Origin of the sequence: Nostoc sp. (genome assembly GCF_036917465.1) — a bacterium.
Taxonomy (GTDB): Bacteria; Cyanobacteriota; Cyanobacteriia; order Cyanobacteriales; family Nostocaceae; genus Nostoc.
Map to the genome: position 1 here is coordinate 56599 of NZ_JBALDL010000006.1, position 92742 is coordinate 149340.

Annotated in this window: 78 protein-coding genes and 2 pseudogenes (1 of these 80 only partly in view); 21 read left to right on the forward strand and 59 right to left on the reverse strand. The window is 40.8% G+C overall.

The genetic code is table 11. The annotated features are described in order from the left end of the window. The 9 genes from V7K38_RS01590 to V7K38_RS01630 form a co-directional block, all read left to right on the forward strand. On the forward strand, positions 1 to 749 hold the 3' portion of the coding sequence (locus V7K38_RS01590) for a NifU family protein (RefSeq protein WP_334855050.1). It extends 97 nt beyond the left edge of the window; only the last 749 of its 846 coding nucleotides appear in the window; its start codon lies beyond the left edge, outside the window; the stop codon is at positions 747 to 749. Positions 750 to 1523: 774 nt separating this feature from the next. Beyond that, the gene (locus tag V7K38_RS01595) at positions 1524 to 2738 is read left to right on the forward strand and encodes a hypothetical protein (RefSeq protein ID WP_334854966.1); all 1215 of its coding nucleotides are present in this window, start codon (positions 1524 to 1526) and stop codon (positions 2736 to 2738) included. A 27-nt stretch (positions 2739 to 2765) separates the two neighbouring features. Continuing rightward, positions 2766 to 5114: a carbamoyltransferase HypF gene (gene hypF, locus V7K38_RS01600; protein ID WP_334854967.1), complete on the forward strand. Its 2349-nt coding sequence runs from the start codon at positions 2766 to 2768 to the stop codon at positions 5112 to 5114. A gap of 73 nt (positions 5115 to 5187) precedes the next feature. Then, on the forward strand, positions 5188 to 5463 hold the full coding sequence (locus V7K38_RS01605; protein ID WP_334854968.1) for a HypC/HybG/HupF family hydrogenase formation chaperone: 276 nt from the start codon (positions 5188 to 5190) through the stop codon (positions 5461 to 5463). A gap of 303 nt (positions 5464 to 5766) precedes the next feature. Then, complete coding sequence (hypD, locus tag V7K38_RS01610; protein ID WP_334854969.1) at positions 5767 to 6942, forward strand: hydrogenase formation protein HypD; 1176 nt, start codon at positions 5767 to 5769, stop codon at positions 6940 to 6942. 49 nt (positions 6943 to 6991) lie between these two features. After that, positions 6992 to 8095, forward strand: coding sequence for a hydrogenase expression/formation protein HypE (gene hypE / locus V7K38_RS01615; protein WP_334854970.1), 1104 nt, complete (start codon positions 6992 to 6994; stop codon positions 8093 to 8095). A gap of 343 nt (positions 8096 to 8438) precedes the next feature. Continuing rightward, positions 8439 to 8780 (forward strand): hydrogenase maturation nickel metallochaperone HypA, encoded by a 342-nt coding sequence (gene hypA, locus V7K38_RS01620; protein WP_334854971.1) that lies wholly within the window; start codon positions 8439 to 8441, stop codon positions 8778 to 8780. After that, positions 8771 to 9601: a hydrogenase nickel incorporation protein HypB gene (gene hypB / locus V7K38_RS01625; RefSeq protein ID WP_334854972.1), complete on the forward strand. Its 831-nt coding sequence runs from the start codon at positions 8771 to 8773 to the stop codon at positions 9599 to 9601. Before hypA ends, hypB begins: the two co-directional genes overlap by 10 nt. 294 nt (positions 9602 to 9895) lie before the next feature. Beyond that, positions 9896 to 11464, forward strand: a complete 1569-nt coding sequence (locus V7K38_RS01630; RefSeq protein WP_334854973.1) for an alpha-amylase family glycosyl hydrolase — start codon at positions 9896 to 9898, stop codon at positions 11462 to 11464. Positions 11465 to 11874: 410 nt separating this feature from the next. On the opposite strand, the gene V7K38_RS01635 is transcribed toward V7K38_RS01630, so the two are convergent. From V7K38_RS01635 to V7K38_RS01660, 6 genes are all read right to left on the reverse strand, one after another. Then, positions 11875 to 12249, reverse strand: coding sequence for a hypothetical protein (locus V7K38_RS01635; RefSeq protein WP_334854974.1), 375 nt, complete (start codon positions 12247 to 12249; stop codon positions 11875 to 11877). Next, positions 12239 to 13246 (reverse strand): LLM class flavin-dependent oxidoreductase, encoded by a 1008-nt coding sequence (locus tag V7K38_RS01640; RefSeq protein WP_334854975.1) that lies wholly within the window; start codon positions 13244 to 13246, stop codon positions 12239 to 12241. Before V7K38_RS01640 ends, V7K38_RS01635 begins: the two co-directional genes overlap by 11 nt. A 101-nt stretch (positions 13247 to 13347) precedes the next feature. Further along, entirely contained in the window at positions 13348 to 13710 is a 363-nt protein-coding gene (locus tag V7K38_RS01645; RefSeq protein ID WP_334854976.1) for a hypothetical protein, read from the reverse strand. A gap of 260 nt (positions 13711 to 13970) precedes the next feature. Then, positions 13971 to 14282 (reverse strand): hypothetical protein, encoded by a 312-nt coding sequence (locus V7K38_RS01650; protein ID WP_334854978.1) that lies wholly within the window; start codon positions 14280 to 14282, stop codon positions 13971 to 13973. Positions 14283 to 14284: 2 nt separating this feature from the next. Further along, positions 14285 to 14566, reverse strand: coding sequence for a hypothetical protein (locus V7K38_RS01655; protein WP_334854979.1), 282 nt, complete (start codon positions 14564 to 14566; stop codon positions 14285 to 14287). Positions 14567 to 14605: 39 nt separating this feature from the next. Further along, positions 14606 to 15028: a hypothetical protein gene (locus tag V7K38_RS01660; RefSeq protein ID WP_334854980.1), complete on the reverse strand. Its 423-nt coding sequence runs from the start codon at positions 15026 to 15028 to the stop codon at positions 14606 to 14608. 992 nt (positions 15029 to 16020) lie between these two features. On the opposite strand from V7K38_RS01660, the gene cysK reads away from it, so the two are divergent. Beyond that, positions 16021 to 16980 carry a cysteine synthase A gene (gene cysK, locus V7K38_RS01665; RefSeq protein WP_334854981.1) on the forward strand — a complete coding sequence of 320 codons (960 nt, stop codon included), beginning with the start codon at positions 16021 to 16023 and terminating at the stop codon, positions 16978 to 16980. Between the two features lie 386 nt (positions 16981 to 17366). Here the strand turns inward: cysK and V7K38_RS01670 are convergent, their stop codons facing one another. The 8 genes from V7K38_RS01670 to fdxB form a co-directional block, all read right to left on the reverse strand. Beyond that, entirely contained in the window at positions 17367 to 17819 is a 453-nt protein-coding gene (locus V7K38_RS01670) for an ArsC/Spx/MgsR family protein (RefSeq protein ID WP_334854982.1), read from the reverse strand. 56 nt (positions 17820 to 17875) lie between these two features. After that, positions 17876 to 18487, reverse strand: coding sequence for a cupin (locus V7K38_RS01675; RefSeq protein ID WP_334854983.1), 612 nt, complete (start codon positions 18485 to 18487; stop codon positions 17876 to 17878). A 305-nt stretch (positions 18488 to 18792) separates the two neighbouring features. Beyond that, on the reverse strand, positions 18793 to 19281 hold the full coding sequence (locus tag V7K38_RS01680; protein WP_334854984.1) for a hypothetical protein: 489 nt from the start codon (positions 19279 to 19281) through the stop codon (positions 18793 to 18795). Between the two features lie 140 nt (positions 19282 to 19421). After that, positions 19422 to 20021 carry a cytochrome c oxidase subunit 3 gene (locus V7K38_RS01685; RefSeq protein ID WP_334854985.1) on the reverse strand — a complete coding sequence of 200 codons (600 nt, stop codon included), beginning with the start codon at positions 20019 to 20021 and terminating at the stop codon, positions 19422 to 19424. 131 nt (positions 20022 to 20152) lie between these two features. Then, positions 20153 to 20389, reverse strand: coding sequence for a hypothetical protein (locus V7K38_RS01690; protein ID WP_334854986.1), 237 nt, complete (start codon positions 20387 to 20389; stop codon positions 20153 to 20155). Between the two features lie 80 nt (positions 20390 to 20469). Beyond that, positions 20470 to 22158 (reverse strand): cytochrome c oxidase subunit I, encoded by a 1689-nt coding sequence (gene ctaD, locus V7K38_RS01695; RefSeq protein ID WP_334855051.1) that lies wholly within the window; start codon positions 22156 to 22158, stop codon positions 20470 to 20472. 116 nt (positions 22159 to 22274) lie between these two features. Continuing rightward, a complete protein-coding gene (locus V7K38_RS01700; protein ID WP_334854987.1) occupies positions 22275 to 23261 on the reverse strand; it encodes a cytochrome c oxidase subunit II in 987 nt (328 codons plus the stop codon). Positions 23262 to 23778: 517 nt separating this feature from the next. Further along, entirely contained in the window at positions 23779 to 24072 is a 294-nt protein-coding gene (fdxB, locus tag V7K38_RS01705) for a ferredoxin III, nif-specific (RefSeq protein ID WP_334854988.1), read from the reverse strand. Between the two features lie 1041 nt (positions 24073 to 25113). Here fdxB and V7K38_RS01710 point away from each other — a divergent pair. Next, positions 25114 to 26709: a helix-turn-helix domain-containing protein gene (locus V7K38_RS01710; RefSeq protein ID WP_334854989.1), complete on the forward strand. Its 1596-nt coding sequence runs from the start codon at positions 25114 to 25116 to the stop codon at positions 26707 to 26709. A gap of 262 nt (positions 26710 to 26971) precedes the next feature. On the opposite strand, the gene V7K38_RS01715 is transcribed toward V7K38_RS01710, so the two are convergent. Both V7K38_RS01715 and V7K38_RS01720 read right to left on the reverse strand, forming a co-directional pair. Further along, entirely contained in the window at positions 26972 to 27646 is a 675-nt protein-coding gene (locus tag V7K38_RS01715; protein ID WP_334854990.1) for a cadmium resistance transporter, read from the reverse strand. A 61-nt stretch (positions 27647 to 27707) separates the two neighbouring features. Beyond that, a complete protein-coding gene (locus V7K38_RS01720) occupies positions 27708 to 27851 on the reverse strand; it encodes a hypothetical protein (RefSeq protein WP_334854991.1) in 144 nt (47 codons plus the stop codon). 196 nt (positions 27852 to 28047) lie between these two features. On the opposite strand from V7K38_RS01720, the gene V7K38_RS01725 reads away from it, so the two are divergent. After that, positions 28048 to 29322, forward strand: coding sequence for an aliphatic sulfonate ABC transporter substrate-binding protein (locus V7K38_RS01725; protein WP_334854992.1), 1275 nt, complete (start codon positions 28048 to 28050; stop codon positions 29320 to 29322). Positions 29323 to 29565: 243 nt separating this feature from the next. Here the strand turns inward: V7K38_RS01725 and V7K38_RS01730 are convergent, their stop codons facing one another. After that, entirely contained in the window at positions 29566 to 30543 is a 978-nt protein-coding gene (locus V7K38_RS01730) for a sucrase ferredoxin (protein ID WP_334854994.1), read from the reverse strand. 1217 nt (positions 30544 to 31760) lie between these two features. On the opposite strand from V7K38_RS01730, the gene V7K38_RS01735 reads away from it, so the two are divergent. Beyond that, positions 31761 to 32531 (forward strand): Mut7-C RNAse domain-containing protein, encoded by a 771-nt coding sequence (locus V7K38_RS01735; protein WP_334855052.1) that lies wholly within the window; start codon positions 31761 to 31763, stop codon positions 32529 to 32531. Next, positions 32532 to 33542 carry an ROK family protein gene (locus V7K38_RS01740; RefSeq protein WP_334854995.1) on the forward strand — a complete coding sequence of 337 codons (1011 nt, stop codon included), beginning with the start codon at positions 32532 to 32534 and terminating at the stop codon, positions 33540 to 33542. A gap of 254 nt (positions 33543 to 33796) precedes the next feature. On the opposite strand, the gene V7K38_RS01745 is transcribed toward V7K38_RS01740, so the two are convergent. From V7K38_RS01745 to V7K38_RS01760, 4 genes are all read right to left on the reverse strand, one after another. Next, positions 33797 to 34063, reverse strand: a complete 267-nt coding sequence (locus tag V7K38_RS01745) for a helix-turn-helix domain-containing protein (protein WP_334854996.1) — start codon at positions 34061 to 34063, stop codon at positions 33797 to 33799. Positions 34064 to 34160: 97 nt separating this feature from the next. Further along, a complete protein-coding gene (locus V7K38_RS01750) occupies positions 34161 to 36191 on the reverse strand; it encodes an ABC transporter ATP-binding protein/permease (protein ID WP_334854997.1) in 2031 nt (676 codons plus the stop codon). A gap of 194 nt (positions 36192 to 36385) precedes the next feature. After that, positions 36386 to 37777 carry an MFS transporter gene (locus V7K38_RS01755; RefSeq protein ID WP_334854998.1) on the reverse strand — a complete coding sequence of 464 codons (1392 nt, stop codon included), beginning with the start codon at positions 37775 to 37777 and terminating at the stop codon, positions 36386 to 36388. Positions 37778 to 37811: 34 nt separating this feature from the next. Continuing rightward, positions 37812 to 39053: a glycosyltransferase family 4 protein gene (locus V7K38_RS01760; RefSeq protein WP_334854999.1), complete on the reverse strand. Its 1242-nt coding sequence runs from the start codon at positions 39051 to 39053 to the stop codon at positions 37812 to 37814. Between the two features lie 437 nt (positions 39054 to 39490). Here V7K38_RS01760 and V7K38_RS01765 point away from each other — a divergent pair, with 437 nt between their 5' ends. Continuing rightward, entirely contained in the window at positions 39491 to 40324 is an 834-nt protein-coding gene (locus tag V7K38_RS01765; protein ID WP_334855000.1) for an aldo/keto reductase, read from the forward strand. A 64-nt stretch (positions 40325 to 40388) separates the two neighbouring features. On the opposite strand, the gene V7K38_RS01770 is transcribed toward V7K38_RS01765, so the two are convergent. From V7K38_RS01770 to V7K38_RS01910, 29 genes are all read right to left on the reverse strand, one after another. After that, on the reverse strand, positions 40389 to 41342 hold the full coding sequence (locus V7K38_RS01770) for an isopenicillin N synthase family dioxygenase (protein WP_334855001.1): 954 nt from the start codon (positions 41340 to 41342) through the stop codon (positions 40389 to 40391). A 70-nt stretch (positions 41343 to 41412) separates the two neighbouring features. Continuing rightward, positions 41413 to 42420, reverse strand: a complete 1008-nt coding sequence (locus V7K38_RS01775; protein WP_334855002.1) for an isopenicillin N synthase family dioxygenase — start codon at positions 42418 to 42420, stop codon at positions 41413 to 41415. Between the two features lie 75 nt (positions 42421 to 42495). Further along, positions 42496 to 43179 carry a radical SAM protein gene (locus V7K38_RS01780; RefSeq protein WP_334855004.1) on the reverse strand — a complete coding sequence of 228 codons (684 nt, stop codon included), beginning with the start codon at positions 43177 to 43179 and terminating at the stop codon, positions 42496 to 42498. A gap of 96 nt (positions 43180 to 43275) precedes the next feature. Then, the gene (locus V7K38_RS01785) at positions 43276 to 44175 is read right to left on the reverse strand and encodes a hypothetical protein (protein ID WP_334855005.1); all 900 of its coding nucleotides are present in this window, start codon (positions 44173 to 44175) and stop codon (positions 43276 to 43278) included. Positions 44176 to 44272: 97 nt separating this feature from the next. Continuing rightward, positions 44273 to 45241, reverse strand: a complete 969-nt coding sequence (locus V7K38_RS01790) for a hypothetical protein (RefSeq protein ID WP_334855006.1) — start codon at positions 45239 to 45241, stop codon at positions 44273 to 44275. Next, the gene (locus tag V7K38_RS01795) at positions 45238 to 46341 is read right to left on the reverse strand and encodes an SGNH/GDSL hydrolase family protein (RefSeq protein ID WP_334855008.1); all 1104 of its coding nucleotides are present in this window, start codon (positions 46339 to 46341) and stop codon (positions 45238 to 45240) included. Before V7K38_RS01795 ends, V7K38_RS01790 begins: the two co-directional genes overlap by 4 nt. 10 nt (positions 46342 to 46351) lie before the next feature. After that, the gene (locus tag V7K38_RS01800) at positions 46352 to 47638 is read right to left on the reverse strand and encodes an SGNH/GDSL hydrolase family protein (protein WP_334855009.1); all 1287 of its coding nucleotides are present in this window, start codon (positions 47636 to 47638) and stop codon (positions 46352 to 46354) included. Positions 47639 to 47648: 10 nt separating this feature from the next. After that, positions 47649 to 47813 (reverse strand): DUF5989 family protein, encoded by a 165-nt coding sequence (locus tag V7K38_RS01805; RefSeq protein WP_096564133.1) that lies wholly within the window; start codon positions 47811 to 47813, stop codon positions 47649 to 47651. Beyond that, positions 47813 to 48220, reverse strand: a complete 408-nt coding sequence (locus V7K38_RS01810; RefSeq protein WP_334855010.1) for an SxtJ family membrane protein — start codon at positions 48218 to 48220, stop codon at positions 47813 to 47815. Before V7K38_RS01810 ends, V7K38_RS01805 begins: the two co-directional genes overlap by 1 nt. Before the next feature lie 5 nt (positions 48221 to 48225). After that, positions 48226 to 50064, reverse strand: coding sequence for a carbamoyltransferase family protein (locus tag V7K38_RS01815; protein WP_334855011.1), 1839 nt, complete (start codon positions 50062 to 50064; stop codon positions 48226 to 48228). Between the two features lie 3 nt (positions 50065 to 50067). Continuing rightward, positions 50068 to 50814 carry a class I SAM-dependent methyltransferase gene (locus V7K38_RS01820; protein ID WP_334855012.1) on the reverse strand — a complete coding sequence of 249 codons (747 nt, stop codon included), beginning with the start codon at positions 50812 to 50814 and terminating at the stop codon, positions 50068 to 50070. Positions 50815 to 50844: 30 nt separating this feature from the next. Beyond that, entirely contained in the window at positions 50845 to 52425 is a 1581-nt protein-coding gene (locus V7K38_RS01825; RefSeq protein WP_334855013.1) for an MBOAT family O-acyltransferase, read from the reverse strand. Between the two features lie 90 nt (positions 52426 to 52515). After that, the gene (locus tag V7K38_RS01830) at positions 52516 to 53631 is read right to left on the reverse strand and encodes a hypothetical protein (RefSeq protein ID WP_334855014.1); all 1116 of its coding nucleotides are present in this window, start codon (positions 53629 to 53631) and stop codon (positions 52516 to 52518) included. A 65-nt stretch (positions 53632 to 53696) separates the two neighbouring features. Beyond that, positions 53697 to 54686, reverse strand: a complete 990-nt coding sequence (locus V7K38_RS01835) for an isopenicillin N synthase family dioxygenase (protein WP_334855015.1) — start codon at positions 54684 to 54686, stop codon at positions 53697 to 53699. A 40-nt stretch (positions 54687 to 54726) separates the two neighbouring features. Then, on the reverse strand, positions 54727 to 55692 hold the full coding sequence (locus tag V7K38_RS01840) for an isopenicillin N synthase family dioxygenase (protein WP_334855016.1): 966 nt from the start codon (positions 55690 to 55692) through the stop codon (positions 54727 to 54729). Between the two features lie 13 nt (positions 55693 to 55705). Then, positions 55706 to 57493, reverse strand: coding sequence for an ABC transporter substrate-binding protein (locus V7K38_RS01845; protein ID WP_334855017.1), 1788 nt, complete (start codon positions 57491 to 57493; stop codon positions 55706 to 55708). A 32-nt stretch (positions 57494 to 57525) separates the two neighbouring features. Then, positions 57526 to 58302 (reverse strand): SDR family NAD(P)-dependent oxidoreductase, encoded by a 777-nt coding sequence (locus V7K38_RS01850; protein ID WP_334855018.1) that lies wholly within the window; start codon positions 58300 to 58302, stop codon positions 57526 to 57528. A gap of 103 nt (positions 58303 to 58405) precedes the next feature. Then, on the reverse strand, positions 58406 to 63370 hold the full coding sequence (locus tag V7K38_RS01855) for an amino acid adenylation domain-containing protein (RefSeq protein ID WP_334855019.1): 4965 nt from the start codon (positions 63368 to 63370) through the stop codon (positions 58406 to 58408). A gap of 169 nt (positions 63371 to 63539) precedes the next feature. After that, positions 63540 to 64334 (reverse strand): SDR family oxidoreductase, encoded by a 795-nt coding sequence (locus V7K38_RS01860; RefSeq protein WP_334855021.1) that lies wholly within the window; start codon positions 64332 to 64334, stop codon positions 63540 to 63542. A 13-nt stretch (positions 64335 to 64347) separates the two neighbouring features. Beyond that, on the reverse strand, positions 64348 to 65055 hold the full coding sequence (locus V7K38_RS01865) for a cupin domain-containing protein (protein WP_334855022.1): 708 nt from the start codon (positions 65053 to 65055) through the stop codon (positions 64348 to 64350). Then, entirely contained in the window at positions 65048 to 65656 is a 609-nt protein-coding gene (locus V7K38_RS01870) for a LysR family transcriptional regulator (protein WP_334855023.1), read from the reverse strand. Before V7K38_RS01870 ends, V7K38_RS01865 begins: the two co-directional genes overlap by 8 nt. A gap of 51 nt (positions 65657 to 65707) precedes the next feature. Further along, the gene (locus V7K38_RS01875) at positions 65708 to 66613 is read right to left on the reverse strand and encodes a DMT family transporter (RefSeq protein WP_334855025.1); all 906 of its coding nucleotides are present in this window, start codon (positions 66611 to 66613) and stop codon (positions 65708 to 65710) included. An 18-nt stretch (positions 66614 to 66631) separates the two neighbouring features. Beyond that, positions 66632 to 67687 carry a type 2 isopentenyl-diphosphate Delta-isomerase gene (fni, locus tag V7K38_RS01880; RefSeq protein WP_334855026.1) on the reverse strand — a complete coding sequence of 352 codons (1056 nt, stop codon included), beginning with the start codon at positions 67685 to 67687 and terminating at the stop codon, positions 66632 to 66634. Next, the gene (locus V7K38_RS01885; protein ID WP_334855027.1) at positions 67684 to 69846 is read right to left on the reverse strand and encodes a Rieske 2Fe-2S domain-containing protein; all 2163 of its coding nucleotides are present in this window, start codon (positions 69844 to 69846) and stop codon (positions 67684 to 67686) included. The genes fni and V7K38_RS01885 overlap by 4 nt, the downstream gene beginning before the upstream one ends. Positions 69847 to 69864: 18 nt before the next feature. After that, positions 69865 to 70446: an adenylyl-sulfate kinase gene (gene cysC, locus V7K38_RS01890; protein WP_334855028.1), complete on the reverse strand. Its 582-nt coding sequence runs from the start codon at positions 70444 to 70446 to the stop codon at positions 69865 to 69867. An 18-nt stretch (positions 70447 to 70464) separates the two neighbouring features. Next, positions 70465 to 70845 (reverse strand): nuclear transport factor 2 family protein, encoded by a 381-nt coding sequence (locus V7K38_RS01895; protein ID WP_334855029.1) that lies wholly within the window; start codon positions 70843 to 70845, stop codon positions 70465 to 70467. Positions 70846 to 70959: 114 nt separating this feature from the next. Then, positions 70960 to 71622: a hypothetical protein gene (locus V7K38_RS01900; RefSeq protein ID WP_334855031.1), complete on the reverse strand. Its 663-nt coding sequence runs from the start codon at positions 71620 to 71622 to the stop codon at positions 70960 to 70962. Positions 71623 to 71874: 252 nt separating this feature from the next. Beyond that, positions 71875 to 80574 (reverse strand): amino acid adenylation domain-containing protein, encoded by an 8700-nt coding sequence (locus tag V7K38_RS01905; protein WP_334855032.1) that lies wholly within the window; start codon positions 80572 to 80574, stop codon positions 71875 to 71877. Between the two features lie 450 nt (positions 80575 to 81024). Continuing rightward, a complete protein-coding gene (locus V7K38_RS01910) occupies positions 81025 to 81294 on the reverse strand; it encodes a hypothetical protein (RefSeq protein ID WP_334855034.1) in 270 nt (89 codons plus the stop codon). A gap of 409 nt (positions 81295 to 81703) precedes the next feature. Between V7K38_RS01910 and V7K38_RS01915 the strand changes: the two are divergent. After that, positions 81704 to 81793: pseudogene (locus tag V7K38_RS01915) on the forward strand (NblA/ycf18 family protein); the annotation flags it as partial. Here V7K38_RS01915 and V7K38_RS01920 read toward each other — a convergent pair. Beyond that, positions 81790 to 82410, reverse strand: a complete 621-nt coding sequence (locus V7K38_RS01920; protein WP_334855035.1) for an MFS transporter — start codon at positions 82408 to 82410, stop codon at positions 81790 to 81792. The pseudogene V7K38_RS01915 and the gene V7K38_RS01920 overlap by 4 nt on opposite strands. A 335-nt stretch (positions 82411 to 82745) precedes the next feature. On the opposite strand from V7K38_RS01920, the gene V7K38_RS01925 reads away from it, so the two are divergent. Continuing rightward, positions 82746 to 84128 (forward strand): glycosyltransferase family A protein, encoded by a 1383-nt coding sequence (locus tag V7K38_RS01925; protein WP_334855036.1) that lies wholly within the window; start codon positions 82746 to 82748, stop codon positions 84126 to 84128. Between the two features lie 58 nt (positions 84129 to 84186). On the opposite strand, the gene V7K38_RS01930 is transcribed toward V7K38_RS01925, so the two are convergent. From V7K38_RS01930 to V7K38_RS01945, 4 genes are all read right to left on the reverse strand, one after another. Then, the gene (locus V7K38_RS01930) at positions 84187 to 84777 is read right to left on the reverse strand and encodes a class I SAM-dependent DNA methyltransferase (protein ID WP_334855037.1); all 591 of its coding nucleotides are present in this window, start codon (positions 84775 to 84777) and stop codon (positions 84187 to 84189) included. Continuing rightward, positions 84774 to 85523, reverse strand: coding sequence for a PIG-L deacetylase family protein (locus tag V7K38_RS01935; RefSeq protein WP_334855038.1), 750 nt, complete (start codon positions 85521 to 85523; stop codon positions 84774 to 84776). The genes V7K38_RS01930 and V7K38_RS01935 overlap by 4 nt, the downstream gene beginning before the upstream one ends. Further along, positions 85513 to 86682 carry an acyl-CoA dehydrogenase family protein gene (locus tag V7K38_RS01940; RefSeq protein ID WP_334855039.1) on the reverse strand — a complete coding sequence of 390 codons (1170 nt, stop codon included), beginning with the start codon at positions 86680 to 86682 and terminating at the stop codon, positions 85513 to 85515. The genes V7K38_RS01935 and V7K38_RS01940 overlap by 11 nt, the downstream gene beginning before the upstream one ends. Before the next feature lie 326 nt (positions 86683 to 87008). Beyond that, positions 87009 to 87236 (reverse strand): hypothetical protein, encoded by a 228-nt coding sequence (locus tag V7K38_RS01945; RefSeq protein WP_334855040.1) that lies wholly within the window; start codon positions 87234 to 87236, stop codon positions 87009 to 87011. Positions 87237 to 87310: 74 nt separating this feature from the next. Here V7K38_RS01945 and V7K38_RS01950 point away from each other — a divergent pair. The 3 genes and pseudogenes from V7K38_RS01950 to V7K38_RS01960 all read left to right on the forward strand — a co-directional run bounded on the left by V7K38_RS01950 (position 87311) and on the right by V7K38_RS01960 (position 88275). Then, positions 87311 to 87503 (forward strand): annotated as a pseudogene (locus V7K38_RS01950) (NblA/ycf18 family protein). Positions 87504 to 87685: 182 nt separating this feature from the next. Next, positions 87686 to 87946: a ribbon-helix-helix domain-containing protein gene (locus tag V7K38_RS01955; RefSeq protein WP_334855041.1), complete on the forward strand. Its 261-nt coding sequence runs from the start codon at positions 87686 to 87688 to the stop codon at positions 87944 to 87946. Continuing rightward, positions 87943 to 88275: a type II toxin-antitoxin system RelE/ParE family toxin gene (locus V7K38_RS01960; RefSeq protein WP_334855042.1), complete on the forward strand. Its 333-nt coding sequence runs from the start codon at positions 87943 to 87945 to the stop codon at positions 88273 to 88275. The genes V7K38_RS01955 and V7K38_RS01960 overlap by 4 nt, the downstream gene beginning before the upstream one ends. 165 nt (positions 88276 to 88440) lie before the next feature. Here the strand turns inward: V7K38_RS01960 and V7K38_RS01965 are convergent, their stop codons facing one another. The 3 genes from V7K38_RS01965 to V7K38_RS29520 all read right to left on the reverse strand — a co-directional run bounded on the left by V7K38_RS01965 (position 88441) and on the right by V7K38_RS29520 (position 91213). Next, positions 88441 to 88983 (reverse strand): DUF4334 domain-containing protein, encoded by a 543-nt coding sequence (locus V7K38_RS01965; protein ID WP_334855043.1) that lies wholly within the window; start codon positions 88981 to 88983, stop codon positions 88441 to 88443. 188 nt (positions 88984 to 89171) lie between these two features. Then, entirely contained in the window at positions 89172 to 90413 is a 1242-nt protein-coding gene (locus V7K38_RS01970; protein WP_334855044.1) for a cytochrome P450, read from the reverse strand. A 473-nt stretch (positions 90414 to 90886) separates the two neighbouring features. Beyond that, the gene (locus V7K38_RS29520) at positions 90887 to 91213 is read right to left on the reverse strand and encodes an ISAs1 family transposase (protein ID WP_442940737.1); all 327 of its coding nucleotides are present in this window, start codon (positions 91211 to 91213) and stop codon (positions 90887 to 90889) included. Here V7K38_RS29520 and V7K38_RS01980 point away from each other — a divergent pair. Continuing rightward, a complete protein-coding gene (locus V7K38_RS01980; protein ID WP_334855045.1) occupies positions 91181 to 92188 on the forward strand; it encodes a class I SAM-dependent methyltransferase in 1008 nt (335 codons plus the stop codon). The two genes, V7K38_RS29520 and V7K38_RS01980, sit on opposite strands and share 33 nt — an antisense overlap. On the opposite strand, the gene V7K38_RS01985 is transcribed toward V7K38_RS01980, so the two are convergent. After that, positions 92175 to 92348, reverse strand: coding sequence for a hypothetical protein (locus V7K38_RS01985; RefSeq protein ID WP_334855046.1), 174 nt, complete (start codon positions 92346 to 92348; stop codon positions 92175 to 92177). The genes V7K38_RS01980 and V7K38_RS01985 overlap by 14 nt on opposite strands. Positions 92349 to 92742 lie beyond the last annotated feature (394 nt).

The window sequence follows — 92742 nt, forward strand, 5'->3', positions numbered from 1 at the left end:
AAAGAGCAATTGAAGCTTTGCATAAAGCTGCATTGACTAATTTGATCAAAAGCCTGAAAGAAGAATCAATGCCAGCTTTGCGTCATGCGGTTGCAGATGAAGTAGTGTATGCAGTGCTACTGTATCACGAACTAGTCAAACCACCAAAACCTCCCCTCTCACAACGCATACAGACAGCCCTTGAAGAAGTTCGTCCAGGTTTAAAAAGCCATAAGGGTGATGTAGAATTAGTGGCAATTAAACCACCAGATACAGTAGAAGTTAGATTAATCGGAACTTGCAGCAGTTGTCCGACTTCTACTTTAACTTTATCTCAGGGAGTAGAACAGGCAATCAAAAACCATTGTCCTGAAATTACCAAAGTAGTTGCAGTCAATAATAGTTCTAGTGTTAACAACGCTAATTCTAGTTTAATTAGTCCATTCTCTGCAAAAATAACTTGTACTTGGATGAAAGTAGCGACCCTTGATGAAGTTCCTGAATTTAGTGTAGTGGCAGTACAACTTGCTGGTACTTCACTAATTTTACATCGTCAAGGTACTACAGTAAAATGCTACCGGAATGCTTGCAGTCACCTAGGATCTCCATTAGAAAAGGGTAAAGTTGAAAATGGTATTATTACCTGTCCTTCCCACGGATTTCAGTACAAATTAGAGACAGGTGAATGCTTAACTGCACCTGATATTTCCCTTCAGTCATATCCAGTCAAGATTAAAGACGATAAGGTTTTTGTAAAACTGCAAAAATGATGATGCAAAAGAAACATTTCAGCAAATATACTTTGCGATTAGTCAATCACAGCTACTTTGCTTTTTCATTTCAGTAGTTCGCACATTCATTTTAGTATTTGGTGCAAGCAAAATGTCTGAATGCTTTCTCATTTGTGTAATTCAGGTATTGATTTTAGTGTTTTGAGAAAGTAAAAAGGCATATTACTTTCTCAAAAGGTCATTTTACTTATTCAAATCCCAGTTTGCTTACTCATTTTAGTGTTTTCCGCAAGCAAAAGTAGGTTTTACTTATTCAAACTCTAGTTTGCTTACTCATTTTGGTGTTTTCCGCAAGCAAAAGCAGGTTTTACTTATTCATTTTAGTGTTTTCCGCAAGCAAAAGAAGCTCTTATTTTCTCAAAGCCCAGTTTGCTTTTTCATTTCAGTATATCGCGCACTCATGCCAAAGATTCGCTATGTAGTAAAAATTACTAAAGGCTAACTTAATTGTTTTAAGAGGATGTTTTAAAAGTGATTTGCTGTAATTTTAGGCACTTTTAGATCCCCCCTAACCCCCCTTTTTAAGGGGGGAACCGGAATTAAAGTCCCCCTTCAAAAGGGGGATTTAGGGAGATATAAAAGCTTTTACTACCAACCAGAGGACTTTTAAAACATCCTCTAAGCTTAATTAATATCGAGGTTGATTAAAGATTTTAACTGATTTTACAAAAGTATAATGCAAAACTGTTACTGTTGTTACACGCTAATCAACATTAATGTTTTTAAATAATTATCAGCGTCTATCTGCGGTTCATGGATATGCCAATCATAAATAATCCCATATCACAATTACCGCTAGAAACAACAGAAATTTCTCAATATTTGCCTCTATCACCCCAAGGTGCAGAGGTAATTTTAGGTAACATTATTGAACCAGAACAATTAGTCATACCAGTAGCACCCAATGCCACAGCAATGTTTGGGCCTCGTGCTGCTTGCTTGTTATCAGAAACTGGCCCATTCTGGATATCAGATACAGGACATCATCGATTATTAGGATGGCAAAATTTACCCACAACAGATAGTCAACCGGCTGATTGGGTAATTGGACAACCTGATTTTTATCATGAAGGACAAAATGCTAAAAATACACCGGGAAGCGCAACCTTAAGTGTACCAACAGGGATTTGTGCTTGCGGCGAAGGTTTAGCTGTAGCAGATGCTTGGAATCATCGGGTTTTGATTTGGAAAAGCTTACCAGAAGATAGCAATGTTCCAGCAGATTTGGTATTAGGGCAAGTTAATTTTACTGACAATGAACCAAATCGAGGAAATCAGCAAGCATCTGCTAGTACAATGCACTGGCCTTATGGTGTTTACTATCATCAAGGACGGCTATTTATTGCTGACACTGGTAATCGAAGGCTATTAATTTGGCATCAATTACCAACAGAAAATGGTCAATCGGCTGATTTAGTTTTGGGACAACCGGATATGATATCTCGCAATGAAAACGGCGGTGGTTCTGCAACCGCAGCGAGTATGCGATGGTGTCATGACATAACTTTTTGGGGAGAGAATTTGGTTGTCAGCGATGCAGGTAATCACCGAGTAATGATTTGGCAGGGAATACCCACAGAAAATAATACCCCTTGTGCAGTGGTTTTAGGACAAAAAAACTTTGATTTTGTAGAAATGAATCAAGGAGTTTATTATCCTAGTGCTAGTAGTTTGAGTATGCCTTATGGTGTGGCTGTGGCTGGAGATTGGTTAGTAGTTGCAGATACTGCTAATTCGCGTTTGTTAGGATGGAGAAAGCCAGAATCAATTTTATCACTGCAAGGTGTAATGGCAGATGGGTTAGCAGGACAAATAAATTTTCAAAGTAAAGGTGAAAATCGTAATTTCGGACTACCTAAACGAGATAGTTTAAATTGGTGTTACGGGATAAAAATTTGTGGCAATACGGCGGTAATAGCTGATTCTGGAAATAACCGAATATTGTTATGGCAATTTAATAATTCGTAATTCGTAATTTTTGAAAGTCAGATTTATATGGCGACTGAAGAAATTAGAGTTTGCGGTACTGTTCAGGGGGTAGGATTTCGCCCTACTGTATATCGTCTGGCTAAAGCCTGTGGTTTGCATGGAGATGTTTGTAATGATGGTGAAGGTGTATTAATTCGGGTATCTGGTAGTGAAGAAGCAATAACAGAATTTGTTGCAAGATTGCAAACAGAATGTCCACCACTAGCGAAAATTAACAAACTAACTATAACTCCTTATAAAGGTAAACTTAACTTTAATGATTTTGTGATTTCTACTAGCGTCAGTAATGCAATCAAAACAGAAATTACTCCTGATGCAGCGACTTGTCCACAGTGTCAACAAGAAATATTTGACCCTTTTAGCCGCTTTTATCGCTACCCATTTACTAACTGTACTCATTGCGGCCCCCGCCTGAGTATTATTCGTGCCATTCCTTATGACAGATGCAATACCAGTATGTCTGCATTTGTTATATGTCCCGAATGTGCAAAAGAATACCACGATGTTGAAAACCGCCGTTTTCATGCCCAACCTGTAGCTTGTCATATTTGCGGCCCCACAGCCTGGTTAGAACGCGCTGATGGGAAATCGGTTACTGCTTCTATGTTTTCGATGCTAGATGATGTGGATGCCGTTTGTACCTTGTTGCAAAAAGGGGAGATTATCGCAATTAAAGGGTTAAGTGGTATTCATTTAGCTTGCGATGCAACTCAGGAAACCGTTGTACAAAAACTGCGTCAGCGTAAAAAGCGCGATCACAAACCATTTGCTTTAATGGCGCGAGATATTGAGATAATTGAACAATATTGTAGTGTCAACGCCAAAGAAAAAGAATTATTGACAAGTTCTGCTGCACCAATTGTTTTATTACAAGCGATAGGTAAAAAAATAGTAGCACCATCGGTAGCATCGGGGCAAAATACCCTCGGTTTTATGTTACCTTATACACCCTTACATCATTTAATTATGCGGCGGATGAATCGCCCAATTGTTTTGACAAGTGGTAATCTTGCTGATGAACCACAATGTATTGATAATGACGAAACAAGAGAAAAATTAGGGCTAATAGCTGATTATTTTATCTTTCACAATCGAGAGATTATTAATCGAGTAGATGATTCAGTAGTAAGAGTTACCAGCAATAAAGTCCAAACAATTCGCCGTGCTAGAGGATATGCACCAGCACCAATTAGTTTACCACCGGGATTTGACAATGTACCGCAAATTTTAGCAATGGGTAGTGAGTTAAAAAATACCTTTTGCTTATTGCGTAATGGAGGAGCAATTCTCTCTCAACATCTAGGAGATTTAGAAAATGCTGCGGCTTTCAATGCTTATCAAGAGACTTTAAATTTATACTTAAATTTCTTTGAACATCAACCAGAAATAATCGCCATTGATAAACATCCTGAATATCTTTCCAGCAAACTTGGCAAAGAACTAGCGGATACAAATCAAATTCCGATTCATCCAATTCAACATCATCACGCGCATATTGCTGCTTGTATGGCAGAAAATGGGATTCCTTTAAATTCACCTCCAGTATTAGGTATTGCTTTAGATGGTTTAGGCTATGGTGATGATGGTACACTCTGGGGCGGAGAATTTATTTTAGCAGATTATCAGAAATTTCAGCGACTAGCAACATTTAAACCAGTCACAATGATTGGTGGTGAACAAGCAATTTATCAGCCTTGGCGTAATACCTACGCCCAATTAATAGCTGCTAACCTTTGGAATGATTGCCAACAACAGTATGCTGATTTAGAAATAGTAAAATTGCTGAATAAAAAACCGCTAAAACTACTCAATCAACTTATAGAGAAAAAAATTAACTCTCCTCCAGCTTCTTCAGTGGGGCGGTTGTTCGATGCAGTGGCGGCGGCTATCGGTATTTATAGAGAAGAATGTAGCTATGAAGGACAAGCTGCGATCGCAATGGAAGCTATAGTAGATGTTAGTAGCTTAAATAATGATAAAGAAACGCTAATATATCCTTTTAGTTTTAGCTTTTCAGATAGTATTTATTGTATAGACCCGCGGCCAATGTGGCAAGCCTTGCTTGATGACTTACAGCAGCAGATTCCCCAACCAGTTATCGCTGCAAAATTTCACAAAGGTTTAGCTAATGCAATTGGGGAAATGGTTAAGCATCTTTGTCAAGAAAATCTGATTAATCAGGTAGCTTTAACAGGAGGAGTATTTCAAAATTGTATATTGTTAGAGCAAGTTACCAAACAATTACAAACATTGGGAATAAAAGTACTCACTCACAGCTTAGTTCCAACTAATGACGGCGGTTTATCTTTAGGACAAGCAGTGATTGCAGCCGCACAATTAATACATGAGTGCTGATGACAAAATCTGTCTCCTAAATAATTCTCTCTGCGCCCTCCGCGCCTCTGCGGTTCGTTTATCTTAAAAAAAAATGTGCTTAGGAATCCCCGGACAAATTATAGAAATTACCAACGTTAAGCATAAATTAGCCCTAGTTAACATTGGTGGTGTTAAGCGCGAAGTAAATATTGCTTGCATCGTTGATGAACAACATCCCCCTGAAGCTTGTATTGGCGATTGGGTATTAGTCCATGTTGGCTTTGCGATGAATCGAATTAATGAACAAGAAGCAGCAGAAACATTACAACTCTTTCAAGAATTAGCAGTAGCACAAGCAGGGATTAGTACTTATACCAATTCTGTATGAAGATACGCCTATAGTGCAAGAAATAAAGAACGAACCGTCCTTCGGATTCACCAGTCGCCTACAGCGCTGGTTCACCAAGAGCGCCAAGTACGCCTTTGCGAAGCGTCTCGAAGAGAAGAAATAAGAAATTAAGAGATTTAGCGCAGCTTCACAAACAAATGGTATTAAATAATAGATTTTTCTTGTCCCACGTAAAGAAAGGGTTTAAAACTCACCTCCTTCTTCCTTGGCGTTCTTGGCGTCTTGGCGGTTCGTAAAAAAAATCCCTACCACAAAAGCGAAATTAACTATTCCCCAATCCCTATGAAATATGTTGACGAATTCCGCGAACCGGAAAAAGCAGAAGCCATCCGCCGCGAAATCACCAAATTAAGCCACCAGCTAGAGAAACCCATCAAAATCATGGAAGTATGCGGCGGACATACCCATTCCATATTTAAATATGGTATCGAAGAAATTCTACCCCAAACCATCGAACTCATTCATGGGCCTGGTTGTCCAGTATGCGTAATGCCAAAAGGGAGATTAGATGATGCGATCGCAATCTCTCAAAATCATAACGTCATTTTTGCCACCTTTGGCGACGCAATGCGAGTTCCTGGTTCCAAAACGACTTTACTACAAGCCAGGGCAGAAGGTGCAGACATCCGTATGGTGTACTCTCCCTTAGACAGCCTGCAAATTGCTAGAGATAACCCCGACAAAGAAGTAGTTTTCTTCGCATTAGGCTTTGAAACCACAGCCCCCAGCACAGCCTTCACCATTTTGCAAGCAGCAGCCGAAGAAATTCATAACTTTAGTATGTTTTCCAATCACGTCCTCGTGATTCCCGCCCTCAAAGCACTATTAGATAATCCCGATTTAGAACTAGATGGATTTGTTGGGCCAGGCCATGTCAGCATGGTAATTGGCACTGACCCTTATGAATTTATTTCCCAACAATATAATAAGCCAATAGTCGTTTCAGGATTTGAACCCTTAGATATTCTCCAATCCATTTGGATGCTATTGCAACAGCTAGTAGAAAATCGTTGTGAAGTCGAAAATCAATATAACCGAATTGTCCAAAAAAGCGGAAATACAGTAGCACTGCAAGCCATAAATAAAGTTTTCGCCGTCCGAGATAGTTTTGATTGGCGTGGCTTAGGTGACATCCCTTATTCAGGATTAAAAATTCAACCTGAATATGCCAAATTTGATGCCGAACTTAAATTTACCATTCCTAACCTCAAAGTAGCCGACCATAAAGCTTGTAAATGTGGAGAAATTCTCAAAGGAGTCTTAAAACCTTGGGAGTGCAAAGTATTCGGTACAGCTTGCACACCAGAAACACCAATAGGTACTTGCATGGTATCTTCCGAAGGTGCTTGTGCAGCCTATTACAAATATGGCAGACTCTCCACTATTGCCAAAAGAACAATACCAAAAGTAACTATAACTCAAGAACCTCTCCCCGCCTGCGGCTTCTCCTCAGACTAATACATCTCACAAATACTCTGCGTACCTTTGCGTTAAAAAAAATTTTAATATGAATATTCCCTCCCAAAACTCAACAAAAAATCCCCTATTCCAAAAAATAGAACAAACCCGCCGCCGCCAAAGGAAAGTGCAAGATAGTCATATAACTCTCGCACATGGCAGTGGTGGTAAAGCCATGCGCGATTTAATAGATGATATTTTTGTTAGTAGTTTTGATAACCCAATTCTCTCGCAACTAGAAGACCAAGCCAGCTTTAATTTAGCTCCTCTCCTCCAACAAGGAGACAGACTCGCATTTACAACAGATTCTTATGTTGTAGACCCGTTATTTTTTCCTGGAAGCGATATAGGAGAATTAGCCATAAACGGTACAGTTAATGATTTAGCTGTCAGTGGTGCTAAACCTTTATATCTAACTTGTAGCGTAATTTTAGAAGAAGGATTACCTGTAGAAACCTTACGCCGTGTTGCAAACAGTATGAAAGCAGCCGCAGAAAAAGCTGGTGTTCAAATTGTCACTGGTGACACAAAAGTTGTACATCGTGGTGCTGCCGATAAACTCTTTATTAATACTGCTGGCATTGGTATCATCCCACGAGGAGTTAACATTTCTGCCCACAACATTCAACCTGGAGATGTAATAATAATTAATGGTGAAATAGGCAATCATGGTACAGCAATTTTAATTGCCCGTGGGGAATTAGCTTTAGAAACTAATATTGAAAGTGACTGTCAGCCGTTACATAGTTTAGTAGAAACTATTCTCCATGTATGTCCACAAGTTCATGCTATGCGAGATGCTACACGCGGTGGTTTAGCTACAGTATTAAATGAATTTGCCCTCACTTCCGATGTAGGAATTCGTCTCTTTGAAGAATCTATCCCAGTGCGTGAAGAAGTCAACGGAGTTTGTGAAATTCTCGGTTTAGACCCGTTGTATTTAGCTAATGAAGGTAAGTTAGTTGTGGTGGTTCCAAAAGAGAATGCTGGCAAAGTTTTATCCGCTATGAAATTACACCCAGCAGGTAAAGATGCTTGTATTATTGGCGAAGTTATTTCTTCACCCACAGGTATTGTATTGTTGAAAACAGTTTTTGGTGCTGAAAGAATTGTTGATATGTTAGTAGGCGACCAATTGCCACGAATTTGCTAATTTTTGGGATTTCCAAGAAATAATTTATCTAATAAACGAACCACAGAGGCGCAGAGGACACAGAGAGATAAAAAATAGAGAAGTTGTTGCATTACTGTTTGGTTTGGAAGTACATTTAAAAGGATGTTTTAAAAGTCCTCTTGTTGGTAGTAAAAGGTTTTAGATCCCCCTAAATCCACGCCACTTGCTTCACTTGGGGAGACCCCAAGACCGCAGTGGCTCCCCTTAAAAAGGGGGACTTTAATTCCGGTTCCCCCCTTTTTAAGGGGGGTTAGGGGGGATCAACAAGTCCCTAAAATCACAGCTAATTACTTTTAAAACAACCTCTAATAGATTTTATAGTATGCACGAACTTGGAATTACTCAAAATATTGTGGCAATTGTAACTGAAAATGCCAAAGGTGCAAAAGTGCAGCGAGTTTTATTAGAAATTGGCAAACTTTCAGCCATTATGCCCGATGCTATCCGATTTTGTTTTGATATTTGCACTCAAGGCACAGTTTTAGAAGGGGCGACATTAGAAATTTTAGAAATCTCAGGTTTAGCAAAATGTCGCCAATGCGGTGCAGAAATTTATTTAGATAAACCATTTGGTATTTGTAGTTGTGGTAGCGTGCAATTAGATTTAATTACTGGTGAAGAACTGAAAATTAAAGAAATAGAAATAGAGGAATTATGTGTGTAACCTGCGGTTGTTCTGATGATGGCGAAGTAAAAATTACGAATTTAGAAACGGATGAAGCTGAACATCATCATACTCACACTTTATCAGATGGTACTGTTATCACTCATTCCCACAGTCATGATACTCATATAGAAGCGCCTCAAATTCATGCAAAAATACATAACACAACGATATCTTTAGAACAGGATATTTTAGCAAAAAATAATCTGCTAGCTGCACAAAATCGCGGATGGTTTAAAGGACGAAATATTCTCGCTTTAAATTTAATGAGTTCTCCCGGTGCTGGGAAAACAACTCTGTTGACGCGAACCATCAATGATTTAAAACATCAATTATCTATTAGTGTCATTGAAGGCGACCAAGAAACTGCTAATGATGCCAAAAAAATTAAAGAAACTGGTTCTAAAGTCATCCAAATAAATACTGGAACAGGCTGTCATTTAGATGCATCAATGATAGAGAAGGGTTTACAAGAACTGAATCCACCTCTGAATTCTGTTGTGATGATTGAAAATGTGGGAAATTTGGTTTGTCCAGCCTTATTTGATTTGGGAGAACAGGCAAAAGTGGTGATTCTTTCCGTCACCGAGGGAGAAGATAAGCCGATAAAATATCCCCACATGTTCCGTGCTAGTAACATCATGATTATCACGAAAATTGATTTGCTGCCTTATGTAGATTTTGATGTTCAAAAGTGCATAGATTATGCTATGCAAATCAATCCCCAAATTCAGATTTTTCAGGTTTCTGCAACTACTGGTACTGGGTTGGAGAAGTGGTATGCGTGGCTAATTGAAAATTTAAAAATTTGTCAACGCTAATTTCTTTACGCTTGAGAAATATTTAATTTTTTTTACGAACCGCCAAGGACGCAAAGGAAGAGATAGGTAATTTTAAAGCCTATCATCACAAAATTACAGCTATTTTCAGGTAAATAGACCATGCGGTAGGGGCACAGCAATGCTGTGTCCTTACGACAGATGTGGTTCAAATACATGAAAACTGCTGTAAGTCATTGATTTACTAAATCCCTCTGTGGGTTCATGAAAAATGGAAGTATTTTTTATAACATATAAAATGCATACTTCTATTTTTCTATCAGTGTGTAAATCCTCATGGCTAAAGTTGAAGAATTGACACCCCAGCAACTCTCTGAAACAAACCTGAAACCACGAGGGAGAGTTTATCCGAGTCCTATCAATTGGCGCGACCAATTTTTATACCAATTGATATTAGATAGATTCAGTGATGATAATGAAAGTCAAAGGGAGCTTTTTGACCACATCAATCCTGCAAAATTCCAGGTTAAAGATAAAGCCGACTGGATGGCAGCAAGGACAAAGTTTGTAGGTGGTACTCTTAGAGGAATTAAGAGTAAATTAGACTACTTGCAGCGATTGGGAGTAACAACGCTGTGGATTAATCCACCTTGGCAACAACGTTCTGACTTAGAAGCTTACCATAGCGATCGCACTCAAGAATTTTTAGATGTTGACCCCCACTTTGGTACTCGTCAAGATTTAAGAGATTTAATTGACGCTGCCCACGATCGCAGGATGTATGTAATCCTAGATGTAACATACGACCAGAATTCTGATAACTGGTTCAACAGAAATGATGTAATTGCAGCTTTAGCCAGAGTTTATCAATATTGGATTGCTCTTTCTGACTGCGATGGCTTGCGAATAGACAGCCTCAAGCACGTTTCTCCAGAAGATTCCCGCAAATTCTGCACAGCTATTCGTGAATACGCCGAATCTATCGGTAAAGAAAACTTTTTACTGACTGGAGAAATAACCTCCGGTAGTATGGCTGGTGCTTACATAGACATTATTGCTCGCAACCTTAGTGCTGTATTAGATAACGTACAAACCCCGAATGAATTGGCTGCATTCGCAAAAGGGTTAGTACATCCTAAGCAATTTTTCGATTTGTATAACGAAAACCATCTCGCTGGAGAATATCGCCAAATTGGGACATATCATGTCTCCATCTTAGATGACGATACTAATAAGCAAAGATTTGCCGCATACAGTAATGTACCTCATCTTTATGAGCAAGTTGCTCATGCTGTTGGTGTACAATTAACCATCCCAGGAATCCCTGCTATTTATTATGGAACAGAGCAGGCTTTTGATGGGAATGAAGGTTATCACGATTACAGCATAGAAGGCGGAAGGTTTGCAGAAGATGGATATATCAAAGAAGCGATGTTTGGCGGTGCTTTTGGCGCATTTCAAACAGCAGACTGTCATTTCTTCGATATCGACCATCCTACCTATTTGCGAATAGCTGCGATCGCCCGAATTCGCAACAGTCACGATAAAATTGGTAAAGCATTGCGCCGTGGACATCATTACCTACGCGAAACATGCTTTTATAACTCTCCCTTCTCGATTCCCGAACAAGGCGAATTAGTTGCTTGGTCACAAGTGCTATTTGACACAGAAGTGTTGATGGTGCTGAATACCAACGGCTTAGAAAATCGGGGTGCAGAAGTGACTGTAGATACTTATATGCATCCTCCAGACTCGGAAATGACTTTTTTATACAAAAGTGATTGGAGCGATGCCGATTTACGCAATCCCCGACAGCACCAAAATGTAGCTGTACAACATCATAACGACCGTCGCGCAACTGTGCGAATTGATTTGCCTCCTTCAGTAATGGCGATTTTGGCGTAAGCAAACACAGTATTTGGGCAAAGCTTTGGGTAAAAATCTAGTTTAAATTTATAAACTTTTACCATAAGCTTTGCCCCTGCAATTACTAAATATCTTCGTCCTAATATTAACTGCTTTTAATCCAATACAGTTCAGTTAAACTTTTCTTTCTTCTCTCTGTGTCCTCTGCGCCTCTGTGGTTAGATAATTTCTTTTGAACCGCAGAGGCACAGAGAGCGCAGAGAGGAAAAAAGATATTTTACGAATCGCTTTGAAAGGGCTATTCCTAACAGAGTTTTAGCCTTAACTGAACCATATTGCTTTATATGTAACTCTTCTAAAATTGCTACACCCTGCACTTTAGAAGTACAGGGTGTAATAAGGATGAATCAGCTATATTTTTTGTGATTCCCAGAGTGTATCTATTTACCTCACAGCCAATCTCGATAAGCAGATATTTCATTTACGCTGATTTCAAACGGCATCCCTTTACCAAATGGCGGATAAACGCGGATTTTGCCATTGCTAGCAAACCGCTCTAACCTATTACCTAATTGGGCAATATTGCTGACTATATGCCAGTAAGATACTATGTCAGGACAGTCAACAATTAATGTTAGGATGGTGGCATTTGTTGTGAGATACCACTGACAATTAGACAACAAGACTCGCGTAATGCGATCGCAAGCTAGAAAAAAGCATCTGCCAGTAGACTGTTCTAGCTCCATTTGCAGCATTGCATCCTGTTTCGTTACCTCAGTTGGAGGTAAATCATCGGGAGGAAGCAAGTAAAGTTTAGAAGACATAATTTCGCACCTCTTGGTTGTAGCGCGTCAAACTCTCCAAGTTTTTTTGCATATCCGCAGACGAGGGTTTGAGGGCTAGGGTACTTAAATTTAATTCGTCCTGAAATTTCTTGATTTTGTCTCGACAAGTCTCCACATCACCGATAATTGAGTTCTCAATCAAATAATCTTCGTCGAAACAAATGTTTGTGCGATCGAATGCTTTTTGGTTGGGATTCGCACTATTTTGCAATATTTGAGCCGAATTAGCTTTCATTTTTTGGCTAAATTGGCGGATGAAAGGCAATGCCTCACTCACAGCTTCATCAAATGTTTTGCCAACATAAAAAAAGCGTGCCAGCACGAAGTTTTCTGCACCACTAGAATTTAAGGCTCGATATTTGGCAACAGTATCCTTCAATCTGGGTAGGGAGAATGGCGGCCCACCCATCAAGCTGAAGGAGTGTTTAGCAGCAAACTCGATTCCATCATCGCCACCAGTGGCAACATACACTGGTACTTGACTCTGCAATGGTTTTGGGTAAATGGTTAAGCGATCGCATTGATAATACTTGCCATTAAATGATACATCAGTTTCATATAAAAGCTTTTGAACCAGTGCGATCGCCTCAAGCATCTTGGGACGGGATTCACTTGGGAGTGTCGCAAAATGCTTGTTTTGTTGCGGGAAGGGGCCGCCTTTGGCAACTCCAAATAATAATCTTCCATTGCACAGGTTATCCAGAGTGGCGATATCTTCCGCTACCCGAATTGGGTTATGGAACGGCAGTAACACCGCCGCAGTAGCCAATTGGATAGTTGAAGTCAGTCCCGCCAAATGTGCCATTAACAGCAACATAGAAGGGCTGAGATTGGATTCACTAAAATGATGTTCACTCACCCAGGCTGACTCAAAACCTAAGCTTTCTGCCTGTTTTATCAGTGTCACTTGCTCAAAGATGGCACGATGAGCATCTTGGTGGTGATTATCGTAATTGCAGAAAATTCCAGTTTTCATTACTTGCGTTGATACTTTGTGCTAGCTATTCGAGTGGTCGATAAGTTCGTACTAAGCACTTTAGTGCTTAAATTCCCCCTCTCGATTAATGTGCTGAATGACTAAGTTGCAACCCACTGCAACTCCAACCATAAGCGTGAATTGTTTTCTTTGAGCTTCGACATCGGATCGCGCAACAATCGTTTGGCATTCATGCAGACTACCTGCACTAAACCCATATTGTTTGCGACTTCTCTGAGTATTTCTTTGTGGGCTTGCACACAGGAAATCATTTCGGCAGAGCAATAAATTCCTATATATTGCAAGCGTCTAGCAGGTCGCCCCCAAAAACAGGTGATGACTTTCACATGACACCCATCTAGTAATTCCCCAACTTTTGGGTAGTAGTGGTTGAGGACTCTTGTGAATTCTTTGGCTAAGATATCTTCAGCAATCATTGGAACTGATGTTTCTGTAGCGTCCATCACGCTATTTAATATAACATAATTTTATCAAGTAAATATGACAAAATGCCTTATTAAGCTTAAATAAAATATTAAATATTACAGAAAAAAGAGGCGTACCTATTTGGTATCACCTCTGATTTGCGTAAAGCATCTTTATATTTAATCAGATACCAAAGTAGCCTTGCTGACAAAAGTTTGATATCAAAAATCATGCATTCAAATAAAATGTATTTTATTAGTACATTTTATTTGAATTATAAATATTAAATTTTTAATTATTATCGAGCATTGCGCTCACAAACTAATACCTCCCCGATGATATCCGGCACATTTCCAAAGTCTGCAAATCCTTCATCACCACGGATTGGTGATATAAATGTATAGTTAGGATCGCACACTCCATTGTCATAAACTTGAAGAAACCACCTATCGGGAAATCCTTCTACACCTAATTCTACAGTGTACCAACTCTCGCCAATCAAATGAGAGCTAAAGATTGTGAACCACTCCCGATTCTCTTCTGAAATATTCCAATCTGCCATTAGCAGTTCTAAAGCAATTTGTCCCGCATCTGTTGAAGTCAACAACATTTTTACTCCTTATTTGCGACTTCAGTATTTTCAACATCGGTATTCGGAACTTCCGGGTATAAACCCAGTTCTTTAGCTAGCTCACGCGCCACAAAAAATAAAAACTTGGCACCGTCTTGATTGCCTTCATGGGCAAACATAGTTGCTACTTGTAACATTGCTTGTACGAAATCGGAATCAATCAACTCTGGCTTAGATTCTAAAACTTGTGGTTCTTGACCATTAGGACATTTTAGCAATTCATCAATCAGGTTAAAATACAATTGTTGGCGTTGTTCTGACATGGTTTTTCTGTTGATTTTAGTAAGTAAATAGTGAATTAGTTACTGTTCGATACTTTGCCGCCACAGTCTTTCCAACATTTCAACTTGTTCTTTTAAAACAGCCGCACGATGTACAAGATATCTGTCATAAAAGAGAATGCCTAACCCAACACAAATAGGGGTTAACAAGAAGAACCATTGCAAAATAGCGGCAAATTTATATTTTTCAGCAACAGTCAGCATTTGATGAATCACATTACGATCAGAGGATTGGATGCTAGTCTGAGGGGAATGTGTAACCTCTGTCTGGGGAGCCAAAGCGGGAGCATTTTTAGTAGTCTTGTTAACTTCGTAAGCTAAATTCTGGGATTTTACTAAGTCCAGATGTCGCTCCCAAATTATGCCAAAGACTACTAGCCCTGGAGAAAGCATTACTAAGGTAACTACACAAACTGTAAGGACATTTAAAACTTTTGCTTTCATCTTGGCTCTCCCTTGCTAGGTAGTCTGCACCCAGTAAGAAAATATCCTTTGCTGTTTATCTCAAACAGTTTTGATATTAAAATATGTGTAAACGGTAATTTTTACAATCATAAGTTGTCAGTTTTTTTTCTAATTACCACTGACTACTGACCACCGAAAATTTACCAACATTTTCACAAAACGTAGGATTATTCAATCATAAAGAACGCACTTAAATTCTCGAATTTTGTTTCATCTTACTCTCAAAAGGGAGATTAAGAAGTCCCCCCTAGTTCACTCAGCTTTCGCTCAGGAATGTTGGGGGGTAGAGGGGAATCTCTGCGTAAATCCTATACGATTTATATCAGCCGCTCTCCACAAAACAGTTTACCCCAGCCACGTTAAGATTATTAAATTCATTATAATAGTACTCAAAGCCTGTAATTATTACCTGATATGCCTTACAAAAATTTATTGGGGTATGGGTGCTAGTGTTTATGAGACGGGGTGCTAGTGTTTTTGAGGTGGAGTTCTGGTGTTTTTGTACTCAACCCAAAAGCAGTATTGTCAAAGCTTTAGAACTGTTTTGGATGTAATTTTTGGTAGGTAAAATTTGCACTCAAAAGAAAATATTCATGTCTCTTGATAAAGATAAACGAATAAATTGAGAAAATCAATTAAATGTTTTGAAAGTAAATGGTATTTCCATAACAAATAGAAAACAATGGTAAAAAACATTCATATATACAGAATTAAAAATTTATCTTAGCCTAAGAGACAATAGTCAGCAATTTCAAATGGTAAAATACAAATATGGCAAGCTAGATATCTTCTGAAGTGAGAATCAATGAGAGTGTCTGATAAAAGTTCTTCCTAAACTTTCATATTTTGTGGTTAAGTTAGAATACATAGTATATGCACTCATTGACACTAAACTACAAATTAAATACACAAAAGCCTATTGTTAGAAGTAAATACTCTGTACTAAGATTTAGGATTTTAGGAGTTAAATAATGCGGATTGCTCAAGACATAACAGAACTAATCGGACGAACTCCTTTAGTTCAACTGAACAAGATTCCTCAAGCTGAGGGAGTAGTAGCAAGGATAGTTGTCAAATTAGAAGGGATGAACCCAGCAGCTTCGGTAAAAGACCGCATTGGTTTAAGTATGGTACTTTCAGCAGAAGCGGCTGGCTCAATTACGCCTGGAAAGACCATTTTAGTTGAGCCTACCTCCGGTAATACAGGAATTGCTCTAGCGATGGTAGCTGCGGCGCGTGGCTACCGTTTGATTTTGACCATGCCTGAGACAATGAGCCAAGAACGACGCGCTATGCTGAGAGCTTATGGTGCAGCTTTGGAGTTGACACCAGGCGCGGAAGGAATGCGGGGAGCAATTCGTAAAGCTGAAGAGATTGTGGTTAATACTCCCGATGCTTTTATGCTGCAACAGTTCCGCAACCCTGCTAATCCCAAAGTTCACCAGGAAACCACCGCCGAAGAAATTTGGACGGATACAGACGGTGAAGTAGATATTGTCATTGCTGGGGTAGGTACTGGTGGAACGATTACTGGGATTGCAGAGGTACTCAAACAGCGCAAGAAGACTTTTAAGGCGATCGCAGTTGAACCCAGCAACAGCCCTGTTCTATCGGGTGGTGAAGCCGGGCCACATAAGATTCAGGGTATTGGCGCAGGATTTATCCCCGACGTTCTCCGGTTGGAATTGGTTGATGAAGTAATTAGAGTCAGCGATGAACAAGCGATCGCTTATGGGCGACGTTTGGCAAAAGAAGAAGGCTTATTATCTGGGATATCCTCTGGTGCAGCTTTGTGTGCTGCAATTCAAGTAGGTAAACGTCCAGAAAATGCCGGACGTTTAATTGTGATGATTCAGCCTTCTTTTGGCGAACGTTACCTTAGCACACCAATGTTTCAAGATTTGTCTTTAGAAACTGCTGGCGTGCGTTAAGGATAGAACCGACTTTTGACGGCATCTGGAAAACCTCTCTCCTAAAAGGCTACGGTGTACACACAAGTCTTTGAGAGCGGCCTCATAGGCTTTTGATCCCCCCAACCCCCCTTTTTAAGGGGGGCAAAAGTCTCTTAAAGTCCCCCAATTTATCGGGGGATTTAGGGGGATCTCCAACGATTTTGGGTTTGTACAGAGATGTGTGTACACCGTAGCTCCTAAAAGGAGAGAGACTTTGAATTTCCCCTTTGCCCGCATCGGGAAGGCGGTTAAGGGGTTAGATTTTTCGTTGGCTTTTCCAGATGACGTAAAAAGTAAGAGTGACAGAAACCTTGTAGAGACGTAGCAATGCTACGTCTCTTTTATCTCTAATGTTTACAGCCGCCTTACTTATGCTGTTGATGGCTGTGATCTTTACCGTGGGAACAGTTTTGCAAATCTTGGTTCATAAGCTTGTCGCTGATTTCTTGCAAGGATTCATCCACAGCTTGTAAGCCAATCCAAGCATCAATCTTTTGAACATCAAATCCTACCTCGCGGCGATCGCCTATTTCTAACAGAGGACGGCGAATTAACAGTGGTTCTTTCAGCATCAGCGCCAAAGCAGTTTGTTCATCCACTTTTTCAGGAAGCACCTCACCAGATTTTACCTTGGGGGCGGAAAGATTAAACCATTCGGCTACGGGGCGATCGCCAAAAAATGAACGCAACCTTTCAGCTGTCCAAGGTTCTTTTAGCAGATTCTGTGGTATCACCTCATGTCCAGCAGCTGTTAGCAAAACTTTTTGCTTAGTACCACCTTTACAGCCTGGTTTGCTATAGAAAATTACTTTTGCCATTCAACTATCTCCTAATTACTCTTTTGCGCTAAAGCGCCAACTACGAACCGATGAAATTAAAAATTCTTAGCTTTATGGCTAACTAAGTCAAACTCAAACCTCTCATTCGGATCGGTTTCGCCATAAATATTAAAAGTCACAGTTGGTTCATCACCCACTGCTTCTACACAGTGAATTGCATCGGGAGTAAAGCTAATAATGTCTCCTGGGAAAAGAGTTATCTCTCCCGTTGCTTCAATTTTGTTCTGAGATTCTGGGCTATTGCTGCGTCGCCAAAAAGTATTTTTCTCCTGGCCTTTTAGCACCGCCACTATTCCCCACGTTCCATGATTATGAATGTTTGAACGGGTTCCCGGTGCAAATATTACTGTTTGCACTGTCAACGGAAAACCTAATTCATCATATAGGAGTAAAACAGAGCTTCCCGTTTTGGGTGAAGGTTCTAAATTTTGACTTTGCACCCAGTAGGAATTTACAATCAAGCGCCTTACGAGCATCCGAATTTCTGGCAGACAATTAGTTTCATTGTCACTGCTATTGAGAACATCTTCCACTTCAGTTAAAAACCGATAAAAGCGGTAATTTTCTCTCAATAAGTCCCATGCTCTTACAGATTTACAGGCTTGATGCTGACCGTCCCCTGTTAGCAGCAAATCCCTACCTTTCATAACTTTTAAATTGATAGTTGACAAGATTTGAGGATCAGGATCGGAGAGACATTAGGAATATTACCTACACTAAATTTAGTAGGTATGGTCATAGCAGGAAAGATAGGGTTACTATCAGTACCCGCTCCTAATAGTGGGTAGGAAGAATATGATGTAGTAGATAACCAATTGTTCATGATTGTTCACCAAAAGTGAATTGGGCATTGGGCATTTGGGATTGAAAAGAGGCAGAGGGGAAAATTATTCTCCCTTGCTCCCTGCTTCCTTGCTTCTCACTCTTTCTTGTCGAGAAGTGCATTGACTAATTAATCGTCTTCTTCTGCTGGACGTGTCAAAATATCTAGCAGAATACCAGAACCAAAATCATTTTTTTCATCTATCTGTTTGACTCTGGTGCTGATTTCTTTTGCTTGCTCGATTTCTCCTAACTTTGCTAGCACTAATCCAGAAGCAGCATAAGCATTTAAGTACAATCGAATTTGTGAGTCTTCTTTGCGATTGACTAATATAGGCTGAAGTTGCTCCCAGTCATCAGGGAATTGTTCTAGTTCTTTAATTTTATCTAATAATTTGACTGTTGTTTGTAATGCAAGAGAATAATTATTTTTATAATAGAAAAATCTATAGGCTGCTACCAAGACATCTGTATTATCACCAGTCTGTGCTAAGGCTTGTTGAATATATTTTTCGGATTCTGATGTATTTTCCCAGTTTTTTGCAGCTAAAATTAATAGATTTTTGATATCATCTGGAACCTCGAACCATGAAAATTGCTGGTTTGTATTAGCTTGCATAATTAACTCCTGAAGGGATGGTGGGGGAAATGAGGGAGATGAGGGAGATGAGGGGACGAGGGGACAAGGGGAAAAACCATACCAATACTCAATGTCCAATGCCCCATGCCCCATGCCCAATACAATACCCAATGCCCAATTTAAAACAATGTGAGAACGTACACCAAGGTAAATAAAACAATCCAAATAATGTCTACGAAGTGCCAGTAAATCTCTGTCATTTCGATGAAAGTATGATTGGTTGCAGAATATTCACCAGGGAGACGCGATCGCCACAATGCACGTAATATCAATAACAGTCCAATAAAAACGTGCAAACCGTGGAACCCCGTCATGATATAAAAGCAGTTGGCGAAGACGTTGGTAGTCAAACCATACCCTAAAGTTGAGTACTCATAAACCTGACCACCCAAGAAAATTGCCCCCATGATTGCAGTAATGGCATACCACAGTTGCATTCCCTTGACGTTATTCTTTTTAATCGCCGTATCACCGAAGTGAATCACGAAACTACTAGACACCAGAATAATGGTGTTAATCGTCGGCACAAGTAGTTCTACTTCGCTCCCTTCTGGAGGCCAAACGGGTGTAATACTTCTAAAAAACAAGTAAGTAGCAAAAAATCCCCCAAACATCAGGGATTCAGAGGCGAGGAATGTCAACAATCCCCAAACTCTTAAATCTGGATGTTCTTCGTGTCCTGCACTGTGATCTTCGCTTGTGGTTGTAGCTATAGTCATAGATTTTTTGACAATACGATCTACTCTGTCTGTTATGGAAGCTTGAATAAAGAATGAAGTCTGAATCAGCAAAATTTCCATTCTTTATCCAAAATCCTTGTTTAGCCAAACTCTTGACTTGTTCAGGAATTTTAAAAATTCCGAGTTTTGTGTGCTGAACTCGGCCGTTCATGTTCTGAACTCGGCTGTTCATATTCTGAACTCGGTCGTTTATGTTCTGAACTCGGTCGTTCATGTTCTGAACTCGGTTGTTCATGTTCTGAACTCGGTTGTTCATGTTCTGAACTCGGCTGTTCATGTTCTGAACTCGGCCCTTCGTGTTCTGAACTCGGCTGTTCGTGTTCCAAGCTTGAAAGTTTAAGTTCCAAGCTTGGAGTTTCGAGTTTTCAAATCTAATGACTAGAAGTTTCAGTGGCTTTGAGTGCGATCGCAATACTGAATATACCAACTAAACACTAGCTTCCGGTGTTGCAGATGGCTGTATTTCATTACTATGATCCTGACCGTAGTCATAAGGGCCATGAGTCACAACCGGCAACACTTCCCAGTTTTCAATTGCAGGTGGTGAGCTAGTTGTCCATTCTAAAGTCAAAGCTTGCCAAGGATTATCACCAGCCAAAGGCCCTTTCAACCAACTGTAAATCATGTTGATGGCGAAAGGAATTACCGATATCCCCAAAACAATTGAACCGAAGGTACAAATTTGATTGAGGTCGATAAATTGGGGGTCATACATTGCCACTCGTCGGGGCATTCCTTTCAAACCCAACTCGTGCATGGGTAAAAAGGTAAGATTTGTACCGATGAAGGTAAGGGCAAAGTGAATCCGTGCCAAGCTTTCATTCAACATTCGTCCGGTCATTTTGGGGAACCAGTGATAAATGCCGGCATAAATGCCAAACACGGAACCGCCAAACAGAACGTAATGGAAATGTCCGACAACATAATATGTGTCGTGGACGTGAACATCAAAAGGGGCTGTTCCCATCGTCACACCGCTTAAGCCGCCCATGACAAACATGGATAACAAGCCAATGGCAAAAAGCATCGCACCTGTGAAGCGGATTTTACCACCCCAAAGGGTAGCAACCCAAGCAAAAATCTTCACACCAGTGGGAACTGCAACTATAAGAGTGGAGATAGTGAAGAACATCCGCATCCAGCCGGGTGTACCACTGGTAAACATGTGGTGTACCCAAACGAACAAACCCACAACGCAGATGGCTACACTCGAATAAGCGATCGCTTTATAACCAAAAATCGGCTTGCGGGAGTGAACTGGAATTACCTCCGACATGATGCCGAAGATGGGCAGAATCATTAAATATACTGCCGGGTGAGAATAAAACCAGAATAAGTGTTGATAAATTACAACGTTACCGCCCGCATCTGGTTTAAAGAAGGAAGTACCAAAGTTGAGGTCAAACAACAGCAGAACTAAACCGGCTGCTAAAACAGGTGTGGAGAAAAGTGCCAGCAGTGAGGTTGCCAAGATTGCCCAGCAAAACAAGGGTACTTGATCCCATTTCATGCTCGGAACCTTCATCATCAAAATGGTGATTACGAAGTTCAGCGAACCCAAAATTGAAGAAGTTCCTACCAAAACGATCGCAAGTATCCACATAGTTTGAGCAATTGGCGCTGTCACCAAACTCAAAGGTGGGTAAGCTGTCCAGCCAGATTGGGAACCGCCAAAAATGAAACTACCTAATATAAGCGCACCGGCTGGTGGATTTAACCAAAAAGCGATCGCGTTCAGCTTCGGGAAAGCCATATCCCTAGCACCAACCATCAACGGCACTAAATAGTTACCAAATCCGCCAATAGCGCTAGGGACAATCCACAGGAAGATCATAATCGTCCCGTGATTGGTCATGAAAGCGTTATACAGATTGGGGTCGAGTACGTCTGATTCTGGTGTTGCTAATTCCACCCGCAGAGCGATCGCCATCAGTCCGCCGATAAGATAGAAGACAAACGCCGTCACCAGGTATTGAATACCAATAACCTTGTGGTCAACATTAAATGTAAAATAATCTTGCCATTTCCACGCCTTCGGATGGGAAGCGTGGCCAGCCACCATTTCCGGTTTATTTCCTTCTGGTGGATTATTCCGTGGAAATTCTACCTGCGTCATATTTTTTTGTCCTTTGTCGTTTGTCATTTGTCATTTGTCTTTTTGTCTTTTTGTCCGTTGTCATTTGTCAGTTACCAATAACTAATAACTAATAACTAATGACCAATGACTAATGACTAATGACCAATGACTACTGACTCTAAAGTTGCTGCACTGATTCCCATATCATGGGTGTGGGGTGCGAGAAACTCTGATGTTGATAAGTCGGCTGGATTAATTGCAACAACTTGATTGAGGTTTTGCTGTTGAGCAATCTGGTTTTCTGTCCGCCAGCTATTATATTCTTCTGGTGTGTGGACAATTACCTGTGTCCGCATTGAACCGTGATAACCACCGCACAACTCAGCACAAACTACGGGATATGTACCTGGTTTGGTGGCGACAAATCGTAGTTCGGTAGGGATACCGGGAAGTGCATCTTGTTTTAGGCGGAAGTTTGGCACCCAAAATGAGTGAATTACATCTTGTGCCGAAAGGTTGAGTTGCACATCAGCACCTACGGGTATGTGCAATTCCCCAGAGGTAATGCCACTATCAGGGTAATTAAATATCCAGGCGTACTGTATGCCTTTGACATCAACAACTAAATCAGCTGGTTTGTTTAGAGTTTGAGGAGACGCACCGATACCGATTGTTGGGGCGATTGATGGAGCAGCTGTTGCTTCAGAGGTATCGCTAAGTGTAGCTGCAACAGTTCCCGACTTATGAGCAACATGAGCTGCTGAATGAGGATGACCCGCAGGCTCAAAACCGCCCATTTGGTTAAAAACATCTACACTGTAGATACCCAAGAGGAGGACAATCACTGTGGGAATTGCTGTCCAGAAGATTTCTAAGGGAACATTACCTTCCACTCGCACACCATCGGTATCGTCACCCTTGCGGCGACGAAACTGAATCAAAAAAAGTACAATGGTTCCTTGTACCACTAAGAAGAATGCGATCGCAATGGTAAACATGACGTTGAAAAAACCGTCTACCAAAGGCGCTTGTAACGATGCTTGCACCGGCATCAGAGTGTGATTCTGACCAATCCAAATACTGACTGCTGTAACTACTATCCCAGCAACCAGAGTCCATAGTGAAACAGGAATTTGTTGCATACATGCTACCTGCTTTGTAAACAGTCTTTTATAGGTACTGGGTATTGGGTACTGGAGATTGGGAATTAGGTATTAGGTATTAGGTATTAGAAAAACTATTCTTTATCTTCCTATTCCCTAGTCCCCAGTCCCCAGTTCCTTTTCACTTTTCACTTATTAACTTTCTAACGTGCAGCCATAAAAAAAGGGGGAAACTTCCAGATTTTTTCCATATCTTTCCCCCAAAAAATATAAATTATATTTCAACTCATACCACAAAGTTAGCCCCCTGCTTTCAAAAAAGCTCGTTGTTTCAAGAGGCACTGTTAGACCTAATATTGATTAGGCTATGTTAGCAGCAAGTTTAAATTTGTTAATAGCTGACAATTTGCAATTTACGGATTTGTTTACTGTGAACTATTTATTAGTTCCGGTAAATATTTAGTATTCCCCTCTAGTTACCTTGCCTAGCGCATTTGCGCTTTTTACAAACAGTGCCTCCTTGAATTAACAACAATTTGGACTAACTCTAAAAACTCTAATTATTTCCTGCGGCATGGGTGTAGCAATTCTTAGGACAAATCCGTGAACACGCTTCACAACCAATACAGTTTTCTGGAGAAGTAACTGCCATTACTTTCCGTTCAACTTCTTCTTCATCTTCATCTTCTACAAATTCGCCTTCTTCATTGAGTGCCTTCAAACCTAGCACATTGTACCCGCAGACTTTAACACATCTGCCACAACCGATACATTTATCTTTGTCAATTTCTTGAGCGAATTTTGGTGTCCAAGTCTTACCGCCAAATGTCAAACCTGTTAGTTGTGCCATTAATGATTCCTTGGCAATTTTGCCTATCAATCTGTTTGTGCATTAATCATCATATTATCCTAATCTTTTATTATTTTGTATTCAAAATTCACTTTCGCCTCATAAAAAATCGATGACTTTGAACACAATGAGAAATCATTTTTTGAATCAATAATAAATGCAAAATATTGCCAATAATAACTATCAATGCTTCAAATTTGCTCCTTCATCCGACCCGTATGAGAACGCATTCCTTGATAATCGGACTGGATACAGCAGCCGCTAGTCAGCTATTCCCATGCAAAGCATAGAAAGAAGAGACGCATAAATTACAGGTTTTAAACCTACCTTCGTCGGTAAAGCCTCATGTAAACGCAAGTATATCGATAAAAGTGATGATATAATTTTTCAAATACTTTTAGGTTTAGACAAATAAATCTAGATAAACAGTATACATGTATACAAAAATAAGTGTTCATTAATTACATTTTGATATATGCAATATGTATGTTCCGAAGCAACAATTTGCAATTTGATTTGATTCAACTATTTATATAAATGATGACAAAATAAATACTGTTTTTCTATTTAAATAAATACAATGAGTTTATGAAGGAAATATAATCAATTTATAAAGCAACTGTGATTTTTATGGCAGAATCCGATTGTGCCTTAAATCTTAAAATTATTAATAAATCAGATGGAATCCAATCGTATCAGGCTTAAATATGTTCTCAAAATACTTTATGGTTAAAGCTCAAATGTTCATTCAATACCTAATTAAATGAATATTAAGATATCTTTCTAAGCTCGGTACGAACAAATTAATCATTTTTTTCATGAAATGTATAGTTAATAAAGAAGTTTTATCAGGCTCAATTTAAAAGCCTTAAATAGCTTCCAATTGGATGCGAAGTCAAAATATGGATGTGGGGAGTGAATGGGTGAGAAAAGATTATTCTCGCCAGAAAGATTGTGTGGTAGCGAGTCATGAATAGACAGGACTCATCCAGGGGAGAACTGAGACAGACATCTCAACGATTAGAGTGGGAAAAGAGCCTTATGCCTTATACAATTCCTAACAACAGTTGCGTTGGATGTGACAACTGCCGCCCCCAATGTCCTACGGGTGCAATCAGAATAGAGGACAATGAATATTGGGTTGATCCTGGTCTTTGTAATAATTGTGAGGGCTATTATTCAGAACCGCAATGTGTAATAGCTTGTCCAACTAAGTCTCCCATCCCTTGGCAGGCGAAAAAGGGGAGATGCAAAGTTGAACCGAGAGATTCTACTAGTTTAGACTTGTTTTCTAACGGCAAGAATAATCCATTTGCTTCTGCGATCGCAATTTGGGAAGCTTGTAATGTACTAGCACAACGCACATCCCTACATTGGGAAACCGACGAAGACGGCTACATCAGTTACAGCCGACAAGTTAATCAAGGTAAGGGTGCGATCGCATTTCACATCCAAGATCCATTTAAAGTTAACGACAAAGCTACAGATATAGCAGCAATTGAGGGGCTTGATATCAGAGCCGCTTGCATACATCTAATTTTTGCAGCTTATGCTACAGCTTTAGATCAACCTTGGGAGCAAGAATTTGCGATCGATGAACGACAAATCGAGAAATATTTGGGGATGGAGAAACGCAAAGATTTGAGTAAAGCTGCCAAGCTAGCTTTAATGAAAAATATTGTCCAGCAAGCTTGTTCCCTAATTATCTCCATTGATTGGCCTCAACAAGGTCGAATTAACGGATTCTCTGTTACAAACAGCCGCTTATGGCACTTAGTAGATATTCAGCACCACTTTCAAGAAGATAATCTTGGATGCAAATATCTGGTTGGGCTAACTTTTAAAGTCAAACCAGGCGCATGGGCGCAATATTTCTTAAACAAACAAGCGTGTAAAGAGCGAACCGCATTCTATCAATACGGTAGTCTCCCCAAAACGCTGCTAACCACAGTTATGAGCATTTGGCAGCAACATGAAGGCGCAGTTAGGTTAATGCTGTGGTTGCTGTTTAAAACCAAAATGGGCAAAGAACAACGCATTACGATTCCTACCTTGCTGCGTATTGCCTACGGTGAGGAAAAAGTCGCTCTTGCATCCAGACAACGAGAAGAACGCAAACGTCTGCTGCGAACCTTTGAAAGCGATTTGGAAATTCTTAATCACTATGGAATGAAGGCACTTTTCGATCCAGTTACTTACCCACCAGAAATTCAACCTTTGTGGGCGAAGTTAATCGATCTTCCCGAAGATCCAGATGAAGCATTAGAATTTTGGACTAACGACGGTGGTGCTGAAACTCGCCTCACAGACACAGGCCCCCGTGGTAAGTGGAATCTGCTCATGAATGCGCGGATTTTGGCTTTTGAACTTCCACCAGAATGGGAACAGCAAATTTCCGAATCAGAAAAAAAGAAAACAAGAACTGCTAAAGCCAAAAAAAAGCCCAAAGCTACAAACGATTTACTTGGCGAACAGATTTTGCAAGCACGAAAAAATTTGAATCTCTCCCAAAGAGAATTGGCAAAACTCACAGGTAAAAGCCAAAGCTGGATTCGAGATATTGAAAATGGTCGTTTAAAAGCCAAATTAGAAGACCAAGTTCTGCTAAGGAAAGTCTTAAATATGGCTTCATCTTGATTTTGGATTTAGAATTTTGGTTCTAAAAGGATGTTTGAAAAGTCCTATTGTAGGTATCAAAACGTTCTAGATCCCCCTAAATCCCCCTTAAAAAGGGGGACTTTGATTCCGGTTCCCCCCTTAAAAAGGGGGGTTAGGGGGGATCGCTAAGTGTCTAAAATCACGGCGAAATACTTTTCAAACATCCTCTAAGTGAGGAGTTAGCAATTATTTCTCCCCAATCCCCAGTCCCCAGTCCCCAATCCCCAATCCCCAGTCCCCTTTACTGTCCACTCTTCGGTATAAAAAGCCGATAGGATTCGCTATCCATCAAAATTCTATAGCCCAGCCACATTAGTACAAAGGGAAATATCTTACTAGCATAGCGGCTGAGGACTAAAGCAATACCAGGTAGGCGAGTTAGGTTATAGGACATCAATAGCCAGCATAAAACAATGACATAGCAAACTGGTATGATTACGGACAGATTTTGGATTGAGCTAGTGGCAAATAGGGGAATATAGATCCCCAAATTGTTACCACCGTTGGCAAGCGTGACGGCAGAGACACGATAGGTTTGTGGATCGCGAATTACGTCCCAGAGCGATCGCTTTCTGGAATCAAATCCTCGATATTTAGAGTTTATTTTCAGATTGGCTGACTTATCTTCATTTGAGTCATCCTGATTAAGGTTGCGTAAATTGTTCAAACCAATGAGTATCGGTAGAATCCCTAGTAGACCAATCCAAGTTGACGGAATTGCTAGGCCCAATAAGAAACCAATCAAACTTACTGTCAATAATGCTGTGAACCCTAAAAGCTCACCAACTACAACGTGCTGAGGCCGAAAAGTCCGATTAACTGAGCTAAAAAAAGCAGTTAGATAAATATTGTCGTCAAAGGTTGTTGCTACAGCAGCAGCTAGCCCAATCTTAATTGTTGCAATTAACCAATCCATCACCATCACTCGCTCAACACCTCTTTGATGACCGAAATTACCAATCGCTCAACCTGAGCAATCAGCCCCGCAATATCCAGAAATAGGGTTTGTTTGTTTTAGATTTCCATAAGTCACACTCTACCGGAGGCGATCGCCAACAGAGGGAATTAATCTTGGATGTTGGTTCCACTGCCATCATCCAAAAACCTAAGTTATTTACCAATTTCTCTAACTTCAAAAAAAATGGGGTAAGCCTCAGTAATAATATATAAACAGCCCAAAAAAGTATAACACTGTGGGTGCATTCTCGTATGTAACGCGCCATCCATTCCCACAATCAATTAGTGGAAGGTTTTCGGCCCAAATCGTTCACAAGCAGCCGCCTAACCAATAGATGGTTATTTCAACCAAGGACTTATATGATTAACCATTTGATTAACCTTCCGCCTAAAGTCACAGGTCAAAAAATCTTACAGTCGCTCAGAGCAGCCATTCGGAGATCGGTTGCCTACAGGTTTGCAGCCTTATTTTGCATCGGTCTTGCTGCGAGTTTGGTCTTGATGGCTTTTGACGATCATGCTGCTGTCGCTTCTGAATCTGCCAATACACTCTCCTATCTACTAAATCAGTTCCAAATACCCAAAAATTCGACAACTCGGTTACTAGAAACCGTGGGACTATTTGTGGGGGGCATAATTTTTTGTATAGTTTTGGATCGCTGGTTTTCTAGCCGTTCTGCTCGGTCTAGCAACACGCCCTTAGCTGAACAAGCGCGGCGGCTCAAGCAAATCAAAATTGGGTATCCAGAGGGGATGACAAATCTAGAAGTTCTTCGGACTCAAGGCTTGCTCGAAACGCGTTTGCAACCTTATGGGCTAAGTGTCACCTGGACAAGCTTTTTATCAGCCTCTTCTTTGATAGAAGCACTAAGTAACGGGACAATTGACTTCTGCGGCGGTGGCGGTACGGCCAGCATCTTCTCTCAAGCCGCAGATCATGTATTTGTGCGGGTGGCAAAAGAAAAATATACTGCTCCCAAAGGTCAAGCGATTTTGGTGCCGGAAGATTCGCCGATTCAGACACTAGCAGACTTGAAGGGGAAAAAGATAGCTTTTGACAAAGGTTCAAGCGCCCATTATATACTTGTGCGATCGCTGGCGAAAGTAGGTCTAGATTTTAGTGATATTGAGCCAGTTTATCTCACACAGCCGGAGGCGCTACCCCGATTCCGCCGTGGTGAAGTCGATGCTTGGGTGATTTGGGTTCCTTACACAGCAACTCAGACCCGAAGCGCTTACCCAGGGCGATCGATTGCCGATTTGGAGAGCATATTTGGTGACAAAGCTTCCATAGAAGTTCCGACTTATTACTACGCGATTCCAGAGATAGTACGCGACTATCCCGACCTGCTCAAGGTAATTTTAGAAGAGGTAAACGAAGCTGGAGCTTGGGCTAAGAGACAGGAATTGGAAGCGGTTCAACGAATGGCACAAAACCATGAAATCGATCCATCCATTGTAGAAACTTTACAGCAACGTAGTGCCGAACGTGCAATTATTCCCATTGACGATCAATCGCTCACGGCTCTACAGCATCAGGCAAATGTGTTTAGGGATCTAAATCTGATTCCTGAGCGAGTGAATGTGCAAGATGGAACTTATAGCTTGCAGACTAAGCAAAATTGGACTTATTAATTGGACACTGAGGGAAAAACAAGCCTGGGTAAGAAGAAAGTTGATAGTTGTCGTGGATGTAGGGGTTGAGTAATTTAATTTCAGTAAATAGAAAAGTTTTTTTCAAAAGAGCGATGCCTGCGGCGGGCTACGCCTACGCTAAAAAAATGTCATATACTCCTTCGAGAATCTTGCTACGCGCTGCATCTCGTACAGAGCATCATTACGCAAATTACGAATTAGATAGATGCATCTCCGACCCTTTTAGACACTATAACTTATCACCTTATTAGAGGTAAGCCAAAGACTACCTACAGCATATTTAGTAACTACCAACTCTTTTGTAGCATTGCATGAACTCTTCAATTGTTGAGTTCTTGTTTCATCTTTCACAAGTTTAGCCTGGTAAGTGTAGAGAGAACCAGAAGGTTGTTCAAAACTTAGCTCACCCAGAATAGTATTATTGTCTAAACTTTGCTCTAAAATTTTACCTGCAACTTTGTAGTTAAACCAATCCCATCCGTTACAAAGGATTAGTTCTCTTTCCAAAATCTGAAGTGCAGCAGGTAGAATTCCCCAGCCTCGATAGATTTTCTGTAAGCATTGAATATCACCAGTCCGAGTCAAAATCGATCTAAATGAATCTCGATCGAGACGACCATAATATCTTCCTTCTGGCAAATCTATGATTGTTGGTGCAAACCGATGTCCCCCAAAGTGTGATGATTTCCAAATTCGCACATTATCTAAGCACAAATCAGCATTACTAGCTGTAACATTAAAGTAAAAAGGAGCGCCATATCTAGCACAACACTTATCATGGCTACCGTGAGTACAAATTAAAATATCTCTAGTTGTACTAGTTTCTACCTCAGAATTAGAACTGATACCCCATAGCCATTTTTGGACAACTGCTGCTACTTGCTCAATATTTGCTAGCTTAAACTCTTGCTTATGGTATCCATTACTTAGCCCGTCTTCTTTTTGATAAATTAAAAGCGTAGTGTGATTTACTTTATGTGATACATCATTAGCAATTAAAAGAAATCTAATCGGTAGTTTAGCACGCTTTACTTCCTCTACCAAAATCTTCAAATTCTGGGGCACCCATTTGGAATTAAAAGGTTCTGATGTCCAAGGTAAAGGACACTCAACTAAAATATAAGTTTGATAATTGGTGGCGCTACCAATTACATCTTCTCCTACTTGCCGTGACTCATCAGAACAAAAAAAAGTATTCATCTCGCTGTACTCATTAGCGTATTTTATGGACAAAAGGTATTACAAAATACAATTGTGTTCTTAATTACAATATCCTGGGCTAAAGGAGATAAAAAAGAACAATATTCATTTCCCTGTTAAAACTAGGTAGCCACTTTATAACATCATTATTTATCGAGGTCTTTCCGGTTAATAAATTCTCCACAATAGAGATAAACAGTGTCAAGAGATATTTTTCCGTAGGAGTGGCGTTAATTTTGTATCTAGTTTTATTGTTATTTGGTATTTTATAAATTTTTACTTGCTGAAACTCGACTTTTATGAGCTTGCTTTCTTTAGCAAAATCAAATAAATGAAACCTTGTACATACATACAAAGCTACTTGGAGAGTTACCAAGGATTAACTTGGTGATAATATTAATGTAGCTGATACTACAATCAAAAACATTGTTCGTAGTAAGATACTTGTTTAAAGTTTTGCTGAAGTTATTTATATAGCTAGTTACAAATCCTGTTTTTACATCTAAAAATATAATTTTTTGTTTTTCTTCTGAATAATGTATTCCTAAAGGGCGATGCGAAATCAGCCAATATGAGTTTAAAAATATTTCTCCACTATCTACTTTTAATATAATATCTATCAATTTATACATATTGCGAATTTTTCTCAATTAAAATAGAAAAATAAAAAAACAAATTTAGGGGTAAATGTTTTAATGCCCCGTAGTTAATGCACAATAGGGTAATGTTGAAAGCTAGTAACTAATTATTAACAACGTCACTGATATCAACATTAACAAACTTATTTACCCTTTTACCTAATCTAACTTCCTGAAGCTCATGTCAGGGTTTGATGATAGGTATCTGCTTTGACTGTAACTGAACTCAAAAATAAATGCAAGTATTTGAGAATCTTTATAATTTTTTATCTCTATCAGGTTGCTTAAATCAAGTTAAATAGCCATTGTATAGTGAAGATAGGTCACTTGAAGAAGCATTGATTCTTTCAATACAATAGAGAAAGTTTTACAATTGTGACAAATTGTTGCCAGTAGGGTAATTAAATAATTCGTAATTCGTAATTCGTAATTATGTTTTGTGATAGCGAAGCGTAAAGCCTGCGGCATGGCTGCGCTTAGAGCGATGTAGGAGCGTCTGGAGATTTCAAGCTAACACAAAACAATCAACTCTTATGGGATGGGGACTTGACCTCAATATTCGTTAAAATATCTGTGGCTATGGCGATCGCATATTTCTACTTCCATGCAGAATTGAATCATTTTTTACCACGTCATCACAAGCAGGTGAAAATCTGCCATTTTTTTGAGGAGAAAGCCTCAATCAAGGACATGATTGAGTCGTTGGGTGTGCCTCATCCAGAAGTTGATTTTATAAATGTTAATGGTGAATATGTAAATTTTTCTTACATTGTTTCCGATGGAGATACTATTAATGTTTATCCAATTTCAGCTAGGAAAGTTATTCTACCAAGCATTTCTGTTTTACCAGAACCGCTCAGTACTATTCGTTTTGTTGTAGATATCCATTTGGGGAAGCTGGCGACATCTCTACGACTTTTAGGTTTTGATACTTTATACCGCAATGACTATGAGGATAAGGAATTAGCCCAAATATCGCACAGCCAAGGGCGGATTCTCTTGACTCGTGATAAAGGTCTATTGATGCGTAGTTTGGTAACGCATGGGTATTATGTTAGAAACACTAACCCTCAAGAACAAATCATTGAAGTACTGCAACGCTTCGACTTATTTAAATTAATCTCACCATTTAAACGGTGTTTGCCTTGCAATGGATTATTAGAATCTGTAGATAAGCAATCTATCATTGATCGAGTACCAGAAAATGTACGATGCCTACGGCGGCAAGCTGCGCAGATCGATCAATTTCAGCGTTGCCAAGACTGCAATCGCATTTATTGGAAAGGTTCACATTATGAACGATTACAACAGTTTATTGATGGAGTATTGGACTCAAGAAAAGGTGAGTGAATGACATTAATTTTAGCTCTCGATTTTGGCGGCACTAAGCTGGCGGCAGGATTGGTAAATATCGGTTCGAGAAAGTGGTTGCGTTATGAACGTCGTCTCTCGCCAGCGAATGCAGATGCTAGCACTGATTTGGAAATTATGCGATCGCTCATTTACTCGCTGCTAGAAGATGCAAAACCTGCTGCGATCGGTATCAGCTTTGGCGGCCCTGTTGATGCTTCCACGGGGATGGTGCGACTATCTCACCATGTGGCTGGATGGGAAAATATTCCTCTCAAAGGGTTGTTGGAGGATGAGTTTGGCATTCCTGTTAGTGTAGACAATGATGCCAATATCGCTGCTTTGGGTGAACACCGTTTTGGTGCGGGACAGGGATACGATAGTCTGTTTTACATTACTGTCAGCACTGGCGTGGGTGGTGGTTGGATACTCAATGGGCAACCTTGGCGGGGTGCTGGTGGGATGGCTGGGGAAATTGGACATATTGTTGTAGATCCGGCTGGGCCAGTTTGTTTGTGTGGGAAGCGGGGATGTGTGGAACGTTTGGCTTCGGGGCCTTATATGGCGCAAAATGTTAGGGAAATTTTGGAGAACCTAGACGCGCTAGCGGCTTCCCGAAGGGTACCGCAGAGGCGCGGAGGACTCAGAAGGGGAGAGGTTTTGAGGGGTTTTGTGGGGGATGATTTAAGGTTACTGACGGGACAGTTGGTAAGTGAAGCGGCTGCTGCTGGGGATGATTTGGCGAAGGAAGTTTTGGATAAGGCTGCTTGGGCGCTGGGTGTGGGTATTGGCAATGTGGCGAACTTGATGAATCCGCAGCGCTTTGTGTTGGGAGGTGGGGTGACGAAGGCGGGTGAGGATTTTTGGCGGGTGGTGCGTCAGGTGGCGCGGGAGACAGCTTTACCGGAGGTTGATTTTGAAATTGTGCCGGCGGTGCTGGGTGATGATGCACCTTTGTGGGGTGGTGTGGCGATCGCTTTGATCGCAAATCCTCAATTTGTAAATGAGTGATGTGTATAAATGCAAACAGAACTAGTTATTTTTGACTTTTCTGGTTGCTCAATCCAATGTCTCAGAAACAGCGAACGCCTAGAAGGAAAAAGTTGGCAATCGTAAGCCAGCAACTTCTCAAAAGGTACTGTTCTTAGTTCAACGATACCCTAAAGCACAACACCACCACCAACTCCTTCATAACGCTTATGGTTATAAGCGATTTGGAAACCAGACTTTTTGTAATTATCTTGTGGAGTTAAGCTGTCGAACATTTAACTTGCAATAACAGCATTACCCTTGTTCTTGATTTTTCTGCCCCACTTAATAACTAGTTCACCATCGTTGTCTCGATGAACACACCAATATGCTACGCTTCGGTATGCACAACCTAAAAAAGTGCTAATCTCTTGGTACGTCTTGCCATCATTCATCAACAACAGCATTAATGCTCGTTCTTGTAGATGCTTGTCCGCACTTTCTCTGACGGCTTGTTGTAAATTTTCTTGTTGACCCGGTGTGAGAAAACCTCTAGCTGGCATGATAGTAAATGCAATACTTATCCAATTTCCATTTTATGCAAATTAAAGGTACAGCAGCTTAAAAGATTAGAACACGAAATTAGTTAAAAATATGTTACTAAATTCTCACCCATTTCAATATCTTTGAGTTTTTGTCATAGCGGTAAGTAAGACCGTCCCTATTAGTGATAGACTCCCCTTTACTTGCTTTACTTCTAATCGTCTTAATGGAATAGAAGGTTAATTCAGTCATTTCTTTATGAGAAAGTCCCACACTTTTAGATTTTTGAGTCAATATTTCTGATTGATTTTGAAATTCATTATTAGGCAACCTGTCTATAGTAATACGAGTATTTTCAGGAGAGTCCTGGGTAATTATTTTTCGATTTTGATAATCTTGCACCGTCAAAAGTTGCCAATTTGAATCTTGTGAAAGTTCCAGAACCCATTGATGATAATTAAATAAACTTTCCCTATGCCCAACGCTTATAAACGTTGTTTTCGTTGCTTGTAACTGTTGATATAACCTTCCTTCATTTTCCAAATCTAAAGCACTCGTTGCTTCATCTAATATAGTAAAGCTAGGATGAGTAACTAACAGTCGCGCAAAAGCTAGGCGTTGTTGTTCTCCTATCGATAATATATTCTCCCAGGGAACTTCTGTATCAAAGCCATCGACTCGACTAAGTAAGTTTTGCAGGTTGACTTGTTGCAAAACTTCTTTGAGTTCTGCGTCGGTCATTTGACGATTTGTATTAGGGTAGAGTAACTGTTCGCGCAAAGTTCCCAAAATTATATATGGGCGTTGAGGCAAAAATAAGACTTCTTCTAAAGGAGGTCGCACCAAACGACCAATTCCCGCATTCCACAAACCAGCGATCGCTCTCAGTAGAGAACTTTTACCTCGACCACTCGGGCCTACAATCAATAAACCTTCTCCCGGTTGAACAGACAACGATAAATCTTCAACAATTACCTGTTCATAGTTGGGCGTTTGTAAAGTCACATTCTCAAAAGCAAGACGATTCTCTTCTATAGTTTTAATCGTACTAACATTCTCTGGCTCTTTGGTAACAGCTTCTAACGCATCTGAAAACTCAGCTAAACGCTCAACGTAACTCGAAAATCGCCCAGAAGTTCCAAATTCATTGATTAATTCTGCCATAGCGTTAGCAAACAAACCAGTAGCTAAACTGGCTTGGCCAACTTGTCCGAAATCAATTTCACCATTAATATATAATGGGCCAAGTACTAGAAACGGAAATATTTGGATAATAGCCTGATATCCTCTGTTAAAAATTTCCTTACCTCTCTCCCAATTAATCTTGCGTTCAATATTTTTAAGGAGATTACTAAATCGGCGCTGAATTATATTTGATTCTTGGTTTTCTCCTTGAAAAAAAGCTATCGATTCAGCGTGATTACGAACATGAGTTAGGGAATAATTATATTCGGCTTTAAGTTCAAGTTCCTCTTGATTAATCTTATTCAATTCTTGAGTTAAGTAAATAGCAATCAAATTTCCTATAACCGTATAAACAAGCATAACTATAGCGATCTGTCGGGAAATTGACCAAACAATTACTAAAAAAGCCGTCATTTCCAGCACTTTTTCTAAGAAAGTAGCTGAAAAAGTTAGAGCATTACTGGTAATGGGTTCAATTTCTTGAGATATACGTTGATCTGGGTTATCAATATCAGATTTAAAGTTAATTCTATAATAAGCACGATTACTCAAATATTTTGATAGTGTGCGATTATTTAGCCATTTGTACCAATCAAGAGCAACTTTTTTTCTGACAAATTTAGAAAATCCTACCAAGAAGGTTACGCAGATCAGGCTAACGCCGTAAATTGACAATATTTCAGTAAACTTAGTAATATCTTTCTCTTCAATGATCACATTGACTAAATAGTTACTAATGAAGGTATTGAAGGCAGCTACGGCCACGAGTGCGATTATTAATAAGATCAAGAGAATGAGCATTCCCCATGCGCGAATCACGTCTGAAAATGCTCTGTCTCCTGGCTCTGTTGGATACCAATAAGGCCCTGCGATCGCTCTAACATTCTCCCAAAATTTATTAAAAGCCGACAATGGAGAAGTAGTATCTTTTAAGGTTTGATTGCGAAGAACTTGGGCTTGCATATTTTATAATAAGTACGTCGAAAGTTTTCTATTACTGTATCACTGAAGTCAAGGCAAATATAGCCTGAAAATATTATTGGATAAGCTTTTTAGCTATTGCTTTTTTAGAAATCATCCTTGCCTAGTTTGCTTTGAGTTAGACAAAGGTGGCAACAACTGGAACTAAAGAATAAGGGTTTGAGTAAGACATCCTCTCAGACCTTCGGCAAAGCTGAGGTCGATATAGCTGCGATACCTGCGGTGGGACTAGCCAACGCAACTTCATCAATCACATCAGGTAGTTCATCTTCCACAAGTCGTAGGCGAGGGTAGAAGTAGGCAATACAAGTTGCTGAGATAGTCAAAACTCCCATGATGATGCACAGAAGCCCCATACCACGACCTGTACCGACACCAATAATTTGTCCGATACTACCTGCCAACAAGCCATCAGTACCCATTAAGGGTTCAAACACCTTTTCTGCCAAAGGCCCTATCGTAATATAGCCTAGAGGTAAACCTACAGCTTCGATCGCTCCTTTAATAGAAAAGACTCTACCCTGCACTAATGGTTCTACTTTCGACTGAAAAATAGCTTGTGTTGAACTAGCAATTATTGGTCGGATCAAAAAGAATAAGAAGATGCCGACAATGAAAACAAAAATAGAAGCTTGCAAACCGGCAACAAGAAGAAACACACCCGTGAGCAGCATACAGCCATATATCGTATTTATGTTACGCTCTAGACCTCCCCAGATACCAATCAGTAAACCCCCTGCTAAAATAGCAACGCCAAAGAGCGAAAGAATAGTCCCTAAAACTGTTACGGGAGCAAAAGATAACACCAGAGGTATAGTGATAACCTGAACACATCCTACAAGAAAAAGGCTATAAGCTGAAATGATTAACACTCCTAGTAGTCCTGGTCTAGCCAATAAATAGGTTAATCCATAAGTTGTTTCTTTAAGAAAAGAACTTTCATCAATTGCAACAGCAGGAGTGCTGGATTTAGGAAACTGAACCATCAACAAAAGACTAATACTCAAAAATACGGTAGTTAAATGCAGTACGATAATCCCTTGCAGAGAAATCATCCCTAATAAGATACCTCCTAAAGGTGGTGCGACAAGCCGCGCCGTACCGTTCATCAAACTCAGCATTCCATTAGCACGACCAAGGTGGTGTTTTGGTACTAATAGGGTTATGGAAGCGATGAAAGCGGGTATCTGAAAAGCCATGAAGATAGCACCGAAGGTATTGGCTAAGTAAATATGCCACACTTCCAATCTACCGATGATAAATAAAGCACCGATCGCCACTGTTGCTAAAGTTGCAAATAAATCGCTGAGAATCATTGTCCATCTCCGATCCCACCGATCCACTAATAACCCAGCGATAGGTGCAAGTAAGATCAGAGGTAAAGTATTGGAAAGGGTAATAAGAGCAAATTGGGTGACAGAACCTGTCTGTTCGTAAACCCAAACATCCAAAGCAAATGCAGTGATGCTGCTACCAATAGATGCAATCAGCTGTCCCACCCAAACAATGATAAACAGTTTCATCTCACGGAAAATAGTCAGTGGGGTTTTTTCTATACTTGCTAACACGATCAACTCCTAAGTGTATGCATATTCAAACTTTTCATATTACTTGATATTGGTGCAATAGCTTTTGCGCCTGATGATCCCAATCAAACTTTTCAACTGCTTGGCGGTTTCCAAGTTCTCCCATTGCAATTCTGAGATTGTCATCTAAAAGCAGGCGCAGCATTGCGTCGGCTAAAGCATCCGCATTCCCGCGTTCGACCAATAATCCTGTTTTCCCATCCTCTATCAGTTCGGGAAAAGCACCCCCACGGGTAGCAATAACAGGCAATCCCATTGACATTGCTTCGATAATCGGCATTCCAAATGCCTCATTCCAAACAGATGGAAAAATAAATATATCTGCTTGCTGATAATACTCAAATAGCTCGAAATGGGGAACTTTGCCCAGAAAAAAAACCGAACTGACTGCGTTAGAAGCAATTCGCTTTTGCAATTGCTCCCGATAGCTACCTTGGTAATAAGGAAGAATATTCTGAATTTGCGGATCTTCTCTATCAAGTGTGTACCACGGGACTAATGCGGTTTCTGAACCGACAAGTTTTAGCTGTACTTGGGGATAACGAGACACTACTTTATTAAAGGCATCAATTAAAACGTGTATACCCTTTTCTGGTGAAATTCTGCCCACAAAAAGGATTTGTTTAATATCTTTTTTCTTGTTTTCTTGATTGTGATGATTAGGGACGGCGAAGTGACGAGTATCTGCACCATTATATAAAGTTTGGCTGTTAAGATGAGGCAAGTATTTACGAACCTGATTTTTTAGATAATCGCTGCATCCAATTACTAAATCGACTGACTTAAGGTGCTGTTCAACTATTAATGGATCGAATAATGGGAGAAAATCACTATGTATATGTAAGACAATTTTCGCTTGTGGGTTATAGGCACGCATGAGGGGAACAAATTGAAAAACAATGTTTATATGAATTACATCACATTGCTGTGCTTGAATATCCTTGGCAACTTGTCGGTAAAATTCACAATAAAATAATTTAGAGGCATAGAAAGGTCGTTGAGGGTGGGATATGTTCCAGCTATCAAGAAAATTTAATGGTTCTAAGATTTTATCGATCCATGATTCGGGAATGCGGCGATAGGTAATGCCATCTTCGTGATATTCAAATTCTTGATAGTGACCTTTTGAGCCATAGAATAAAACTTCATGGCCAGCACGAGCTAAACGTCGCGCCAACGCATAAGATACTAAGCGGATTCCTCCATTTTTAGGGGGTTCGGCTAGGGTGACAGGATAATCGAAGAAGGCAATTTTCATAATTCATTAGATGTTGATTTTAGGTAAAAGCTAAATATAATACAATTTAGTTAAGTTAAGCATTTCTTTCTTTTTCTTTGTGTCCTTTGCGGTTCGTTTAAAAAATTCACTTTGACAAAGAGTTAAACCTTAAAAGACTCACAAGAAGTAAATTATCCAAATAAACGAACCACAGAGACGCAGAGAACACAGAAAGAAGAATAGAGAGAATTTTTGGGATATTTTTGTATTTGGAAGTCACTGACTGAACTGGATTGAAATAGAATGAGTTGTTAATCGGGTGTTTGAAATTAAGATTTTTATCAGCAAAGGCGTAAAAAAGAGATCAAGAGTTTTTTGTCTAGTTAATATACAAGTTAAATAATTGTGTTTTATTGTGCAAAAATATTTGAAAATAAGTGGAGCTAGTTTGGAAGTTTTAAGTTAAGAAATTGCTGATGAAAACTATTTGTTTACCATCTGGTCGATTGATGCCAGTATTGGGAATGGGGACTGCGGGATTGGGTGAAGCGATCGCCCAGCGTGACAATGAGATTGCTGCTTTGCGTCACGGAATCGATTTAGGGATGACGTTGATTGATACGGCAGAGATTTACGGTGAGGGTAGGGCGGAAACGTTAATTGGCGAAGCGATCGCTAATTGTCGTTCATCAGTCTTTCTCGTGAGTAAGGTTGCGCCTCGCAATGCAATTGGGCAAGGGGCGATCGCAGCTTGCGAAAACAGTTTACAGCGCTTGCAGACAGATTATCTCGACCTTTATTTGTTGCATTGGCGGGGGCCTGTACAGTTATCAGAAACTTTGGCAGCATTTGAGACATTGAAACAATCTGGCAAGATTCGAGATTATGGCGTTGGTAATTTTGATGTTGAGAATATGCAAGAAGCCAGTGCTTTACCTGGAGGTGAAGCCATTGCGACAAATCAAATCCCCTATAATTTGCAGCATCGTAATGGTGAGTGGAAGTTGTTATCCTGGTGTCAGCAAAGAGGAATCCCGATAATGGCGCATTCACCTTTGCTACAAGGCGAACTACTCAAACATCCCAAATTGCAATCAATTGCCCAACAGCGCGGGGTAACAGTTGCACAAGTGGCGATCGCTTGGTTGTTGCATCAAGAGGTGATAGTCTTTCCCAAAGCCAGCAGTATCGCCCACGTTGAACAGAATCGCGCTGCCCTTGATTTGCAGTTAACAAAAGAAGAACTGAGTGCTTTGGACGTTGCTTTTCCCCCACCATCTGTACCTATTGCCCTGCTTGAGAATTGGTAACAGACTAATTCGTAATTAAGAAGTTTCTGGGGAGAACAGGTGATTTACTTTTGCCTGTTCCTTTTCATTTAGAACCATTAAATCTTTTTGCCAAATCTTCAGTTTTCTCCTTGTAATATTCTTTTGTCAGGATTGGCGGGTATTTAGGAGATTCGTCTGTATCTAAGCAATTTTCAATACAGGCAATTTCTGTATCATCACCAGGAGAGAGAAAGAAAGCTAAGGAGTATCTTTCTGGAAGACTACGGGCATCGGCTGGCATTAGTACCCGATGTTTGGTAGCAGGGAGTTTATCGTTTGTCCATCGCTGCATGACATCTGCGATAAAAACTATCGGTGTGTTAGGGAGTGGGGGCGCAGCAATCCATTCTCCGGCATTAGTGCATACCTCTAGCCCACCATTTTCATCCTGAAAAAGTAAGGATAGACTGCCCCAATCTGTATGTTCCTCGAAGCGTGCTTCTCCGGGTGATGGTGGTTCTGATACTTCATAGTAGCGATGTAACAGCCCATAGTCGGCTTGTTGAGGATGGCGATCGCTAAAGTATGATTCTGGTAAATTTAGTGCAATGGCGATCGCTTTGAGGATGCTATTACCGGCATCATGACAAGCTGTGAATAATTGCTGCACAGCATCAGAAAAAGCGGGATGCTGTCCCAGGTGTTGATGAACCTGTTGCGCCACTGGGGAATCTGTTTCGATCTGTTCTGTTAAAACAGCTTCGCCGAAGACGAATGCTTCCCGAAAGTCACCCTTATATTTAGTGTAAAAGTATCCGAGAGCTGCGCCGTCTTTCCAAGCTAGTTGTCTTTTTTCTGCCTCTGGTAGCGCAAAGAAGCCATTAGCATTGGTAAAGGCTTGGTCAATTGCATTTTGAGGTACACAATTTTTTAGGTAGAAGCAGCCAACTTTTTGAATAGCTTGTAAGAGTTGGTCAGCAGTAAACTGATGGAAATTAAGGATGGGAATCTGCGTGGAAGTGGTAGTTTGTTGTTCGAGTTCTTGAATTGAGTTCATAAGTCAAAAGTCGGTGGATTATAAACGCAAAGGGGCGCAGAGGGAAGCGCAAAGGTATGCAGAGTTAGATTCAACTACGTCCGTATTTTTTGGCTCGATCTTTGGTTCTATTCAAGAGATGATCGCCTACAAAAGTTGGGGGATATTTAGGAGATTCATCAGCTTTTAAGCAACTTTCTAGACAAGTGACTTCTACTTCGTAATTAGGAATCACAAAAAAGCTAAATGAGTACCTTTCTTTTACTTTCTGAAAATTAGTCGGTACGGAAACTCGGTGAGGTGTGGCGCAAAATTTATCATTTGTCCATCGTGACATCATATCCGCCGCCATTACCAAAACAGTATTAGGAACTGAAGAGGTGATAATCCACTCTCCTTGAGGTGTGTATACTTCTAGTCCTCCGCCTTGATCTTGAAATAGCAAGGTGATGCTGCCTAAATCAGTGTGTTCAAAAAAGCGAGTTTGTCCTGTTTTGGGAGCCTGGGAGATATTGGGATAGTAATTGAAAACTCCAGCGTGGTTTTGCTGAGAATGTAAATCGGTAAAGTAGGAATTTGGTAGTTGCAAAGCGATCGCCAATGCTTCTAGGATATTCAAAGCACATTCCTGGCTAGCTTGAAGGAATTGCTGCAAAAATTGACGAAATTCCGGCGGATTTTCTGGCCATTGATTAGGGACATCCAGGGACTCTGTATAATCGTCAGCCCCGGATTTGTTTGGGTCAAATTCATTAGCAAAACTAAATGACTCGTGTAATTGTCCGGGTTGATCGCCAATGAACATTTTCTCAAAGGGTATGTAACCTCGACTTCGCCCAGTTACTGCTGAGGCTACTTTATCTTTTTCTGCTAATGGGAGTGTAAAAAATCCCTCGGCTTGGGTAAAGGCTTGATCGATTAAAGTTTGGGAAACTCCATTTTTTAAATAGAAGCAGCCCATTTCTTCAATAGCGCGAGAAATTTGGTTTGCAACTGCTGCTTTAGCCTTGGTGTCACCTGTAACAAATGGATAGAAATCAATAATGGGAATCTGTGATGTAGCAGTTGTTTGCTTTGTAAGTTCATTGATTGAGGTCATAATTATAAAATTCCTAGAAATTTGATGATTTTTTCTTGGGTTATTGATAACGTTTCTGTTTTCTAAAAAAATCAATTATTCTTCACGCATTAAATCACAAGTGCTGCATAGTGGAATTGCATTAAATTCATATTCATCTGTTCTGCCAAGATAATCTTTAACAGAACCAACAATACCTGTTCCGTTTACATCTATACAACAGGTATTGATGCTTCCATCCCACAAAACTACAACTCGCTTTTTAGTTTCAAAAATGCAAGGTTTATACTTTTCTATCGTACTAGTTAAACTTCGATTTGATGTGGTTTTAGAATTAACTTGTCCAGCCCAATCATGCTTTTCCTGCTGATGAGGATTATAGGTATAGACGATAGACAAAGGAATAGAATTTTCCTTAAACATTTCTTGAATACGCTCTTTCTGCCCAGCAAGATGTTCTGACAGATAAATGTCACGCACACCTAATTCAGACAAGCGCCATGCCTTTTCCTCATCAAGGAGTATACCGTTGGTTATAAAATTACATTCAATTCCCTTAGTTTTCGCATAAGAGATGAAATCGAATAATTCTGGATGAAGTAAGGGTTCCCCAAAATTATTAAGAAATAAATCTTTTTGTCCACATTGTATTGCTAATTCAACAACATCTACAAATGTAGAAAATGACATATTTCCTTTTGCTCTACTTTGAGATGGATGAGGACAGTAAGAGCAAGTTAGATTACAAAAATTGGCAATTTCAACTTGATAAATATACATCGTTTTGAACTCCTAAAATGTCAACAGTTATTCACGATCGCTGATTTCTAACCGGAGTGCATGAGTTTCTGAGTATGAGCCATGCTGTTGAGAAAGCTAGTAACATTTGTGGTATACAGCGCGATCGCCACCCACAAGAAAGGTGTCAATACAGTTTGGACTCCGAGAAACCGCAGCCGGTGCGGAAGTAGAGTAACCACCGAGATGCTGCCAATCGCTCCAGACTGAACCATCCCATGTCTTACGGTACATCGCACCATCACAGCCAACAGTAAAAATATCTAGCCGATTTTCAGCGACAGAAGTGGCGGCGACACCATACTGGCAATACCCTCCCAGGTTTTTCCAACCACTCCAGGTTGAGCCATCCCACCCCTTATGATAAATCGCACCATCCCCGCCTAAAACAAAAGTATCAATGCAGTCTGTGCCGCGAGAAACCGCAGCAGGTGCAGCAAGACAGTAACCTCCGAGATTGTTCCACTCATCCCAGGCTGAACCATTCCAACGCTTATGGTACATCGCACCATCAATACCGACGGCAAAAATATCCAGCCGATTTTCACCAAGGGAAGCGGCGGCAACACCATAGTGGGAGTACCCGCCAAGGTTTTCCCAAGTACTCCACTTTGAACCATCCCACCATGTGCGATATGTAGCGCGATCGCTACCCAAAACAAAGGTATCAATGCGATTCAGTCCCCAAGAAACCGCAGCCGGCGAGGAAATACAATAACCACCGAGTCTTTCCCAATCGCTCCAAGTTGAGCCATCCCACCACTTATGCCATAAAGGGCCAATACTCGCTGTGAGTAAAACATCCAGGCGATTTTCTGACCACGAAGTGGCTGTAACACCATACTGGCAGTATCCGTCTAAATATTCTCCATCAGTAGAAAATATTGGCATATCTTCTTTAGAGGCGGGACTCATCGCCGGAAATGGCATACCTCGATTCTGAGAAATTGCTGCTGTAGTTGGATAGCTGGTTGTCATTTGCCTCTTTTCTTCCTTTGCGTTCTTCGCGTTCTTTGCGGTTCGTTAAAAAAACTGACTTTGAGAAAGAGTTAAGCCTTAACTGAACCTTATTGGATTAGACTTTTCCACCTACGCTATACCACTTGTAGTAAACCGCGCGATCGCTACCCAACACAAAAGTGTCAACGCGGTTTGGAGCCGAAGCAACCGCAGCCGGCGCAGCAATAGAGTAGCCACCCAGATTATTCCAACCGACCCAGTTTGAGCCATCCCAGTACTTCTGGTACACTGCACCGTTACGAGCAATGATGTAAATATCTAGGCGATTTTCAATTCCAGAAGCAGCCGCAACACCATACTGGGAATAGCCACCGAGTTTTTCCCAACCACTCCAGCTTGAACCATCCCAATACTTTTGATAGATGGCGCGATCGCTACCCAGAGCAAAGATGTCAATACGGTTTAATCCCCAAGAAACCGCAGCTGTTGTTGAAATACAGTAGCCCCCTAGCCTTTCCCAATCACCCCAGATTGAGCCATCCCAAGACTTTTGGTATATGGCTCCATCCCAGTTGACGATGAACAGATCCAGCCGATCTCCCCAAGAAGCAGCCGCGACACCATACTGAGAGTAGCCGCCAAGATTTAGCCAATCGCTCCAGGTTGAGCCATCCCAGGCTTTATGATAGACAGAGCGATCGCCCCCAATCACAAAGGTATCAATCCGGTTCTCTCCTCTAGTAACCGCAACTGGTGCAGAAACACAGTAGCCCCCCAGCCTTTCCCAATCACTCCAGACTGAGCTATTCCCCTTTTTATGGTACATAGCGCTATCTTTGCCAATGCTAAAGACATCCAGGCGATTTTCTCCTCCAGAAATAGCAGCTATACCGTACTGAGAATACCCGCCAAGATTTTCGCCATCCATCGCAAAAGATGGCATATCTCCTAACGAAGCAGCCCCCATCATCGGGTATGGGGTTGGTGGAGGATAGGGCATACGTACAGAAGCGTCTTGAAGTTCCATTTCAAGCGGTGGCATCTGGTTAGATATTTCCTCGGTGGTTGTTTGGCTCATTGTCATTTAATTACCAATTGCGAATTATTTAAAGTATCTAAAATTACCTTGGCAGCTAATTGATGTCCCGCAGAATTCCAATGACCATCGATATCAAAGTAAAGCTTTTCTGGCGTGCTATTTTTTCTAAAATCATCAGTTAGATTGACACAAGTTACATCTTGTGATTTTGTAACGTCACATAAACGCTGATAGCCAATCTCTTCATTTTTGAGCAAATCTACATTTTCAGGAAATAACTGGACGTAATCTTTGATATAAGTTGATTCTTTTGAAGGTACAAGAAAAACAAACAGCTTAACCTGATTATCTTTAGTCAAACGAATGATTCGTGATAATGCCGCTTCTACTTTGACAACCCCATCAGATGTCAAATAATCGCTATCTACACCTACTCCTGATTCAGGTGCTGCCAGCGATAAATTAAATAAAGTTAAACCATTTTTGGCTTCTTTAGAGATAGAAGTTCCAGCTCTTATCGGCAAGTTTTTTTTATTATTTTTCCAGACAAGCTGGTACAGAAAGGTTTTTTCATACCAAGGCGAAAAACTTCTTTCTTTCAGTGTATTATATATCTTTTGACCAATATCTGAAGAATAATTAGTTAAATCATTAGCAACTATAGATAATATGACTGTCTGAGGTTTATATTTGGCGATCCATTCATTAAATAATGTTTCATATTGGGCAAAAGAATAGCCCGGAACACCTAAATTAATGACTGGCTGCTGCAATTCTGATTCTACAAGTCTGGGAAATGTTTTTTCCTCACTGACCCATTGACCCCATGTAAATGAATCTCCAATAAAATACAAGTTAGATTTTGTGTAATCTCTTCCTATATTACGAAATCCATAACTATCTGTATTAGCAACTTCTGTAACTTTCGCTTCTTGCCAAACAGTTTTAAAGTCCTTCAGGTTTGATTTTGGCTTGTAGCCTAATTGGGCATCCGGTTGAATAAACTGATAAAAAATTTGCGCCTTGGACTTTTGTGGGGCAGCAACTCCGGTAGTAATGGCAAAAGTTTCGACGATTAACAGCCCAACTATAACTCCAGCCAGCATGAGCAATAAATTTTGTAGCCAAGGCTTTATTTTTTGCATAAAGTCTTAATTAATTACGAATTACGAATTGTTGACAGAGTGTTTTAGCAACAATTTCCCCTGCTAACTGATGTCCCAAAGCATTCCAATGTCCGTCGCAGCGAAAAGTATTATCAAACCCATGTAAGCAAACATTATTCTGCTCGGCATAAGCCTGAAAAGATTGTCCTAAATTGATGGTGATAAAACCTTCCCGTTCTCCTAATGCTGCGAGCCGCTTTTCTGGATAAAACCAATCTGTCAGCCCTGATACTTCCTGAGCATGGCGCACGTTAGGATCAGGATTAACTTGCAAAGCAGTTGTCACTGTCACGACAGCAAAATTCGCTTTCTTGGCAATTGCCTCATTATGTATCGAGCGAATTAGTCCTTCTGTTAGTTGCCATGCTTCTTCCCATTCAGGATCAGTTGCGGTGTTATGGACAAGCAATTCTGTTTGCTTCAATAAATTCTGCCATTCAGGGTCAGTGAACGGAGACAGTCTTGCAGGTTTAGTTCCCAACTGGAGGTCTTGTTTTTTATTATCTTGATGAGGAAGTGGTAAAGCATATTTGGCTTGTTTTAAAAGCTGTAAAATCCGTAAACGGTCTTGAACTTGCAGATAAACCTGATGCCACGATGATTTTTGTGAGCGATAAATATCCATATTCACAAACGAATCATCAACTACCCAATCACCATCTCGCTCAACAAAATAGGGTTTCATCAGGGCGCTATTATCCATAGCAGTCTGACTCACCATTTTCTCGGTAAGAGTGCGAGAGTTGTTGATGACATCGTTACCAGGATAAAAATTCAGAAGTACGAAATCAGGTGAATATTTCCAGACTTTTTCTTGCAAAGCGATCAGTTCTTGATCGGTTCCATAACCATTCACTCCGAAGTTCATCACTTCTACGTCACGACTTGCTAGGGTGGGACAATTTTTCAGTTCGCGTTCAATAACGGCGGCGATTCCTTGTGGTTGTGGTACTTGGCGTGCTTCTGTAAAAGAATCTCCGAGCAAGGCTATACGGATGGTATTGTCTGGCTTAACTGGGGAATGTTCTCGATCGTGAAAGCCCTCACTGTTGTATTGGATATATGCTTCTCCTTCGTCATGCACCCACCCAGCCGCATAAGGTCGTCCTGCCCAACCTCTCTGTCGATCAAAAGTATAAAATGTCTTGTATTCAACACCAGCAATGCGTAAGCCAATTTCCACGACAGCCAGACCCAAGACAATTCCACCTAGCAATAAGGCTAAGGTCAGTGTCACCGCTACCCACCGCTTTAATGATAATGACAATGTTACCACCTGGCATTCCTCAAAATAGTGTGTAAATAAAGGGTGCAAGCACAGATGACTGTGCAAACACAATTAAGATACCTAAGAGCAATAGTGTGACGATAAGTGGTAGTAGAAAGAATTTGCGGCGTTCTTTCAGTAATCCCCATAAATCTTTCAGCAAGTCTTGTGTTGTTTCAAACATTAGAACGGTTTCTCCATTTTGTTTATAGGTTTTACTTGATTGATAATGCGATAAGTTTTTACGTCACCATCTAGCTTTCTGGCCATAGCATCATGATGGAACACGCCTCGCATTATTAGACCAATTGGCGTGATTAAGGTATAGAAAATAATACTGAGAATTATCCGCGTATTAATCCAACCTAAAACTAGGCCAATCCTCATCCAAATTTGGTAGACACCATTGAGTGTGGCGGGGGCAATCAGCGCCCACACCCAAAGAATGCTAGCAATTACCCAAGGTAAAATGGGTAAAGACTCATGGTGTATCAAGGGCAGTAGACTACCGAATAAGCCAGCAGCGATCGCACCGCCAAGCAGTCCAAAATCCCGTAGTCCTTTCCGATCGAGTTGTTGTATTTCGTCCATCAGCATTAATCTAATTCAAATTCTGTTTTCCAAGATTCATCTTTCTGTACCTGGGGTTGGTTCGATTTAGCGAGGAGAAAATTCTCCAATACCAAGTAATCCATCTCTGTTCTCATAAAACAGCGATAAGCATCTTCTGGGGTACACACAATTGGTTCACCTCGCACATTAAATGATGTGTTTACCAAAACTGCACAGCCCGTTTTTGCCTGAAAATGTCGCAGCAGTTCATAGTATCGAGGATTGGTTTGTTGATGAACAGTTTGAATCCGCGCGGAATAATCTACATGAGTGATGGCGGGAATTTGCGATCGCTTCACGTTTAACTTATCTATGCCAAACAACTCCTCCTGTTCTGTTGTCATGGGAATCCGCAACTCGGCTTTGATTGGTGCAACCAAAAGCATATAAGGGCTGGGACGGTCAAGCTCAAAGTAATTGGAAGCCTGTTCTGCTAAGACAGAAGGGGCAAAGGGACGGAAGGATTCGCGGTATTTAATTTTCAGGTTCATCACCGATTGCATCTTCGGATTACGAGGATCGCCGATGATCGAACGACCTCCCAAAGCTCGCGGGCCAAACTCCATCCTGCCAGAGAACCAACCCACAACATTCCCTTGCTCTAAAATTTCGGCAAGTTCAGGCATGAGTTTGTCATCTTCTAGGTATTGGTAGGGCGCATTCACAGACTGGAGATAGTCTTGAATCTCTGTTTTCCCAAAGCAAGGGCCTAGATAGCCGCCCCGCATGGCATCCCCATCGTGAGGAATGCGCGGCTTTTCATGATACTGATGCCAAATAGCTAATGCTGCCCCAACTGCTCCCCCTGCGTCTCCGGCGGCGGGTTGAATCCAAATATCTCGAAAATCTGTTTCTCGCAAAATGCGTCCATTGGCGACGCAATTCAGGGCGACTCCACCGGCTAAACAGAGATAGTCTGTGTCCAGTTCCTTTTTAACTGTTCTTGCCAAACGCAAAACGACTTCCTCGGTAACGTATTGGATAGAACAAGCTATATCCATTTCTCGCTGGGTGAGTTTTCCCTCGCTTTGGCGTGGTGAACCACCAAACAATTGATGAAATTTTGGGGTAGTCATGGTCAACCCCGTGGTGTAGTTGAAGTAGTCCATATTCAACCGAAATGTGCCATCTTCTTTGAGATCCAAAAGATGGTTGAGGATATGGTCTACATATTTGGGTTCACCGTAGGGCGCTAAACCCATGAGTTTGTATTCGCCAGAGTTGACCTTGAAACCCGTGTAGTAGGTGAAGGCAGAATAAAGCAACCCTAAAGAATGGGGAAAATCAATTTCCCATTGGGGAGTGAGTTGATGATCTTCTCCTAACCAAACTGAGGTAGTTGCCCATTCTCCGACTCCATCGAGGCACAGCACCGCCGCCCGTTCAAAGGGGCTGGGGAAAAAAGCAGAAGCGGCGTGCGCTTGGTGATGTTCAGTAAACAAAAGTTGGGGTAATTGCGTTTTTTTGCAATCTCCGAGGGTTGCCAGTTCCTTTTTTAACAGCGTTTTGAGGTAAAGTTTTTCTTTTAACCAAACTGGCATTGCTGCAATAAAGGAACCTAATCCCTTGGGTGCGTAGGCGAGATAGGTTTCCAGTAGTCGCTCAAATTTGACCAATGGCTTATCGTAGAAAACGATTTGGTCTACTTCTGATAATCTAATCCCTGCTTGTTTGAGACAATAGGCGATCGCACCTTTGGGAAATCTCGCATCATGTTTTTTGCGGGAAAAACGCTCCTCTTGAGCTGCGGCAACAATATCACCATCCACAACTAAGGCGGCGGCACTATCGTGGTAATAAGCTGAAATTCCTAAAATACGCATTTTTTATATAAAACCCCCATTTTTATTTGTTCCCCATTCCTTATTCCCTATATCACTCAATTTCCATAGACCCAAACTTTTTTGTGGATAGTCTTTTCTTTCAGTCGTTTTTTCATCAATAATTTCGAGCATATCGGGAAAGTTGTACGGAGGTAATTTTAAATCGATTGCTCGCCAATCACCTGTAACAATATCTTTATTTTCAAGTATCCCCGGATAAGTTGTAGTTAAAAGATATTTAGAATTGCTTTTTTTAAAGTTTTTAATTACAGCAAGAGCATCTTTAAATGAAAGATGTACTAGACAATCTCGACAAAAAATCAAATCGACTTGAGGGAGTGCATCTGCTGCTAAGTCAAGATTGATAAATTCTCTGGACTCATTGCCATAAAGACGTTGATTTTTGGTAACTAATTCGGCAACAATATCACATCCGATGTATCTATCTAGATTTAATTCTGCTTCTTTTAGCCAATAGAAATCTCCACAAGGAGCATCGAGCATTCTTTTGACATTAAGGTTTTCCAACAAAACTGGTATTTCTTTAATGATGATCGAAGTTTGTTGAAGATTAGATCCTCTGCCAGAAATAGAGTCGCGATCGCCCCACCTATTCCGATAATATATATCATTAAAAACTTCTTTCCTGTTTTTACTCCGAAACGATAAAAGCATCAATTCATATTGCAAATTAAATGACAGATAATCAAAGAAAGATTTGATGGGTTGTAAAATAGCATTTATGCTCATAGTTTTTAATAAGAAAACTGCTAAAGTTAACTAAAACTGAAAGTAGATAAATGGTTGAGGACTGATTGCTGCAAACCGAAGTATTGTTGAAACTAACATCCCATAAAAAACAGCAAAACTCCATTTGGGAATTTTCTGCCACCAGTCTGCGAACCAACCTTTATAAGCTGCCCAGTGCATGATAATTAAAGGTATAAAAATCCATCCAATTTGGAGATTTAGGTTTTCAGAGCCAGGAGAATTAAAGAATAAAAAGGATTTCTCCACTTGTATAATACTGCTGAGATCGCTAACCCGAAAGAAGGTTGCAGACGCACAAAACCAGTAAAATGTGAGGGGAATACCTACGATATTTCTCAGGGTTTGGAATCGCTTATAGGGAGCCATCCAAGATGACCATTGTTTGTGAACAATTAAAGCAATTCCATGCAGTCCCCCCCAAGCGACAAAATGCCAAGCAGCACCATGCCAGAATCCAGAGGTAAGCATCAGAATGAGAATATTTCTGTAACCAAACAGTTCTGTGCGTTGAGCTTTTGGTCGCCTTCTCATCAAAGGGATGTAAATATAGTCTCGCAGCCAGGTGAAGAGGGTAATGTGCCAACGTTGCCACAACTGAGTGATATTGCTAGAAAAGTAGGGAAAATTAAAGTTGAGAGGTAGCTTGTATCCCAGTAAACCTGCACACGCGATCGCCATATCTGAATAGCCAGAAAAGTCGCAGTATACTTGTATAACGAAAGAAATCACAGCAATCCAACAACTTAAGGCGGTATAAATCTCTGGATTAGTAAAATACTGGTCTACCAAAGGAGAGAGATTATCCGAAATACAAGCTTTCTTAAAATATCCCACCAAAAAAAGCGTTAAACATCCCCGAAAATCAACTTCGTTTAAACTTTTCGGGGTTAGCAGTTGAGGTAAAAAAGTAGATGCGCGGACAATGGGGCCCGCAACCAATTGAGGGAAAAAAGCTACAAATAGAGAAAAATCCCAAAAACTTCTAATAGGTTTGACTTTACCCAGATACGCATCAATTGAATAGCTTAGAGTTTGAAATGTGTAAAAGCTAATGCCTGCGGGAAGAATGATTTCAAGGGTTTTAATACTAACAGGTAGACCCAGAAAAACTAATAAGCTTGAGGCAGAGTCAGCGAAGAAATTATAGTACTTAAAAAATCCTAATAATCCTAGATTTACAACTAAACTGAGTACCAACCATGCTTGGCGCTGCTGCTGATTGAGTGGTTTACTTAACAGCACATCCCAAGAAAATAAGTTTATCCATCCGTTCTTAGTTTCTTCTTTCTGTACTGCTTCGCTTGTTTGAATTTCTTGTCCTACTGTTGAGGCAGCGCGGTCTTGGGGGTTTCCCCCATGAGCGACTGCCGGTGAACTATCAACCTGTGGTCTAGATAGCATCAAACCGACAAAGTAATCAACGACTGTCGAGAGCAAAAGCAAAGAAAGAAAGCGCCAATCCCAAGCACCATAAAAAATATAACTACAGACTAATAACCAGGTTTTACGATGATTGTGATTCTTTAAAGCCCAGTAGAAGCAGAAAATAAGAATAAAGAAAAAGATAAAACGAAATTCTGTAAAAACCATATTTAATCTAATGGGTAAATTAACTGCTAACCAAATCAATTTGGACTTATAGACATAGGCGAATGATTATATATTTTTTTTTGAGATAACTTAAAAATGCTCATAAAACTCTGCTGCTAAAATGCGTGTAAATTCCTGTGCGCCTTGGTGATTTAAATGCCTACCATCAGCTCGGCTATCAATCCCATATAAAGCAGCAAAAGCATTAGGATCGTTAAAAGCAAATAGAGTTGGAATATATCCCAATTCGTAAGCCTTTATAATAGGAAAATGATCGACATCATCCTCTAAAACTGGAGGAATAAAGAAGATAGGTAAAATTTTATTTTTGCTAACCTTTTCTGAGCTATCGATTCTAGCAACAATCTGCTGAATCATTTTAATTCCATAAGAATTAAATCGTTGTCCAGATGTATCCTTTTGCTCAAAGACTCCTAATTTTGCCTCTTTTAATCTCTTCTTATAACTTTCCAAGTAATTAAATTGAAAAACCTGTTCCCGTTTTTCATGATCTTTCATCCAATCCATTGAGTAATATCCAGCTTCTTCTAATAATCTATCATTAGAAACTACTGTTGGTAATCCATCTGGTTGTAATTTATCCCCTTGTTGCTGCCAAGAATTAGAGAAATAACCAATTCCTAGCCATCGATAAAGAAAGCTGACAAAATTAGCATAGAAACCAATAATTCTACTTTTTAAAGTATAGTTGCTTTCAGCAATTAAATGAAAGTTTTCTATAGTTTTAAGAGGAGTATGCCAGTAAACATTTTTAGATGCAGTTGGCGAATTTTCAATGAAGCTGTTAACTAAACAGTCTAAAAATATCCATTTTAAATTTGCTGGTTTTAAATCTAAAATTTTTTGCAAATAGAAATCCATTTCAGCTATATTTGCCGCCATGATTCCAAAATTGAAAGACTTGACTCTCTTACCGTGTGCTGCCATTACTTCATTAAATACTTTAGGAACAACTCCTTGATAAGTGGTACTAGGCCCCATAAAAATAACATTATAATCATCTTTATGTTTAGCAAAATATTGTAATTTAATACTGATATCGCCAAGATTTTGAGGATTATTATCAGAGGGTAAAACTGTATTAATTAATCCAGCAGTCAAAATAAAAGCCAGTATAAAAATTATGCTGTAAATAAACATAAATACTGGTTTCGGTATGGTTTTTTGCCAAATATGTACATTCATTTTCGGTTGTCTTAAGGGTAAATAAGTTATTTTTAATTCACACAGAGGCGTAGAAACGAAAAAATTTAATTTTCCGATTTAATTAAGATTGACGTATTGTTGTTATTTCTTTGAGTGTAAAACTCGCTCGTTAAAATAGGTGGGTATTTTGCAGTTTCATTTGCCTGTAAACAACTTTCAGGACAGGCAATTTCGGCATCATTATTAGGAGATGCAAAAAATGCAAAGGAGTATCTTGGTTGGATTTCTTGAGATGCAGATGGTATTGCAACTTGGTGTTTTGTGGCATAAACTTTATCGTTAGTCCATCGTTGCAAAATTTCTCCTGCCATGACAACAACTGTATCAGGAATCAGGGGAACTGGAACTCGCTCTCCAGTTTTGGTACAAATTTCTAACCCTTCTACCTCATGCTGAAAGACGTATGTGATAGTATTTCCATCTGTATGTTCTCCCAGGCGAATATTTTGGTTTTTTTGAGGTTCAGATGCACCAGGATAGTGATGTAATCCCATAGCATGATTTTGTTCAGAATGTAACTCGACAAAATAGGATTCTGGCAGTTTCAAAGCAATAGCTAAAGCTTCAATAATTTTAAGCATACTTGTGTGGGAAGCTGCGAAAAATTGCAACATCGTTTCTCGAAACTCTGGCTGATTTTGTAGCCATTGATTCGGCTGGTGAAAAGGATGATCTAGTTTATTCAATTCCTCTGGATTCATTTCTCTACCAAAGTAAAATTGTTCGCTGAGTATGCTTGACATCCCCATAGGGATATATCCTCGATGACATTTTTCTGTTAAAGCTATCTGTTTTTTATCTTCTAACGGCAGTGCAAAAAAACTCTTAGCTTGAGCAAATGCTTGAGCTATTAAAGTTGTGGAAACATCGTGATTTTTTAGGTAGAAACATCCTATTTCTTGTAAAGCACTGCCGATTTGAGCAGCAACGGCTTCCTTGGCATGGCTATCACCAGTCATAAATGAGTGAAAGTTAATGACTGGAATCTGTGTTGAAACAATAGATTCTTTTGAAAGTTCTTTAGTTGAGTTCATCGTTAAAAATGAGTAGAGTTATCAGTAAAAATAGAAAAATCTATTTTTTTTCAGATGCATAGCTTCCTGTCGCAATTTGATTAATATATTCATGGGTGCGAATTGGTGGATAGTTGGGTGTTGCGTTTGACTCTAAGCAAGTAATTTCGGCATCGTAATCAGGAGACTCAAAATAGATAATCGAGTACCTGGGATTACTAGGAAATTTGGAAGGTAGGGGAACTCGATGTTTGGTGGCGGGAAACTTATCGTTTGTCCAGCGCTGCATTAAATCTGCAAGGATAACTAGAACTTTTCCAGGGGCGAAGGGGGCTGCAATCCACTCTCCTGCATCGTTGCAAACTTCTAGCCCAGCCGTCTCATCTTGAAATATTAAGGTAATACTGCCGTAATCTGTATGTTCAGCGAAACGAGTCTCGCCGGGAGGGAGAGCTTGGTGTAGAGATGGATAGTGATTTATGGAGGTGTTAAAGTTGCGCTCTAGATGGAAATCGGTAAAGTAAGACTCTGGTAGTTTTAATGCGATCGCCATCGCTTGTAAAATACTAAAAGACGCATCACGACAAGTTGTAAAAAATTCTAGTAGCAGTTGGCGAAACTCTTTTTGGTTTTCAGGCCATCGATTAGGTTCACCAAATCCTTGGGGAGTTACACCCGCTTCATTGATTGCAACGTCTAAACCAAAATTGAATGCTTCTAGCAATACCCGCTCTTTACCACGAGCAACATAGCCTCGACTCGTTCCTGGAGCAAGTTTTACTTGATTTTTCTCCTCCTGTGATAATGCAAAAAAACTTTGCGCTTGAGCAAATACTCGATCGACTAAAGTCTGAGGTACACAATTTTCGAGGTAAAAACATCCAATTTCTTGAATAGCGCACGAAATGCGATCGGCAACTGCTTGTTTGGCAACAACATCACCGACTATAAATGGATGGAAATCAATGACCGGAATCGGTGTGGAAACTTGGCGTTCTTGGCGGCTTGGCGGTTCGCTAATTTTCATAAGAAAACTGGTATTAATTATTAACAGGATTGGTTTTCAATTCATAAACATTCCAAAATGTTCCTTGTAAAGCAGAGTGTTTTACGCCCTCAATGCGATTTCGCACAGACACCATTGATAAGGAATTCACTAGATAAATAAACGGCAAATATTCCTGACTCAGCCGTTGAGTTTCGGCATAAATTTGTTGTCGCTGTGCTTCATTTGCGGCTGCACCTTGAATGTAGAGATCATCAATCTTTTGTTCCCAATCTGCTACCCGATGTCCAGTAATTGGTATTTGTCCGGCTTGGGGTTGGCGATTAAAAAAATGCCAGTTTCCTTTAGTAGACCAAATATTTATTGCTTCGTTGGGTTCTATTGTCATCGGAAAACCATCCATAATCTGGCAATCCCAATCCAGACGATTTGCTAATTTGTCTACAACCAATCCCACTGCAATCAAATTCAAATCTACCTGAATTCCTATCTGGCTCAAATCGTCTTGAATTAAAGGAGCCATGTTCTGCAACACCTTATTACCAACATTAGCGGTGAGCGTAAACCGGACTCGATTCCCATCGCTATCGAATAACTCACCTTGATTGTTGTATCGAAATCCTGCCTTGAGAAGTAATGTTTTTGCCTTCTCTTGGTTATAGTTGTAGACTGGTAAACCTGCTTGCTGAGAGAGATAGTAAGGACTTTGCACTGCGATGGACGAATTTTGCAACGCTCCTACCCCTGCAAATAGGTTGTTGACCATCCGCGGCCGATTGATGCTATAAGCAACGGCTTGGCGAAATTCTACTGTATTGAACCAGCGAGATTTAATCGGATTAACTAAAGGCTTACCATTTCTAAGCCCTGTATTCAAATTAAACATCATCGCGGTGGTTCCTGTTTGAGAACCACCGTTATAAATTGTGAATTTCCCCCTTTTTTCTTCTCGTTTCAATAATGAAAAATAGTTAGGATTTACGTCAATAAAATCAAGTCCTCCAGAACGAAATTGAATTAACGCTGTATCACTATTACTCACCGTATTTATAACAATACGATCGATATAGGGCTGAAGATGACTTTGAGTATCTTTACGCCAGTAATAGGGATTTTTGCGAAAGGTTATCCGCTCACTTGGAATGTATGATTCTAATTTGTAAGCACCGTTGCTAACAATTTGGTTCGGTGGAGTATCTGTACCCCAAATTGAGAGAAATAGCGGTCTACCTGTGGAGTCTTTTTTGGTGATGCTGGATTGCAGAATGTGAACAGGTAAAATTTCTAGTTTTGTTGTGCGAATAAAGGGTGCGAAAGGTTCTGGGAGAGTAAATTTAACACTCAAATTATCCAATTTTTCCACTGTAGGAAAACTGTGTGTTTTACCTATTTGTAAAAAATCTTTGGCATAGGAAGGAATGGCAGGATTCGTATAAATATCTTTATAAGTAAACACCACATCATCAGCAGTTAGTGGTTTACCATCTGACCATTTCAGTCCTTTCCTTAATTTAAAAATAATTCGCTTTTGGTCTTCAGAAATCTCCCACGATCGCGCTAACGCTGGTTTAATTTCTCCTCGCTCATTTTCACGAATTAGTCCTTCATAGAGGAAAGTCAAAATTCCTACTCCCTGTTCCATCAACTGAGGATTAAAGGTGTTGGGTTCGGCAGAACTACTAACGATGATTTGAGATCCGGTTGCTGTTTTGCGAAGCAAGTTAGTTTGGACGCAACTAACTAGGACAATCGCCAGTATAAATCCGATGATAGCTGGCAATCGCCGACGGCAAATAGTAGTAAGTGCGATCAATCTTCGCATAGTTGTACTCTCAGAAACTTCTTTTACCTACCCTACATGGCGCTGTATCCCCCATCTACCATCAAAATTGCCCCCGTCACATAAGAAGCTGCTTCAGACGCGAGAAATATGACTGGGCCGATGAGTTCCTCTGGTTTTCCGCGTCGCTGCATAGGAATCACAGCACTCAGATGTTGGTGATCATCTTGTGGCGATCGCCGAAATGTTTCAGTACCTTCCATAATGTTGTCTATATAGCCAGGAGCAAAAGCATTAACTCGAATCTGGTGATTTGCCCATTCCAGTGCTAGCGATCGCACTAGTAAATTTACCCCTCCTTTTGATGCTGTATAAGCCGCCGAACCACTGATTCCCACTACACCGCCGATAGAAGAATTCATAATAATTGAGCCGCCTGTCCCTTGTTCGATCATTTGTCGAGCCGCCAGTTGAGCGCAGTGAAAGTACCCTTTGAGATTGATGTTAATAATGTTATCCCACTCTAATTCTTCTAAGTCAGCCGCCGATTTGATGATGTCAATGCCGGCATTACACACCATAATGTCAAGCCTGTGATAGTGCGCCACAGTTTGCTCAATCAGGTGTAAACAATCTTGGCGATTTCTGACATCGGTAGGAATTGCGATCGCTTCGCCTCCAGCCTCCTGAATTATTTGTGCGGTTTTTTCTGCTTCGGTTGCTTTAATATCAGCAACTACAACCTTTGTGCCTACAGATGCTAATCCTTGAGCTATGGATTTGCCGATACCTCGTGCAGATCCGGTGATAATGGCGACTTTTCCTGTTAGGTCAAAAAGGGAGGGTTTCACGGTTTTTTGTTGAGTGTTAAAATGGAATGATACGAACCACAGAGGCGCAGAGGACACTGAGGTAAGAGATTGAGAGAGGATTAATTATCGATATTCTGTTGGGTTATGTAGTTACTCCTTTTCTCTGCGTTCTCTGTGTCTCTGCGGTTCGTTTTATTAAATCTTGGATAGTTTCTGCCTGCTGGACAATGGTAGATTTTTCAAATAGGGAAACTAAGGGTAGCTCTATTTGCCAAGCTTTATCTAATTTGTATGAAAGTTGTAGAACAAGAGCAGAATGTCCTCCGAGATCAAAGAAGTTATCTTGTGTACTGATATGTTCTAACCCTAAAACTTCTTGCCAAATAGCTAATATGGTTTCTTCAATAGAGTTACTGGGTTCAGTAAATTCATTCTGAAAGTTATTCGCTATTGGTAATTTGTTATTTTGAATTGGTAAATTTTCCCCTTCATTTAAAAAGGGAAGTTCACTAAGACGTTGCTCAGGATTAGTAATTAGATATTCAAGTAAATTTTGAAAGACTGTTACCATTCTGGCGATGCTAGCAGGTATAAACAAGTCGGTTCTGTAGACTAAAGCGCCTTCAATTCCCTCTGTTGTTTCTTGGAGTGTGAGATTTAAATCAAATTCGGCTGTGTCTTTGGTATCCGTGGCAATAAATTCCTCCTTTAAAGTCAAATTTGCTAGTTTTAAATCATCTTCTGGAGTGTTTTGGAAAACAAACATCACCTGAGCTAGCAGTGTATAACTAGAGTCTCGAACTGGTTGCAGTTCTTCTAGTAGTTTGATGAAAGGCATTTCCTGATGTGCATACACTCCTAAAGCCACTTCTCGCACTCGCCGCAATAGTTCTCGGAAGCTGGGATTGCCTTCTAAGTTGGTGCAGAATGGCAGTAAATGGACAAAGAAACCAATCAGTCCTTCTGTTTCTGGGCGAGTACGATTAGCAACAGTGCTGCTAACAATGATGTCTGGTTGCCCTGTGTAGCAGAAAAGTAATATCTTGAGTGCTGCTAACAAGGTCATAAATAGGGTTGCGCCTTCCTGTTGACTCAATGCTTTGAGTGCTTTGGTTAAGTCTTTAGAAATTACCAAAGTTTGACGCGCACCTGTGAAGGTTCGCACGGCTGGGCGTGGATAATCGGTTCGTAGTTTTAAGACTGGAGGATTAACACCTAGATGTTGTTTCCAGAATTGCATCTGTGATTCTAAAACTTGCCCTTGTAACAATTGCCGTTGCCAATGAGCAAAGTCTGCATATTGGATCGGTAACTCGTTCAGGGGGAATTGCTTACTCTGAGAAAAAGCTTCGTAAAGGGTTGCCATTTCTTGAGTCAACACGCTAAAAGACCAACCATCGGCGACAATATGGTGTGTTGTGACTACAAGCAAATGCTCAGTTTCACTCAAACGCCAAAGTTTACTCCGTAATAACGGCCCCCGCGCCAAATCAAAAGGCTGTTTAATCTCCTTCTCAGCTTGTCGTTTCGCTTCTGTTTCAGGGATGTTTTGTGAGTCTATTACTGCGAAGTCAAATACAGGTTCAGGGGAAATTGTATAAACTACTTGTCCGTTTTCCACCTTAAAGGTACTTCGGAAGGTTTCATGTCGTCGTACAATTTCTCTTAAACTCTGCTCTAATGCTTTCACATCAAGCGAACCTGTCACGCGATAAACTAGCGGCAGGTTGTAAACAGGATTGCCGGGATAGAATTGCTCGAAAAACCAAAACTCTAGCTGAGTTAAGGAGATTGGCAGTACTCCGTCACACGTTCGCACGGCTTTAAATGGTATGATACCTGGCGCAAGTTCTTGCTTAGTTGCTGTCTCGACTGTTCTAGCTAAAGTTGCGATCGCTGGAGATTCAAATAAACTTCGCAGAGGCAATTCTACCTTAAATGCTTTGCGTGTCAGAGAGATAACCTGAGTAGCAAGTAATGAATGTCCTCCCAAATTAAAGAAGTTGTCATAAATTCCAACTTGTTCTAACCCCAAAACATCCCTCCAAATACCCGCCAAAATTTCTTCGGTGGGAGTCCGGGGTGCAACAAAAGTTTGAGCTAATTCTGGTCTGCTGGTCGTCGGTTCTGGTAAAATGCGACGGTTGACTTTACCGTTGGAAGTCAGGGGAAACGATTCCATCTGTACAAAAGCCGATGGAATCATGTAGTCTGGCAACTGGTCTTGAATAAAATTACGCAACTGTTCGAGGGTGAGAGTTTGTCCTTGAATTAGTACGAAGTAAGCGACTAGATATTTTTCCCTAGCACTTTGCCCAAACACCTTAGCCACTGCTTGCTTGATTTGGGGATGTTTGCTCAAGACTGCTTCAACTTCACCAAGTTCAACCCGAAAACCCCGAACTTTTACTAAATCGTCTATGCGTCCCAAAAATTCAATGTTGCCATCGCTGAGGTAACGTGCCAAATCTCCAGTCTTATACAGTCGATTCTCTCCTGCTTGAAAAACCTCACCCCCTGCCCCTCTCCTTAGCAAGGAGAGGGGTGTCCGATAGGACGGGGTGAGGTTTTTAAACGGATTTGGAACAAATTTTTGGTTTGTCAAATCTGGGCGGTTGAGGTAGCCACGAGCCAAGCCATCACCACTGACGTAGAGTTCCCCAGGAACGCCAATCGGCACGGGTTGGAGATTACGATCTAATAGATAAACTTGGACGTTGACGGCAGGTTTACCGATTGGCGGATAAATTGGCCATTCTTCTGGTTGGTCGCCAAATGTATATGATGTAACTAAATCTGCTTCTGTTGGCCCGTATAAATTGTAGAGTCTGCAATTCTCCAAACGTTGAAACAACTTAATCATTGGTTGAGTAATCTGGAGTTGTTCGCCACAAGCGATCGCTTCTCTAATGTTCTGAAATAGATGTTCTTCGTCTCCGTATATTTCTGCTAATTGTTGCCAGAGGGTAACAGGAAGGAAAACCTTGGCAATTGGTTCTTGAGCAAGTAACTGAATTAATTTATCTAAATCTTTGCGATCGCTTTCGCCAATCATATATAGTGTGCCACCCAAACCCCATGCCGCAAACATTTCGTGATAGCTGACATCAAAGCTGAGGGAAGCAAACTGAAGCACACCCACGCCTATAGCCATCTTTGCTTGATGGTGTTCTATTAAATTGGTTAGCGATCTATGAGGGACAAGCGTACCTTTAGGAGTTCCTGTAGACCCAGAAGTATAGATGATGTATGCTAAATTTTGCGCTTGTGCATCTGTTTGAAGATTTATATCAGATTCTTTGGCGATCGCATCCCATCCCTCATCTACCAAAATTAGATGGTGGTGGAAATCCTTCTCCAGTAATGGCTTTAAACTAGCTTGAGTTAAGACAACGCTTGCACCAGTATCCGCTAGCATAAATGCTAACCGTTCTGGAGGATAGGTAGGGTCAAGGGGAACGCAAGCACCGCCAGCTTTCAGGGTTGCTAATATAGCAACTGCTGCTTCTAAAGAACGTTCCAGACAAATCCCCACAGGTGCATCTGGTTTGATACCCAACCGTTGCAGATGATGAGCTAGTTGATTAGCGCGTTGATTTAACTGTTGGTAGGTAAAATGTTGATTGTCATACACCACCGCCACAGATTCGGGTGTTTTTTCAACATGCTGCTCAAATAATTGATGGATGCAATCATGGATGGGATTAGCGGCTTGAGTAGCATTCCATTCGACTAACAGTAAATCTTGTTCTGTTTGTGTAAGTAGCGGAAGTTCGCCTACACTGCGATGATAATTAGTAGTAATACCCTGTAACAGCGTGAGCAAATGACCGATCATCCGATCAATGGTATCTGCGTCAAAGCGATCGCGATCGTAGTTGATTTTGATTACCAGTTCATCACCGGGAATAGCCACCACAGTTAAAGGATAATTTGTTTCTCCGAGGGCTTGGCGATCGCCTATTCTCAAATTTCCTGGAAGCGCTTGCAGTGTTGCGTTGACAGGGTAATTTTCAAACACCACAATGCTTTCAAACAAAGGTTGATTCCTCGGAATCTCACTCACACCTTGAATATCTACCAGTGAGGTGTACGAATACTGCTCTCGTTCTATATGCTCTTGTTGCAATTGCACTAGCCAAGGCAATAAATCAGCTGTTTCAGGGATTTTTATCCGTACAGGTAGGGTATTAATAAACAATCCCACTATCGACTCTACACCAGATAAGTTATGAGGACGACCGGACACTGTAGCCCCAAACACCACATCAGACTCACCACTGTAGCGACTCAGTAACAATGCCCAAGCTGCCTGCACCAAGGTAGAAAGGGTGAGGTGATGTTGTTGGGCAAAAGATTTTAAGGTAGCAGTTGCTTCGGCTGATAGATGTTGGTGTCGAATATAACTAGTTTGCTGGTGAGCAATCTGCCCTACTGCTTGTTCCACAACCAAAGGGGTAGAAGCAGTAAAACCCTCAAGAGTTCGCCGCCAAAATTCCTCAGCACTAGATAAATCTTGCTGCTGTAACCAATTAATGTAATCTCGGTAAGGGCGAGTTGGAGTTAAATATAATTGTTGATTGTTATTTATAGAATCGTAAAAAGCAAAGATTTCTTTAAAGAGAATCGGCCAGCTCCAACCATCAAGCAATATATGATGAAAGCTCCAAATAAAATGATAAGTCTCGTCTGCTAACCGAAATAAAGCAAACCGCATCAAGGGAGCTTTGTCAAGTTCAAAACTTTGCTCTTTATCTGTATTTAAGAAAGAAATAATTTGTGTTTGCTGTTCCTCAGTTGAGAGCAAACGCAAGTCTCTGTTAATCCAAGGTAAATTAACCTGTTTACGCACTACTTGGACTGGCTGTTTGCGGTTCTTCCAAACAAAAAGTGTCCGTAAAGCCGCGTGTCTCTGTACCACTTGTTGCCAAGCTTGCTCAAACGCACTCTTGTTTAAATCGCCATGAAGAGTGAAGCGAAACTGCTCAAAGTATATTCTTGATTCTGGCTGATAAAGGGTATGAAATAACATCCCCTGCTGCATTGGCGAAAGGGGGTAGATGGCTTCAATATCTTTAGCTTTTTTTTGATTTTGTATAGCTACCATTATTATGTTTTTTTTAATATCTCTTTTTTAATTAACCACATAAATACAGAGAGAAAATGCAATATTAATTTATTTCTAAACTTGCATTCATTACTTAACCCATCTCTTCCTTTGCGTTCTTTGCGTCTTTTGCGGTTCGTTTATCTATATTCATATAAAATAAATATTTTTAAAAAGCTCCTGTAGACAATCCACCATCCACTGAAATAGTTATACCTGTTATATAACTAGCGCATTCTGAACTTAAAAAAGCCACTAAATTAGCAACCTCACTAGAAAGACCACGACGACCGATAGGAATGGTGTTATCTATTCCTTCTATAATCGCCTCAATTTTTCGGTCTTCCTTTTGGGCGAATACTTCTAAATATTCTCTATGCCTTGGAGTATCAATCAGACCAGGATTGACACAGTTAACTAAAACATTCCACTTAGCAACTTCTGTGGCAACAGTTTTAGTAAAGTTGATTAATGCAGCATTGGCCACTCCTGATTTAACAAGACGACTAGAAGGTTCTTTTCCTGATGTCCCAACAATATTGATAATGCGCCCCCATTGCTGATTTTTCATTGTCGGTAGCACCAGATTCGTCATGCGAATATAGCCCATTAACTTGCCTTCAAAGACAGTTAACCAATCTTCATCAGATAGATTTTCTACTGCTTCATTAGAAAATGTAGCCCCCTGAGAATTATTGACCAAGATATCAATTTTGCCAAATTGGGTGAGAGCTTCTTGTACTAATTTTTGAGAATCACTTGGGTTTTGAACATCAGCAAGAATGGGGATAACTTTTGCTTGGGAACTAACCAAACCTTGATAAGCTTGTTCTAAACGCTCAGAATTTCTCCCACAAATTATTAACTGACAACCTTCTGATGCTAGCTTTTGAGCAACGCTATAACCAATGCCAGCACTTGCTCCTGTCACTAAAGCTACTTTCTGTGTTAATCCTAAATCCATGATGAATATTCCTTTAGGAAGCAGTGAGCGATCGCGCAGTTATTTCATTAAAAGAAGCTTTTTGGTAAGATAAATGAGAGCGGGGTGGAATCAAAATTTCAACCAAAGAAACTGCTTCATTAGAGGAATTATATCCTCCATAAAAGACATCAGGTGGAGCATAATAAATACTACCATATTCTAGTTCCTGGTGTTCATCTTCCACAGACATCATCAACTGACCATTCAGGATTATTCCCATTTGTTCGCTAGCAGATTGTTGCATTGGGATTATTTCTCCTGGCGGAATTTCGGTAATCACAATCTCAAACCAAGAAGCAACAATAGATTGACATGAAAAACCAGTAACTTCGTCTTTTTTAGGCGATACCTTGAGAAACACCTCGTCAGTTTTTTCTGATGGTAAGGAAGTTACGATACGTTTTACATCGAATACTATTGCAGTTTCTGGAAAAATATTTACAGAACCGTGAGGAACATAAGCATTGGCAATGTAAGCTTGTTGCAGTGGCTCAATAATTTCTTTGGTTCCGTTAACGTTCATTTCTAAACGCCCGGAAATTATCATCCCCATCTGACTTTCTAGATGTTCGTGTAGTGCAAAAGTAGCTCCTGGAGCAAGATACACTAATTGAACGAGCGTATCTTGACATTCAAATGCTATTAATTCTACATCTGAATTAATTTCTGTAGTTTTGGGAGTTGGGAAAAATTTAGACATGACTTTCTGCTAATTTTTTATAAAAAATTGACCAACTCATAGGGATTTTTCCATAAGTGGAAATAAACTCCAAATCATAAGCGTCAACAGCATTTTTATTAGTAATAGCTAGAGTAGCTAAACCCTTTTGTACTTGAATTGCTGCATCGCTAGTAGAAGGAGACAAATCAACCTGAATTTCTGATAGGTCTTGGGAGTCTGGTAAGAGTCTCGACAATAAAGGTAAAGGCGCAGGATGGGTAACAAGTCTAGCTCCTTTAAAAACTACCTCTGTATTTTTCTTCTTAGCTAATCCATAAACTGGAGTAGGATAGATAAAAATGAAGCCTAAATCAAAACTTGGCTCCATATAGAACTCATTAATCATTTGGTAAGCATGAGGAACCAGAGCTAGATCAATCTTGTCTTGCAGCAAAGCTTCTTTGACATCTGGAAAGCCATCAAATAACTGAATTTCCCCAGTTAATTCTTCTGACTCTAATTGTTTGACTATATAGCTAGAAGCATAGTCACTACTAGTACCACTAGGCCCCAATGTGCCGATAATCAAATTTTTTGCAGGAGGAATAGGAGGTCTAAATTCAATCGAAAACTTTAGCATAGTTTTAACAAAGTTGGATAGGATAAAAAAGAAAGTTAAAATTACTAATTTTTAAATATCTTCTGTGCCAAATATTAATTTTTTATCTATATACTCAGATTTAACTTGACTCAAAATCAATGCAATTAGTACCAGAACTGTGCCAATAAAACCGCGTACTCCAAACTTTTCACCGAGTAGCCAAAAAGAAAAAACGGATGTGAGTACCGGATCGAGGGTACACAATAGCGCTGCTTCAGTTGCTGAAATCCATTGCTGGCCTATTGTTTCTAACCAGATAGTACCAGCAGTACCTACCAGACCGAGGTAGAGGATAATAATATAGTTATTCCTTAAAGTCTCAAATTGCCCAACCATCTCTGGCGCTGCCCAGACTGCACTTAACACTGCTACAATCCACAGTTGGATGGCAGTCAGGGATAGGGTTGAGTGGCGTTGTGCAGTTTCCTGAAGTACGAGCATATAAACGCCGTAAATGAAGGTTTCAGCAAACAACAACAAATCACCTATGCCTAAAGAGCCATTTTCCCAGCACATAATTCCTATGCCTGTGAGGGCAACTGCGGCGGCGAGTAGAGTTTTAATCAGCAAGGGCTGACCGAATAACGCTGCCAAGAGGGGTACAATGATTACATTAAGGCTGAAAATAAAGCCTCCTCGATTAGCATTGGCAGTTTCTAGCCCGATCGCTTGGAAGGCAAAACAAGCAAAGAGTAAAAGTCCTAAAACTGTGCCATCGCGTAATATCTGAGCGTTTAATGAGCGCAAATATGGGGTAAATATCGCGGCTGCAAGGGTAAAACGGCTGGCGGTAAGTACAGATGGCGAAAAGCTAGTGACTGCATCTTTCGTCAGTGGGAAGGTTGTCGCCCATATTAGACTGACGATCGCGATCGCAATTATGCCCCGAATGTGGAGGGCGTTTGGCGTGGGTTGATTGCAGTCATCTAGTTTCATGTTATGTTTGCTACTCATTTAGATCCGTTGCAATGCCCCAGAACTTCTTAGTTCTGCTAAGGTGGCATTGCCAGTACAAAATAAAGCTGTTTCGAGTTCAGCAATCAGAACTTCGACTAACTCATCAACGGCGGCTTCTGATTTGACGGCAGCTTCTAAAAAAGGTCGGGCTAAACCTCCTATATCGGCTCCTAAAGCGATCGCTTTGGCGACATCCAATCCGTTAAGTAACCCACCAGAAGCAATCAAGGGAATTGTCGGCGCGATGACTCGGATGGAGTTAAGACACTCTGCGGTTGGTAAACCCCAATCAGCAAAAGTTTGTCCCAAACGGCGCTGCTTATTGTCTTTAGCACGTTGGCTTTCTACTTTTGCCCAGGAAGTTCCACCTGCTCCAGCGACATCAATGGCTGCAACTCCCGCATCGATTAACTTTTGTGCGATCGCTCCAGAAATCCCATTTCCCACTTCTTTGACAACAACCGGAACGGGTAGTTGCTGACAAAGTTGGGCAATTTTACTTAACAGCCCCCGAAAATTTGTATCTCCTTTTGATTGCACGCATTCTTGCAGGGGGTTAAGATGCAAAATTAGTGCATCCGCTTCCAGGGAATTTACAAGACGCAAGCAATCATCAAGCCCACATCCATAATTTAGTTGCACAGCCCCCAAGTTCGCTAACAACAGAATGTCAGGAGCAAAAGAGCGCACAGCAAAGGTAGGAGCTAAACGAGGTTGTTCAATGATAATGCGTTGCGAACCTACTCCCATTGCTAATCGGTAGCGTTGAGCAACAGTTGCTAAACGAGTATTGACTAGCTGCGCTAATTCAGTTCCCCCTGTCATAGAAGAAATCAGCAGGGGAGCGCCGAGATTTTTGCCTAAAAAGGTTGTTTGCAAATTGATATCACTGCGGTTGATTTCAGGAAGACAATCATGAGTAAAGCGATAGCGCTCAAATCCAGTAGTTACGTGCTGAAACTGGACATCTTCCTCTAAACAAACACGTAGATGGTCAGCTTTTCGAGTTTCAATTTCAGTTACAGTATTGACTGATGGGACAGTGGTAGTCATAATGGATTCCTCTGGCAACTGGTTATTGGCAGCTTATAGCGGATAGCCTCCTGAAACTTAGCAACATCAAACTCGGCAATACTAAAGACTCCAATTTTGTCGAACAGCCGCGATGAAACGCTATCTTGACAGATGTAGTTAACGCGAATATCTTCGTGTAACGATTCCAAAAGCAGTTGGATATTCACTCTTCGCGCTTCTTCAATGGTTTTACTGTTGGTGTCATCTGGGTTGAGGGTATGTCCGTAACTGCGAACGTGAAAACGGCACTCTCTTGGCCCGGCGGGAACTAACGAAAAAGTTTGGACGTGTTCGGGAAATACGCTCAAAGAAAAAGGCATTGGGATTTCTTCTTGCGCCGACATCGAGCAGAAAGCTGAGTAACACAGCGTTTCGGGCAAAGCATGGTTTTCAGCAGCAAAATCTTGTAATTCTTGTTCGCGCTCCCAAGAATGTCGAGCGATCGCTTTGGCGCAATCATAATATTGTCGCTCGATTGGGGTTAAGCTGGGTGAAGCCGGATTGCGCATGGGAATAATCATGCCGTTGATGCCTTCACAATCACTCGACACTCCAAACCGACGGGTTAAACCTTTGTGCATCATGGGAAAGTGGTAATCTTCTAAGAAATTTTCCCACAGCAGTTTGTAATCTACCTCTACACTAATGTCATACCGACCGACTCCACCAATGGGTTGCATATCTTCAAGTTGGTATGGTTCCAATAATCCAGGTAAATACCAATTATCAGCTAATCTTGAACCTTCCCAAGTAAAGCGAATGAAAATAAATCCATAAAAAATATCAATGTCGATGGGTTCTAAACCGTAGTTTAATAAACCAAATTTCGGATAATTCCCTCGTTGTGTAACATTCTGAAGTTTGCCGGCAAACAATTCACCGCTAGCAGTGCGAATGACGTAGGCTCGTTCACCGACAATATCCAGCCAAGTGAAGTTACCCGGTTGCGGAACTTCATTGATATGGCAAACAAATTGCCAGGTTGGTTTAATTAAATGCTCAACTTCAAGAGCAAACAATGCTGAGTCGCCATAAATCCAGATTGGCAATGCTTGTCTTCTTTCAGATGATTCAGAATATTCTATGCCATCAGTATCAATTTTAGGATACTCAATAGACTTTTCAATCAACTGCCCTTGCTCGTCACTGCTGTAAACTCGTTGCAGCACTTCATCCAGTTCTGGGGTTGCTCCATCACTATCAACAGTCAGGATAACGTGTTTGAGTTCCGCAATCAATGATTGCAATATTAATTGGCGACTATCGCTTCTTCCTTCTGAGGTAATCTCTACAATGAGTTGTTTTATATTTTCTTCTAAATAACCAATTCTCAACCAAAGGCGGATTTGTTCTGGAAGTGTGGCGGTTTCCCCCTCTGCATAGCCTGGACTCACAGAATTAAGTAGATTAGTAATTTCTACCCCGATATTTTGCTGGTTTTCAAGTTGTGATTCTAGCTGATGTTGATTATTTTCTGAGAGCTTGGCAAAAACCCCTTGATTCTCATCAATCTTGACCTCAAACTGCTGCAAACTGTAATTTTCCAGGTTAAAATCAGCACCAAACTCCCCTCTATTTGCCCCTGGTGCATTCTTGCAATCACCACCTATGCTATAAGCCCATCCATGATAAGGGCAAAGAGTCGGTTTATCTACGCCTACACAACCGTGACCTTCAAACACTGGTGCTTGGCGATGATTGCAGACATTGAGAAAAACGCGAACCGTTCCGTCTGCTTGGCGCACAGCTACCAAAGGTTCCTGAAAAATTTGAACAGTAACAAAATCTCCAGCCTGGGGAATTTCTGCCGCGCGACAAATGAAATACCAGTTTTTCTCTATTTCCGATGGTTCAACAAAGATTGAACGAATAATTTTAGCGGCAAAATAATTATAAACAGTTTTGAGATTGACTTCTGTATTATTACGTTTATTATATTCAAAAACTGCATTTACAAGATATTTATAAGCTGTTTCAACAGCATAGTCGCCCTTTGCTGACAATAAAATCCTGACAAAATTATTCCATGCTACTTCATCCTTTTTAGCAAAGTTAGTACCTGTAGCAGCAAGGAAGTATTGCTGTCGTCCTACTCCAACAAAAAGTTTACACAGTTCCTTTTCTTTTATTAAAGTCATTTCAATTCTTCCTACTTTTCATGATATCCGCGAGTAATTATTTTTGAATTGTGGCATCGATAGATAATTGGTGTATCCTAACTCTTCTAGCTTATTTAAGATTTTATTTGCGCTTTGGGCAATAGTTTCTTCATTAGTTTTGCATTCAACATCAGGTTCAAGAGGTACTTCATATAAATCATCAATTCCAGTGAAATTTTTGATTTCACCAGCTCTAGCTTTTTTATATAAACCTTTGACATCTCGCTGTTCGCAAACTTCTAATGGTGCATTGATGTATACTTCAATAAAATCTCCAATGCGCTCTTTAACTTCTTGTCGGATTGCCCGATATGGCGATATAACTGAAACCAGTACAATAACATTATTTCTAGTTAGCAGGTGAGCTACAAAACCAATTCGCCGAATATTTTCGTCTCGATCCTTTTTGCTGAAAGTTAACCCCTCACTTAAGTTTTGGCGAACTACATCACCGTCTAGTACCTCAATTTTATAACCTTGCGATCGCAGTTCTGTCTCCAAAAATTGGCAGATGGTGGTTTTGCCAGCACCGCTCAAACCAGTTAACCATATTGTTACACCACGCTGTTCTTCCACCATCCTACCCTTATGCTTTTACTAAACTGCTGGTCTAAAAAAGTGAGTTTTACGAGTTTTAATCTTCCCTTTTTCAAAAGAGTATACATCAGCAAAAAGCTCATCTATCTGGCAACTGTCCTTACTTATACCAACAAATCTACCCCAACAAGCTCCATAACTGCCATCAATTGTAATATGCTCAATGTGGTGTTTACCTGATGCAATTACTCTTTCCATTTGATAAAAATTGAGTAGGCGATCAATCCCAACAAAAGGACTGTAACCTGGACGTTCATAGACGATATTACTATGAAAAATGTCCACTAGGCTTTCCCAACCAGAAGAATCAATGGTGCGAAATAACTCAATGACTAATGCACTATAGGTTGTGATGACTTGTAAATTGCTATTTTGATACATAATTCGACTCCTTTTATGCATTTAGTTTCGCTTAATCCAGAAGCTGCTAATAACCAATAGCTTTAATAAATTTACAATTAGCAATTGGCTATTAGCCATTGACAATACTTAATATTAATCTTCCAGAATCGGCTCAGGGATAGTTGGTACTGGATGATCGAGACGATAGGCATTCCAAGATTTGATGAAAGATTCTCGTTTCATTCCTGAAAAACGTGCTATTTGCTTATGAAATAGACCTTCATAAAAATTTAATTCCTTCTTTAAGTAATAAGGGGCTTTTTCTCCATAAACTTTCACAAACATTCTGTAGGTATTATAATGTTTTGCTGCTACATCATCTGAATAAAACATCAAATCGTCTTCAATATCATTGACAACTTCTAAAGCCCACATAAGTTTCAATTCTTCATTTAACTCTTCTTCTTCGTAATTTAGACCTAACATTTTTAGCAAGGTACAATGTAATACTCGATAGTCAGAAGATCGTAGCTCCGCAGCCTTTTTAATCATTTCATGAGTAACCTGAGAAGTTGCTAATAGCTGTGTTTCTAATTCAAAATATTCCCCTAATTTTTGCATATAGAATTCAACTTGACAATGCTTGAGATTATACTCTTCTAAAACAGCCAAAATCATTTCTTGTTTGGATTGCCAAGGAGAATGTTGCAGCGTTCCATAGCCTTCACTTTGAATTTTCTCAACTTCATCATCAGTTTGATAAACCAGAGCTTCAATAAAACCTAAAATTGGATAAAACCGAAAAAAGTCATTCATTGAGAGGTTATAAATTGGAAAATAATAAAGTACAAATTCTCTCAATACTCTGCTAGACCTACGCATACTCTGATAAGAAATGCAAGAGATTTTGGAAGCAAATTTATTAACCAAAATCCCTGGATTACGCGTGGTTGTGAGTGTCGCTTTCGAGATTGTCATAAACAATAAATAAGTTTGGTGTGGAAAACTTAAAACAATGGACAAAGTGAGGGCAAGTTTTATCTTGATAGAGATGACTTGTGAACGACTTTATTCAATTTCTGCTAGCAGTTCGTCCAACGCTTCTTGGCTTAAACCAACTTCAGGGAAATCTGAAGGAGTATAGCCTCCTGCTTCTTTTGATATACAGTGGTCGATAATAGCTTCTAAGACTTTCAGATAGTTTTTAGCCAAGTTTTCTACAGTAGCTTGGTGATGAAAAGCTCCGCTATATTTCCACTCCAGTTGCAATCTGCCTTCAATGACTAATCCATTCACATTCAACAAATGGCGGCGTTGTCCTTTGGGGCTGTGAATAGAACCGCTAGATTCTTGGGTATATTTCCAACCAAGGGGTGCTAGGTGCGTTTGGTCGAATTGACCCAAGTAATTAAAACTCACCTGAGCTTGAGGGAGTAGCTCAAGTTGCTTGTTTATGGTTGCATCCATGCTCAGATACCGCAGGATGCCATAGTCAATACCTCGGTTGGGGATGCGTCGCAGTTGCTCTTTGACCGACTTGAGAGCCTCGCCAGGATGGTGAAGACCTCCAAGTTTTAAGCAAACGGGGAATAAACTGGTAAACCAGCCTACTGTGCGGGACAAGTCTACATCCTCAAACAAGTCTTCCCGCCCGTGACCTTCTAATTCAATTAGTAGAGAGTCATAGCCTGTCCATCCAGCAAAACTTTGCACTAATGCAGTCAAAAGTACATCGTTAATTTGGGTGTTGTAGGCGACTGGGACATCTTGTAAGAGGGTGCGAGTCTGTTCTGCACTCAGGGATATAGAGACAATGCGACTTGAACCGACAGTGTTTTCTGACGCAATAGCAGGAGAATCCAATGGTAAAGGAGCAACTGCAAACGACCTTGAGTGCAGCCAGTAATCTAGCTCTGAGTGCAGTTCTTGAGTACCTGCATAATCCTGCAATCGAATTGCCCAATCTTTGAAGGAAGTTGTTTTTGCAGGAAGTTGGATGTTGTTCCCACTATCTAATTGTTTGTATGCTCCAGATAAATCTTCCAGCAAAATCCGCCAGGAAATCCCATCGACAACTAAATGATGGATGACGATGAGCAAACGTCCAGGGGAAGATTTGCCTAAGTTAAATAGAACGACCCGCAGTAGCGGCCCATCTGCTATATTTAGCGATCGCTGTATTTCATCTGCCTTTAACTCAATTGCTTTTGATTGTTCTGCTTGAGTCAGGTTGGATAAATCAGCTATCACCAACGATACTGCATCGCACACATCACTGTTGTACTGTTGCCATTGCGCTGCTTGCTGCACAAACCGCAGCCGTAAAGCGTCATGATGGTACATCAGCTTTTGTAATGCCTGCTCTAGTAATTCCGGTTGGATATTTGGCGGAACTTCTAGCAGGAAAGATTGATTAAAGTGATCGGGTTCGGGTAAATTACGCTCAAAGAACCAATGCTGAATCGGTGTTAGGGGAACAATGCCCTTAACTAAGCCCTGTTCTGCCTCATTGGAGGTAGTTGTCACGGCTACAGCAGCTAACTCAGCAATGTTTTGATGCTGAAATAGCTGTTTTGGAGTTAGTTTCAATCCAGCTTGATTAGCTCTGGCGACAATTTGGATTCCAATAATGGAATCCCCGCCCAATTCAAAAAAGTTGTCATGAATACAAACTTGTTCTAATAATAAAACATCCTGCCAAATTTTTAGCAAGATTTTTTCAGTATGAGTGCGGGGGGAGACAAAGCCGATTGAGTCATTAAACTCGAACTCTGGTACTGGTAAGGCACGGCGGTCTACTTTACTATTGGACGTAATGGGAAAAGCCTCTAGAACTGTAAAGGATGAAGGCACCATATAATCGGGAAGCTTTTGCTTGAGGAACAGGCGCAATTCGTTACTGGTGGGCTGTTTTCCTTCAGGGATCACATAAGCTGCCAAATTCTTCATACCGGGCTTGTCTTCTCTGGCAATGACAACGGCATCCCGTACTTGGGGGTGTTGAGTTAAAATCACCTCAATTTCGGAAAGTTCAATTCGGAAACCACGGATTTTAACTTGGTTGTCAATGCGACTAAAAAATTCGATATTACCGTCAGGTAAGTAACGAACCAAATCTCCTGTTTTATACAGGCGATCAACATTTGGATGTCCAAAAGGGTTAGGAATAAATCTTTGCTGATTTAGTTCTGGACGATTCCAGTAACCCCTGGCTAAACCATTACCACCAACGTGCATTTCGCCCCAAACCCCGATGGGTACGGGTTGGAGATTGGAGTCTAATATATAAACCTGTGTATTACCAATGACACGACCGATAGGAATTGATTTCTCGATTTGACTTTCAGCCGTTACAGGGAAGCAGGTCGTAAATACAGTGTTTTCTGTAGGGCCGTAGCCGTTAATAAATTGACAATTGGGGAGTTCCCGCGCAACTTTTTGGACGTGAGCTACAGATAATACATCACCTCCACTCATCAGTTGACGCACAGGTTGTAAATCCTGCAATTTTTCATCCACCATCAGATGGAACAAGCTGGCTGTAAGCCAGAGGATATTGACCTGATGGCGCTGGATAATTTCACCCAACTCTTCTAAGGATGGCTTCTGGCTCGGCATTAGCACGAGCTTCGCACCATTCAAAAGACAGGGCCAAATTTCTAGTGTTGAGGCATCGAAGGAAAGAGGGCCGAGTTGTAAAAATACTTCTTGTGGTGTTAATGATGCAAAGTTTGTTCCCTTAGCCAACCGGACAACATTTCTGTGGATAATGCATACACCCTTGGGTATGCCTGTCGAACCAGAGGTGTACATGATGTGAGTTAGGTTGTCTGGTGTCACATCTGCCTTGAGGTTCTCTTGGCTATATTGACTGAAAATTTCTTCGTCTGTATCTAGACAAATCACCTTAGCTGTGTTTTGGGGTAGTAATCCCATCAACTGCTGTTGAATGAGCAACAGCGATACCCCTGTGTCTTGGAACATATAAGCCAAGCGCTCTTGGGGATAAGCTGGATCAAAGGGAACATAAGCACCCCCTGCTTTGAGGATGGCGAGTATACCGACAATCATCTCAAGCGATCGCTCGACGCAAATCCCCACCAATACTTCTTTTTTGACTCCCAAGGTTTGTAGGTAGTGCGCTAATTGATTGGCGCGATCGTTTAACTCTCGATATGTTAGAGACTCGTCCTCATACACCAGTGCGTTCGCGGAGCGTGCGATTACCGCAATCGCATTACTGTTTTGTTCTACCTGTTCCTCAAACACTTGATGGATACATTTCGTATCGGGATATGGTATTTGAGTATCATTCCATTCCACTAGCAATTGATGACGTTCACGCTCAGTTAGCAATGGTAATGTACCTACTGATGCTTGCGGATTCCCCACTATTCCCGCTAATAATGTTTGAAAATGACTGCTCATGCGAGCAATTCTATCTTCATCGAATAAATCGGTGTTATATTGCCAAAACCCTTGCAGGGAGTTTCCTTCATCTGTGTTTTCCCACATTTGTAATGTGAGGTCAAACTTGGCGTTAACGTTATCTAGATGTAGAGGTGCTATGGCTAAATCAGGCGTTTCTAATTGCTCTATAGGGGCATTCTGCAATGCAAACATCACCTGAAATAGAGGGCTGTGGCTGAGACTACGCTCTATTTGCAAAGCTTCGACAATTTGTTCAAAGGGAACGTCTTGGTTGGCGTAGGCATCCATGCAAGCAGAACGCACTTGCATTAGTAACTTTGAGAAACTGGGATTACCTTCTAGTCGAGTTCGCATCACCAATGTGTTGACAAAAAAGCCAATTAACCCTTCTATGTCTTGCTGGTTACGGCTAGCGATCGGTGTTCCTAACAGAATATCTTCTTGACCACTATAACGGAATAGTAGAGTCGCATAAGCCGCCATCAAGGTCATAAATAAGGTGGTTCCTGATTTGTGGCTGAGTTCTTTCAGCGATGCGGTCAGTTTTGCATCTAGCTGGAAGGAAAAACACCAACCCCGGAAAGTTTGCACTGAGGAACGAGGCTTATCTGTAGGTAGTTCCAACAGAGGTGGTGCGTCTGCTAGCTGTTGCTTCCAGTAGTTGATTGGGGTTTCTAGTACTTTCCCTTGCAGCCATTGGCGTTGCCAAATCGTAAAATCTGCATATTGAATCGGTAATTCTGGAAGTGGAGAAGGTTCGCCAATCAAAAAGCCTCGATACAAACTTGACAATTCTTTGATGAATACTCCCATTGACCAACCATCACCGATGATGTGGTGCATGGTCAATAAAAAAGCATAAGACTCTGACTTGAGTTGTACCAGAGTGACTCGCAGCAACAGTCCTTTGGTAAGGTCAAAGGGTTGTAATTGATCTTGAGTTGCTAAAAATTGCAATTGTTCTGACTGTTCTTGTCCTGACAATTGTTGCAAGTCTACAACCGAGAGTTTCATGGTTGCGTGGGGAGCAATTACTTGTACAGGCATTCCCGCCACAGCATTAAAGGTGGTGCGTAAAATTTCGTGCCGGCGGATAATCTCGTTGAGACTGCGTTCTAAAACTTCTATATCCAAACGCCCGTTGAGACGAACAGCCTTAAACATATTGTAGAAGGGGCTGTCCGGCTCCAATTGCGCTAAAACCCACAGTCTCTGTTGGGCGAAAGAAAGCGGGAAAGTCTGAGATTCAGTTTGATTTTTACGACTAACTTGAGGAATAGCATTGTTATTTCTGTGATATCCCAAAGACTCTGCTAAGTGCCAAGTCACATCGCCTAAAAAGTCGGTGGTGTAGTACTGCTTCCAACTATCTGCGGTGTTAGCATTAATGCCCTGATGTTCGTGAAATTTCACATCCCCCACCATTCTAGACTGGGCATAAATTCCATCGGTCATGCGCTGCTTTTTCTCTTTGTAGGGTTGAAGCATATCAGGATGGAATTCCACCTCTAAAAATTGGCATAAGCTTTCTACAGTCGTTTGTGGCTGGCTAACTATGTCTTCAAATTTGACTTGATACTGGCGTTCTTGGGGAACTTGTTGCAAGAATTCGAGAATATTTTGATGGCTAATCAACCAAACGAGTTCAGCGAGTTCTCGCCTATTGAAGGGATGTTGATATGGAAATGTTTGCTCTACTCTGGCTTCTTCATAAGAGCGCATCGTTGCATAAGGATGACGCACAAGGTGAATGTAGAGTGGGTTTTGGAAGTTTATTTCCGCTCGTTTGAGGGTTTCTAAATCTATGGAGTAGGAAGGAGTCTTGTCTACCAAGATTTGATCGCCCAGCCATTGCTGTATAAGTTGGTAAAACTGCTTTGTAGTGAGATTTTTCGCTTCTAATTCTTCCATAAGTGCGATCGCTTCTTCTGGACTACACCCCCGAATTTGCATGATTGTGCGAATCGTCCCTTCCATCCAAAAGCTGTAACGTCCAGAAAATGCTGCTTTTCGTTCCCCAAGTGTATTAAATGTTAGCAGTTCCAATTCTGGAGGCGCGAACAATTGGGGATTTCCCCCTAGAATGACGCGCAGTAAGGTAGAGCCGCTACGATGAGGCGAGAGGATAAATATAGCTGGCGGGTTTTTGATTGCGTCGTCATCTATTGGGGGAGTAAGAGGAGGAATAAGCGATCGCATCTGCAAAACTTTAGCTTCACCGATTCGCTCTTGTGGTACATCAATAGTTGAATTTATTTCCTTACCACCCAGTTGTACTACTGCTTGTGGGTAGTTTTCTTCTATGTAAACTGCTAGTTGAGCAACTGTTTTAGTATCAAATAAAACAACAAAATGAATAATCTCGTTTAATTGCACTTGCAATTTATTAATCAGAATCGCACCCCGAATGGAATCGCCACCGAGTTCAAAGAAGTTATCATCAATACCCACTCTGTCTAGTTTGAGGGCTTCTGCGAATAAATGTGCGATCGCCTTCTCTATAGGATTGCGAGGAGCAACAAATTCTATATCTAACTGAGAACGTTGGCGCTGTTGTCGAGATGCAATCTCTTTGAGAATCAGTTCAGGACTATATAGATTCCGAGCAATGCGCTCAAAAAAGTCTGCAAAAGAGGCTATTTTTGCCGATCTATCAGATCCGAATTTCGCTTCTCGATCGGACTGACTATCTACTGTATTTATATCGGATATAAGTACTTTATCTCCTTCTGACGAGGCTGTTTCTACTAAGCTCCCATCAGACCGACCATCTACTGTATCTATATCGGATATGAGTAGCAATCTACTTTCGGATGCGGTTTGAGATGGAAACTCGAATAACCAACCACCATCTTTCTCTTGCTGAAATTGTCTACCAACACTAGTAAGAAAATCCCAGGCTGGTTGATTCTTCTTGGTAGGTATATAGAAAAGCTCGACTCGTCCTAATCCTCTTTGTTGAGCAAGAGTTCCTAAATAGGACAGCATTCTATGCTCCACACCCCGACCAAGTACCCGACAACTGAGTAAAAAGGTGTCTACAACTAGCGCATTTTTTTGAACTTCAAACAACAGCAGACCGACTAAACCATAATCTCCAAAGCGGTCTTTAACCTTGACCACTCGACATTCTAATTTTTCTGAATTACAAAGTTGTTGGATTTCAGCGTCAGATCGGCGGATTGTTGTGAGGTTAAACTGATTGGTGCGTTGGGTAAGTTGAGCAACCCGCGAAAGTTGCTCGCTTTGCATCGGGGAAATCTCTATTTCTAAGTTCAGTTGGGCGAGGAAATCACTAAAAGAAAAAGAATCCTGTTGCAAACGCTGGCGCTGGACATTCTGTTGATAGAGATTAGTTCTTTGTTGGTCTTCTTCAGTGGTTTGGAGTTGGTCGAAAGCCCAAATATGCTGTAAAAATTGCGGGATGCGATCGGGTTGTTCTGGAAGTTGTAAAGTCAGGACTTCTGGACAGTTTGCTCTAACTTCAGCACACTCAATTGGATTGTCATCAATGAAAATAAAGCTATCTAAACTCAGTTGTAGTTCGGTAGCTAAAGACTTCAGATTCTCCGATTTCGATTCCCAGTTAATGCGCCAATTAACGAGATGATGGCGACCCATCACCATATCTGGATGTTGGTCAAAGACTGCAAATACATCCTCTTGTTCATTCTTGCTACACAAACAAATCAACTTTCCTGCTGCTTGCTGTGCAATGATAAATTCTTGGAGCGCTCTATAGGGTGGATTGATTTTGACTCCTCCAACTCCATCCTCTCCACAAATACCACTCCATAATGTATGGTCGCAATCAAGGGCAATAACCTTATAAGGAGAGCTTTGCAAAGCAAAGATTTTCCGCGCCAGCATTGTCCCCAAAGTGCAAAAAAAGGTTGGCGTGTAGGGAATGTGTCCTAGTTCGTCTCCGTAAGGGTCGTAGTACTCCTCTACTGGGTACATACTGGTCAATTCTTGACTTTTTATCAGATACATCCCACTAACATCTTTGAGATCAGCTGCTAACAGTTCCTGCATTCTCTCATGTAAAGTGTTATCTGCTGCATCTGTGGTTGGAGAGGGAGGACAGATAAAGACCAAGTAAGGATTTAGCGATCGCGAAGCGCTGCTGCTTTCAGCAGATCGCGTTGTTGCTGTTTTCAAAGCACTGCCAAAATCCTTAACGGCTTGCTCTAGTTGGACTGGATTTTTTTCAAATTGCTGTGATACTGAGCTTTGCTTCAGGTTGGGGCGAGTGGCGTAGATATTAAACAGTCCAGAACCGTGCAGGAGAGACTCTTCATCGACAACAAATTGAAAGCCTTTGTTTTCAAGCAATTGCATGACGTGTTTAATTGTACTGCCTTCTTGGTCATGCACCTCCATAGCTATTTGTTTAATCAGTGACCAATGATGGTCTTTAATTCCTTGGAGAATTGCTAACTCGCTTTTTTCAGCATCTAGTTTCAGTAAATCAATTTTTTCAATCTTATATTCTTCAATAATTTCTGAAAGAGTTCGCAACTGAGCTTGATAAGTTTCTCGTTCAAGCCTATCCTTGAGAAATTCATCAGCTAGGCGTTCTAACGACTCTTCATCCAGAGAATTATCGCGTTGCAGCATATTAATAATGACTGAGCGAATAGCTTTTTCATCTTCCTCTGTATCAGCTGCAAAACTTGAGAAAACTGAGGAACGAGGATAAAAAGTGAAGGTTTCTTCTTTGCGTTCATCACCTAAACCGCAATTAAAAAGATGGGTGTTTTGACAGTAAAGCTTGGCGTTAGTTTGTAATTTGTCAAAGGCGTGAGGTGCAGGTTCAAAAGCATAAATAGTCCCTTTTGGGGATTTTTGTTGAGCAAATAAGGTAAATAGACCAATATTCGCTCCCACATCCATTATACAGTCGTCTTCATTGAAGACAATTCCATGCTTTAAATAGACGCGATCGCCAAAAATCTCTTGATATAGATACTCGGTTTCGTACTGGTTAAGGTGAGCTATTTCTAAGTGATTTGGTAAGGTGTGACGTAAGCGATCACCAAAAATTTCTTCTTTTAGATAATCGTCAACTGTTAATTGCAGACGATTCTTAGTTTCTTCCCAATCCTCAAACCTAACTAAAGCTACATTGACTCCATTTTGATTGTTAGCCAGTAGGCTGACTGGATTAAGAAGTTCTTGAAATACCTGATTGTAAGGAGCAAACTCTATTGAATAAAGAATTCCTATTTCTTGGAACCAATACGACAGGGAATCCTCAATTGGTTCACTTGTAAACGTAGCTGTAATAACAATTTTCTGCTTAGAGATGTGTTTTAATAAATCTTGTGTATTCATACTTGTGTATTTATAAAACTGATTTTCAGTAATTATTTCTAGATTAAAGGAAATTAGGCGATAGTAAAAGCATCTCAATCAGTCTTAGAATAAGGAATTAAAAGAATTTGATGTATATTTTTAGCCGCATGATAAAACATCGATTAACGGTTTCATATCGATGAATTCTAATATCTAACGGCAGGTGTCATCGAATAGCATTCCTTTTTTTAATGCCAAAAACTTTTCAATCACTGTACTGTTCTTTGATTAACACTAGTTTTACATCAGGGAACATTAGAGTTAATAAAAACTCTCCGCTCTTTCCCCGCGCCTACCTATTAAGAAGTTATAATTTATTCCTCAACGATTTCAACTACTTTTGGAATCTCAATCTTTTGGGCATCAGTACTGTTTTCTGGTCTCAGTTTGTTTGAGTTTTAGCTCTTCTGTAATTGGTAAATTTTTAATTTAATTTATGAGAAATGTCACGGATTCAGTTTTGCTTCGTTCTTCATAGATAGCCTTGAGAATGGCTTCTATTCCATATCGGGCTACGGCATCTCCTGCAACAGTTATTAGATTAAGCAGGGCTATACCTCCGACGATACCAAACGGCCCCCCTAATGCTGTAAGGGTAGCTGCAACGGCGGCGGAACTACCTCCTGATGTAACTGCTAGAATCACTAGAATTACGCCAGGAAGTCCCAGTCCAGCAAGTTTTTTAACGATTTCGTTCATTTTAATCACCCTCAAAGTTTTTTTGCTACTTAAAGATTATAAACAGCAATAAAAGTTATTTAGCCTAACGAAAAGTGTAAAAGTCTTTTGATTTTATTGTTTTTCACAATTTTATTTTAATAAACAGATAATCTCAGGTTTATCAATAAAATGCAATAGCAGTTTAAGTCACTTAAATGGACAGTTAAGACAGTTAAGACAGTTAAGACAGTTAATAAATAATTACTCCCGGTTCGCCCATTTTTTCATTAGTTAGAGAAAATAAGCAGTTAAAAGTATACCCAGTGACATATTCTCAAAAAGACAGCGTAAGTGTACGTGTTCATGGGGCAGGGCAAACGCATCTTATTTGGCTACTAATTATACCCTTAACTCTCTTACGTATTTTCTCACAACCCAGATAGGATTGCTATATAAGCAGATGATAGTTAGAGAAGCGACTTACCAAGAATTGCTCAAACATCAGTGGGAACTTGATTCAGGTTCAATCTTGGGCTAAAACAAATTTTGCAAGGTAAAGACTGAAAAAATAGTGGCAACACACAAAACTACTAAAAAGTAAAAAATCCAAATTCGTCCAGCAAATTGTCCTAACAAACCAGCAACAATTGCTGCACTCACGTTGCCTGTATGGTTAAATACTTCGTTGCGCCCTACGCGCTTGTTTAAAGAGTCTTTTCCTACGACTCCTAGTGAGATAGCTGAAACTGTTGGGCCAACAATTACTGCTGATATACCAATTACAGCCTGAGCTGCAACCACCGCAGGTAAAGCCGAAAAGTTAACAATCACGATATAGCTAATTGCAACGGCTAGGGTAGCGATCGCAATCAGTAACCTTTTGTGACGGGAGGCATCAACTAGCGCACCTGTTGGGGTTTGTGCCAAAATTCCAGCAATGCTAGTAGTCGATAGAGCAATACCTACTTGAGCTGGATTCCAATGACGATCTGCGGCTAAGAAAATTGCCAAGTAAGGTTCAAAAACATCTCGGACATCGCCCAAGGTAAGGTTGAGGCGATCCAAACTACGAACAGATGTGCTTTTAGAATTATCCAAGGAATGTTTATAACGACCAAAAAGCAGGTTACTAATCTTGTGTTTAAGTTTTTGCATCAATCTGCTTTGGTCTGATTTATTTACTATTTTTAGTAAATCTTAATGAGATGTAATATTATTCGTCTCTTTCTTCAGACAGATTATCAGGAAAAAAATCAAATAAAATACATGATTTAAGGATGACTTTCTAGTCTAAAATTTGCTACGAGTAAGGAATATATAATGATTAGGCTTTTATTAGTAACACTTTGAGGTACAGACAAACAAATATTATTCTTTTATAGCTTCTGTTGTGAGAGTTTTAATAAATACTAATCAGACTGGGGATAGATTCCAAGTAAATGAGAGAACCATCAAAATATAGTTACAAATATTAATATTTTTCGTTTTGGATGAAATACTCTGTCGCTGTTCCTGGAGATGGGAAAATGGTTTTTATGGAAAGTAAGGGCTTGTTCTTCATTGCTGACTTTCCATCTGTACAAGTCGATCAAGACTTTTCTCAAACTTTAGTTCAAATACCACCATCACCGGATTGTGAAGTTTGTGTAATTGTTCCAGTTCGCAATGAAGCTCAGACATTAGCAGCAACCCTTAGTGCCTTAATACATCAGGTTGATTTAGAAGGACAGCTTTTAGATCCTAGACGTTACGAAATAATTTTGTTGGCAAATAATTGTAGCGATGATTCAGCAGCTATAGCTCGAAATTTGGCTGAACAAAATCCAGATATAGCACTGCATGTAGTTGAAAAAAGTCTGTCTGATGCAGAAGCCTATATTGGTCGAGTGCGTCAGATTTTGATGGATGAAGCATATCGCCGTTTGTGTAGCTTAGGACGCACAAGGGGGGTAATTGCTTCAACTGATGGAGACTCCCAGGTAAGCCCAACTTGGATTGCTGCTAACCTATACGAAATTAACTGTGGTGCTGATGCTGTAGGTGGGCGAATTGTTGTTGAGCGCAATGGTCTTGCCGATCTAGACCCTTACGCCAGAGCTTGCCATCTGCGTGAAGTAGGCTACCGCTATTTAATTACCGAATTAGAAACTTATCTCGATCCCGACCCCTATGACAGCTTTCCCCGCCATTATCAACACTATGGAGCAAGTTTGGCAGTCACAGCAGAAATGTATGCACTGGCAGGAGGCTTACCACCAGTGCGGACTCCTGAGGATGTAGCTTTTTACCGTGCTTTGGTACGGGTAAATGCCCGGTTTCGCCACAGTCCCCTAGTGCGGGTAGTAACTTCGGCGAGGCAAATCGGACGTACAAATGTTGGTTTAGCAAATCAGTTGAGTGAATGGATAGAAATGGGACGGCAGCAGCAACCATTTATAGTGGAGCCAGCAGCAGCTATTGAAATTCGTTTTGTTGCACGCCGCCAATTACGAGTGATGTGGTGGCATGTTCTTAATGGCTATCAATCAGATTATCCTCGCGTTGCGTCCTTGGCAGAGATGCTGGGAATTTCAACTCAATGGCTTGTGCAGAAATTGACCCAACCTTATACCTTTGGTCAATTGTTTGAAGAAGTCGAAGAACGCCAGCAGTCAGAAGGAACTTGGGCTTCGCGCTGGAAACTCGTGGAAATCCAACAAGCAATTGGAGATTTGCGCTTGCGCCTTGAGAGTTTGCGGCTCAGTTGGAGTAAACTCCAAGGGAATAATTTGACCCCGAATGATTTAGAGCCACATAAAGAGCAGTACTCTGTGGGAAGCTTACGCAACAGTGAGGGTAGCGCGTCACCAATAGGGAAGCGTTACAAGCCGTGATGCTTATATCCCCCGAATTCTATTCGGAGGATATTAAGCCTGAATTCTTCTTCATTTCTTAAACTCGCTCGAATAAATCAAGTCGATATTCTTCCTCTCGTTGACCTTTTAAATGCCGCAATTTATTTGGAGTTAACTCAAAAAACGAGTTATGAACTTCATCCCCACTCAACGGATAATCACGGGCATAGAGTGTCCAATGAACTAAAAGTAGATGTCCTCCAGGTTCCAGGTGTTCTAAAATGCACTGTTGGGATTTTTTCAGGTCTTCCCAGCTCCAGTAATAGCCAACTTCCGAGACTAGAGTTAAATCAAACATCTCATCAGGATATTGTTCCGGGACACGCATAATCTGGAACTTGACATTGGAGAGATGCCGACAGCGCTGTTTTGCTCTATTCTGCGCCAGTTTTGACACATCAACCGAGAGTAGTGAGTCACAATGCTTTTGTAGCTTTTCAGTTAAAACGCCAATGGAACCACCGATTTCAAAGGCAGACCGATAGCGCTCTTTGGGTAAAGCTGCGATCGTGGCAGCATATTTGTTAGCTTCGTATTCCCTTGTCTCGAACTTCCACGGGTCGGGATCTTCACTGTAGAGTTTATCGAAGTAACTGGGTGGTAAGGAGTCGGATTGTAACGGGTTCATTGGATTTCCTCTAAATAAATTTCCCAAGGACGAGTAAAGTTCGCTAACATTTCGGGACTCAGGCGAAAGCCTTCTGGGTCATCATCAATTAAATCTGTAATTTGGGAACGATAAGCAGCGATCGCTTTTTGTTTCAACTCCACTACTGTATTAATATTTAATCGCCAGGTTTTTACCTCAAGAGATTCTGGTAGACTTCGCTGTTGGTTTGAGTCCCAATCCCAAATCGGATACTCAATCAATCGGGGGGAAAAGCACAAATCATTCAGCACGGTGTGAATTAACTTCCAGGTTGCTCGGTGGTCTGCGTGAGGGTCATATCGCCACGGTAAAAAGATAATTTGTGGGGCGATTTCTGTGATGTAAGCATGACAACTAGGCACTGCACTTTGATACTGTGTTGAAATTGACCCATCCTGCATTCTGAAAAAGGTGACAGCATTAACTTCTACACCTAGTAATTTCAATGCCGATAAGGTTTCTGCTTCCCGCAAAGCACGGAGTTCATCTGCGGGATATTTCTGAGAGTTAGGGTGTGAAAGAGTACCATCACTTATGACTAAAACTTGCACATCACAATTCAAAGACCGTAACAGAGCGATCGCACCTCCACAGCCTAAAGTCTCATCATCAGGATGGGGTGCAACGATTAATGCCGGACTACAAGCGATCTCGTCAACGGAACGCCAAGGCAAAACACTAGGATTGCTTAGTGGTAATCCAATCAAGCCGAATTTATTCATCATTCCAAAGCAAATCAGCTTCCTGACTTTGCTGCAAGACATATTGTCCTACATTTGCCAAGGCCGCATCAAAAGCAGGTTGACGCAGATATAGAGTCAAATCTCGGATAATGCGTTCCATCGAATTTGGTGGTAGTAAGCCGCGAGTTCCAACAGAACGTTGGCACAAATGCATCACATCAATGCAAATTTGCTCAATTGCTGTCCTCACCATGTTGGCATAGGCGACGAGTTGATCTGCTTGTGGGTGGGTAACTGTGGGATAACCACCAAACGCTGGTGCATAGGCTGCTACCCGATCCGCAGCCCCCCGCAGCCAGAGATTACCACTTTCAATGGCGATCGCCATTCTGCCAAGCCGTTCCTGTTGATATGGATCGTTTGTATATTCCAACTTCTGGAGATACTGGCGAGTCAGGTTAAACAGTGCTTCTGCCCCACCTAGTTGCACGGCGGCAAACCGAATCACTCCAACAGACAACCACGGCTGTCGATAGTAATCTCCTGGCTGCCCGATTAAAGCGCTCTGATCCAACTCTACACCGCTAAAATCGACTTTGTAACTAGCGGTAGCTCGCATCCCAGAAGGTTGCCACCAAGCTGGATCGCTAACCGTTGTCACTTCGTCCATCGGCACAATGCACATTTGCCAACCGCCTTCTGGCAATACTCCATTAACGAAAGGACGTTCTACATAACCTGCACCAGTACAAAACGTTTTGGAACCTTCTAGGCGATAACGTCCATTCTCAAAAGGAATTATCTTGACACCATCAGAGGCTTCGGCATTCCAAACACCAAATATTTTCTGGCGATCGCGGGCATCACGGGCGTAGCTTGTGATTTGTTCTATAGAACCAAAGGTCTGAATCAGTTGCAGAGCGTTGATATGTCCTTCATAAATTCGACCAACTGCCAGATTGCCATGCCCTATCTGCTTTAAGAGGATTAAAAGCTCGTAGGTAACATTAGCATCAATTCCTGCACCCCATCCCCCTAATTCTTTCGCCAATGGTGCAGCCAATAACCCAGCCTTAGCAATCAGTTCAAACTCCTGCTTGGGAAAAGCACTATTGCAATCTATAGTACTGGCATTCTTTGCACAATAATCGGCGATTTCCTTGGCACGTTTTAGATCGAGAGCAATCTTAGAATCGGGCAATTTGGGGATGACGATATTCTGTGATAATTGGATGTTAATAGCCGACTCCTTTCTGTAATATTTCTTTATATCTTGTTGATAATAATGAAATTAAGTTGGTTAATAAATCTATCTTTTGTGTGATTAAACAAAAAGAGAGAAAATGAAAATACCTCTCAGCTGCACTTTATCCAATTAGGTAGTATAAACAGTAATATCCTCCAGCAATTCCAAATTCAAAAATTTAGGAGGAGTCAAGTCGTTGTCAGATGCGAATTTCGGCAGATTAGGCAATACATTTGCGCTTTAAAAAATTTTCTTGTGGAAGGGAATAGCGATCGTACAAGTCACGCCATCCACTCAGTCCACTGGGGCGCATCTGTCACCAGTTGAGCAAATTTGTTCGGGTTAATATCCTCAAACTCCAGCATTACACCCAACCGCTCATCATTTGTTAGTGTACTGAGTAATTCTTTAACCTGGTCAATCCCAGACTCAAAATACTCAATCGCTAACTGAGCATAATATTTAACTCGCTTCCACCAAGAATCACTGAGTTCTGCCTCTATGTCCATACCCCCCCGATTATTATCTCCATCTTCATTAATGGGGGGTGTGGACGGCGCATTAATCAAAAACAGCCAGCACAATTGAAGAATTGCGCCAAATTTACCAAGAATTTAGCCTTAGAACTTTCTCTGAGCAAGTACAGCAGATGTCCCGTGAACAAGCTCGCATTGTTTTTGCTGATGTTCTATAAGCAGATGATGATAAGGGAAAAGACTTACCAAGAATTGCTCAAACATCAGTGGGAACTTGATTCAGGTTCAATCTTGGGCTAAAACAAACTTTGCAAGGTTACTTTAAGCGACTCAGAAGAGAACGAACACACATTCGTGACAAACATACTCCCGATTTTCCCCTCGACTCCAAGCGACCAAGATAATCAAGATAGCGACAGAGGAATTTAAGATTGATGGAAATTGTCAGCTAAAATAATGAGGATAGTTATGGTTCTTAGCCAATGAATATCAGTATTGATATACCTGATGAGGTACGCGTTTATGTAGAGGCACAAGTGATGGCAGGTGCCTATAGCAGCATTGGCGAATATTTTCTCTCATTGGTACAGCAAGACCAAAAACGCAAGGCACAAGTGAAGTTAGAAGGACTATTGAAAGAAGGTATTGATTCTCTTGGGCAGGAAGTAACACCGGAATATTGGCAGAATTTGCGTTCTACCGTTTTAGGTCAGAACAGCATGGGGAACCAAAACGATACATGAACTATCGGTTAATTGTCAAAGACCGGGCAACGCAAGATTTGCGACATTTGGCAAATTATATATTGGTTAATGGGAATACGGATGCAGCAGTTAAATTCTTAAATGCTGCGGAATTAACCTTTGCTCAGTTGTCAAAGACTCCTGGGATGGGAAAGGTAACGCAGTTGGTGGAATCGAGATTGGGTAAAATCCGACAATGGCGCATCAAGGATTTTCGGGATTATCTGATTTTCTATTCTTTTGAGGATACTACCATTGAAATTTTGCGGGTATTTCATGGAGCAAGAGATTTAGCAGATGTACTTAGCTCTTTAGACGAAGAATTTTAACCCAAAATAAAACCAATCCATATCTGCAATTAATCGGGTGAGCTTTGTGAGGAATGACCTACACCGCTCCCTAGCATCCTTGGAAGAATTGTTGTTGAAAGCCGTGAGCGATTTAAGGAGGTCTACGGAAAGAATCTCAGTCTCAAGCTATTTATCCGCCAAAGGCTAAAAGCATCGTTTGAGAACAAAAAAGAAAGGTTGAGCTAGGTTCTTATAATCCATAATTCCTAACACAGTATTCTTATCTACTTTTCTAAAAGAATCATTGATTGGCAAATAATCATAAATCATAGTAGCCGTGACTTTGCCTCTATACTCCATCATTCTCAGTCTGGCTTGGCTTTTATCGGTTTTCAGCAAAGAATTAATTGACCCTAGTAACGGTTTGAGAGAATTATTTTTGGGTATCGGTAACTTCAAAACCCAGTTCATTAAAGTCGGATGAGGCGCAACTGGAAAAATCTTCCCCTGACTATCTAAAAATAATAAAGGGTGAACATTTTCAGCATCTATAAATTCTTTCCCATACCAATTAGAAATTTCTAATAAACCATCCATTGGATGATTTGTATGTAGTCCAGACCCTTGCCAACGACCAAACATAAAATCTAAATTCACGGGTTCAAAAGCATCAAACAATTCTAGAGCTTTTTCTATTGTAGTTTTACCCGTTTTTAGAATTAACTGATAATTTTCTAAGGTTTCCATTGTTGTTATCCTTTTACCTATTATCCTAGCAAAACTGAGCTTTTTATACTCATTCTTTCGTATGCGAGTACAAGCCTCTGATAGGAGATGGAAATTATGACAGGCTTACTGATCTCATGCAAGTGCTATATAAATTCTAGTTCTATTCTTGATGAGAAATATGAAATACAGTTTTCTGATCGCCACTATCACACTTTGTCAAACTCAATGTAGAGGTGCTTCAGTGTACGCATGAGTACGTTTGGTAAGTATTGGTATCCTTCTGATGCCAAGCGGATATTCTTTATCCGTAGCAGCAACCTTTTATAAGCGATGTGCATTTCCTTACGAGCAAGCATAGCACCCAAACAAAAATGAATGCCATGACCAAAAGATAGGTGGTTACTTGCATTATGGCGGCGCACATCGAAACGCTCACTCTCCTGAAATTTTCTGGGGTCGCGGTTAGCGGCATCGAAGCGAAGCATCACTAAAGACCCAGCTTTGAGATCGATGTCTTGGAGTTTTGTATCTTGCGTTACAACTCGCCACATTCCGGCTGTGGGGCTTTCCATCCGTAAAACTTCTTCCACTAAATTCTCTAGCAGGGAAGGATCTGCTTGTAGCAACGGAATCTGCTCTTGATTCTTTGTCAGCAACAACATCCCAGCTGTAAGGGCACTAGTGACCGTCTCATTACCTGCTACTAGTATTTGCTGAATTATACTTAGCAGTTCAGCAGTATCGAGCGCTCGTTCTCCAGCCACCTTTGCCTGTACCAAGTCGGTGATCAAATCATCTTCAGGCTGTTTTTTGCGTGACTCGATGACATCATGAAAATAATGTTGGAAAGCAACAACATCTTTAGCACACTCGATCTCCTGCTCTCTAGAAAGTAGATGACCTAGACGCGCAATAAAAGCATCAGACCATTTTTTGAACTTTGGCAGATCCTCTGGCGGCACACCTAATTGTTGAGCAATAACTTTGACAGGTAAAGGGACGGCAAACTCACTGACAAATTCACACTTGCTCCTCGTGATGAAACAGTCAATGAGTTCATCAACAATCTGCTCAATCAAATCATGCATTTTGTTCACACGCGACGAGCTAAATGCCTTATTCACTAGCGCTCGGAATCGCTCGTGTTCTGGCGGGTCTGCTGTGAGCAGGGTGTTCATCTGAGGCCAACCTTGAGCAGAGATTTTCTGCAATTCATTATCTTGTTCTTCAATGCCTGCCAGTAAAGTAGAGAAATTGCTGGAGAATACTCCTGTATCCTTAAGGATTTCGTTTACCAAGTCATAGCTGGTAACAAGAAAGAGCTTGGCATCAGTTCTGGGACTCGGTAGTTCCATAATTGGTGCTTGCTCCTGAGCCAGCTTGTAAAATTCATAAGGACACACAAGCAGTTCTGGGTCAAAGAAGTTGTAATCCGACAGATGCTTCATGCTTGTGGTGGTGGTTAGTGATAATTTGCTTTGAGTCACTGTCAAGTCAACAAGATCATAACAGTTTAAGGGCAACCTCTAAAGCTTTATCTTATCTGCGGGATTGCATCCTTGACCAAATGCTAGGGCTACGCTAACGTTCCTGGGCGGGCGAATGCACCTTGCCATCACCCCATACACTCGATTGGGACTGTAAAGCAAGTATTCATAAGGTAAAGTTCCAGAGAGCGATGCCTGCGGCAACCCTGGAAGGGAACGCACATTTAGGTCAAAGATTTCTTCGTCAACTCCACTGTTGAGCCATTCAGTTAAATGCTGGTTTTCTGAACTAATCGTTGGCTAATATTCACATCAACACCTTTAAACACCCCAGATATTGTGCTGTTTCAAACCAACTTTTCACTTGTTGGTGTAGCGTAGGATGATTATCTTTGAGGCTCAAAATATAATCAGAATCATTTTCTACAATTTTTTTAGCAATCGATTTCTGTGAACGCAAAAGCATCAATAGTAATGATGCAGCTAGATAAGTCCAGCATTTCTAATAGTGCTGGAATTGCTGTAATTTCATTTGATTTAGCACTCACCTTCGTTTGTCCCAAGACCAAACGGTGTTCTTTTGACCAAGCACTGACCATCTGTAAAGCTTTTATTGAGTGCATTTGAAATTGAATCGAGTGAATTTTTACTCTACCTCCGTGAGGATCGGAACGCAGGAGAATAAATTTGTAAGCGATCGCCCCAATCAAGCGAGGAAAAGAGGAGCGATGCCACCGGAAAGGGCGGGTACGCGATCGCATCACACAGCATTACCTCCAGTTTTGTCAGAAAAAATAGTACAAGAGTGTGAGATGCTCACCATTTATGAGAACCCTATTTGCCCTTATGCTGACGGAAAGGAGAAAAAACAATTTATGAGACAAAATCCCACCCACCGCCGCCAAAGCTTGCTAAAAGCCTTAACTCTGACTTTTTTCTTGTTGGCATCCGTAATGCCCACTGTTCTAGCTAACCAGAGCGAACAAGCCAAAGCTTTTGACCACACAGCCACGCTCCAAACTGTACTCACCAGCAGTCATCGCTCCCTTGCAAATCGTGACCGAGACAAGTACCGCCACCCAGCCCAGACTCTTGAATTCTTCGGTCTGCGCCCAAATATGACCGTAGTTGAATTGTGGCCAGGGAGCGGTTGGTATACCGAGATATTAGCCCCATTTCTAGCGCCCAAGGGACAACTCATAGTTACTAACTTTGCTCCTAGCACGAGTAAACCCGCTTTGGCTTTCCAACAGAAGCTAGCAGCTAATCCAGAGGTTTTTGGTAAGGTCAAAGTCGTTGAAATTAATCCCCCAAAAGAACTTACCCTAGCTCCAGACAACTCTGTAGACCTAGTTCTTACCTTTCGCAATATTCACAACTGGGTTAAGGCTGGCTATGACGAGCAGGTTTACGCGGCAGCTTACAAAGCACTCAAGCCAGGGGGCATTTTGGGAGTGGAAGAACACCGCGCCAAACCAGATATTTCTTTAGAAGAGAGTATTAAAACTGGCTATATGTCTGAATTGGGCATAATTGCTGCTGTAGAAAAAGCCGGCTTCAAATTGGTGGGCAAATCAGAGATTAACGCCAATCCAAAAGATACCAAAGACTATCCGGGCGGAGTTTGGACACTACCTCCAACCTTGAGCCAAGGACAAAAGGATAAAAAACGCTTCCTCGCCATTGGCGAGAGCGACCGTATGACCCTAAAGTTTGTCAAACCTAAAGCCCCCTAATTGCCAAAACGAGAGCTAGATGGCAGCTTGAGAGGATGTTTGAACTTTGGACAAAGGCGATCTGACGACAGCATTCAAGCGATCGCGTTGAGCGTCTCGTAGAGAGGAAACCCCGAGCGATCGCCTTCATTCGATTCAAGCGAACACGAGTGTGTCTCACAGAGAGGAAAAGTTAAGGATGGGTAGTTTCCCAATCATGTTCAAGCCTAAAAATAGGCAATTTAACCAAGATAAGGGTATTGTAGCGGCTTGATTTTCAATAATTCAGCCCAGTATTTTATAGCATTATGTTTGGTGGTTTCTATGTCACGCGATTTGTGAACCCTGCCTATCTCCATTAAAAAATATGTGAGTTTCATAGCAGTAATACCAATTTTCTATGAAGCTGCATATAATTCGATCCCCCTTAGCCCACGCCAGTCGCTCATGGGGGAAACCCCCAAGACCGCGCTGGCTCCCCTTACAGCATTTACGGCTGTTATGAGGTACAGTAGCAGCAACTAGCAAACCAGTTTCTTAAATGTTGAGGATTTATCAAGTCGAGTGCAACTGAG

What these genes read in the sequence shown, in the direction of transcription:
- V7K38_RS01875 (WP_334855025.1), bottom strand. Translation starts at nt 66,613, where the DNA reads ATGAAACTAGATGACTGCAATCAACCCACGCCAAACGCCCTCCACATT.
- V7K38_RS01905 (WP_334855032.1), bottom strand. Translation starts at nt 80,574, where the DNA reads ATGAATACACAAGATTTATTAAAACACATCTCTAAGCAGAAAATTGTT.
- V7K38_RS01855 (WP_334855019.1), bottom strand. Translation starts at nt 63,370, where the DNA reads ATGGTAGCTATACAAAATCAAAAAAAAGCTAAAGATATTGAAGCCATC.
- V7K38_RS01780 (WP_334855004.1), bottom strand. Translation starts at nt 43,179, where the DNA reads ATGTATATTTATCAAGTTGAAATTGCCAATTTTTGTAATCTAACTTGC.
- V7K38_RS01660 (WP_334854980.1), bottom strand. Translation starts at nt 15,028, where the DNA reads ATGAAAGCAAAAGTTTTAAATGTCCTTACAGTTTGTGTAGTTACCTTA.
- V7K38_RS01605 (WP_334854968.1), top strand. Translation starts at nt 5,188, where the DNA reads ATGTGCTTAGGAATCCCCGGACAAATTATAGAAATTACCAACGTTAAG.
- V7K38_RS01790 (WP_334855006.1), bottom strand. Translation starts at nt 45,241, where the DNA reads ATGACAATGAGCCAAACAACCACCGAGGAAATATCTAACCAGATGCCA.
- V7K38_RS01680 (WP_334854984.1), bottom strand. Translation starts at nt 19,281, where the DNA reads ATGCAAGCTAATACAAACCAGCAATTTTCATGGTTCGAGGTTCCAGAT.
- cysC (WP_334855028.1), bottom strand. Translation starts at nt 70,446, where the DNA reads ATGGTGGAAGAACAGCGTGGTGTAACAATATGGTTAACTGGTTTGAGC.
- V7K38_RS01925 (WP_334855036.1), top strand. Translation starts at nt 82,746, where the DNA reads ATGAAATACTCTGTCGCTGTTCCTGGAGATGGGAAAATGGTTTTTATG.
- hypA (WP_334854971.1), top strand. Translation starts at nt 8,439, where the DNA reads ATGCACGAACTTGGAATTACTCAAAATATTGTGGCAATTGTAACTGAA.
- V7K38_RS01825 (WP_334855013.1), bottom strand. Translation starts at nt 52,425, where the DNA reads ATGGTTTTTACAGAATTTCGTTTTATCTTTTTCTTTATTCTTATTTTC.
- V7K38_RS01930 (WP_334855037.1), bottom strand. Translation starts at nt 84,777, where the DNA reads ATGAACCCGTTACAATCCGACTCCTTACCACCCAGTTACTTCGATAAA.
- V7K38_RS01895 (WP_334855029.1), bottom strand. Translation starts at nt 70,845, where the DNA reads ATGTATCAAAATAGCAATTTACAAGTCATCACAACCTATAGTGCATTA.
- V7K38_RS01655 (WP_334854979.1), bottom strand. Translation starts at nt 14,566, where the DNA reads ATGTCAGAACAACGCCAACAATTGTATTTTAACCTGATTGATGAATTG.
- V7K38_RS01670 (WP_334854982.1), bottom strand. Translation starts at nt 17,819, where the DNA reads ATGGCAAAAGTAATTTTCTATAGCAAACCAGGCTGTAAAGGTGGTACT.
- V7K38_RS01810 (WP_334855010.1), bottom strand. Translation starts at nt 48,220, where the DNA reads ATGGACGAAATACAACAACTCGATCGGAAAGGACTACGGGATTTTGGA.
- cysK (WP_334854981.1), top strand. Translation starts at nt 16,021, where the DNA reads ATGCGGATTGCTCAAGACATAACAGAACTAATCGGACGAACTCCTTTA.
- V7K38_RS01795 (WP_334855008.1), bottom strand. Translation starts at nt 46,341, where the DNA reads ATGCAAAAAATAAAGCCTTGGCTACAAAATTTATTGCTCATGCTGGCT.
- V7K38_RS01635 (WP_334854974.1), bottom strand. Translation starts at nt 12,249, where the DNA reads ATGTCTTCTAAACTTTACTTGCTTCCTCCCGATGATTTACCTCCAACT.
- fni (WP_334855026.1), bottom strand. Translation starts at nt 67,687, where the DNA reads ATGACTACCACTGTCCCATCAGTCAATACTGTAACTGAAATTGAAACT.
- V7K38_RS01805 (WP_096564133.1), bottom strand. Translation starts at nt 47,813, where the DNA reads ATGTTTGAAACAACACAAGACTTGCTGAAAGATTTATGGGGATTACTG.
- V7K38_RS01745 (WP_334854996.1), bottom strand. Translation starts at nt 34,063, where the DNA reads ATGCCAGCTAGAGGTTTTCTCACACCGGGTCAACAAGAAAATTTACAA.
- V7K38_RS01845 (WP_334855017.1), bottom strand. Translation starts at nt 57,493, where the DNA reads ATGCGAAGATTGATCGCACTTACTACTATTTGCCGTCGGCGATTGCCA.
- V7K38_RS01725 (WP_334854992.1), top strand. Translation starts at nt 28,048, where the DNA reads ATGATTAACCATTTGATTAACCTTCCGCCTAAAGTCACAGGTCAAAAA.
- V7K38_RS01865 (WP_334855022.1), bottom strand. Translation starts at nt 65,055, where the DNA reads ATGTCTAAATTTTTCCCAACTCCCAAAACTACAGAAATTAATTCAGAT.
- hypD (WP_334854969.1), top strand. Translation starts at nt 5,767, where the DNA reads ATGAAATATGTTGACGAATTCCGCGAACCGGAAAAAGCAGAAGCCATC.
- V7K38_RS01965 (WP_334855043.1), bottom strand. Translation starts at nt 88,983, where the DNA reads ATGGAAACCTTAGAAAATTATCAGTTAATTCTAAAAACGGGTAAAACT.
- V7K38_RS01750 (WP_334854997.1), bottom strand. Translation starts at nt 36,191, where the DNA reads ATGCAAGCCCAAGTTCTTCGCAATCAAACCTTAAAAGATACTACTTCT.
- V7K38_RS01775 (WP_334855002.1), bottom strand. Translation starts at nt 42,420, where the DNA reads ATGACCTCAATCAATGAACTTACAAAGCAAACAACTGCTACATCACAG.
- V7K38_RS01945 (WP_334855040.1), bottom strand. Translation starts at nt 87,236, where the DNA reads ATGGACATAGAGGCAGAACTCAGTGATTCTTGGTGGAAGCGAGTTAAA.
- V7K38_RS01815 (WP_334855011.1), bottom strand. Translation starts at nt 50,064, where the DNA reads ATGCGTATTTTAGGAATTTCAGCTTATTACCACGATAGTGCCGCCGCC.
- V7K38_RS01785 (WP_334855005.1), bottom strand. Translation starts at nt 44,175, where the DNA reads ATGACAACCAGCTATCCAACTACAGCAGCAATTTCTCAGAATCGAGGT.
- V7K38_RS01840 (WP_334855016.1), bottom strand. Translation starts at nt 55,692, where the DNA reads ATGAAAATTAGCGAACCGCCAAGCCGCCAAGAACGCCAAGTTTCCACA.
- V7K38_RS01835 (WP_334855015.1), bottom strand. Translation starts at nt 54,686, where the DNA reads ATGAACTCAACTAAAGAACTTTCAAAAGAATCTATTGTTTCAACACAG.
- hypB (WP_334854972.1), top strand. Translation starts at nt 8,771, where the DNA reads ATGTGTGTAACCTGCGGTTGTTCTGATGATGGCGAAGTAAAAATTACG.
- V7K38_RS01700 (WP_334854987.1), bottom strand. Translation starts at nt 23,261, where the DNA reads ATGCAACAAATTCCTGTTTCACTATGGACTCTGGTTGCTGGGATAGTA.
- V7K38_RS01685 (WP_334854985.1), bottom strand. Translation starts at nt 20,021, where the DNA reads ATGACTATAGCTACAACCACAAGCGAAGATCACAGTGCAGGACACGAA.
- V7K38_RS01955 (WP_334855041.1), top strand. Translation starts at nt 87,686, where the DNA reads ATGAATATCAGTATTGATATACCTGATGAGGTACGCGTTTATGTAGAG.
- V7K38_RS01830 (WP_334855014.1), bottom strand. Translation starts at nt 53,631, where the DNA reads ATGAATGTACATATTTGGCAAAAAACCATACCGAAACCAGTATTTATG.
- V7K38_RS01900 (WP_334855031.1), bottom strand. Translation starts at nt 71,622, where the DNA reads ATGAATGACTTTTTTCGGTTTTATCCAATTTTAGGTTTTATTGAAGCT.
- hypF (WP_334854967.1), top strand. Translation starts at nt 2,766, where the DNA reads ATGGCGACTGAAGAAATTAGAGTTTGCGGTACTGTTCAGGGGGTAGGA.
- V7K38_RS01630 (WP_334854973.1), top strand. Translation starts at nt 9,896, where the DNA reads ATGGCTAAAGTTGAAGAATTGACACCCCAGCAACTCTCTGAAACAAAC.
- V7K38_RS01820 (WP_334855012.1), bottom strand. Translation starts at nt 50,814, where the DNA reads ATGAGCATAAATGCTATTTTACAACCCATCAAATCTTTCTTTGATTAT.
- V7K38_RS01730 (WP_334854994.1), bottom strand. Translation starts at nt 30,543, where the DNA reads ATGAATACTTTTTTTTGTTCTGATGAGTCACGGCAAGTAGGAGAAGAT.
- V7K38_RS01960 (WP_334855042.1), top strand. Translation starts at nt 87,943, where the DNA reads ATGAACTATCGGTTAATTGTCAAAGACCGGGCAACGCAAGATTTGCGA.
- V7K38_RS01920 (WP_334855035.1), bottom strand. Translation starts at nt 82,410, where the DNA reads ATGCAAAAACTTAAACACAAGATTAGTAACCTGCTTTTTGGTCGTTAT.
- V7K38_RS01910 (WP_334855034.1), bottom strand. Translation starts at nt 81,294, where the DNA reads ATGAACGAAATCGTTAAAAAACTTGCTGGACTGGGACTTCCTGGCGTA.
- V7K38_RS01870 (WP_334855023.1), bottom strand. Translation starts at nt 65,656, where the DNA reads ATGCTAAAGTTTTCGATTGAATTTAGACCTCCTATTCCTCCTGCAAAA.
- V7K38_RS01595 (WP_334854966.1), top strand. Translation starts at nt 1,524, where the DNA reads ATGGATATGCCAATCATAAATAATCCCATATCACAATTACCGCTAGAA.
- V7K38_RS29520 (WP_442940737.1), bottom strand. Translation starts at nt 91,213, where the DNA reads ATGCGATCGCGTACCCGCCCTTTCCGGTGGCATCGCTCCTCTTTTCCT.
- V7K38_RS01710 (WP_334854989.1), top strand. Translation starts at nt 25,114, where the DNA reads ATGCCTTATACAATTCCTAACAACAGTTGCGTTGGATGTGACAACTGC.
- fdxB (WP_334854988.1), bottom strand. Translation starts at nt 24,072, where the DNA reads ATGGCACAACTAACAGGTTTGACATTTGGCGGTAAGACTTGGACACCA.
- V7K38_RS01980 (WP_334855045.1), top strand. Translation starts at nt 91,181, where the DNA reads ATGCCACCGGAAAGGGCGGGTACGCGATCGCATCACACAGCATTACCT.
- V7K38_RS01650 (WP_334854978.1), bottom strand. Translation starts at nt 14,282, where the DNA reads ATGTTGTTGACTTCAACAGATGCGGGACAAATTGCTTTAGAACTGCTA.
- V7K38_RS01770 (WP_334855001.1), bottom strand. Translation starts at nt 41,342, where the DNA reads ATGAACTCAATTCAAGAACTCGAACAACAAACTACCACTTCCACGCAG.
- V7K38_RS01715 (WP_334854990.1), bottom strand. Translation starts at nt 27,646, where the DNA reads ATGGATTGGTTAATTGCAACAATTAAGATTGGGCTAGCTGCTGCTGTA.
- V7K38_RS01735 (WP_334855052.1), top strand. Translation starts at nt 31,761, where the DNA reads ATGGCGATCGCATATTTCTACTTCCATGCAGAATTGAATCATTTTTTA.
- V7K38_RS01885 (WP_334855027.1), bottom strand. Translation starts at nt 69,846, where the DNA reads ATGACTTTAATAAAAGAAAAGGAACTGTGTAAACTTTTTGTTGGAGTA.
- hypE (WP_334854970.1), top strand. Translation starts at nt 6,992, where the DNA reads ATGAATATTCCCTCCCAAAACTCAACAAAAAATCCCCTATTCCAAAAA.
- ctaD (WP_334855051.1), bottom strand. Translation starts at nt 22,158, where the DNA reads ATGACGCAGGTAGAATTTCCACGGAATAATCCACCAGAAGGAAATAAA.
- V7K38_RS01760 (WP_334854999.1), bottom strand. Translation starts at nt 39,053, where the DNA reads ATGAAAATTGCCTTCTTCGATTATCCTGTCACCCTAGCCGAACCCCCT.
- V7K38_RS01640 (WP_334854975.1), bottom strand. Translation starts at nt 13,246, where the DNA reads ATGAAAACTGGAATTTTCTGCAATTACGATAATCACCACCAAGATGCT.
- V7K38_RS01675 (WP_334854983.1), bottom strand. Translation starts at nt 18,487, where the DNA reads ATGAAAGGTAGGGATTTGCTGCTAACAGGGGACGGTCAGCATCAAGCC.
- V7K38_RS01860 (WP_334855021.1), bottom strand. Translation starts at nt 64,334, where the DNA reads ATGGATTTAGGATTAACACAGAAAGTAGCTTTAGTGACAGGAGCAAGT.
- V7K38_RS01935 (WP_334855038.1), bottom strand. Translation starts at nt 85,523, where the DNA reads ATGATGAATAAATTCGGCTTGATTGGATTACCACTAAGCAATCCTAGT.
- V7K38_RS01740 (WP_334854995.1), top strand. Translation starts at nt 32,532, where the DNA reads ATGACATTAATTTTAGCTCTCGATTTTGGCGGCACTAAGCTGGCGGCA.
- V7K38_RS01970 (WP_334855044.1), bottom strand. Translation starts at nt 90,413, where the DNA reads ATGAAGCATCTGTCGGATTACAACTTCTTTGACCCAGAACTGCTTGTG.
- V7K38_RS01765 (WP_334855000.1), top strand. Translation starts at nt 39,491, where the DNA reads ATGAAAACTATTTGTTTACCATCTGGTCGATTGATGCCAGTATTGGGA.
- V7K38_RS01645 (WP_334854976.1), bottom strand. Translation starts at nt 13,710, where the DNA reads ATGGACGCTACAGAAACATCAGTTCCAATGATTGCTGAAGATATCTTA.